Source organism: Scytonema millei VB511283 (assembly GCF_000817735.3).
Lineage (GTDB): Bacteria > Cyanobacteriota > Cyanobacteriia > Cyanobacteriales > Chroococcidiopsidaceae > Chroococcidiopsis > Chroococcidiopsis millei_B.
In genome coordinates, this window is sequence record NZ_JTJC03000001.1 from 1600703 (window position 1) to 1697822 (window position 97120).

Annotated in this window: 100 protein-coding genes and 1 pseudogene (1 of these 101 only partly in view); 58 read left to right on the forward strand and 43 right to left on the reverse strand. The window is 44.9% G+C overall.

Annotated features, from left to right (window positions below; translation table 11 throughout):
- Positions 1–43: the beginning of a hypothetical protein gene (locus QH73_RS07125; RefSeq protein ID WP_039715764.1), read on the reverse strand. Its footprint begins 284 nt before the window's first position; only the first 43 of its 327 coding nucleotides appear in the window; it begins with the start codon at positions 41–43; the stop codon falls past the left edge of the window.
- Between the two features lie 452 nt (positions 44–495).
- Between QH73_RS07125 and QH73_RS07130 the strand changes: the two genes are divergently transcribed.
- Positions 496–873, forward strand: coding sequence for a hypothetical protein (locus tag QH73_RS07130; protein ID WP_052290071.1), 378 nt, complete (start codon positions 496–498; stop codon positions 871–873).
- Here the strand turns inward: QH73_RS07130 and QH73_RS28685 are convergent.
- The 3 genes from QH73_RS28685 to QH73_RS07140 form a co-directional block, all read right to left on the reverse strand.
- The gene (locus tag QH73_RS28685) at positions 865–987 is read right to left on the reverse strand and encodes a hypothetical protein (RefSeq protein ID WP_286194054.1); all 123 of its coding nucleotides are present in this window, start codon (positions 985–987) and stop codon (positions 865–867) included. The genes QH73_RS07130 and QH73_RS28685 overlap by 9 nt on opposite strands.
- A 36-nt stretch (positions 988–1023) precedes the next feature.
- Entirely contained in the window at positions 1024–1374 is a 351-nt protein-coding gene (locus QH73_RS07135) for a phosphate-starvation-inducible PsiE family protein (protein ID WP_201277968.1), read from the reverse strand.
- Between the two features lie 167 nt (positions 1375–1541).
- A complete protein-coding gene (locus QH73_RS07140) occupies positions 1542–2213 on the reverse strand; it encodes a DUF1614 domain-containing protein (protein WP_039715765.1) in 672 nt (223 codons plus the stop codon).
- Positions 2214–2515: 302 nt separating this feature from the next.
- On the opposite strand from QH73_RS07140, the gene QH73_RS07145 reads away from it, so the two are divergent.
- Positions 2516–3922 carry a cytochrome P450 gene (locus QH73_RS07145; RefSeq protein ID WP_039715766.1) on the forward strand — a complete coding sequence of 469 codons (1407 nt, stop codon included), beginning with the start codon at positions 2516–2518 and terminating at the stop codon, positions 3920–3922.
- 16 nt (positions 3923–3938) lie between these two features.
- On the opposite strand, the gene QH73_RS07150 is transcribed toward QH73_RS07145, so the two are convergent.
- A complete protein-coding gene (locus QH73_RS07150) occupies positions 3939–4454 on the reverse strand; it encodes a ComEA family DNA-binding protein (protein ID WP_039715767.1) in 516 nt (171 codons plus the stop codon).
- Positions 4455–4537: 83 nt separating this feature from the next.
- Positions 4538–4981 carry an NINE protein gene (locus QH73_RS07155; RefSeq protein ID WP_201277969.1) on the reverse strand — a complete coding sequence of 148 codons (444 nt, stop codon included), beginning with the start codon at positions 4979–4981 and terminating at the stop codon, positions 4538–4540.
- Positions 4982–5268: 287 nt separating this feature from the next.
- Here QH73_RS07155 and QH73_RS07160 point away from each other — a divergent pair, with 287 nt between their 5' ends.
- From QH73_RS07160 to QH73_RS07170, 3 genes are all read left to right on the forward strand, one after another.
- Positions 5269–5592, forward strand: coding sequence for a DUF1825 family protein (locus tag QH73_RS07160; protein ID WP_039715768.1), 324 nt, complete (start codon positions 5269–5271; stop codon positions 5590–5592).
- A 125-nt stretch (positions 5593–5717) separates the two neighbouring features.
- Positions 5718–6692: an isoaspartyl peptidase/L-asparaginase gene (locus QH73_RS07165; protein WP_039715769.1), complete on the forward strand. Its 975-nt coding sequence runs from the start codon at positions 5718–5720 to the stop codon at positions 6690–6692.
- A complete protein-coding gene (locus QH73_RS07170; protein WP_165587630.1) occupies positions 6689–6832 on the forward strand; it encodes a hypothetical protein in 144 nt (47 codons plus the stop codon). Before QH73_RS07165 ends, QH73_RS07170 begins: the two co-directional genes overlap by 4 nt.
- Before the next feature lie 14 nt (positions 6833–6846).
- On the opposite strand, the gene glmU is transcribed toward QH73_RS07170, so the two are convergent.
- On the reverse strand, positions 6847–8235 hold the full coding sequence (gene glmU, locus QH73_RS07175; protein WP_039715770.1) for a bifunctional UDP-N-acetylglucosamine diphosphorylase/glucosamine-1-phosphate N-acetyltransferase GlmU: 1389 nt from the start codon (positions 8233–8235) through the stop codon (positions 6847–6849).
- Between the two features lie 182 nt (positions 8236–8417).
- Here glmU and QH73_RS07180 point away from each other — a divergent pair, with 182 nt between their 5' ends.
- Positions 8418–10547: a heavy metal translocating P-type ATPase gene (locus tag QH73_RS07180; protein WP_039715771.1), complete on the forward strand. Its 2130-nt coding sequence runs from the start codon at positions 8418–8420 to the stop codon at positions 10545–10547.
- A 463-nt stretch (positions 10548–11010) separates the two neighbouring features.
- Here QH73_RS07180 and QH73_RS07185 read toward each other — a convergent pair whose 3' ends face one another.
- Positions 11011–11298, reverse strand: a complete 288-nt coding sequence (locus tag QH73_RS07185; RefSeq protein WP_132866724.1) for a hypothetical protein — start codon at positions 11296–11298, stop codon at positions 11011–11013.
- Positions 11299–11332: 34 nt separating this feature from the next.
- On the reverse strand, positions 11333–12067 hold the full coding sequence (locus QH73_RS07190; RefSeq protein WP_039715772.1) for a DevA family ABC transporter ATP-binding protein: 735 nt from the start codon (positions 12065–12067) through the stop codon (positions 11333–11335).
- 37 nt (positions 12068–12104) lie between these two features.
- Here QH73_RS07190 and QH73_RS07195 point away from each other — a divergent pair, with 37 nt between their 5' ends.
- Positions 12105–12389, forward strand: coding sequence for a four helix bundle protein (locus tag QH73_RS07195; protein WP_236146895.1), 285 nt, complete (start codon positions 12105–12107; stop codon positions 12387–12389).
- Between the two features lie 126 nt (positions 12390–12515).
- Here QH73_RS07195 and devC read toward each other — a convergent pair whose 3' ends face one another.
- From devC to QH73_RS07220, 5 genes are all read right to left on the reverse strand, one after another.
- Complete coding sequence (devC, locus tag QH73_RS07200) at positions 12516–13712, reverse strand: ABC transporter permease DevC (protein WP_236146896.1); 1197 nt, start codon at positions 13710–13712, stop codon at positions 12516–12518.
- Between the two features lie 106 nt (positions 13713–13818).
- Positions 13819–14139, reverse strand: coding sequence for a DUF2834 domain-containing protein (locus QH73_RS07205; protein ID WP_039715773.1), 321 nt, complete (start codon positions 14137–14139; stop codon positions 13819–13821).
- Between the two features lie 133 nt (positions 14140–14272).
- Entirely contained in the window at positions 14273–15436 is a 1164-nt protein-coding gene (locus QH73_RS07210) for an ABC exporter membrane fusion protein (RefSeq protein ID WP_039715774.1), read from the reverse strand.
- 76 nt (positions 15437–15512) lie between these two features.
- Positions 15513–16073 carry a TetR/AcrR family transcriptional regulator gene (locus QH73_RS07215; protein ID WP_039715775.1) on the reverse strand — a complete coding sequence of 187 codons (561 nt, stop codon included), beginning with the start codon at positions 16071–16073 and terminating at the stop codon, positions 15513–15515.
- Positions 16074–16448: 375 nt separating this feature from the next.
- Positions 16449–17651, reverse strand: a complete 1203-nt coding sequence (locus QH73_RS07220; RefSeq protein ID WP_039715776.1) for a phosphoglycerate kinase — start codon at positions 17649–17651, stop codon at positions 16449–16451.
- Between the two features lie 90 nt (positions 17652–17741).
- Between QH73_RS07220 and QH73_RS07225 the strand changes: the two genes are divergently transcribed.
- Both QH73_RS07225 and ylqF read left to right on the forward strand, forming a co-directional pair.
- Positions 17742–18140: a universal stress protein gene (locus tag QH73_RS07225; protein WP_015153172.1), complete on the forward strand. Its 399-nt coding sequence runs from the start codon at positions 17742–17744 to the stop codon at positions 18138–18140.
- 167 nt (positions 18141–18307) lie between these two features.
- Entirely contained in the window at positions 18308–19165 is an 858-nt protein-coding gene (gene ylqF, locus QH73_RS07230) for a ribosome biogenesis GTPase YlqF (RefSeq protein WP_039715777.1), read from the forward strand.
- A gap of 97 nt (positions 19166–19262) precedes the next feature.
- Here the strand turns inward: ylqF and psb30 are convergent, their stop codons facing one another.
- Positions 19263–19385, reverse strand: a complete 123-nt coding sequence (gene psb30, locus QH73_RS07235) for a photosystem II reaction center protein Ycf12/Psb30 (protein ID WP_039717506.1) — start codon at positions 19383–19385, stop codon at positions 19263–19265.
- A 239-nt stretch (positions 19386–19624) separates the two neighbouring features.
- Between psb30 and QH73_RS07240 the strand changes: the two genes are divergently transcribed.
- Complete coding sequence (locus QH73_RS07240) at positions 19625–19975, forward strand: YkgJ family cysteine cluster protein (RefSeq protein WP_039715778.1); 351 nt, start codon at positions 19625–19627, stop codon at positions 19973–19975.
- Here QH73_RS07240 and QH73_RS07245 read toward each other — a convergent pair.
- Entirely contained in the window at positions 19954–20187 is a 234-nt protein-coding gene (locus QH73_RS07245; protein WP_132866726.1) for a hypothetical protein, read from the reverse strand. The two genes, QH73_RS07240 and QH73_RS07245, sit on opposite strands and share 22 nt — an antisense overlap.
- A gap of 162 nt (positions 20188–20349) precedes the next feature.
- Between QH73_RS07245 and QH73_RS07250 the strand changes: the two genes are divergently transcribed.
- From QH73_RS07250 to QH73_RS07285, 8 genes are all read left to right on the forward strand, one after another.
- A complete protein-coding gene (locus QH73_RS07250; RefSeq protein ID WP_236146897.1) occupies positions 20350–20712 on the forward strand; it encodes a TMEM165/GDT1 family protein in 363 nt (120 codons plus the stop codon).
- Between the two features lie 123 nt (positions 20713–20835).
- Positions 20836–21138, forward strand: a complete 303-nt coding sequence (locus QH73_RS07255; RefSeq protein ID WP_039715780.1) for a TMEM165/GDT1 family protein — start codon at positions 20836–20838, stop codon at positions 21136–21138.
- 155 nt (positions 21139–21293) lie between these two features.
- Positions 21294–22490, forward strand: coding sequence for a Coenzyme F420 hydrogenase/dehydrogenase, beta subunit C-terminal domain (locus QH73_RS07260; RefSeq protein ID WP_039715781.1), 1197 nt, complete (start codon positions 21294–21296; stop codon positions 22488–22490).
- A gap of 198 nt (positions 22491–22688) precedes the next feature.
- Positions 22689–23405, forward strand: a complete 717-nt coding sequence (locus QH73_RS07265; protein WP_039715782.1) for an RNA polymerase sigma factor — start codon at positions 22689–22691, stop codon at positions 23403–23405.
- Positions 23341–24333, forward strand: a complete 993-nt coding sequence (locus QH73_RS07270; protein WP_039715783.1) for a DUF1822 family protein — start codon at positions 23341–23343, stop codon at positions 24331–24333. Before QH73_RS07265 ends, QH73_RS07270 begins: the two co-directional genes overlap by 65 nt.
- A gap of 52 nt (positions 24334–24385) precedes the next feature.
- On the forward strand, positions 24386–26764 hold the full coding sequence (locus tag QH73_RS07275; protein ID WP_039715784.1) for a CHASE2 domain-containing protein: 2379 nt from the start codon (positions 24386–24388) through the stop codon (positions 26762–26764).
- A 9-nt stretch (positions 26765–26773) separates the two neighbouring features.
- Positions 26774–27562, forward strand: a complete 789-nt coding sequence (locus QH73_RS07280; RefSeq protein WP_039715785.1) for a DUF928 domain-containing protein — start codon at positions 26774–26776, stop codon at positions 27560–27562.
- Between the two features lie 8 nt (positions 27563–27570).
- Complete coding sequence (locus QH73_RS07285) at positions 27571–28368, forward strand: PhzF family phenazine biosynthesis protein (protein ID WP_039717507.1); 798 nt, start codon at positions 27571–27573, stop codon at positions 28366–28368.
- Positions 28369–28490: 122 nt separating this feature from the next.
- Here the strand turns inward: QH73_RS07285 and hypA are convergent, their stop codons facing one another.
- The 5 genes from hypA to rpmB all read right to left on the reverse strand — a co-directional run bounded on the left by hypA (position 28491) and on the right by rpmB (position 32031).
- Positions 28491–28832, reverse strand: a complete 342-nt coding sequence (gene hypA, locus QH73_RS07290) for a hydrogenase maturation nickel metallochaperone HypA (RefSeq protein WP_039715786.1) — start codon at positions 28830–28832, stop codon at positions 28491–28493.
- Positions 28814–29290, reverse strand: coding sequence for a hydrogenase maturation protease (locus QH73_RS07295; protein ID WP_039715787.1), 477 nt, complete (start codon positions 29288–29290; stop codon positions 28814–28816). The genes hypA and QH73_RS07295 overlap by 19 nt, the downstream gene beginning before the upstream one ends.
- 84 nt (positions 29291–29374) lie before the next feature.
- Positions 29375–30826: a Ni/Fe hydrogenase subunit alpha gene (locus QH73_RS07300; RefSeq protein WP_039715788.1), complete on the reverse strand. Its 1452-nt coding sequence runs from the start codon at positions 30824–30826 to the stop codon at positions 29375–29377.
- A gap of 116 nt (positions 30827–30942) precedes the next feature.
- Positions 30943–31488 carry an NADH-quinone oxidoreductase subunit B family protein gene (locus QH73_RS07305; RefSeq protein ID WP_039715789.1) on the reverse strand — a complete coding sequence of 182 codons (546 nt, stop codon included), beginning with the start codon at positions 31486–31488 and terminating at the stop codon, positions 30943–30945.
- Positions 31489–31794: 306 nt separating this feature from the next.
- Positions 31795–32031, reverse strand: a complete 237-nt coding sequence (gene rpmB, locus QH73_RS07310; RefSeq protein WP_039715790.1) for a 50S ribosomal protein L28 — start codon at positions 32029–32031, stop codon at positions 31795–31797.
- A gap of 101 nt (positions 32032–32132) precedes the next feature.
- Between rpmB and QH73_RS07315 the strand changes: the two genes are divergently transcribed.
- Positions 32133–33404 (forward strand): inorganic phosphate transporter, encoded by a 1272-nt coding sequence (locus QH73_RS07315; protein WP_039715791.1) that lies wholly within the window; start codon positions 32133–32135, stop codon positions 33402–33404.
- Here the strand turns inward: QH73_RS07315 and QH73_RS07320 are convergent.
- Together QH73_RS07320 and tsaD are read right to left on the reverse strand one after the other, a co-directional pair.
- Entirely contained in the window at positions 33367–34383 is a 1017-nt protein-coding gene (locus QH73_RS07320; protein ID WP_039715792.1) for a hypothetical protein, read from the reverse strand. The two genes, QH73_RS07315 and QH73_RS07320, sit on opposite strands and share 38 nt — an antisense overlap.
- Before the next feature lie 245 nt (positions 34384–34628).
- A complete protein-coding gene (gene tsaD, locus QH73_RS07325; protein WP_039715793.1) occupies positions 34629–35675 on the reverse strand; it encodes a tRNA (adenosine(37)-N6)-threonylcarbamoyltransferase complex transferase subunit TsaD in 1047 nt (348 codons plus the stop codon).
- 461 nt (positions 35676–36136) lie between these two features.
- Between tsaD and QH73_RS07330 the strand changes: the two genes are divergently transcribed.
- The 4 genes from QH73_RS07330 (at position 36137) to QH73_RS07345 (ending at position 38087) form a co-directional block, all read left to right on the forward strand.
- Positions 36137–36640 carry a photosystem I reaction center subunit III gene (locus tag QH73_RS07330; RefSeq protein WP_039715794.1) on the forward strand — a complete coding sequence of 168 codons (504 nt, stop codon included), beginning with the start codon at positions 36137–36139 and terminating at the stop codon, positions 36638–36640.
- 40 nt (positions 36641–36680) lie between these two features.
- Positions 36681–36815, forward strand: coding sequence for a Photosystem I reaction center subunit IX (locus tag QH73_RS07335; RefSeq protein WP_132866728.1), 135 nt, complete (start codon positions 36681–36683; stop codon positions 36813–36815).
- A 221-nt stretch (positions 36816–37036) separates the two neighbouring features.
- Entirely contained in the window at positions 37037–37192 is a 156-nt protein-coding gene (locus QH73_RS07340; protein WP_015153889.1) for a photosystem I reaction centre subunit IX / PsaJ, read from the forward strand.
- 361 nt (positions 37193–37553) lie between these two features.
- A complete protein-coding gene (locus QH73_RS07345; RefSeq protein WP_039715795.1) occupies positions 37554–38087 on the forward strand; it encodes a photosystem I reaction center subunit XI in 534 nt (177 codons plus the stop codon).
- Between the two features lie 94 nt (positions 38088–38181).
- Here the strand turns inward: QH73_RS07345 and gmk are convergent, their stop codons facing one another.
- Together gmk and remA are read right to left on the reverse strand one after the other, a co-directional pair.
- A complete protein-coding gene (gmk, locus tag QH73_RS07350) occupies positions 38182–38784 on the reverse strand; it encodes a guanylate kinase (protein WP_052290073.1) in 603 nt (200 codons plus the stop codon).
- A 66-nt stretch (positions 38785–38850) separates the two neighbouring features.
- Positions 38851–39114 carry an extracellular matrix/biofilm regulator RemA gene (gene remA / locus QH73_RS07355; RefSeq protein ID WP_015153886.1) on the reverse strand — a complete coding sequence of 88 codons (264 nt, stop codon included), beginning with the start codon at positions 39112–39114 and terminating at the stop codon, positions 38851–38853.
- A 371-nt stretch (positions 39115–39485) separates the two neighbouring features.
- On the opposite strand from remA, the gene QH73_RS07360 reads away from it, so the two are divergent.
- From QH73_RS07360 to QH73_RS29130, 3 genes are all read left to right on the forward strand, one after another.
- Complete coding sequence (locus QH73_RS07360) at positions 39486–41228, forward strand: Rqc2 family fibronectin-binding protein (RefSeq protein WP_039715796.1); 1743 nt, start codon at positions 39486–39488, stop codon at positions 41226–41228.
- A 12-nt stretch (positions 41229–41240) separates the two neighbouring features.
- A complete protein-coding gene (locus QH73_RS07365) occupies positions 41241–41510 on the forward strand; it encodes a hypothetical protein (RefSeq protein WP_039715797.1) in 270 nt (89 codons plus the stop codon).
- A 313-nt stretch (positions 41511–41823) separates the two neighbouring features.
- Positions 41824–42357, forward strand: a complete 534-nt coding sequence (locus tag QH73_RS29130; RefSeq protein ID WP_052290074.1) for a DUF5331 domain-containing protein — start codon at positions 41824–41826, stop codon at positions 42355–42357.
- Between the two features lie 2 nt (positions 42358–42359).
- Here the strand turns inward: QH73_RS29130 and QH73_RS07375 are convergent, their stop codons facing one another.
- The 3 genes from QH73_RS07375 to QH73_RS07385 all read right to left on the reverse strand — a co-directional run bounded on the left by QH73_RS07375 (position 42360) and on the right by QH73_RS07385 (position 50043).
- Entirely contained in the window at positions 42360–44021 is a 1662-nt protein-coding gene (locus tag QH73_RS07375; RefSeq protein ID WP_236146898.1) for an iron uptake porin, read from the reverse strand.
- A 631-nt stretch (positions 44022–44652) separates the two neighbouring features.
- Entirely contained in the window at positions 44653–48204 is a 3552-nt protein-coding gene (locus tag QH73_RS07380) for a PAS domain S-box protein (protein ID WP_052290075.1), read from the reverse strand.
- Positions 48205–48546: 342 nt separating this feature from the next.
- Positions 48547–50043: a gluconokinase gene (locus QH73_RS07385; RefSeq protein WP_039715798.1), complete on the reverse strand. Its 1497-nt coding sequence runs from the start codon at positions 50041–50043 to the stop codon at positions 48547–48549.
- A 218-nt stretch (positions 50044–50261) separates the two neighbouring features.
- Between QH73_RS07385 and aac(6') the strand changes: the two genes are divergently transcribed.
- Together aac(6') and QH73_RS07395 are read left to right on the forward strand one after the other, a co-directional pair.
- Positions 50262–50714: an aminoglycoside 6'-N-acetyltransferase gene (gene aac(6') / locus QH73_RS07390; protein WP_039715799.1), complete on the forward strand. Its 453-nt coding sequence runs from the start codon at positions 50262–50264 to the stop codon at positions 50712–50714.
- Between the two features lie 75 nt (positions 50715–50789).
- Positions 50790–51377: a Uma2 family endonuclease gene (locus QH73_RS07395; protein ID WP_039715800.1), complete on the forward strand. Its 588-nt coding sequence runs from the start codon at positions 50790–50792 to the stop codon at positions 51375–51377.
- 36 nt (positions 51378–51413) lie between these two features.
- On the opposite strand, the gene QH73_RS07400 is transcribed toward QH73_RS07395, so the two are convergent.
- Positions 51414–52760, reverse strand: a complete 1347-nt coding sequence (locus tag QH73_RS07400) for a GntP family permease (RefSeq protein ID WP_039715801.1) — start codon at positions 52758–52760, stop codon at positions 51414–51416.
- Between the two features lie 872 nt (positions 52761–53632).
- Here QH73_RS07400 and QH73_RS07405 point away from each other — a divergent pair.
- The 4 genes from QH73_RS07405 to QH73_RS07420 all read left to right on the forward strand — a co-directional run bounded on the left by QH73_RS07405 (position 53633) and on the right by QH73_RS07420 (position 58019).
- Positions 53633–54949 (forward strand): ABC transporter substrate-binding protein, encoded by a 1317-nt coding sequence (locus QH73_RS07405; RefSeq protein ID WP_052290076.1) that lies wholly within the window; start codon positions 53633–53635, stop codon positions 54947–54949.
- A 98-nt stretch (positions 54950–55047) separates the two neighbouring features.
- Complete coding sequence (locus QH73_RS07410) at positions 55048–55974, forward strand: carbohydrate ABC transporter permease (protein ID WP_052290077.1); 927 nt, start codon at positions 55048–55050, stop codon at positions 55972–55974.
- A gap of 2 nt (positions 55975–55976) precedes the next feature.
- Entirely contained in the window at positions 55977–56843 is an 867-nt protein-coding gene (locus QH73_RS07415) for a carbohydrate ABC transporter permease (RefSeq protein ID WP_039715802.1), read from the forward strand.
- 72 nt (positions 56844–56915) lie between these two features.
- Positions 56916–58019, forward strand: a complete 1104-nt coding sequence (locus QH73_RS07420; RefSeq protein ID WP_039715803.1) for an ABC transporter ATP-binding protein — start codon at positions 56916–56918, stop codon at positions 58017–58019.
- Between the two features lie 161 nt (positions 58020–58180).
- On the opposite strand, the gene QH73_RS07425 is transcribed toward QH73_RS07420, so the two are convergent.
- Positions 58181–59083 (reverse strand): S1 RNA-binding domain-containing protein, encoded by a 903-nt coding sequence (locus QH73_RS07425; protein WP_039715804.1) that lies wholly within the window; start codon positions 59081–59083, stop codon positions 58181–58183.
- Positions 59084–59252: 169 nt separating this feature from the next.
- Positions 59253–59993 carry a dienelactone hydrolase family protein gene (locus QH73_RS07430; RefSeq protein WP_039715805.1) on the reverse strand — a complete coding sequence of 247 codons (741 nt, stop codon included), beginning with the start codon at positions 59991–59993 and terminating at the stop codon, positions 59253–59255.
- 171 nt (positions 59994–60164) lie between these two features.
- On the opposite strand from QH73_RS07430, the gene QH73_RS07435 reads away from it, so the two are divergent.
- Both QH73_RS07435 and QH73_RS07440 read left to right on the forward strand, forming a co-directional pair.
- A complete protein-coding gene (locus QH73_RS07435) occupies positions 60165–61148 on the forward strand; it encodes a GntR family transcriptional regulator (RefSeq protein ID WP_039715806.1) in 984 nt (327 codons plus the stop codon).
- A 226-nt stretch (positions 61149–61374) separates the two neighbouring features.
- Positions 61375–62043, forward strand: coding sequence for a nitroreductase family protein (locus tag QH73_RS07440; RefSeq protein ID WP_039715807.1), 669 nt, complete (start codon positions 61375–61377; stop codon positions 62041–62043).
- Positions 62044–62100: 57 nt separating this feature from the next.
- Here the strand turns inward: QH73_RS07440 and QH73_RS07445 are convergent, their stop codons facing one another.
- The 4 genes from QH73_RS07445 to tig form a co-directional block, all read right to left on the reverse strand.
- Positions 62101–63009: an alpha/beta fold hydrolase gene (locus QH73_RS07445; RefSeq protein ID WP_039715808.1), complete on the reverse strand. Its 909-nt coding sequence runs from the start codon at positions 63007–63009 to the stop codon at positions 62101–62103.
- Between the two features lie 63 nt (positions 63010–63072).
- Positions 63073–64413, reverse strand: coding sequence for an ATP-dependent protease ATP-binding subunit ClpX (gene clpX, locus QH73_RS07450; RefSeq protein WP_039715809.1), 1341 nt, complete (start codon positions 64411–64413; stop codon positions 63073–63075).
- A gap of 10 nt (positions 64414–64423) precedes the next feature.
- Entirely contained in the window at positions 64424–65122 is a 699-nt protein-coding gene (clpP, locus tag QH73_RS07455; protein WP_039715810.1) for an ATP-dependent Clp endopeptidase proteolytic subunit ClpP, read from the reverse strand.
- A gap of 255 nt (positions 65123–65377) precedes the next feature.
- Positions 65378–66808 (reverse strand): trigger factor, encoded by a 1431-nt coding sequence (tig, locus tag QH73_RS07460; protein ID WP_039715811.1) that lies wholly within the window; start codon positions 66806–66808, stop codon positions 65378–65380.
- A 645-nt stretch (positions 66809–67453) separates the two neighbouring features.
- Between tig and QH73_RS07465 the strand changes: the two genes are divergently transcribed.
- The 8 genes from QH73_RS07465 to QH73_RS07500 all read left to right on the forward strand — a co-directional run bounded on the left by QH73_RS07465 (position 67454) and on the right by QH73_RS07500 (position 74897).
- Entirely contained in the window at positions 67454–68494 is a 1041-nt protein-coding gene (locus QH73_RS07465; protein WP_039715812.1) for an aspartate-semialdehyde dehydrogenase, read from the forward strand.
- Positions 68495–68581: 87 nt separating this feature from the next.
- Entirely contained in the window at positions 68582–69472 is an 891-nt protein-coding gene (gene dapA, locus QH73_RS07470; RefSeq protein ID WP_039715813.1) for a 4-hydroxy-tetrahydrodipicolinate synthase, read from the forward strand.
- A gap of 181 nt (positions 69473–69653) precedes the next feature.
- Positions 69654–71423 (forward strand): ribonuclease J, encoded by a 1770-nt coding sequence (locus QH73_RS07475; protein ID WP_039715814.1) that lies wholly within the window; start codon positions 69654–69656, stop codon positions 71421–71423.
- Between the two features lie 757 nt (positions 71424–72180).
- Entirely contained in the window at positions 72181–72564 is a 384-nt protein-coding gene (locus QH73_RS07480; RefSeq protein WP_015153862.1) for a Mo-dependent nitrogenase C-terminal domain-containing protein, read from the forward strand.
- A 10-nt stretch (positions 72565–72574) separates the two neighbouring features.
- Positions 72575–72829, forward strand: a complete 255-nt coding sequence (locus QH73_RS07485) for a hypothetical protein (protein ID WP_132866729.1) — start codon at positions 72575–72577, stop codon at positions 72827–72829.
- A gap of 13 nt (positions 72830–72842) precedes the next feature.
- The gene (locus QH73_RS07490; RefSeq protein ID WP_132866731.1) at positions 72843–73811 is read left to right on the forward strand and encodes a hypothetical protein; all 969 of its coding nucleotides are present in this window, start codon (positions 72843–72845) and stop codon (positions 73809–73811) included.
- Positions 73812–73982: 171 nt separating this feature from the next.
- The gene (gene rpmF, locus QH73_RS07495; protein ID WP_132866733.1) at positions 73983–74162 is read left to right on the forward strand and encodes a 50S ribosomal protein L32; all 180 of its coding nucleotides are present in this window, start codon (positions 73983–73985) and stop codon (positions 74160–74162) included.
- Between the two features lie 135 nt (positions 74163–74297).
- The gene (locus QH73_RS07500; RefSeq protein ID WP_039715815.1) at positions 74298–74897 is read left to right on the forward strand and encodes a sulfite oxidase-like oxidoreductase; all 600 of its coding nucleotides are present in this window, start codon (positions 74298–74300) and stop codon (positions 74895–74897) included.
- 86 nt (positions 74898–74983) lie between these two features.
- On the opposite strand, the gene QH73_RS07505 is transcribed toward QH73_RS07500, so the two are convergent.
- Positions 74984–75355: a DUF6335 family protein gene (locus QH73_RS07505; protein ID WP_039715816.1), complete on the reverse strand. Its 372-nt coding sequence runs from the start codon at positions 75353–75355 to the stop codon at positions 74984–74986.
- A 281-nt stretch (positions 75356–75636) separates the two neighbouring features.
- Here QH73_RS07505 and QH73_RS07510 point away from each other — a divergent pair, with 281 nt between their 5' ends.
- The 9 genes from QH73_RS07510 to QH73_RS07550 all read left to right on the forward strand — a co-directional run bounded on the left by QH73_RS07510 (position 75637) and on the right by QH73_RS07550 (position 84462).
- Positions 75637–76044 (forward strand): DUF2267 domain-containing protein, encoded by a 408-nt coding sequence (locus QH73_RS07510; protein WP_039715817.1) that lies wholly within the window; start codon positions 75637–75639, stop codon positions 76042–76044.
- Positions 76045–76092: 48 nt separating this feature from the next.
- Entirely contained in the window at positions 76093–77187 is a 1095-nt protein-coding gene (locus tag QH73_RS07515; protein WP_039715818.1) for a DJ-1/PfpI/YhbO family deglycase/protease, read from the forward strand.
- A gap of 98 nt (positions 77188–77285) precedes the next feature.
- A complete protein-coding gene (locus QH73_RS07520) occupies positions 77286–77969 on the forward strand; it encodes an SRPBCC family protein (protein WP_039715819.1) in 684 nt (227 codons plus the stop codon).
- 65 nt (positions 77970–78034) lie between these two features.
- Complete coding sequence (locus QH73_RS07525; protein WP_052290078.1) at positions 78035–78379, forward strand: hypothetical protein; 345 nt, start codon at positions 78035–78037, stop codon at positions 78377–78379.
- A gap of 56 nt (positions 78380–78435) precedes the next feature.
- Positions 78436–79605: a zinc-dependent alcohol dehydrogenase gene (locus QH73_RS07530; RefSeq protein WP_039715820.1), complete on the forward strand. Its 1170-nt coding sequence runs from the start codon at positions 78436–78438 to the stop codon at positions 79603–79605.
- Between the two features lie 9 nt (positions 79606–79614).
- A complete protein-coding gene (locus QH73_RS07535; protein ID WP_236146899.1) occupies positions 79615–80856 on the forward strand; it encodes an L-dopachrome tautomerase-related protein in 1242 nt (413 codons plus the stop codon).
- Positions 80857–81128: 272 nt separating this feature from the next.
- Positions 81129–81467 carry a cupin domain-containing protein gene (locus QH73_RS07540; RefSeq protein ID WP_039717516.1) on the forward strand — a complete coding sequence of 113 codons (339 nt, stop codon included), beginning with the start codon at positions 81129–81131 and terminating at the stop codon, positions 81465–81467.
- A gap of 449 nt (positions 81468–81916) precedes the next feature.
- A complete protein-coding gene (locus QH73_RS07545; RefSeq protein WP_039715821.1) occupies positions 81917–82888 on the forward strand; it encodes a manganese catalase in 972 nt (323 codons plus the stop codon).
- A 293-nt stretch (positions 82889–83181) separates the two neighbouring features.
- A complete protein-coding gene (locus QH73_RS07550) occupies positions 83182–84462 on the forward strand; it encodes a glycosyltransferase (protein ID WP_039715822.1) in 1281 nt (426 codons plus the stop codon).
- 98 nt (positions 84463–84560) lie between these two features.
- Here QH73_RS07550 and QH73_RS07555 read toward each other — a convergent pair whose 3' ends face one another.
- Together QH73_RS07555 and QH73_RS07560 are read right to left on the reverse strand one after the other, a co-directional pair.
- Positions 84561–85751 carry a calcium-binding protein gene (locus QH73_RS07555; protein ID WP_052290080.1) on the reverse strand — a complete coding sequence of 397 codons (1191 nt, stop codon included), beginning with the start codon at positions 85749–85751 and terminating at the stop codon, positions 84561–84563.
- A gap of 1030 nt (positions 85752–86781) precedes the next feature.
- A complete protein-coding gene (locus QH73_RS07560) occupies positions 86782–87570 on the reverse strand; it encodes a TIGR01548 family HAD-type hydrolase (RefSeq protein ID WP_039717518.1) in 789 nt (262 codons plus the stop codon).
- 282 nt (positions 87571–87852) lie between these two features.
- Between QH73_RS07560 and QH73_RS07565 the strand changes: the two genes are divergently transcribed.
- The 3 genes and pseudogenes from QH73_RS07565 to QH73_RS07575 all read left to right on the forward strand — a co-directional run bounded on the left by QH73_RS07565 (position 87853) and on the right by QH73_RS07575 (position 90437).
- Entirely contained in the window at positions 87853–88152 is a 300-nt protein-coding gene (locus tag QH73_RS07565) for a 30S ribosomal protein PSRP-3 (RefSeq protein ID WP_015153844.1), read from the forward strand.
- A 221-nt stretch (positions 88153–88373) separates the two neighbouring features.
- Positions 88374–88520 (forward strand): annotated as a pseudogene (locus tag QH73_RS29310) (ATP-binding protein); the annotation flags it as partial.
- 189 nt (positions 88521–88709) lie between these two features.
- A complete protein-coding gene (locus QH73_RS07575; RefSeq protein WP_132866786.1) occupies positions 88710–90437 on the forward strand; it encodes an ABC transporter ATP-binding protein/permease in 1728 nt (575 codons plus the stop codon).
- A gap of 104 nt (positions 90438–90541) precedes the next feature.
- Here the strand turns inward: QH73_RS07575 and atpC are convergent, their stop codons facing one another.
- Together atpC and atpD are read right to left on the reverse strand one after the other, a co-directional pair.
- Positions 90542–90961 carry an ATP synthase F1 subunit epsilon gene (gene atpC, locus QH73_RS07580; RefSeq protein WP_039715823.1) on the reverse strand — a complete coding sequence of 140 codons (420 nt, stop codon included), beginning with the start codon at positions 90959–90961 and terminating at the stop codon, positions 90542–90544.
- Positions 90962–91084: 123 nt separating this feature from the next.
- Positions 91085–92533: a F0F1 ATP synthase subunit beta gene (gene atpD, locus QH73_RS07585; RefSeq protein ID WP_015153841.1), complete on the reverse strand. Its 1449-nt coding sequence runs from the start codon at positions 92531–92533 to the stop codon at positions 91085–91087.
- Here atpD and QH73_RS07590 point away from each other — a divergent pair.
- A complete protein-coding gene (locus QH73_RS07590) occupies positions 92526–92729 on the forward strand; it encodes a hypothetical protein (protein ID WP_132866735.1) in 204 nt (67 codons plus the stop codon). The genes atpD and QH73_RS07590 overlap by 8 nt on opposite strands.
- Positions 92730–92773: 44 nt before the next feature.
- Positions 92774–92953, forward strand: coding sequence for a hypothetical protein (locus QH73_RS07595; protein ID WP_132866737.1), 180 nt, complete (start codon positions 92774–92776; stop codon positions 92951–92953).
- Here QH73_RS07595 and minE read toward each other — a convergent pair.
- The 3 genes from minE to minC are packed head-to-tail and all read right to left on the reverse strand — an operon-like array spanning position 92921 to position 94829.
- Positions 92921–93196 carry a cell division topological specificity factor MinE gene (gene minE / locus QH73_RS07600; RefSeq protein WP_039717520.1) on the reverse strand — a complete coding sequence of 92 codons (276 nt, stop codon included), beginning with the start codon at positions 93194–93196 and terminating at the stop codon, positions 92921–92923. The two genes, QH73_RS07595 and minE, sit on opposite strands and share 33 nt — an antisense overlap.
- A 38-nt stretch (positions 93197–93234) precedes the next feature.
- The gene (gene minD, locus QH73_RS07605) at positions 93235–94041 is read right to left on the reverse strand and encodes a septum site-determining protein MinD (RefSeq protein ID WP_039715824.1); all 807 of its coding nucleotides are present in this window, start codon (positions 94039–94041) and stop codon (positions 93235–93237) included.
- Positions 94038–94829: a septum site-determining protein MinC gene (gene minC, locus QH73_RS07610; RefSeq protein WP_039715825.1), complete on the reverse strand. Its 792-nt coding sequence runs from the start codon at positions 94827–94829 to the stop codon at positions 94038–94040. The genes minD and minC overlap by 4 nt, the downstream gene beginning before the upstream one ends.
- A 268-nt stretch (positions 94830–95097) precedes the next feature.
- Here minC and QH73_RS07615 point away from each other — a divergent pair, with 268 nt between their 5' ends.
- Positions 95098–96168 (forward strand): AI-2E family transporter, encoded by a 1071-nt coding sequence (locus tag QH73_RS07615; RefSeq protein WP_039715826.1) that lies wholly within the window; start codon positions 95098–95100, stop codon positions 96166–96168.
- Positions 96165–96956 (forward strand): alpha/beta fold hydrolase, encoded by a 792-nt coding sequence (locus tag QH73_RS07620; RefSeq protein WP_052290081.1) that lies wholly within the window; start codon positions 96165–96167, stop codon positions 96954–96956. The genes QH73_RS07615 and QH73_RS07620 overlap by 4 nt, the downstream gene beginning before the upstream one ends.
- Positions 96957–97120: the final 164 nt, after the last annotated feature.

Sequence of the window (97120 nt, forward strand, 5' to 3'; positions counted from 1 at the left end):
CAATTTGATAGTAGGCAGGATGAATAAGTTTTGTTTTTAACATTTGAGTATAATTGGTGTGTTAGGGAAAGCAGCCCTTAAGTGCTAGTTAAAGGCTGCTAGGAACGGGTTACTGATCTTCGCCCAGATCGTCGATTCCTAATTCGTCTTTGACGGCATCAGAATCAACTATTCTGGTTCGACCTGGCTCCTCCTCATCCTCTTCCAACCAATCATCTGCGTGCAGATGCTCGTAGGTTTTTGAGGGCTGATAGTCACCCTGACCGTTACCGTTTTTGTTTGAGTTGGTTATCTGTACATCACCTCCTTGTTTTCAGGGGAGATATTTTTTATCTTCCCTGAAATAATTATTGTAGATTTTCCTTTAAGTGTCAAGCACTTTTAAAAGGGTTGGTTGTCCTTCATTCAGTCTTCAAGAAAATTCAGCGATCGCACTCATATGTTTAAGGCTAACTGCACGTCAGGCTAGGAGATATTAGTTTTGACGACAAAAATATGGTTAAGCAATTGGTTTGGGGCGTGGCAGCGTTAGCCTTATTTAGCGGTGGTGGAAGCACATCGGCGATCGCACAAATAGAACAGCATTATGTCGAAGTGGGAGAGGGTGCGAGGGGGATGCCCGTATATCTCGATTTAAGGAGTGTCCGAGGAACGAATTTTAGATTAATTCAGCAATTTGGAGATGGGGTAGGTATAACTGACATTGCAGCATACTGTCCCCAGAAAAGACTGTTTGTAGAACGTGTAGGTGTCTATAGTTCCACTGGAGAAGTCGTAGCAGAGCATACAGAGCGTACAGAAGGAGAATTTATTCCAGGTTCACCTGCTGTCAACGCTTTTAATGTCGTCTGCAATGGGGGTGGGTTACGCTAAATTTTCTATATATTCTCGATTTTGGCTCAATACTGAATTGTCGCGGGTTGAGTTAATTAGAGCTAGTTGCGCTCTTAATGGCAATTTACGAAAGGCTGCTAAACGGTTTTCCATATTCATTCCTTAAGCGGTTTTACGATCTGACAATAATTATTTTTCTGGCTTTGCTGATTCTAATGGAGAACTCATAGGGCGATCGTATATGCGTGACATCCAAGCCCGAACTAAGAGTAGTAAACCCAACACGGTTAAGAAACTACAAACTCCTATCATCTGGCTACTATAAATTTCTAGTACGCCCCGTAGAATTATTTCTCGCAATGCAGAAACAATTGATACTTCAACTGCTACACCAATCGAAATTCGCTGCTGCTGCAAATAGATAATTAACAAACGGAATAATTCTACGAGAATTAAAATAAAAAGAATGTCAGAAGTGACGCGCTGAAACTCTAAAGGATGCAGCAGGGAGACAAACATATCTCCTAGCCGAATTATCATGACACAGAATAAACCAAAACATAAAGAGACTACAATAAAATTTTGAATTGCTTCTAATAACGAATAATTTTTTCTATGTGAAACCAGTTACCAAGCTGCATTTTGAATCGATACTCCATCTCTCCTAAGTTTTAGTGGTAAATAGTTGTCATTGCAGAATCTAGAAACTACGATAGCAAAAGAGCGAATAAACCACATAAGGCAATGCCATCAAATACGCCTGCACCGCCAATACTGAGAACTCCTGGTGTCATGCGCTGAATTTCTTTTAGGTGTAGTATATCCGCACCGATTAAGGTTCCCAACACCCCGCCTGCAAAGGCAACGGGTGCGGCGTGGATTCCTCTTGTGATGAAAGCAGATGCGATCGCGGCTGTTAAAGGAGCCAGTAACGGATTCATCTGAATTCCGATTCCTGGTACGACACGAGCAGCGTAGTAACTCACAATTGTGACGATCGCAGTGACTAAAACAATTGCTAGTGGATTAGCATGACGAAATTGATATAAAGCTAAAAGAACAGGAATTAACCCACCACCGACATTTAAGGCGACAATGGTTTTTTGATGGATGCGTGGTAAGGGGATTCCGAAAAATTGTCTTACCCACAGATCGCTGAAACTGTCAATAACTTCAACTTGTGATTCTACCTTGTATAAAGGAATATTGATTGTGCCACCAATAATTATTGCTGCTAATAAAAATAGAGCAGCATTGGCAGAAAACCCTAATTTTTCTACTGCTATTTGGACAACATCGAGCGTCAAGGCAAACCAAACAAAAGGAAAAACTAACAAAAGTAAAATAAACAGCAAAATAGAAACAGGAAGGTAGAACATATCAGTTGTCAGTTATCAGTTATTAGTTATCAGTTGTCAGTGACTAGTGAGTAGAACAAAACTCCGAAGCTAGTCACCAGTCACTAACCATTAACTACTCACTGCTCGTTACTCGCCTCTTCTGCCAGAAGTGTATCGTAGTGAGGGGGATTGTGTGTAAGGTGAGATCGCCTTAGATTAGCAAATCGCCACAGCTACAAGAGTATTAAAATAAAACAGTTATCAGTGAAGAGTAATGCGTGAGAAGAAGCAAGAAGTTGTTTACTTACGACTTACGACTTACGACTTATGACTTACGGCGTATGCGATTACCTGATGGTCCGAGTGGTCCGCCTTGGCTGCGGAGATTGAGATTTATTAATTGGATCTTACGCCCGTTTGAGGTGATGGAAGCACGGGCGAAGAAGTATGGCGATATTTTTGCGATCGCCAAAAATGCCTCGCCGTCGATGGTATATTTAAGCAATCCAGCGGCGATCGAACAAGTTTTAGGTGCAAATCCAGAGTTTTTTGATACTAATAGCGGTAATGATATTTTACTACCGTTATTAGGAGCTAATTCGCTGATTTTACTCGGCGGGATGAAACATCAGCGTCAGCGTAAGTTATTAATGCCACCCTTTCACGGCGATCGCTTGCGGACTTACGGACAAACTATTTGGGATATTACGGCACAAGTTACCAGTCAGTGGCAAGTAGGGCAATCGATAACCGTTCGTGCTGCGACACAAGAAATCTCGATGCGCGTCATCCTCAGCGCTGTTTTTGGTTTGGATGGTGGAGAACGTTACGATCGCCTGCGAAAACTGCTAACCTCCCTGTTAGAAACCGTCAGTTCCCCTGTAAGTTCGATGGTGCTATTCTTTCCATCCCTACAAAAAGATTGGGGTAAGTGGAGTCCTTGGGGACAGTTTTTGCAAAGGAAACAGCAAATCGACGATCTGTTAGTTGCAGAAATTCAACAAAGACGTGTAGAGATGTTACAGGCAACGTCTTTACAGCGCGATGATATTCTTTCCTTACTGCTAGCCGCGCGAGATGAAACGGGTCAACCCATGACCGACGAGGAATTGCGCGACGAACTGCTAACTTTATTATTTGCCGGACACGAAACAACTGCTTCAGCACTTGCCTGGGCATTATATTGGCTCGATCGCCTGCCGGAAGTCAAAGAAAAGTTACAAGCGGAAATAGACTCCTTGGGAACTAATCCCGATCTGAGTGCGATCGCTAAATTACCTTACTTGAATGCTGTTTGTTGCGAAACCCTCCGCATTTACCCAATCGCGATCAGTCCCTTCCCGCGTATTCTGAAAGTTCCAATGGAAATTGGCGGCTATCAGTTGGAGTCAGGTGCGATCGTGGTGATTTCTATTTATCTCACCCACCAGCGCGAGGATCTGTATCCTTATCCCAAACAATTCATTCCAGAACGCTTTTTAGAACGACAATTTTCTCCTTACGAGTATTTACCCTTTGGTGGTAGCAATCGCCGCTGTATCGGTGCAGCTTTTGCCTTATTTGAAATGAAATTAGTATTAGCAAATATCCTGTCGAATTACGATCTCAAATTAGCTAGTAATCGTCCTGTCAAACCAACTCGTCGCGGTTTAACAGTAGCTCCGCCAGCCAATATGAAAATGGTCGTCCAGCAAAAGTCAAACGTGAAAAGTCAAAATTCAAAAGTATTGCTGACGAGCGATCGCTAAGCTACCAAGATGACAGTCAAAAACTTAAATAATGCATTAACTGGGCAATAATTTGACCTGGAAGGGACAATCGTTTTTGAAAATCAACTAAATTTCGATAAGCACCAGCCATCTGACGATTTTCTACAACTGCTTGCGCTAATGCCAGATCCATAGTGGGAATTTGGATTAAATCTTCTACTGTCGCTGTATTAGGATTGAGGCGAAGAAGAGGAGAAGTCTCTGCATCGTAGTAACAGAATTTGAGGATTGGTGTCAAGGGTGCGAGGCGTTGTACGGGAACGCTCAAAGCAGCGGCAATATCTTCAATACAATAAAACTGTACCCCAGCATGGCTGAGTTGAACGAGCGATCGCGCTTGATGTATGGAAAGTCCCGGTAGCCTCAACCAGTCATCTACCGTTGCTTGGTTGACATCAATCTGAATTCCTAAAGACACCGCCACAGCAATTTCTTCTAACGATTGCAAGCGATAGTAAGGATCGTTCAGCAATCGATTGCGGATCGTTTGAATTTGCAGCCAGCTTAACATTGGGGAGTCGGTTATCAGTTATCAGTTGTCAGTTATCAGTTATCAGTTACTTCCGACTTCCGAGGTCCGACTTCCGATTTATTTCAAATACTATCTAACAACTGGCGACGTTTTTGCTCGAATTCGTATTCCGAGATTAACCCCTCTTGGCGGAGATTGTCTAATTCTCTCATGGCATCTGCGATCGCGCTGACTCGGTCTGGTATGACTGTAGTTGAGGGACGCTTCGATAAAATGGAAAAATTGGCAAGATTAGTCACGTTCGTTCCAGACATGCCTAATTCACCGAATTCAGAATTAAAGTTGAGGTCAAACTCCTCACTGTCTTGTACTAAATACCAAAACCCTTCAATGGCACTAGCTACGCGGGGTATAGGTGTCCATGAGAGCAATAGATACAGCAATCCCCACAAAGGCTGTCCTAAATAAAACTTGTGCAATCCAGCAATTGGCATCGGCAACACCGTACAGGCAAAAGCCAGAGTAGCAGCAACTTTACGATTTTTTTGTTGGCTGACGATGCTCATGAGGACAACTCCAGAGGAAAAGAGGGGATTAAAAGTATTTTGTCAAGGCAGCGATCGCTTTTTTAACTACCTTACCTTCTACCTTCTATATTATTCATTCCCTTATCAGTAGAGAGTGACTAGTAACTAGTGGCTGGCGACTAGAAAAGATTCTAGCTACTAGCCACTCACCACCAGCCACTCACAAATGACCAATGACTGCTGTATTAAATTGTCGTCTAAACTAGAATGATATTAGACGTATCTATAAAAACTCTGAGTGCCTCACTCAAATAATTACAAGTGCTATGGGATTTTTTGATTCTGATATAGTTCAACAGGAAGCCAAACAGCTGTTTGAGGATTATCAAGCGCTGATCAAGCTGGGGAACAGCTACGGCAAATTTGACCGCGAAGGAAAAAAGCTATACATCGATCAAATGGAAGCCATGATGGAGCGCTATCGGATTTTTATGAAGCGCTTTGAACTTTCAGAAGATTTCATGGCACAAATGACGGTAGAACAACTTAAGACTCAGCTCAATCAGTTTGGGATCACGCCGCAGCAAATGTTCGAGCAAATGCATAATACTTTGGAGCGGATGAAAGCAGAGCTAGAGAATCAGTCCTAACTAGGGGTAAGTCGTAAGTCAGAAACCTTTTGCCTTTCTCGCTGACAACTGACAACTGATAACTGATAACTGATAACTGGTCGCTGTTCTAGCCCCTTTGTGGTAGTTTTAAGCACGAGGATGAAATGGAGTTAGACGTGCAACCAAAAGTAATTATTCACGGTGGTGCAGGCAGTTCGTTACACGGTAAAGGAGGAGTGGAAGCAGTCAGGCGATCGCTCTACCCGGTTATTGAAGAGGTTTATGCTTTATTGCTAGAAGGAAAGAGTGCTTGCGAGGCAGTGGTACGCGGTTGTCAGATGCTAGAAGACGATCCCTTGTTTAATGCTGGAACAGGATCGGTGTTGCAATCGGACGGACAAATTCGCATGAGTGCGGCGCTGATGGATGGCATTGCTCAAAGATTTAGCGGTACGATCAATGTCTCGCGAGTCCAGCATCCAATCGAACTAGCATTGTATTTACAAAGCTCCCCCGATCGCGTGTTGTCAGACTTTGGGGCAGCAGAACTATTGCGAGAACTGCAACTGCCTAGCTACGATCCGATTACAGAGCGCCGTCTCAATGAATGGCTGCAAGAAAGGCAGGAAAATTTCACAAAGACGATGGCGGCGGTAGTGGCAGAAGTCGGGGTAGGAGATGATGCAGATACCACAGTTGTCGATACGAGTGCTAGACGGGGGACAATCGGCGTAGTGGTGCTAGATAGCCAAGGAAAGCTAGCATCTGGTACGTCTACAGGTGGTAAGGGGTTTGAACGCATCGGACGTGTCAGCGATTCTGCCATGCCTGCGGGAAATTATGCTACAGCACACGCCGCCGTAAGCTGTACGGGAATTGGCGAAGACATTATCGATGAGTGTTTGGCAGCGCGGATCGTCGTCCGCGTCACGGATGGTATGTCTTTGATAGATGCGATGCAACGCACGTTTACTGAAGCCAGCGATCGCCAGCGAGATTTAGGGGCGATCGCCCTTGATGCTTCTGGTGCGATCGCTTGGGGAAAAACCAGCGATGTGATTTTAGCTGCTTTCCACGATGGCAACAAGATTGCTGACACTTTAGAGTTGCCCGTGGGGACGCAGGTTGGTTGTATTTGAGGGAGCAGGGAGCAGGGAGCAGGGAGCGCAAGGTTGCTGAGGAAGCTGAGGGAGCAAGACAATTCACGCATTCACGCATTAATTCCGAATTCCGAATTCCGAATTCTCTCCACTACACCCCACACCCTATTTACTACTAGTCACCAGCCACTAGTCACCGATCGCTCCCTCGATTCAGCCTCCAGCCAGGTTTGACGACCTGACGCGATCTGGCAATAACCAAACAATCGTCGGGTACGTCTTCGGTAATAGTCGAGCCTGCGGCAATGTTGACATCCTGTCCGATCTCGATTGGAGCGACGAGGACGCTATCAGCACCTGTTTTGCTGCGATCGCCAATTTTAGTCGGATGCTTTTTTACGCCATCGTAGTTAGCTGTAATTGTACCGCAACCGATATTAACTTTTTCTCCAATGGTGGCATCACCTAGATATGATAAATGGGCGGCTTTGGTTTCTGCCCCTAATTTCGTATTTTTCAATTCCACAAAATTACCAATCCGACAACCCGCACCAACTTCAACCTGACCTCGTAGGTGAGCGTAGGGACCGATTTGAGTTTCAGCACCGACGATACTGTTGCTGACGACAGAATACATCGCCGTGACGTTTTCGCCAATTTGACTATTTTCTATGAGACTACCTGGTCCAATCCGACAGCCAGAGGCGATCGCGGTTTGACCCCGGAGGTGGGTTTGTGGCTCAATGACAACATCTGGTTGAATCTTTACCGTGTCGTCAATTGTGACACTAGCTGGATCGATTAGAGTGACTCCTGCTGACATCCAATAGGACTTGATGCGTCTTTGTAAAATCTCGTAGGCAGTTGCTAATTGTTCGCGATCGTTGACTCCCAAAATTTCTTGTTCGTCTTCGATATCAACTGCCATCGCGGGTTGGAGTAAATTTACAGCGTCTGTCAAATAGTATTCTTTTTGGTCGTTGTTTGCTTGTAGTTGCGGTAATACCTTCGCTAAATCTTGCCAGCGAAAACAGTATACCCCAGCGTTAACGCGACGATTTTGCTTTTGAGCTGCGCTACAATCGCGATCTTCAATAATTTGTTGGACGATGTTTTGACCGTTACAAAATACCCGTCCGTAACCTTGAGGATCGGAGAGTTGAGCTGTGAGAATGGTAGCAGCATGTTGGTGCTGTTTGTGGGTCTGAATCAACCGCTCTAGAGTTTGGGGTCGTAACAGGGGAACGTCGCCATTCAACACCAATAAATCCCCTTCAAAGCCTTCTAAATGTGGCAGGACTTGCTGAATTGCGTGACCCGTACCTAACTGCTCGGTTTGTTCGACAAACTCCAACTTTGGCAAGGAATCAGAGACTAGCGAGCGGTTGGGATCTAAAAGAGCTGTCTTCACTTGCTCGGCTTGATATCCCACAATTACCAAAACTCGCTTGGGAGAGATTTCTAGACTACCCTGGATCGCTCGTTCGATCAGCGATCGCCCTCCGATTTGATGTAAAACTTTGGGCAACGTCGATTTCATTCGCGTACCGCGCCCAGCTGCCAAAATTGCTACCGCTACCATATGTTTAGACTTGGCTATCTGCTATTCGCCTATTCAAGGATAAAGGAATCAGTGACTTGTGACTAGTTGTCAGTTATCAGTTATCAGTTAACCGTCTACCAACTACCAATTACCAACTACCAATGACTTGACATTGACATTGATGTCAAGGTTTAGGGTGAGAGGGTGTATGTGCAGTTGCTATGACTTACTTCGCGATTACCCGTCTCCAAACCTTATCGAAAACTTTATTTCGAGTTTTCAGTCGAGAACATCTAGATGCGATCGCCGCTTTTGTTTGTGCTGTATTGGTACTTTTGGGGTGGATAGCGCTCCAAATAGGTTGGCTTGGGCTGGGATTATTGTTACTACCAGCAGCATACGTTATCGGCGGGTATGAGAGCGCGAAGGAAGGGCTGACAACTCTGTGGCAAGAAAAAGAGTTGGATGTGGACTTGTTGATGATTGTCGCTGCTTTGGGGGCGGCGGGATTAGGTGTGTGGCGGCGGGAATATTACTTAATTGTCGATGGGGCAGTTCTAATTTTAATTTTTGCTATCAGTGGGGCGCTGGAAGGCTATGCAATGCAGCGCACGGAACGAGATATTCGCAGTTTGATGAGTCTAAGTAGCGATACAGCTAGGGTACTCGATCGCGGACAGGAAAAGTTGGTTGATGTCGATCGGTTACAAGTTGGCGATCGCATTTTAGTTAAACCTGGAGAACTCATTCCCACCGATGGCATCATTCAAGAAGGTTACAGCACCCTCAACGAAGCAGCAATTACGGGGGAGTCTTTACCAGTAGAAAAGACTGTAGGGCATGAAGTTTTTGCGGGGACTTTAAATGGTAACGGCGCTTTAATTCTGCAAGTGCATCAGCCGCCGGAAAGCAGCCTAATTCAGCGCATCATTCAATTAGTCAAGCAAGCCCAAACAGAAGCACCTCCTTCACAAATGTTTATCGAACGCTTTGAGCGCGGCTATGCCAAAGTTATCGTTCTTGCTGGGATTTTATTGGCAATTTTACCCCCCTTTATTTGGGGTTGGAATTGGGAAACAACAATTTATCGCGCCTTAATTTTTCTCGTTGTTGCCTCTCCTTGCGCTTTAATGGCAGCAATTATGCCGACATTGCTATCGGGAATTGCCAACGGTGCCAGACAGGGAATTTTATTTAAAAGTGGGGCGCAGTTAGAAATGATGGGAAAAGTGCGGGCGATCGGATTTGATAAAACTGGAACTCTCACCACAGGTAAATTAGCAGTTACGGAAGTTATCCCTACCACCGGGCATTCAGTGGATGAAGTTTTACAAATTGCTGCTGCTCTAGAAGCCTATTCCGAACATCCTATCGGACAAGCGATCGTCACCGCTGCCCAACAAAAACAAATCGAGATCGTCCCTGCTGTTGGCGTATATTCTCACCCAGGACAAGGAATTATTGGAGAAGTTTATCAACAGCAAGTCCTAGTAGGGAAATTTGATTTTTTAATTCAAAATTCAAAATTCAAAATTCAAAATTTGGAGTTAACGAATAACTCCCCTGTACGGGCGAGTTTAGCAAATAGCTTGACAATTCAAGCCTACGATTTTTGGTCAAAACCCGCCCCTACAACTCCCGACTCCCGACTCCCGACTCCCAACTCCTTAGTACGGGCGCACAGCAGTGCGCCCCTACCGACTCCCGAACTATCCCAACACCTCGAAACCGAAGGTAAAACCGTCATCTGGGTAGCACGAGAAAGTGAAATCATCGGAATTGTGGCTGTAGCCGACACCCTACGTCCCAAAGCTGCTGAAGTCATCAAGCACCTGAAGCAATTAGGAATTGAAGAAACAATCGTCCTCACGGGAGATAATCAGCGTACAGCCGATCGCATTGCTCGAGCTGTTGGGATCGATCGCGTTTATGCTGAATTATTACCCGAAGATAAAGTTAAAGTCATTCGTCAGCTTCAGGGTCAATATCAAACTGTAGCTATGGTAGGAGATGGCATCAACGACGCACCAGCCTTAGCTCAAGCATCGGTAGGTATTGCTATGGGTGTGACTGGTAGCGATGTTGCTTTAGAAACCGCCGATCTCGTTTTGATGGCAGATCGTTTAGAAAAATTAGTAGTAGCAATTCATTTAGGTCGTCGATCGCAAAGAATCATCAAACAAAATATTACCTTTGCTCTCAGCTTTATCGTGTTACTACTCATTGCTAATTTTACTGGCAACATGAATATGCCAATTGGCGTAATTGGTCATGAAGGATCGACTGTCATTGTGACTTTGAGTGGTTTAAGATTGTTAAGAAATTGGTGGTTTGTAATGAGTAATTGGTAGTTATTGGTTGACAGTAGACGCTGCACTACACTGCGTGAAGACAGTTTTTGCTCCCCCAGCTTCCCCAGTTCCCCCAGCTCTCTTTTCCCCCCCTGCTCCCTGCTCCCTCCTCCCTGCTCCCTAATAAAGATTTCTAAATTAACGATATAACTAAAATCCAAATAGAAAAGATTAAACATGCAATAATTAATCTGGGCTCAGAGAACATGATTAACCCGATTAAACCCAGACATCCTAAAATAGCTCCGTAGACAAGACCCATTTCAAACAGATGTTTATCTTCATCTTCGCTGTTTCTGGTCATGGCTAAGCTATTAGTAGAAATATTGAGTTGTAGAGATATCGAGTTGTAGACGCGATCGCGCCTGACTTTTATAAATTAATTAATTCAAATACTTTATTTATACTACGTATTTGCTACTGAGTCTAGTTAGTTTGTCAAGCTCATCACATATATTATTGACTACTTAACCTTAATAGATAACATCCGCTCTAACATTACAACTTTTTGCAAACGGGCAAATGCTTTATTTCTCTGCTGCTGACGACGATAGTGTAGGCGTAACTTTTTAGTAACGAGTATTGAAACGAGCATCAATATTGGTAATACTACGATTGCCGATGGAATCAGCAAATCGTTGTGGCTGGTTTGCGTGTCTGCGTTAGATTTGCTACAAGTCTCCTGCCAAGTTTTAGTATTTGCCCAAGCTTTAGGCGTTTGGCAGATATTAGCGGCGTATAAATTATCCACTTTTTATTCTCCTGGGTAGTAACTCCATATATATCTACTCACCCAAGACAGCTGAATTCGGATTATTGGCTAAACAACCATCTTCCATGTAAACAATGCGATCGGCGATATCGAGAATGCGGTTATCGTGGGTGACAAGCAGGATGGTACAACCCTGTTCCTTTGCCAAACGCTGCATAATCTCTACCACGTCGCGTCCAGATTTCTTGTCAAGTGCGGCTGTCGGTTCGTCTGCTAGGACAATTTTAGGATGACTCACTAACGCACGGGCGATCGCCACTCGTTGTTTTTGCCCTCCTGAGAGGTTTTCTGGATAATAATCGACTCGATGTCCCAAGCCAACGCTTTCTAGCATGGCTGTGGCTTTAGCGTTTAAATCTTCAGCAAGATAGCGATCGTGTAATTCTAAAGACATTCTTACGTTTTGTTTTGCAGTCAGAAATGACATCAGATTGTGTGCTTGAAAGATATATCCAATTTGGCAGCGTAACCGAGTTAATAGTTGTTTGTTTGCCCCGCGAATTTCCTGTCCGAGGATTTTTAAACTACCTTCTTGAGCCGATCGCAACCCTCCCATCAGGCTTAATAAAGTTGTCTTACCAGAGCCAGAAGGTCCAGTCATAATAATAATTTCCCCAGACACAATTTCTAAGTTGATATTAAATAAAACTTGTTTTTTTAGTTCGCCTTGTCCGAAGTAGTGGTTGAGATTTTGGATGGAGATGACTGGTAGTTGGTAGTTGGTAGTTGGTAGTTGGTAGTTGTTCATGGGAAGAATAGGAGATAGGAAGTACAAGGAATTTTTAATGGCTAGACCGGAGTTTGAAAGTTTGGATGTGTATAAGTTAGCGGAGCGATTAGCAAATCAAGTTTGGCAGATTGTTAAGCAATGGGATAGTTTTACTAAAGACACAATGGGAAAACAGATTGTTCGAGCCGCAGATAGTATCTGTGTCAACATTGCAGAGGGACGCGGTCGCCATAACTTCAAAGACAATCAGCGATTCATAAAAATAGCCAGAGGATCTTTATATGAACCTATTAGTTGGTTGCGCTTAGCTTATACTCGAAAACTAATTACTTACTGCTGAGCAATCAGCTACAATTAAACCAATAATTGATGAATTATCGCCCAGATTAACAGCTTATTTAAACTCATTAGACAACAGGTAATAGAATCAGCTACCAACTACCAACTACCAACTACCAACTACTAATTAAAACACATCAGCAGGATCGGCAGAACGTAATTTTTGCATTGCGATCGCTCCAGATAAACTACACATAATAAACGTAATTGCTAACACAAAGATTGCTCGTTCCACTTTCATTCCAATTGGCATTAAAATAGCTGCTGCTGCAATTTGATATAGTCCTAAAGAAATTAGAAAGCCTGGAATATATCCCAAAATTGCTAATATCAGTGATTCCTGAATCAAAACGCCTAATAAATAGCGATCGCTATATCCCATTGCCTTAAGCGTGGCGTATTCGGGTAAGTGATTGGCAACATCGGTGTAAAGAATTTGGTACACAATGACAATGCCTACAATAATTCCTACAACCACACCAAGCCCAAAAATAAATCCAATTGCACCCTGGCTTTCCCAGTAATATTTTTCTACTTCAGCAAACTCTTTTGGTGTCATGACTCTAACATCATTCGGTAGATTTGCTGTTAATTGTGCTTTGACGCTTTCTGAATTTGTCCCTGGCTTGAGTTGAATTAATCCAATTTCAATTTGATTGGATTTGCGTTCGGGTAGTAGTTTGAGAAAAGTTGAATCACTAACGATCGCATTACCATCAGCCGCAAAAGATGCACCAATTCTAAATAAGCCAATCGTGCGAATATTTTGTCGATTTAACTGGACTTCTACACTACCTTGCTTTTCTACTGTCTCTGCGATCGCACCATATTCGGGACGAGAAGCGCGATCGAATAAAGCAGTATTTAAAAGTTGTAATCGTTTTGCATTTTGTTGAATTTCTGGTACGGCAAAGCTAGGTGCATTTGGCTCGATTCCCCAAATTAAAATTGTTCTGTCAATTCGCGTTGCAGGATTTTTCCATTCACCTCTGCCAATATAAATCGAACTAACAGAAGACACGCCATTGTATGCTAATGTTTGATATAATCTTTCTCTTGAAAAGCTTTGTAGCGTAGACAGCGATTCAAATTGCCGATTAATCATTACTAAATCTGCTTGTAGCAAACTTTGTGTCTGTGTTGCACTGTCGTAAAGAGAGTCATTGAATCCCAGTTGGATAAAAATCAGCATATCAGCAAAACCAATTCCCGCGATCGCCACTAGCAACCGCGTCTTTTCTTTCATTAATTGATGCCATGCGAGGGGAATTTTTTTCAGCCATTTCATAATGGTAATGGGTAATGGGTAATTGATGGCGTACATCCATTACTTGTAGGGGCGGGTTTATCGATATACTTAGTTCAAAACAGATTCTTTTGGTAAACCCGCCCTTACCTTCGGCGTAGTCAATTAAATTCGTTTCGATAATTTATTGTGGATTCTGAATGAGATATCTTTGTCGCATGAGAAGAAATAAGGGTAAACCTGTAGAAACACCAATTAAACTACTAGCAAAATAAACCCATAAATATTTCATTCTCAATCGCGAACCTTCCCATAAAATAAATGCCCATAAAACTAATTCCGCCACAATGACATCCCAACCAAATAAAGCTGAAATCTTATTAGTAAATAACTGCTCTACAAAGATTTGAAGGTTGAATCCTTGCTCGAATAGAAAAGGTAAAATCTCAGAGAAGGCTAAAGCAGTGCCTAATATAAAAAGTGTTAAATACAAAACTTGCACCATCTCAATTTCTCCTTTTCAGTTGTCAGTCGTCAGTCATCAGGCGAGAGGCGAGAGATAGATTTTGACTTTTAACTTTTGACTTTTCCTCAGCTTTTTATACCGAACATCCGTTATGCTGTGAAACAAACAAAAACTACAGTTGAATTGCCGTTTCTACCTGTAAATTCGTCAACCCAGCTACCTGTTGACTAGCTTCTGGACTCAGGCGAATCTTGACTTCTACTATGCGCCGATCTAGATTTTCTCCAGGCTGGTTACTAAACACATTTTGCCGATCTACCTGCAAACCGATTTGGGAAACCTTACCGCGCAGCTGTCCTGAAATTGCTTGACTAGTAATAATAGCTGGCTGTCCCAACTTAACTTTACCAATATCAGTTTGATAAACTTCGGCGACAGCAACCATTTGAGCCGTTTGTCCCATTTCTACAATGCCTGAATCACTAATTTTTTCTCCTTCTCGCGTGCGAATCTTGAGAATTTGCCCAGATATAGGAGCGCGAATATAAGCTTCTTGTAGCTGCGTTTCGGCTATTTTCGCAGCAGCGATCGCAGTATCCACTTCTGTTTGGGCTGCATTCACGTCTACCGGACGCACCTCGGCAATCTGATTCAAGGTAGCTTTGGCTTCTTGTAGTTGAGCCTGTAAAGTTTCCACCGTCCGGTTTTTCCCCGAAAGTGCTTCCTTTAATTGTGCTTGAGCGGTTTCTAGGGTTAATCGCCTGCTATCTATGTTCGATGCAGAGATCGCACCTTGACGATATAATTGTAAAAAACGATTATACTCTGCTAGGGCGTTGCTGACTTCTGCTTGATAGCGAGTAATAGTGGCATTTTGAGTTGACGTTTCTCCAGCAATTTCTGCTTGTATCCGGGCAATAGTTGCTTCTTGAGCCTTAATTTCTCCTGTTTTTGCCCCTGCTCTCACCTGTGCTAACTTAGCTTGGGCAACTCTGACTTGTTCGCGTGCTTGTGCCAAAGCATTTTGCAAGCGATCGCGAGAATCTAAAATCGCAATCGTTTGTCCTGCTTTGACGCGATCGCCTTCTTTAACTAATAATTGGTCTACGCGATCGCCATCCAATGCAGATGGAGCAAATAAGCGAATTGCTTCTGTTTCTGGTTCCAGTCGTCCCAAAGCTGTAACTTGCGTCACTGGAGGAGTTGTCGCCACAGGAGGAGAAGGCTGAGAAGATTGAGAAACGACATAAAAGCCAGTTGCACCTGTAATAGCAGTTGCCGTAAGAATTAAACCAGTCAACCAGCGGTTTGAAGGTTTTAAAATGTCATTAGTCATTGGTAGTTGGTAGTTGGTAGTTGGTGGTGTTTGATGCGTGGTGCGTGATAACTGATAACTGATAACTGATAACTGATTATTTCAGGTATGCTACGAGAATTTTGCTGAGTAAGGTTGCTTGTTCTGGATAGGAAATTGTTTCAGTTTCAAATATTCCTCGCATTAATAAACCGTAAAGATAGTTCAGGACAAAATCCGCGATCGCTTTATCTGGTACTTGCAAATAGTCGGCGATCGCCTGCGTAGTCTTGTCCCAAGAGCTGTGAAAAGCTTTATTTCTGCTCAATTCAGCTTTTTCCTGCTGGTAGAATTCCACCCAAAGTAAAACTTGCTTGCAAAAATTATCTTCATTTTTAGCTACAAAATTGAACATAGTTTCAATTCGCTCTGTTAAGGTGGGTGGATTTCCCGCCTCCGCCAAGAAGTTGAGCAAGTCTTGTCTGTCTAGTTCTTCTACCAACTGAAGAAATAAGGCTTGTTTGCTGGGAAAGTAATGATAAAGCGTCCCTGTAGACACGCCCAACCCTTGAGCTAACTGTCGCATGGTGATCGAGCCGTAGCCTCTTTCGGCAAATAGATCGAAACTCTTGAGCAACAGTTCTTTACGATATTGGTCGTGGTCTACAATCTTGGGCATCGGGACAATTAATTTGACTCCATATTAGATCGAACGTTTGATATAAATAAATATAAAACAAACGTCCAATATAAATCAAGTAGGAGCGGTTTTTTTCCCAACAGATATGTCAAGTAACACATACATTTGCTGGCAAACCCGCCCGTCCCAGAATTGTAGGGGCGGGTTTTTTGCGGAGATCTGTCAAAAACAAACAGCTCTGTTGACAAACCCGCCCGTACCGAGAATAAGGAGGAATTTATAGTTGCAGAAGTTACGCAGTTGAGATCCCCCAACCCCCTTAAAAAGGGGGCTTTAGATTCCCCCCTTTTTAAGGGGGGTTAGGGGGGATCGAGATCTCTAGCTTCAACTGCGGATCTCCTCTCAGTCCCTGAATCAGGCATCATCCAAAGCAGCAATACCGGGCAATTCCTTACCTTCAAGTAATTCCAAGCTAGCGCCGCCGCCAGTTGAAATGTGGCTCATTTGCTCGGCTACACCGACTTTTTCCACCGCTGCTACAGAGTCACCACCACCAATGATAGAAGTTACGCCTTGCTTGGTAAGATCGGCAAGAGTACGAGCGATCGCTTCAGTGCCTACAGCAAACTTGTCAAACTCAAATACACCCATCGGACCATTCCAAATCACCGACTTACACTCAGCCAGTGCTGCTTGGAAAGTCTTGACCGAATCTGGACCAATATCCAAACCCATGCCATCGCCTGGAATATTATCCACGCTAACGGTCTGAGCGTTGGCATCAGCAGCAAATTTATCTGCTACCACCACATCTGTAGGTAACAGCAAATCGACACCACGTTCTTTTGCCTTAACTTCCAAAGATTTAGCCAGTTCTAGCTTGTCTTCTTCCACCAGCGACTTACCAACATTCAAACCCCGTGCCTTGTAGAAGGTGAAAATCATCCCACCACCCAACAGCAGCTTATCGCACTTATCCAACAGCGTTTCGATTACGCCAATCTTACTGGAGACTTTCGAGCCACCAATAATTGCCGCTAGGGGACGCTGAGGATTTTCGATCGCGCTTTGGAGATACTGAAGTTCTTTTTCAATCAAATAACCTGCTACCGAAGGGCTGAGGTAGTGAGTTACGCCCTCAGTTGAAGCATGGGCGCGGTGAGCCGTACCAAAAGCATCATTTACGTACAAGTCCGCATTTGCTGCTAACTTTTGAGCAAATTCTGGATTGTTCTTTTCTTCCTCGGGATAGAAGCGGACGTTTTCTAGTAGCAACACCTGACCGTTTTGCATTCCTGCGACTTTGCCAGCAACTTCATCGCCGATACAGTCGTCGCACTTAATTACCTCTTGACCGAGTAACTCGGAAAGGCGCTTAGCAACGGGAGTCAGACGCAATTTATCATCTACACCTTTGGGACGACCGAAGTGGCTTGCCAAAATGACTTTAGCACCCTTTTTAATTAAGTCTTGAATTGTCGGCAGTGCAGCCCGAATGCGGGTATCATCGGTGATATTGCCTTGGTCGTCTAGCGGTACGTTAAAATCTACCCGTACTAACGCCCGCTTCCCAGATAAATCTGACGAGGATAAATTTGCTAGAGTTTTTTTGGACACAGCGTCAACCTCCTAATTGCCTTTTTGGTCTAGTCCATCATTTAGCGCCGTCCACATTTTACCGAAGCATGGGTATCGGAGTTACCACAAATGTTTAAGACTGTTCTGTTTCCGATCGATCGCAGCCGCGAAACACAAGAAGCCGTGGGAGTCGTGGTTGAAATCGTGCAAAAGTATGGTAGTCGTCTAATACTGCTATCGGTAGTAGAAGGATCGGAGGAGGCTGACGAGGGCATGGAATCGCCTGATGTCGTAGCCCGACTTCTCGAAGATGCCCAGTCCGTCTTCAAGCAGCAAGGCATTCAAACAGAGGCATTCGAGCGGCAGGGCAAGCCTGCATTTGTTATCTGTGATGTAGCCGACGAGGTGAGTGCTAACTTAATTGTCATGGGATGCCGAGGACTCGGGTTGACAGAAGAAGGAGTCACCGAAAGCGTCACCAACCGTGTAATTAATCTATCTCCCTGTCCGGTTTTAGTTGTACCTTAATGAGGGGCGAGGAGTGAGTAGTGAGGGGACAAGGAGGACAAGGGAGAATTCGGAATTCGGAATTCGGAATTAAAACACGCACTACTCACCACTCTCTTACCGTCAACCGTCTTCACGCAGTGTAGCGGAGCGTTTACTGTCAACCGTTAACCGTCAACCAATGATCGATGACAAACGAAATCCAATGGTATCCAGGTCACATTGCCAAGGCTGAAAAGGCGCTTGCCGAACAGCTGAAGTTGGTAGATGTGGTATTGGAAGTAAGGGATGCACGGATTCCGCTAGCAACCCATCATCCTCGCGTACCAGAGTGGGTAGGCAGTAAAACACGGGTATTGATTCTCAACCGCGTCGATGCGATTCCTCCTGCGGTGCGTCAGTTGTGGCAGCAGTGGTTTAAGTCACGGGGAGAAACAGTTTACTTTACCAATGCTAAAGATGGTAACGGTGTAGGACAAGTATTGCAGGTAGCGCAAAGAGCAGGTGATGAGATTAATCAACGCCGCAAAAATCGCGGCTTGTTAGCCCGTCCCGTGCGGGCGGCGGCGATTGGATTTCCCAACGTGGGTAAGTCAGCGCTAATCAATCGGCTGTTGAAGCGGCGGATTGTCGTCAGCGAGGCTCGTCCTGGGGTAACGCGCCAGTTGCGCTGGGTCAGAATTTCCGATCGCGTTGAATTATTAGATGCACCTGGAGTAATTCCAACTAAGCTAGAAGACCAAGCAGCAGCAATTAAGTTAGCTATCTGCGATGATATCGGCGATGCTGCCTACGATTCTTACCAAGTGGCTGTTATCTTTATCGATTTGCTACAAGAATTAATGGCAACTGCTCCCGAACTCATGCCAGAAAATCCCCTATCTCGCTACAAAATCGATTCGTTAGGCATGACGGGGGAAGAATTTGTCTATGAGTTATCGGCAAAACGCGATCGCGGTGACTTGGAACGCACGGCAAGACAGATACTGATCGATTTTCGCAAAGGAATTTTGGGGACAGTTCCCTTAGAGTTACCACCGAATTAATTTTTGTAACTTTACTTTTCATCCAAATAAACCAAAAGAGGGAAAATAGCTCAAAGCTACTCCCTCCCTTATCCATTGATGGTATATCGTATGAGTTTTAGAGATCGCCGTTGCGAAAGGCAAGGACAAAAATAACTGCTGGACCAGCTAGCATGATCAGGGCAACGCTTACTAGTTGAAACAGAGTTTCCCACTGAAAACTACCGATCGCATCAAAAATTCCAGACATAAGATTTATCTCTCCTCCCAGCTTGTCTATTTAACGTCGATTTCTTACATAAAAATCCGCACCTTATTTTACCTAGAGGAGAATTACCGGATTTAATTAACTTAACAAATCTATAACAAACCACAAATAAACCCTTGCTGCTCTCATTTTAGTGATGGGGGAACCAAAATCGCTAAGCTTGAGTAGCGGGACTCGATCGTCACCCAATCTGAATATTATGGCGACTTGAAATGGCAACTTGGAAATGTGTAAAACAGTGTGGCGCTTGCTGTCATCTCGACCCAGAAGAACGCCCAGACATAGCAGAGTATTTGACACCAGAAGAGTTAGCACTCTATCTCAGCATGGTAGGTGAAGGTGGTTGGTGTATCAATTACGACCATTTAAGGCGAGAATGCAAAATCTACCCCAACCGTCCTCGCTTTTGCCGAGTCGAGCCAGAAATATTCCTAGATATGTACGGCATCGAGCCGGAAGAAGTCAACGATTTTGCGATCGAGTGCTGCGAGCAACAGATTTCCGGCGTTTATGGCGATCGCAGCTTGGAAATGGTGCGGTTTCATCGGGAAGTTGAGTCGTGAGTGACTAGTGGCTGGTGACTAGTGGCTAGTAAATAGGGTGTGGGGTGTGGGGTGTAGGGTGTGAAAAATGGGGTGTAGGGTGTAGGGTGTAGGGTGTAGGGTGTGGGGATTTTGGATATTGAATTGATTTTCCCCTCTGCTCCTAGTCTCCTCTGCCCCTCTGCACCTGAAGCCCCTCTGCTCCCTGATAACTGATAACTGATAACTGACAACTGACAACTGATAACGGGGTTGCCTTTTATAACAATTTGGCAGAAAATGAAAGGAATATGAAAAGTATCGCGTATTGAACTGAGTTGCCTGTGAAACTGGAATCTGTACCCCCTCAGCGATCTAGCTTATCTGACCAAATAACAGCACTGGAGAAACAGGTCTTGGAAACACACAGCCAACCTGTTGTCAGCGTTAGCGATCGCCCTCTACAACAGCAAAAACAACAGCAAAAGCAAACACAGCAGTCTTGGTGGGCAATATACGCCTCGACATTTTTCACCATATTTTTGGCAGAATGCGGCGATAAGACCCAACTTTCCACGCTCTTGATGAGTGCAGAGTCTCAATCACCCTGGATTGTCTTCGTAGGTGCAGCCGCAGCGTTAATTACAACCAGTTTACTAGGCGTACTCTTGGGACAGTGGTTAGCAAAACACCTATCCCCCAGAAAGTTAGAAATTGCCGCAGGTACGAGTTTACTACTGATCGCGATCGCTTTAGTAGGAGATATTTTACTCTCGTAGAAGATCCCCCTAGCCCCCCTTAACAGGGGGGAACAAGAGAGAAATTCCCTTTTAAGGGCAATCTAGAGAGACTGATTAAAGATGCCCTCACCCCTCACTCCTCACTCCTCATCCCTCAACTTCATGGACTGGAAACTGCTAGGAATCACTTTTGTAACTGTATTTCTCTCAGAATTGGGAGACAAAAGCCAACTAGCGGCGATCGCCCTCAGTGGCGGTTGTAAATCTCCTCGCGCTGTCTTTTTTGGCACGGCTAGCGCTTTGGTATTGACAAGTTTGCTGGGAGTTTTAGCAGGTGCGGGTGCTGCTCAGTTGTTACCTGTAAAATTCGTCAAGGCGATCGCGGCTGTGGGTTTCGCCGTGCTTGCAATTCGGTTATTATGCTTTGGAGACAATTCCCAGGAAACTGAGGAAACTACGATCTAAAAGGTGCAAATTCTACCTTTTGTCAAAGCAAGGATTAAATGCACTCTCTTGGTTTCCAGGTAGTGCGTTAATTAACGCACCTACTCGCAATTGTGAAATTCACGGCTGAAAGCGGTATTGTGTGAAAAGGTATAAAAAACCAAGTTTTATAACTTATGACCGCCGTTCATCCCAATCATAAGAAAGCCAAAGCCCTCAAATCAGGAAGCCGCCGCCCAGCCAAAGAACTTTGTAGCGAGTGCGGATTGTGCGACACATATTACATCCACTATGTCAAGGAAGCCTGTGCCTTTTTAAACCAGCAATTTGACCAACTAGAAACTCAAACACACGATCGCAGCCGTAATTTAGACAATCCAGACGAACTTTATTTCGGCGTGCATCAGTCAATGACAGCGGCACGAAAAAAAGAACCGATTCCAGGGGCGCAATGGACGGGTATTGTTAGTACCATTGCGATCGAAATGCTAAATCGCGGCATTGTAGAAGGCGTAGTCTGCGTCCAGAATACCAAAGAAGACCGCTTTCAACCAATGCCAGTTATCGCCCGTACCCCAGAGGAAATTTTAGCCGCACGGGTGAACAAGCCTACATTATCGCCAAACTTATCGGTGCTAGAACAAATAGAACAGTCGGGTATGAAACGGCTGTTAGTTATTGGAGTCGGTTGCCAAATTCAAGCATTGCGGGCAGTAGAAAAACAACTCGGCTTAGAAAAGCTGTATGTTTTGGGAACCCCTTGCGTAGATAATGTCACCCGTGCAGGATTGCAAAAATTCTTAGAAACGACCAGCAAATCGCCCGATACAGTAGTACATTACGAATTCATGCAAGATTTCCGCGTTCACTTCAAACACGAAGATGGTTCGGTGGAAACAGTACCTTTCTTTGGTTTAAAGACAAACCAGTTGAAGGATGTCTTTGCACCTTCTTGCATGAGTTGCTTTGATTATGTCAATTCCCTTGCCGATTTGGTTGTCGGTTACATGGGTGCTACCTTCGGTTGGCAGTGGATTGTCGTGCGTAACGATCGCGGTCGCGAAATGCTGGATTTGGTGCAAGATAAATTAGAGCTACAACCAGTTATATCGCAGGGCGATCGCCATCAAGCGGTACAACAGAGTATACCTGCTTACGATAAAGCGGTGACTTTGCCCATGTGGGCGGCGAAGCTAATGGGTGTGGTGATTGAAAGAATTGGTCCAAAAGGGTTGGAATACGCACGATTTTCGATTGACTCTCACTTTACACGGAATTATCTGTACGTGAAGCGGAATTATTTAGAGAAGTTGGAAGCGCATGTACCGGAGTTTGCTAAGCGAATTGTAGGGCAGTATAAGTTGCCGGATTAATGGCTCGTCTTTGCGTGACATTCTTCTTAAATCTTCACAAAACTCACCTGCATAATTTTCTTCCATACCGCTGATAAGTAGATAGCGGAGGAAACACGCTATGTCTAGGAGGTGAGACAACAAGCAGCGCGGTAGTGATTTCAGAGGATTTTTCCTTGAAAATAAACATACCCCTGCTGGAAATCATACAAAACTGTTATGGAAGAATTTGAGGTGAGTCTGCGTCAATTGGTCGTAGAAACTTGTCAGCAGAAGATCGGTAGTCTCGATCGCCAGCGAGGTTTAACTAGAATTGTCCGCTCGATTGCCAAGTCTGGCAAGCTGTGGAAAGAAAATACTCCCGATTACGAGGATGCCTTACAACAAACCTGGTTGTATTTCTGCCGTAACCTGTGTGAAGCTACGACAGGCGATCGCTACGATCCCAGTCGTAGTAGTGTCACGACTTGGTTAAATGCATATCTGCGGCGACGGTTGCAAGACCTATACCTGCAAAGAAAGACTACCAATAACTCGACAACTAGACAAGTCTATTCTGTTGACGAGCTGGGGAAAGATGCGATTGAAGCCTTGGAAGCTGCGCCCGATGTCCCACCAATTTTGGAAACGACACGAAAGTGGATTCAAACCGATCCTGATGGCGACCTCCGCCGTACTTATATTCAAGGTTATCCAAAAGTGAATTGCCAAGTTTTATTGTTGCAAAGGCTGCCACCAGAGACAAGCTGGGAAGATTTGGCAGCGCAATACAAGCTGTCTGTTTCAACACTGAGTAGTTTCTATCGGCGACAATGCCTACCACGATTGCGTAAATTCGGCGAATCGCAAGGGTATTTAGAGGATACCTATCATGAATTATCAAGCACGAGAAAACGATCGCTCCCTTCCGTTACCAATTACTCAAGCCGCGAATAGCATTGCTTGGCAGTTCAGCCAGCAGCAGCCAACATCACAAAAAGCAGAGCAAGTGCGACTGAATACTTTGGCTGTGTGTGCCGTCCGCGATTATTTGGAAATGATGGGCGTTCCGGTGAGTTGGAGTGGGTGCGATAGTTGGAATCCTTTCATGCGTGCGTGTGTGGATGCAGCAGACTTGGAGGTATTGGGTTTGGGTCGCTTGGAATGTCGGGCGATCGCCACTGATGCTTCTACCTGTTACGTGCCACCGGAGGTTTGGGAAGATCGGATCGGTTATGTTGTCGTGCGTTTGCATGAAGTAGAAAAACAGGTCGATATTTTGGGTTTTGTCCAGCAAGTTACCCAAGAACAGTTGACCGTTAATCAGTTGCGATCGCCGGAAGATCTATTGTCTCATTTGCAAGACTTAAGCGCGATCACTTCGTTAAGCTTCGCTAACGCGAATCCTCTCGCGAGTACGGTTAACTTGAGACAGTGGTTCCAAAATACGTTTGAACCAGGTTGGCAAACTGTCGTCTCGCTATTAAATCCAACCGAACAAAATTTAGCCTTTAGCTTTCGTAAAACAGAAGAACTGAGTACAAATGAAGTGAATCGCCCTGAAAATTTTGTCAGACGGGCAAAGTTAATCGACTTGGGAATGCAGCTAGCAGGTCATGCAGTCGCTTTGGTCATGGAACTGCGTCCTGCATCAGAGCAGAAAACCGATCTGATCGTACAAGTGCATCCGACGGGGAGAGAGACCTTTTTACCACCGTCATTACAGCTAATCGTTTTGGATGAATCTGGTTCAGTTTTCTTAGAAGCTAAAGCCAGACGCGCCGATAATTACATTCAGTTGCAATTTAGCGGTACTACCGGAGAAAGATTTAGCGTTAAAGTAGCTCTGGGGGATGTTGGCATCACCGAACACTTTATTATTTGAGTTACGACTTACGACTTACAACTGAAAATGACGTGCCTACAGGTGATATATCGTGGGTAAGTTAGTTGTCCTGAAGTTTGGCGAAGGTAGCTTTGAGCAGGGATTTCCTGTGACGCTACAAATTGGCGAGGATGGCGATCGCCCCGCTGTAGAACTTGCTGGCAGATTACCACCCCAGCCGGAAATTTCACAACTCTATAGAAAATGGCAATCGGCTTACTACAGCTTGGGTTTGCGATCGCGTCTGGAAGCCGCTGCCGTCCAAATCACGAATGTTTGTGTCTTAGAAGACTGTTACAATGCCGCAGAATCCCTCAGTCGCAGTTTAAACAATTGGCTTTCTTCCCCATCATTTCTCCCTTTGAGAGATAAGTTTTTAGAAAAATTAATGCCTGCGGATGCAATTCGCGTCATTTTGCAAACTGAAGATTTACTACTACAGCGGCTACCCTGGCATCGCTGCGATCTATTCGCTCGCTATCCTCAAGCAGAAATTGCCCTGAGTACCCCCGCTTACGAAGAAATTGCGCTGAAAACGACATCCTCTCGCACTCAAATCAGAATTTTAGCGATTTTAGGTAGTAGTGCCGGAATTGACATTCAAGCAGACCGTAATCTGCTCGAAAGCTTGCCAGGAGCAGATGTCAAGTTTTTGGTCGAGCCGTCACGTCAAGAGTTAGACCGTCAGTTATGGTCTACCCAAGGATGGGATATTTTATTTTTTGCCGGACATAGTGCCAGTCAAACAACTGCCTCTCAGAATGAAGTGACAGGCAGAATTTATTTAAATCAAACCGAAAGTTTAACTATTGCCGATCTCAAACACGCTTTACAAACTGCGGTAGAAAATGGTTTGAGCGTAGCCATTTTTAACTCTTGCGATGGCTTGGGATTGGCGCGGGACTTGGCAAGTCTGCACATTCCCCAAGTAGTATTCATGCGCGAACCCGTACCGGATCGCGTGGCGCAAGAATTTTTGAAGAGTTTTCTCCAGGCTTTTGCTGGGGGAAAGTCTCTCTATTTGTCGGTACGAGAGGCAAGGGAAAGACTCCAGGGATGGGAAAGCGAATATCCTGCTGCTAGCTGGCTACCAGTCATTTATCAAAATCTTGCCGAAATTCCTCCGACTTGGCAACAGTGGATGCAACGTCTACGTCCACCACGACAACGGCTTTCTCTGCGGCGCGTCTTCTTCACCAGCACCATTGTCACGGCGGCGGTGGTAGGAATGCGGTTATTGGGTTTATTCCAACCTATAGAATTGCAAGCTTTCGACCAATTGATGCGGCTGCGTCCTATAGAAAAAGCCGATCCGCGTCTGTTAATTGTGACGGTGACTGAGGAAGATTTGCAGCTGCCAGAACAGAAACACAGAAAAGGATCTCTATCAGATTTGGCACTGGAAAAACTGTTGCAAAAACTAGAACAATTACACCCGCAAGTGATCGGTTTGGATATCTATCGCGATTTTCCAGTCGAGAAATTACCGAGTCTGAAGTCAAGGCTGCAAAATAGCGATCGCCTTTTTGCTATCTGTAAAGTCAGCGATCCAGAATTCGATCCGCGTGGCGTTCAACCCCCGCCAGAAGTCGCGCCAGAACGGATAGGTTTTAGCGATGTCATTGCCGATCCAGATGACAATATCGTGCGCCGCCATTTGCTCAATTTCGAGCCGCCACTGACATCCCGTTGTAGTGCTAATACCGCGCTCAGTTTTCAACTCGCCCATCAATATTTGGCAGCGAAAGGGATGGAAACTCGATTCACGCCTAGTGGTAACTTACAACTCGGTAACGTGGTTTTTCCGCGCTTGCAACCTTTCCACACGGGCGGCTATCAACGAATCGACACCAAAGGCTATCAACTGTTGCTCAATTACCGTCCCTTCGACTCTGTAGATGATATTGCCGTAGCAGTGACGCTAGGAGATCTACTGAGCGATCGCATTCCGCCCAATCTTGCCCGTACCCTCAACAACCGGATTGTACTGATCGGTCTAGCGGCTCCTAGTACTGGTGATGCGTGGTCTACTCCCTACAGCATCGGTAGACAGGGGCTACAAAAACAAATTCCGGGTATTTATTTACAAGCTCAGATGGTGAGTCAACTCCTCAGTGCTGTTTTGGACGGACGAACACCACTGTGGGTTTTGCCTCTCTGGGGCGAAATTACCTGGATTTGGGCTTGGTCGTTGGTGGGAGGAGTTGTTGTTTGGTGCTGGCGTTCTCCCGTGCGATTGGGACTGAGTGTTTGCTTGACAATTGCAGCTCTTTATGGATCGAGTTGGATATTACTACTTCAAGGTGGCTGGCTGCCTTTAGTCCCTGCGGCTTTGGCTTTAGTCGTGACGGGAGGCAGAATTGCGGTCGTTAAGCGTTCTTTGCCCGATAGCAGCAATCTACCGCTGAAACCTACACTAAAGATAGATTGAGGTGAGATAATGCACAAGCTTGCAGCCACAGCAGCGATCGCCTTCACACTGCTCGTACCCACAGCAGCGATCGCTACCCACAATAACAGTCAAAATAACACTCACCAGCAAGTCAGCGCTCAACCCCGTTACACGCCGCCGCCCTTTCCCGCCTCCGGTACTCCCACCGGACGAACTAGAGGCGCAGCCGGACGAGGAAGAGACTGCGGCTTCAAGTTGCCGCTAACGGCGCTAGCACCTGCCGTAGAAAGGACTGTAGGCACGGGTAAAGCAACCTATGTTTGGGGACAGACGATCGCCGAATATCCCACTTTCTGGTTTTACATTCCCGCTGCCAGCCCTTCACTCCGTTCTGTAGAATTTGTCCTGCAAGACGATCTCGATAACGATGTCTATCGTTCTGCTGTCGAACTGCCAGCCAAACCAGGAATCATCGGCGTGCGTTTACCATCTACCCAACCACCACTCACACTGGATCGGAACTATCACTGGTTTTTGAAAACAGAAATAGCAGCCAGTTGCGATCGCCAAGATTCCACTATTGCGATTAAAGATTCGGTTGAAGGATGGGTACAGCGCGTATCGCCAACTGCCACGATGCGATCGCAACTCAAAACAGCCACACCCGAACAAAAACTCGATCTCTACGCTCAACAAGGTTTATGGTACGACGCGATCGCCACCATAGCCGAACAGCGATTACAACAGCCGGACAATGCCTCTCTCAAAGCAAATTGGAACAGGCTTTTACAATCTGCCAATTTGAGCGATGTGTCATCTCAGCCACTTTTGCCATGACAACTGAAATGGGACAAGAAATTTTTCAGGTCGATGCTTTTACAAATAAACCTTTTGCAGGTAATCCTGCTGGTGTTTGCGTTCTGCCGCAACCGAGAGATGACGGTTGGATGCAAAATGTCGCTCAGGAGATGAATTTATCGGAGACGGCTTTTTTACTCCGGCAAGACGATGGTAGCTACAATTTGCGGTGGTTTACCCCTGCTACAGAAGTTCCTCTCTGCGGTCATGCTACCCTAGCTAGCGCTCATGTACTGTGGAAACAGGGTTATTTACAACCAGAGGAAACAGCTCGGTTTCACACTCTCAGTGGCTTGCTGACGGCAAAACAGGCAGGAGAATGGATCGAATTAGACTTCCCCATGCAAGTTCCTGCTGAATCGGAAATACCTACCAAGCTGATTCAAGCTTTGGGAACCAAACCAAAATATGTAGGCGAGACGCATAGAAATTATTTGGTAGAGTTAGATTCAGAGGAGATTGTCAGCAATCTTCAGCCAGATTTTAGTTTACTGAAAACCTTACCCGTGCAAGGTGTAATCGTCACCAGCAAAGGGACAAACTCAGAGTATGATTTTGTCTCTCGCTACTTTGCCCCTAATGTCGGCATTGATGAAGATCCGGTGACGGGTTCGGCGCACTGCTGTCTTGCACCCTACTGGCGCGATCGCTTGGGGAAAGATAATTTTCTCGCCTATCAAGCTTCTGCTAGGGGTGGAGTTATTAAAGTTAGTTGTCAAGGCGATCGCGTTTTATTAGAAGGACAAGCTGTTCTCGTTTTACGCGGTGAATTGCTTGATGGCTGATGGGTAATTTGCGATCTCGATTCTCGATTGCGTGCGTGACATTTGCAAGGGCGCACAGAGAAAGCGCCCCTACAGATTGTCTGTTTTACCCAATTGAAAATCGCTATGAAGCCGGCGATCGACTAGGAAACTTCTAAAAATGCCAGTTCAAACTCTTTACCCTGTCGTACCTCACAATACGGTTGATGGCATTCGGGACATTCGTAGAGTAAATCGGTGGGATGAAATTCAGTAGTGCAATTGGTGCAGTAACAAACGACTGGTACGGACTCCACCTGAAGTCTGGCATCTTCAGCTATTGTCTCCTTTTTCACTACATCAAACGCCAGTCGTAAAGACTCTGGTACTACCCCAGATGCCTCACCGACTCGCATTTGTAACAGGCGAATATGGCTCGCGCCTTCATGTTTTGCACGTTCTACAGCAGTTGCGAGAACGTTTTGCATCATTCCAACTTCATGCATAGTTCTACCTTGCCTAATTTCATCAAATGGTAAATTTGTTCCAGCGCTACCTGCATACCTCGTTCAGCAATGGGTGAAAGGCGATCGCCTAATTCAAAATTCGTTCCTGGTATCGTTACCCACCAAGCATTCGGAACTCGATTGTAAAGCGCTTGCGTCAGGGCTAGTAGCGATCGCGGATCGCCTGTATGTCCGCCGATCGCAGTAGAATTGGTAGGTGCGAGCGGTTGTACTCGCACGTCGCAGACACTTGCAAAACAGGCATCGATAAAAATTGCTAGCTCGGCTGTTGCTAGAAATGATGCTAGTTCGGGTGTGAGTTGATGGACGCAGAGCGATGTGACATGCGGTAATTTCTCAGATGCGATCGCATGAGCTACTTTTTGCCCCACAGCATCATCGCTACGTAAGTCATTACCGTAGCCAATGACCAAGACAGTTTTTGAGTTCTCGCTCATGTTATTCTCTTAGCTGACTCTATCTTGAAGCTATGAGGAAACATTGAGGAATTTGTGAGGTATGGCAGATTCACCGAAAAACTTCTAATTTCGCCAAACTTCGTTAACAATATTTCCATCTGTTCCGACTAATTGAACGTGCAATGGCATTTGTCCGGCTGCATGAGTCGAGCAACTCAAGCAAGGATCGAAAGCCCGAATTCCAGCTTCCACTCGATTCAACATTCCTTCAGGAATTTCCGTACCATGAATAAAATGTCGGGCAATTTGAGCCACAGTGCGATTCATTGCGAGATTATTTTGACCAGTAGCAATAATTAAATTTACTTGCTGCATTAAGCCGTTTTCATCAACTTTGTAGTGATGAAATAAAGTTCCGCGTGGTGCTTCACTACAGCCAACTCCTTCTAATTGGTTAATTCCAGCTTCGGCACGGATTTTAGTAGATAACACCTGTGGATCGTCTAGTAATAATTCAATCTGCTCGATTGATGCCAAAATTTCAATCAGTCGGGCATAGTGGTAAAAGAAGGATGAGAGTACAGTACCACCACCGCGATCGCGAAATTCGCTTAATTCTCGATCGGCGATCGCCGTGCCAATGCGAGTACAAATATTTAACCTTGCTAAAGGTCCAACTCGATAAATGCCACTATCTAAACGACAGCGATCTTTTCGATCGGGATATCCTAAAGGACGATAGTAGGGGAACTTAAGATAAGTATAAGATTCAACTGCTTCACCAATAAATTCTTGATAGCGAGTTGGATCGAGTTTGTCTGCAATAATGTTGCCAGCGCTATCGACAAACCGAATACATCCATCGTAGTTTTCCCACAAACCATCAGATGTGACCAAACCCATAAATAAACTGGGAAAATTACCAAAAGTTTGAGCTTCCCGTTCGTAGTCCTGAAGCAAACGCTTAAATCTACCAAGCGCATCTAAAATTGTGGTTTTAGCTTCGGGAATGCGACTTTGAATCTGCGTGCGTCCTGCTTGGGATAATGGTTCTCGCACGCCACCTGGAACTGCCCACGATGGATGAATTTTACGTCCGCCTAGTATTTCTATAATTTCTTGTCCGAATTGCCGCAATCGAATTCCACCTCTGGCTAATTCTGGTTGAGCGGCAATTAACCCAAAAACGTTGCGCTGTTGGGGATCGCTATCCATGCCTAATAGTAAATCTGGGGCGCTGAGATGGAAAAAACTCAGGGCATGGGATTGGATGATTTGCCCTAAATTCATCAACCGACGCAATTTAGTCGCGGCGGCGGGAATAGTGACAGAAAGGATGCGATCGCCTGCTTTAGCAGAAGCTAGCAAGTGACTCACTGGGCAAATTCCACAAATTCGCGCCGTAATTCCTGGCATTTCCCACAAAGGACGACCTTCACAGAATTTCTCAAACCCCCGAAATTCTGTGACGTGGAACCGAGCATCGGTCACTTCTCCGGCATCATCTAAGTAGATGGTAATTTTAGCGTGACCTTCAAGCCGCGTGACTGGATCGATGACAATTCGCTGGGACATAGAACACTGCTCTTTTCGCGATGATTTTGTGGAGGCGATCCCCCAACCCCCTTGAAAAGGAGGCTATTCGTTCTCCCCTTTTTAAGGGGGGCTAGGGGGGATCGAGATCTCAGCTACTAACCAAATTTGATAAACTCGCGCCCTTCTAACTGCAGTTTTTCTCCACGCAACAGCGATTCCAGTACGGCTCGAATCCGCGCTGCTGGAGGCGGACAACCTGGCAAGTAAATGTCAACGGGTACGACTGTATGTACTGGCGTGACTCGATCTAACAAAGGCGGAACAATACCCGGTTCATGGGGAATCTGTCCGCGCACGTCTGCGGTTTCAATGTAACAGCGTTGCAAAACTGGTTCGGCACTCCCTAATGGATTGCGTAAAGCTGTCACGTTACCAGTTACAGCACAATCACCAAAAGAGATCAGGAGTTGCGATCGCTCTCTTACTGTTTTAATCGTTTGCAAGTGATCTTCATTGGCGATCGCTCCTTCTACCAATACCACATCCACGCCTTCTGGATATTCTTTGGTATCCATAAAGGGACTGTAGACTAAATCCGTCCCAGCTGCTAGGTCGATCAGCCATTCGTCTAAGTCAAGAAATGACATGTGACAGCCCGAACAGCCACCTAACCAAACTGTTGCTAGTTTCAAACGAGTCATTGTTTATTTACTCCCTTGCTCGTAAAGAACTTCGGGGGATGTTGCCATACAGCTATGGTTATAAACAAATAACTTGAGGAAATTATGAGGAAAGAGCTGAGAATTCCCTGGAGACAATATAGAATTACTGGCTAAAGCAGTTATTGGCTGCGAACAAACTACCGCTTGGCTGAGATAAATTCAGCCTATGAAGAGAAGGGCGAAAAGAAATTGCAAATAATTCTACTTTGTAGAGCCGCAAAATTTCACGGCTCCAGAAAATTAACCATTAAAACTAGTATGGTCAATAGAAAATACCATCAAATCTTAATAATGGTTGAGGTTGATTCCGGCTTCTTTAGCCATTGCTGATAAGCTTTTGAAGTTGAGAGTTTTGATTGCTTTAGTTGAAAGCTTCAGTCTCACCCAGCGATTACCTTCTTCCCACCAAACCCGTTTCCACTGCAAGTTGGCTTCTTGCACTTTTTTAGTCCGGCGGTGAGAGTGGGAAATGGCATAACCATTGTTTGCCTTTCTGCCTGTGAGCATACATTTACGGGACATAAGGATCTCCAGATCTTCGCGTTTGGGTATCTTGCACAATCTATCATTGTACCCGTAATTTTCCTGGGAGGCTATGATGGCTGTGTTGAGAGCGAATAAGCATGATTCTTTTTTTAGTTGCGCTCCTATCCTTCTACCTTGCTTGGAACTTAGGCGCAAATGATGTTGCTAATGCGATGGGAACCTCTGTCGGCTCTAAAGCTGTGACGTTGCGTCAAGCCTTAGTCATTGCAGGGACTCTAGAATTTACAGGTGCGGTGCTGTTTGGACATGAAGTTTCAGAAACTCTAGCAACCAAAATTTTCAATCCTGCCCTATTCATCTCTCAGCCAGAAGTCTTGTTAGTAGGCATGATATCAGTTCTACTAGCTGGGGGAGCGTGGTTGCAAATCGCGACATCACAGGGCTTACCCGTGTCATCATCCCATGCAATTGTAGGAGCGATCGCGGGTTTTAGTGCTTGCGCGATCGGATGGGAAGCAATAGACTGGGCATCAATCGGGAAAATCACTTTTGCTTGGGTTATTACGCCTATAGTCAGTGGTGCGATCGCCTCTACATTTTACAGTCAGATAAGACACTGGATTTTGACTCAACCCGATCCTCTCAAACAGCTAGATGAGTGGATTCCTTGGTTAAGTGTGGCGCTGATCGGGATTTTTGGTGTCATCGTTCTACCTACTGTCAGTCATCCGATATATACTCTGCTAACTCAATATTGGGGTTTACAACTTCCCGCCCGCGATTTACCTTTAGGGCTAGGGGCGATCGCGTCTGTATGTCTGAGCGTCTATGGTTGGAGACAGCTAGCAAAGTCAAAAGTTCAAAGTCAAAAGTCAAAAGTAGTTCCGACTCCCGATTCCCTTGTAGAAAAACAACTGGCACGCTTCCAACTCTTGAGTGCTTGCTTTGTCGCTTTCGCACATGGTTCTAACGATGTCGGGAATGCGATCGCACCCTTGGCAGCAATCTCTTATATTATTCGTACTGGCAGTGTTCCTGTAGATGGCATCGCAATTCCGTTATGGATTCTCGTACTTGGCGGTGCTGGTATTGTTGCAGGTTTAGCTGTTTGGGGTAAAAAAGTCATCGCCACCATCGGCGAGGGAATTATTCCCTTACAACCCAGTGGGGGCTTCTGTGCTGAATTAGCCACGGCAACAACAATTTTACTGGCTTCGCGCCTGGGTTTACCCGTTTCTACATCCCATGCTCTAGTTGGTGGTGTTGTGGGAGTTGGTTTAGTCAGAAATTGGAAAACAATTCAGTTCCAAACTGTGCGAGGAATTGCCGCAGCTTGGATAATTACAGTACCGATAAGTGCCGTTTTGGGTGCTAGCATCTTTGCGATTGCACGTCGAATCTTCCTCTAGTTGAAAGCTTGTCAGCAACTTTGTGCGCGACACAGTGCTTGTGAGCGTAAACCGTGCGATCGCCAATTTGACACTGTTGAATCCAATCCCAACCTAGTCTTACCATCGGACGATGACAAATACCGCAGACGTATTTATCAATCGTATCTAGTTCTGCACCAATTAAATATTGTTGTGCTTCAGGAAAAATTCCTGACTCTTTTAAAAATTCACAAATAACCCGATACGGATCTACCCGACACCACCAACTGGCGACATGATACATCTCAAAACCTAGTTTTTCTAAATACTTTTCATTGCCTAAAGTTTTGCTGTGTCCTCCATTCAGAAAATGTTGTTCGCCAGCAACTTCTAAGCCTAATAATCTAACTTGGTTGCTGTTATGACTCGCCACCCACAGTTGGTCTAAAATATATGGGATAGAAGATTGATAACTAGAACTCGGTACGATAAATTGAGGGGCAATTAGTTTAATTGCTTTATAAAACTTGGCATAGTTATACATAAAATTAGAGAAATTAGCTTTGTTAGACCAAATTCCTAATGCCTTACCATGCATAATTTCATGCATAGCAGAATAAGCTTCATACTGCCCGTAGCAAAACTGTTTGGTAGTTAAAAATTTCTCAGGGATTTCATAACCTCTTTGTTTGGCAACGTGAAATGCTTGAGAGGAGTTTAATTGCTGAAAATACTTTTCTTTCGATACTGGAATTGTTGTACCGTTAGAACTGATATAATGCCAGCCCGTTCTTAGAGCTTGCATCAGCAAATCGCGATCGCCAATTTCTTGATACAGTTGCTCGACATACTCGTAGCAAGGTTTATTATGAGTCGGTAAGTCAACAACAAGTTTCGTTTTCGGCGCACCCAGCATAATATCTGAGTTTTTCAGAGTTAATTTTGTGAGTTTTTCTAATTGTGAAATATAGTCGTGAATTCTAATTGCACTCTTAATTTCTTGTACATCTAGAGACATATAAATATTACTAATAAATTTCCCATGTATAAAACCATACTGGAATTTACTGATGATGTCTAACCTTCTCCAGGTATATTTATGAAAACTTTATTCAAATTGTAAAAACAGTAAAGACTTAACGTAGAAATACGGAGGATTTAAAATTTGGGTAAGAGGTGAGAGGTGAGAGGTGAGAGGTAAAAAAAGCTAATAACCAACAGCTAATAGCTCCCTAATAACTGATAACTGTCAACTGTTAACTGTCAACTGTTAACTGAATAAAGCTGCATTACATCCCTAAGAGATAAACGCGACTGCACGCCCAAAGTTAAGGATGAGGTATGCCCTCGGTTAAGACGATCGGCAGCAGCACAACCAATCATGGCAGCGTTATCAGTACAAAGCTTTAAAGGCGGAAATAACACGCGCAGATTATGACTGGCTGCTGCTACTTGCAGGTGTTTTCTGAGGCTGCTGTTGGCTGCAACTCCACCACCTACGGCGATCGTTTCTAAGCCATAGTCCCGAGCGCAAGCGATCGCCCGTTTAGTTAGAGATCGTGCTACTGTTTCCTGAAAACTTGCCGCTACATCTGCCACTGGTACAGCACCATTTTGCTCTAACTGTCTTACCAATCGCAGTACTGCTGTTTTCAAGCCGCTAAAACTCGAATCATAGGGATGATAACCACCCTGCGATCGAGATATATTTCCCTCTGGCAAGGAAAAAGCTTGAGCATTACCTGTCTGTGCCAATTTGTCAATGATGGGACCGCCAGGATATCCCAATTGCAACAGCCGTGCAACTTTATCAAAAGCTTCTCCAGCCGCATCATCGCGGGTTTCACCTAATGTCTCGTACACGCCGCAATCTTTAACGTAGATCGAGCTAGTGTGTCCGCCAGAAACTAGCAGGCACAAAAATGGCGGTTGCAAACTCGGTTCGCTCAAGTAGTTGGCGTAAATATGCCCTTCTAAGTGATGTACGCCCAAAAAGGGCTTTTGATGGATTAATGCTAAAGTTTTTGCTGCCGTGATGCCCACCAACAAAGCACCAACCAAGCCAGGCGCGCAAGTCGCCGCAATCCCATCCAGATCTTGCCAGTTCATTTCAGCTTGCTCTAAAGCTAGGGCGATCGCCTGATTGATAATTTCTAAATGCTGGCGCGAAGCAACCTCTGGTACAACTCCCCCATACTGACTGTGTACTAGGATCTGGGAGTTAACAACACTGCTGCAAACTTGACGATTCTTAACAATCGCCACCGCAGTTTCATCACAACTTGTTTCTATCGCTAATACAGTAGCCATGTGAGGAAGGGAGTCGGGAATCGGGAGTCGGTAGGGGCAGGTTTATTCAGCATACCTACACTAGGGTGAAAAATTCAGTGGTTAAACCTGCCCGTACGGGAGTCAGTAGGGGCAAGTTTATATCAGCATAGCTGTACTAGGCTGAAGAACTCAGTGCTTCAACCTGCCCGTACGGGAGTGGGAGGGGGAATAGTTACAGGGGAACGAGAAAGATGAAGAATTTTTGCGGATACGCCCTTTGTTCTTCATAATTTCACGCTCAATTTTTAGTCTTTCTTCCCCTACTCCCTACTCCCTACTCCCTACTCCCTATATTAAGTAGCTTAAACTTTGATTTGCTCTAACTTTACTAGGATCGCGCGCGAGAGTATGATTGCTTCCAAGTGCGTGCAAACATACTGTACAAACTGATTCATTTTGTAAAATAAACTTTTTGTTTTGTAACAAAAGGAAACAATTCCATGCGTCGATTGTTTGCGCTGATTTTAGTTATTGGTGGACTGTGGTTTACATTTGCTCCACCAGCTCAAGCACAGCAAGCTAGTTTAGTACGTTGCAGCGACTCTCCTGCATTTGTTCAACGGGCAAAAGCTGCCCGCGATACGACTGCCGATCCGCAATCCGGCGAAAAGCGGTTTGAGCGCTACGCTCAAGCAATGTGCGGTCCTGAGGGCTTACCTCACTTGATTGTTGATGGTAATCTCAGTCGTGCTGGCGATTTTTTAATTCCTAGCATTATGTTTCTCTACATTGCTGGTCAGATCGGCTGGGCGGGGCGTGCCTATCTGCAAGCCACCAAGAAAAAGTATGCTAGTGAAACCGAAATCAAAGAAGTCATCATTGATGTTCCCTTAGCATTTCAGAGCATGGTGTCAGCGTTTGCTTGGCCCCTAGCCGCAGTGAAAGAGTTGCTCTCAGGAGAACTCACTGCTAAAGACGAAGAAATCCCCATTTCTCCGCGCTAATTGAACATTAATTTGTTTGAAATACTTGGGAGAGCTACAAATGCAACAAAAATATTTTCTGCAATATCTTTCTCTAGCACCAGTTTTGCTATTTGCATGGCTGGCTGAAACAGCTGTGTGGTTAATTGTGTTTAACTACTTCTTCCCCGATCTTCTCTTCCACCCTATGCCATAAGTAAGGGTGTTTGAGCTGGAGGTGAGGGGATAGATCGGAGAGAATAGCGATCGTTGCTACTCTTTTTTCGTTCTGTTCTCTACCCTCTGGTTCTTAGATAGCCTGGTGGTCGATCGACCAAGCGGATGATGGCGGTTTGAAACTAGCAAATTACTATCAATTTAGTGCATAGCGCGTTTCATGCTTGAAAAAATCATTGACTGGTCGGGAGACCAAAATTCATGCAAAAACAGAACGAGAACGAACAAAAACACTATCTTCAGAGGTATCTTTCCTTAGCTCCGGTGCTAGCTGTGGTTGCTGTCTCGGTGGCTTTCACGACTTGGGCAATTTTTAACTACTTTTTTCCTGACTTACTCTTTCACCCAATGCCGTAGGCTAAAACTAATTAGTTACTCACATCTAGCTAGAGCCTAAAATTAAGAATGTAGCGCTACAAATAGTCAGCTCTAGAGATAGTCCAATATTAGAGACTTTAATATTGAGTATTAAAATTACAATTACAGCCTAAGCGATCGCGCGATTGGTAGATTTTACCTAGAAAAAATAGTTTTGCACAACGCAAAAAAAAGATAGTTTCGCGCCACGCGAACAGAGTGAAAACTCGCGTGTTTGATGCTTGCGACATGACGGCGATCGCTTAATTAATTTTTTTTAACTTCTCTGTCTAAATTGATATTTGGCTACAATTATTCACCTAAAATGATGCCACGACCTTATTGATATCATACGGAGAATATGGCGCAAGCAATAGATGCATCTAAAGATAGACCCGGCGATCCTAGAAATCAAGAAGTTGTCTTTCCTGCTGGGCGCGATCCTCAGAATAGTAACTTAGAAACACCAGTAAATTCTTCCGGCTTGGTGAAGTGGTTTATTAATAACTTACCCGCCTATCGCCCAGGTATTACCGACATGCGGCGGGGTTTGGAAGTTGGTATGGCACATGGCTATTGGGTACTCGGACCTTTTACTAAACTAGGTCCATTACGCGATACAGATGTTGCCAACATTGCTGGATTGATCAGTACTTTAGGTATGGTGGCAATCATGACTGCTACTATGGCTTTGTATTCTGCTAGCAATCCACCTCAACCTGTTGCTACTACTACCACTGGTGGTCAAGTTCCTTCTACTTTCAAATCACCAGAAAGCTGGAACAACTATATTAGTGGTTTCTTGATTGGAGGCGTTGGTGGCGCGGTGTTTGCCTACTTCGTGCTGACAAATATAGCTATCATCAAGAACGTTTTTGGTGGGCTGTTTGCATAACTGATTAGTTGGCAGTTGACAGTCAACTGTTAACTGTCAACTGTTAACTGTCAACTGTTAACTTTCAAGCTAACAAATTATTTCACCTAGATTATCAGGATGAAAATAAAATAGCTTCTATTTCTTGTAGTGCCGCTTCTCGATTATCGTTGATGACTTTGTAATCGAATTCACCAGCAGCATTAATCTCTGCTTGAGCGCGGCGCAGACGACGAGCGATCGCCTCTTCTGAATCTTGACCGCGACTGCGCAAGCGTTGCTCTAGTTCTTCCATTGAAGGTGGTAAGATAAAAATGCGTAGCACTTCAGGAAAAGAAGCGCGGATTTGTCTTGCTCCTTCTAATTCAATTTCTAAGATGGCAGTTTTGCCCTCGCCGATCTTTTCTGCCACTGGTTGACGAGGAGTCCCGTAGCAATTACCGGCAAATTCAGCCCATTCTAGTAATTCGCCGCGATCGACCATTTGGCGAAATTCTTCACGACTCACAAAGTAATAGTGTTTGCCGTGAATTTCTCCAGGGCGAGGGCTGCGCGTCGTGACTGAAATTGACAGGTAAAGCTGAGGGTGACGCTGCAACAGCAATTGCATGAGCGTACCTTTGCCTACGCCACTAGGACCTGTGAGTACAATCAACCGACCAGCCTTCGAGCCTGGAATTACGGTAGGAGAAATTTGAGTAGGCAAACCTGTCGTCATCCGCGTTCCCAATTTTGTAGTGAAAAAAACGAAATGGTTTATTTCACATACTACTGCTTCTCCAGCTCAATTGTCTCCATGATGGTCGCGACCGATCACAAATCGATTTGCCACTGTTTCCGGTTGGATTGCTGAAAGAATTACATGGCTGGAATCAGTCACGATCACAGCCCGCGTCCGCCGACCGTAGGTCGCATCGATTAGCTGTCCTCGATCCCGCGCGTCAGTAATGATACGCTTGATAGGTGCGGATTCTGGACTGACAATGGCAACGACTCGGTTAGCAGATACAATGTTGCCAAAACCGATGTTGATTAACTGAATGTCCATGATAAATTAACGCAAAAAATGCGGCGTGAGAGGCAAATAAATATCTACTTTTCATGGTATCTATAAAAATTTGGAGTTACAAGGCTAAAATCACCCAAAAACCAGGCTTTTTATTTACTTCGAGTGCATTTTTATCCAATATCTATCTTTAGATATCCTTCAAAAGATAGAGAAAAGAAAAATCAGTTATCAGTTATCAGTTGTCAGCTATCAGTAACTAGTCAATTGCAACTTACGACTTATGACTTATGACTTATGACACCTGTACGGGCAGGTTTATCAATGGTCTTTGACTCTGACCTGTATTTCTGGTGAACCCGCCCCTACAATTTCTGACTTCTGAGTTCATCCCTTACCCCTAGATCCCTCAATTGCAACCAGTTGACTTCACTACACTTACTGCTACTTGTAGCGAGTTGAGTAAAGATTGGATTCCGGCTCGTTTGGAGCAGGTTTATCAACGCGATCGCTACACGATTTTGCTAGCGCTACGGACGCTCGATCGGCGTGGATGGCTGGAAATATCGTGGCATCCCCAAGCAGCCCACCTTTGCATCGGCACTCCACCACCGCGACAGCCGGATACTTTTACTTTTAGCCAACAATTACTGCACCAACTTAATGGTTTAGCTCTCATTTCTTGTCGTCCCGTCGTCCCTTGGGAACGAGTTGTCGATTTACAGTTTGCCCGTCGTCCAGGGGAACCCGTACTTTGGCACGTATACGTGGAAATTATGGGCAAATATAGTAATGTCGTCCTGACAAACGCTGCAAACGAGATTACTACGGCTGCACATCAAGTCAGCCCCCAACAATCGAGCGTGCGCCCGATTCAGACTGGGCAAAGTTACGAACTACCACCCGCACTAACGGGGACAGCCCCATCTTTAGATGAGCCGTTCTCGCGCTGGCAAGAACGGGTAAGCCTCGTACCGTCAGCTTTAAAACGCTGTTTGCTCAAAAGCTATCGCGGGATCAGTCCTGCTTTAGTCGAGGCGATCGCGCAAGCAGCCGATCTAGATCCAGAGCAATCTACAGATAATTTGACAACGGAAGATTGGCAGCAGCTATTTCATTACTGGCAAGCGTGGCTGCAAACCTTAGCAAAATCTGAATTTTTTCCTGGTTGGACGGCAACAGGATACACGGTTTTAAAATGGAATGCCATTCAGCCTGTAGCAAGCGTTCAAGAGTTACTGAACCAATACTATACAAATCAACTCAATAGACAGGAATTTAGCCAACTCCAATATCAGTTAAGTCAAAAAATTCAAAGCCTATTGGCAAAATTACAGCAAAAGATCGATACCTTTAAAGCACGTTTGCAGCAATCCGATCGCGCCGACAGCTATCGCCAACAGGCAGACTTATTGATGGCTCACCTCCAAGAATGGCAGCCAGGGATGAAGTCAATTACGCTAGCAGACTTTGAAACGGGAGAACCAGTAGCGATCGCCCTCAATCCCGAAAAAAATGCGATTCAGAATGCCCAAGGTTTATACAAGCAAGCGGGTAAACTCAAACGAGCAAGAGGTGCAGTAGAACCACTACTAGCCGAGGTAGAACAGGAACGCGATTATCTAGAGCAAGTCGAAGCCGCAGTTGCTCAAGTCGATAAGTATCGATCTACAGAAGACTTGGAAGCCCTGAAAGAAATTCGCGAGGAGTTGATCCAACAGAAATATCTCAAAGCACCAGATTACGGACGGCGCAATGCAAATGAAGATTCCAGCGTCAATTTTCATCGCTACTCTACCCCCAGTGGCTTTGAACTGCTCGTCGGACGCAACAACCGCCAAAACGACCAATTGACTTTTCGCGTTGCCGGAGATTACGATCTGTGGTTTCACGCTCAAGAAATTCCTGGCAGTCACGTTTTGATCCGGGTTACACCTGGGGCTGCACCAGAGGAAGCAGATTTACAGTTTGCAGCGGATTTTGCCGCTTACTACAGTCGCGCCCGTCAAAGCGATCGCGTACCAGTTATCTATACAGAGCCGAAGTATGTTTACAAGCCAAAAGGAGCAAAGCCTGGAATTGCCATTTACAAACAAGAACAGGTGATTTGGGGGCAACCCTTGCAAGCAGAGCAACATCTGCAACAATCGAACTAGTTACACGCACGGATGTTGAAGTCTAATGCCGCTCGCAGAAGTAAAAATTTACTCCTCTCTACTCAAGGCATTGCGATCGAACTTAATAACTACTTCAAATTATTGCCTTGCAACATCTACCTTCTGGCTCAGTTAAGTCAAGAATTTGTGAATTTTGTTAAAAAAGTCTGTGTTTCTCGTTACAATATCAGTTGGGAGGAAAAGCTTTTGCCCGCTGTAGCGATGGGAACGCACAGTTTTGGTATTCCTCAATATCGTAGCCGACAACGTAATATAAATTGATTGGACTAGCTATGGGAAGCTGGTCTTTTTTTTTGAAGTCAAAAGTCAAAAGTCAAAAGTCAAAAGTCAAAAGTCAAAACTGAGGAGTCAGGAGACAATTCAAGTTGCAACTCGCAAGTTGCAATTAACTTGCCACACCCTACACCCTACATCCTACATCCTGCTTGCTAATGACAAATGACCACCAAAGGCAGAAGAGGGAATAAGGGTGAGATAATTAACTGAAACAATTAGAAAAGTGCGATCGCATCTTGACTTAGGTGCAAGACTTAGCCATGCTGTTTTGTTGTTTGAACTGCGATTGAGGTAGGTCGTGAACATTCAGCAACTACGCCACGCTCTTAAGGTCAAATGGCTGATTTACTATCAGCAGAATCGACCTTGGTTGACGAAAATTCGGATTTGGGGAACGTTTGATGGCAAGCGTCGCCCTTGTTCTAGTTTCATTTTGGCAGTCGTAACCAACTTAGAGCCAAAACTAATTGAGGTGCTGCCTTTTGTCGCCCAGTTAAATAGCGACCCCGACCAAATTGTAGCGGCTTTGGGGCTAAACTTCAATCCAGACGAGGAGTTGAAAGCTTCAAAGACACCGACAAAGGTACAGATAAGCCCAGCTAGTAACGGTGTGGTTTCGCCCATGCAGGCAGCACCATATCAAAATGGTAACGGCAATGGAAACGGGCATGTCAATGGCGGAGGGCAACCGACTCAAGTGCCAGTACAATCACCTGTACGCTCAAGTTACAAGCCAGACGATCGCGTTCCGCCACGACTGCCTGTCACAAATTTGCCGAATTGGGTAGATGAGTCATGTAAGGGGGTAGGACGCAATCCTACCCAGATGTAGTCCTAGAACCGAAATACAGTTCTAATTGCACCGATGATGATGTCGTCATTATCGGCATTGTGGTCTGGTGCAGTTAACCAGATAATTGCCGGAGTCACTTGAATGTTATCTGTGAGTGCATACTTATAAAAAGCCTCCAGATGCAGAGATGTATCGCGATCGGGGCTACCGAGATTGCTGTCAAGTTCTGTTAGTCTCGGTTCCATGCCGACTATAATACCGCCTACGCTACCTTCTTTGCCTAAGTCAGGAAAGTTCAAGCTAGCTGCCCAAGTCCACATACTCCCATCTCCCCTACCGATATAACGATGGTTAGCATGTCCCACCCAACCGCTAATGGCTAGACCGGGGCTAAGCCTAAACGTACCCGAAAAACCGTAGGCATTGACGCTGACGGGTCTACCAAAGCTGCTATTCGATAGGTTGCTACCAGTACTCGTACCAAAAGGCGTTAATTCCGTATTTGGCTCTACATCAGGATCGTCGCCTCCAGTGGGGGAGTAGGAGTTGATATAAGATAGACCGAACCTAGAGTTGTCGCTGAGATTGAAGATGATCTGAGCTAATCCAGCATACGTACCGTCGAACAGACCGTTCTGTGGGAAGGGGTTACTAGCGTTATTGGTAGGAACCAAATAACCTAAATTGAGTTCAATTTGGTCGTTGAAAAAGTGTCTGATACCTATACCAGTACCAGCACTGTAGTTATAGATTGGGTTGCGTAAACCGAACAATGAAACGGCGTTGCCATCTAGGAAGGGAGTCAACTGGTAGGAAGCATCGAGATCGACAAAACCATTACCCGCCGCCGCTAAGTAAATGTTGGTGCGATCGCCCACCGGAAAGCGATAGCGCAGTAACCCCAGTTGGGCATCTCCGCCTGTATCGCCGTCAAATTCGATCCGACCTTCGTTTGTGAGTGTTTCACCGCTATTTGTCCCGCCTAGAGGGACGACGTTACCCATTTGCAAACGTGTTGTGAGTTGATCTTCGCCCGTAAAACTAGTTTGTAAATTGAGGCGCACCCTGTAACTCGCGGTTGGGTTAGTGTCTACTGGTTCGCCAGCAGCATTATCACCTTCTATAAGACTGATGAGGGCAAAGATAACTTCTCCCTCTAACTTAGTTGTCGTCGAAAACTGGTTAGCTTCTAGTTCTGCCGTCGTTGCTTCTAACGTGTCAACCCGACCGCGAAGAGTTGCAAGTTCGGGAGCAAATTCTTGCTGTAATCTTTGTATTGTTGCTAAATCGTCTTTATTAACAGTGTCGGCGCTACCCGTGGCAATTAGTTCGTTAATTCTGTCTAAAGCTGCATTTAATCCAGCTGCAAATTCATAACGAGTCATTGCCCGATTACCGCGAAAAGTGCCGTCGGGATAACCTGCAATAACTCCATATCTTTCTACTAAAGATTGCAATGCCTGAAATGCCCAATCAGTAGGTTGCACGTCTGATAATTGTGAGACAGATGTAACTTGGGCTAGCGAGTTTTCTGCTAGACTTTGTACTTTAGTTTCTTCAGTCGAATTAAGCTCGGAGGCGATCGCCCGATCTGACGTTGATATATTTGTTTGCGCTGCTAATAAATTGATACCTGCAAACGGAGCTATTAAGATGCTAAGTGTCAATAAGAGGATATGTTTTGTAAAATTTCGCATTTGCATTTTTCACCACACTCAAAAATTTTTTATTTATCATTTGGAATTCATGCATAGCAATGGAACGAGCAAGCATTTCAAAAACTGCTCGGGACTGTTATAGGCAGCTAAAACAGCTAGAACTTGAGAAGAATTGATTTTATTTCTAGGTTGATACTGCTTCTTCCATAGGAAATTTAACCGCAAACATCTACGGTTGAATTTATCCAAACATGAACGTTTGCAGCTATTGTTCTGACTAGCAGATAAAACTCTGATGTTTCTGCCGGGTTTCTGCCGTTAGATTTTCTCCCGCTCAAAATAAAATATTGATTATCTTCAAAAGACCTACCATTTCCTCAATTTAACTATTAGAAAAAAGGCGAACATCCATCTACAGAAATAGTTAAAAATGCTACTTTTTTCTAGAGTAAAATAATTTTCACTTTGAGCAAATTATTAAAAATTGTTGCAAAAGCATCTCTGATTGTCAGTTTATAGCAATTCTCGATTGCGTGCGCGAGACTTGTAGGGGCGCACGGCTGTGCGCCCCTACAGATTGTGTATTTTATCCAATTGACAACCGCTATATGTATGTGGCGATCGCCGAAACAAAAGGCGTTTGTGGGTAAATAAATTTAGCCTATTTCGGCTGAATTTAAACAATGAGATCGGCGATCGCAGCGATTAACTCTGCTACGACCACAGGTTTGGCGAGATGACGCTGAAAACCAGCCGCAATCGCGCTTTGACGGTCTGACTCTCTAGCAAAAGCAGTCAGAGCGATCGCGGGAATTGGTTCGCCTCCTCTGGCTGCTGTTTGCGATCGCACCTGACGTAGCAGAGAGTAGCCATCCTCTTCTGGCATTCCAATATCGCTGACAATTACATTTGGTTGAAATTGGTTCAAGATTTCTAGTGCTTCTTTAGCCGATTTCGCTACCTTGACTTCCGCCTCCTCTAGGGTCAAAGCAAAATGCAAAAATTCCCGCGCATCTGCATCATCATCAACCACAAGTATTCGGACTCCTTTGAGGGGTAAATCTCCCTTGTCCTCCTCATCCTCCTTGTTTTCCCCATCCCCTTGTCTAGTGTCAAGTAAAGGTATCGCCACAGTAAAAGTCGCCCCCCGCCCTTCTCCTAAACTTGCAGCCGCGATCGTTCCCCCGTGCAATTCAACTAAATGACGGGCGATCGCTAACCCTAATCCCAAGCCATCTTTCGAGCGCGTTGTCACATCATCCGCTTGCCGAAAGCGCTCGAAAATATAAGGTAGAAATTCAGGACTGATACCTTGACCTGTATCGGTGACTTGGATTTGGGCATATTGTGGGGAGTCGGGAGAGTGGCTAGTGGCTAGTGGCTGGTGGCTGGTGGCGCGTGGTTTTTCTCTCTCAGCTCCCTCAGCTCTCTTCATCCCGACTCCCGACTCCCGAACGCCAGTTTGCTCAACGGGGGACACCCCCGCACGCAACTGGCTCCTCCCGACTCCCGCTTCGATTCGTTTGAGCAAAATCTCAACTCGTCCGCCGTTGGGAGTGAATTTAATTGCATTCGTCAGCAGGTTGGTGATAATTTGCTGGAGACGATGGAGATCGCCAGAAACCATGAAGGGAGAAGTCGGAATTCGGAATTCGGAATTCGGAATTCGGAATTGTAAATCGATGTTTTTGGCTTGAGCTGCTAATTTTAAGCTCGTTACGGTTGATTCGACTACATTCAAAAGATTAACAGGGGCAAGGGTGAGGCGGAGGGTTCCCCGAATCATGCGCGAAACATCTAGCAAGTCTTCGAGCAGTTGGGATTGTGCTTGGGCGTTACGTTCGATCGTTTCTAAAGCACGGGCAGCTACTTGAGGATCGTATTTGCGGGTACGCAACAGTTTCGCCCAGCCGAGAATGGAATTGAGGGGCGATCGCAATTCATGGGAAACCATCGCCAAAAATTCATCTTTACTGCGATCGGCTCGTTCTGCTTCCTGGCGGGCTAGCTGTTCTTTGGCTAAAAGTGCTTCCCGTTCTCGTTCCCAGCGCTTTTTCTCGCTGATGTCTAATACAAAGGCAACACCGCGATCGCTATACCCTGGAAGAAAAGCGCAACCGAGTAAAATTGGAATGCGGCTACCATCTTTGCAAATGTATTCTTTCTCAAATGGGGCGAATTGACCCGCAGTTTGTAAACTCTTTAACTTTTGAGCGTCAGATACGTGATACTCAGATGGTGTAATGTTTTGATAATGAACTTGTCCGGCTTGCATTTCTTGTCGCGAATAGCCAGTCATGCGACAAAAGGTCTCGTTGGCATCGATAATCTGTCCTTCTGTGTTCCAAAAGAGAATTCCGATCAGATCCGATTCAAATACGCCTCGGAAGAGAGCTTCGCTTTGACGCAAAGCTGCTTCGGCTTGTTTGCGTTGTGTAATATCTCGAATTAACCAGCGCCAACCAACTAAATCTTCTTGACCATTGCCGATCGCCGCTAGCGAAACTTCAGCAGGAAAAGGCTTACCTCGGAAGGGTTTTAAGTTCAATTCCCAAGTTTGAATTAGCTGCGCGGATGCAGAATGATTCGCCTTTGCGGCAAATTGATTTAACTGTCTCCAAAAAATCTGCATTTCTTGCGGATTGACAAAGACATTCAAAGGTTTGCCAATTAACTGTTGTCGATCGATCGCTAGCAAGCTCGTTATAGCTCTGTTTGCTTCTTGAATTATGCCTTGGCAATTAGTGACCAAATATCCATCTGGGGCAAAATTGAATAAATCTTGATACCGTTGGGTTTGTAGTTCGCTTAAATTACGAGCTTGGATCAGTTCTTCGTTTTGTTGGTTGAGTTCCTCTTGAGAAATTTGGAGTTCCTGTAACGCCACCTGCAAATTCTGATTGCTTTGTGTTAATGCAGCTGCGCGTTGCTCTAGTTGAGCGTAAACATCTCGTAGGGTTGCTTCAGCTTGTTTCTTATCGCTAATATCTCGCCCTTCAGGAATTAGCAACACGACTTGTCCGGTTTCATCAAACACTGGTTTGAGAGAAAAATCAATCGTTGCTACCCTGTCACCTGCACTCAATACATCCACTTCATATCGAACAAATTCCCCCGCCGCCGCTTGCTCGATCGCCTCCCGTAACCGTGCTTGAATTTCGGGTAAAATCGTCCACCATTTGGTTTCCCAAAACGGGCGATCGATAACTTCTTCTTTTGCCACTCCCGCAAAATCTAGGGCAGTTTGATTCACTTCGAGTAAAATTCCTTCAGGGGAGAGCGAGCCAATCATTTGAAATGTGGAATTAAAAATTGCTCGAAAACGGCGATCGCTCTCTCGCAGTTTTGCTGCTAACAAACGGTATTGCTGTTTATTTCTTTCCGCCGCCTCCCGCACTTGTTTTTCTTGAGCTAGTATTTTTTCTCGCTCGATTTCTGCCTGTTTGCGTGCCGTGACATCTCGCCAAGCTGCAACAAACCCATCATTTAATTTACTAATCCGAATATCGTAAGCTCTAGTTAAGTAGCGATCGCCATAAATATCTGTATGATCCAGAGATTCTTTAATTAGTGGTTTGCCTGTTTCTACGACTTGGCAATATTCCTCAAATAGACCGCTTTCTTTATGAGCGGGAAGTAACTCGCACAGTCTTCTCCCGATTTGCTGTTCCTGCGTCATGCAATTCTGTTCGCAAGCCGCTGCATTGACGTATTCAACTTGAAAATCTACGATCCGTCCAGATTCATCGCGAATACTTGAATAAATGCCAAAACAGTCGAGTAAATTTTCTACAGATGTTTGGAACCGTTGTTCGCTAGCTGGTAATTTATGCTGTCTTTGGGCATTTGCGATCCCACTACCTACCGCTTGACGCAATTCATCAGCTGTAGTTTGCCCTTTCACGAGATAATCTACTGCGCCATTCTTCAATGCTTTGACTGCGATCGCCTCACTTCCATGACCCGTCACCATGACTACGGGAGGGCAATCTTCACCTGCTTGCTGTCTCAGCCTAGTTAGAAATGCCAAACCATCTAAATCTGGTAGTTGATATTCTAATAAAATTCCATCAACCGCTCGCGATTGGCACAGCGACAAACCGCTTTGTCCCGATTCCGCCTCTAAAATTTGATACTCAACCTCTTGCTCTGCTAAAAGATACTCTCGATAAATTTCTCGATCTGGCGCACAACAATTAACAATTAGAACTGTGCGGTGCTGTGTCATATATCTTATTTATAGATGCAGTACTTCTCGGGCGATCGAGAAAGGCAGAGAGCAGAGGGCAAAAGGTAGAAAGAAATTTAACTACCAGTAATATAATATACTCAACAACTGAGCATTTTACGGATAGATTTTCACATCCTATCTTTCGCTACTTTGAAGCAATTCTCCTCCTTAAGACATCTATCTAAAAGTAGATTGCTTTTCGATTGGTAATGGGTAACAGGTAATGGGTAGTTGGTGGTTGACGGTAAACGCGCTCGCTACACGGACGGTTGACGGTTGACGGTTGACAGTTGACAGTTGACAGTTGTTGGTTAACTGATAACTGATAACTGATAACTGTTAAAACTCTGCTTCTAGCTGCCGATATAAACGTTGATAGCGAGAGAATAACTGATGATAGATAAGTATCAAGTCAGGGTTAGGCGAAATGCGATCGCGAATCTTAATTGTCGGTTGCATGTCAGATAAATCGGCGATCGCACCTACAGCGTACATAGCTAGCACTGCCGCACCATAACCGCTAGCTTCGTAAACTTCCGGCATCGCTACCACCATACCAAATGCATCTGCCATCATTTGCAACCATGCTTGAGAACGGGCAAAACCGCCAGAAGCGCGAATTTCTCCTGTAGTTCCAGTAATTTCTTGAATTGCCACGTTGATGCTGTAGACGGCGAAGATAATTCCTTCCATCGCTGCCCTAATTGTATGCGATCGCGTGTGGTTGAAATTCAATCCGAAGAAGACACCCCGCGCTTTGGGGTTCCAGTAAGGGGCGCGTTCTCCCGATAAATAGGGTAAACAGATCAATCCTTCTGCGCCTGCGGGTATTTGCATCGCCGCTTGAATCATTACATCGTACGAATCGATACCTAATCGTTTTGCCTCTTCTACTTCTGGGTGACAAAAGCGATCGCGCAACCATCGTAAAACAATTCCACCGTTATTTGTCGGTCCGCCGATAACCCAGTGTTTCTCGGTAAGGGCATAACAAAAAGTTCGCATCTGCGGATCGGTAATCGGTGCGGGGGCTACAGTCCGTACTGCACCACTTGTACCGATGGTAATGGCAAATTCACCCGGGGCGATCGCGCCTACGCCTAAATTCGCCAGTACGCCGTCGTTTGCACCAATGACGACAGGAGTGTGTGGATCGAGTCCCATTGCTTCTGCATACTCAGTTTGCATCCCGCGTAAAATGTGGGTGGTAGGGACTAATTCGCTTAATTGTTCCGCTTGAATTCCTGCTATTGTTAAAGCTTCTGCATCCCAATCTAGGTGTTGTAAGTTAAATAACCCTGTAGCGGAAGCAATAGAATAATCTACTACATAACGTTGAAAAAGTCTGAAGAAAATATACTCTTTAATTGAAATAAATTTTGCTGCTTTATGGAAAATTTCTGGTTCTTTTTCCCGCAGCCACATGAGTTTAGTTACAACAGAAACGGGATGAATCGGACTTCCCGTTCGCAGATATAAGTTATGAGTAATCTTATCTTGGTTCAATCTTTCTGTTTGAGCGATACTGCGATTATCTGCCCAAATAATGATATTTGATAAGGGTTTATTATTAGCATCTACTGGTAATAAACTGTGAGTTGCCGTAGAAAAACCAACGGCGGCGATTTCCTGTTGAGATATATCAGTATCCATTGCCTGACGCACGGATGTAATAACCGCATTAAACAGCGCTTCTGGGTCTTGTTCCGCCCAGGTTGGATGCGGAACGATAATTTCATATCCTTGACTGCCCTTACCTTTAATAGCACCATCATGAGAAAATGCGATCGCTTTGGTGCTGGTTGTGCCGATGTCTACGCCGAGGAAGTAAGCCATGATGGGAAGGGAGCAGGGGGAATAAGAGAGCTGAGGGAGCTGAGGGAGAAAAATTATTTATAAAATCAATTCTAGGTTTTTATTGAAGAGAAAACGCGATCGCTTTAACTTAAATAACAGTTGCTTCTGAGTCGCGATCGTTGTCTAAATTGCATCTGATAGCTGTGAGACAATTACAATAGCAGGAACAGAAAAATTCAAGAGGTAAAACGCAAAGTGTGAAAATTGTCAAAGTTACTCAGGATGATTTTAATGAGTGGCTGGATTTAGCGTTAAAACTTTGGTCAGATGAATCAATTGAAGAAATGCAAAGAAGTCTGACAATTATTCTCCACTCTCCTCACGAAGCAGGATTTTTAGTCAAAGATGATAATGACAAAGCAATTGGATTTATGAATCTTTCGCTGCGCTACGACTATGTTCCAGGTGCGACTCAGAGTCCTGTTGCTTATGTAGAAGGGATTTATGTAGAAGATGAATATCGAAAACAAGGTGTGGGTACAAAACTAATTCAATATGCTCAACAATGGGCAATTGAATGCGGATGTGTGGAGCTTGCTTCAGATGCTTTATTAGAAAATACGGCAAGTTATGATTTTCATATAAAAGTAGGGTTTCAAGAAGTAGAAAGAGTTGTCACTTTTATCAAACAAGTAACATCTTCTGACTGATAGTACTATTGTAAGTGCGCGATCGCTATTCTTTTACTGCTATTTTGTTTATCTCAAGGATGGTGAAATTACGTCATGACACAAGCACTCAAACAAAGAACCTACACGCCTGAAGAGTATCTCGAACTAGAAGTTGCATCCGAAACCCGCAACGAATACCGTAATGGAGCAATCTTTCCTATGACTGGAGGTACACCTGACCACAATGACATTGCTAGCAACCTTGTAGTTGCTCTCAAACTAGCTCTCAGAAGCAAGCCTTATCGTGTCTTTATTACCGACCAACGGCTTTGGATTGGCGATCGCAACTTATATACATACCCTGATGTCATGGTAGTCGAAAAGCCTCTCCAATTTAAAGAGGGGCGCACAGATACATTAGTTAATCCATGTTTTATTGCCGAAGTCTTATCTAAATCGACGCGAGACTACGACCGTGGTGAAAAATTTGTTGCTTACCGTACTATTAATAATTTTCAAGAATATTTACTCATAGACCAGTACAGCATTCATGTAGAACATTACGTTAAAACTGCTGCTAATCAATGGCTACTCTCAGAATACAACGATCCTAATGTGACGCTATCTTTTAAAGTTTTAGATTTTCAAATTCAAATTTCAGATCTTTACGAGAATATTGAGTTTATAGCTTCTAATTCATAAAATTCTAGCAAATAATATACAATTTTCTAAGTTTTTCTACACAAAAAAACTGATAATAAACACAACTAAAAATCCCACGCAACCAACGATTGTTTCCATTACCGTCCACGCCCGCAAAGTTTCTTTTTCTGATAATCCTAAATAGCGACTAACCAACCAAAAACCGGAATCATTGACGTGGGAAAGTACGGTTGCACCAGAGGCGATCGCAATTGTTATCAATCCTACCATAGGCGGCGAATATTTTCCTGCTTCAATTGCTGGAGCCATGATTCCTGCTGCTGTCACCATCGATACTGTAGCTGAACCTTGGGAGACTCGCACGGCGGTTGCAATCAGAAAAGCTAGCAGAATTATTGGTAAATTTGAGGCTGCCATTGCCCTAGCTAAAACATCCCCAACACCACTAGCAACTAAAACTCTACCAAATACACCTCCAGCACCCGTGACTAAAATAATTAATCCTACTGGTTCTAACGATTTGGTGGCAATTTGTTGCACTTCATCAAGAGAATATCCGCGTTTAATTCCTAAAATATAAAAGGAAAGTAGGGCAGCAATCATCAAAGCTGTAAATGGATGTCCTAAAAAGGTAAGGAAGTTACGCAAAAAGTTTCCTTCTGGCAAAATGACTGTAGAAACAGTATTGAGCAGAATTAAGACTAAGGGAATGGCAATGATAGAAACTACCGTACTAAAGCGGGGTGGTTCTTTACCGAGTTCGTGCTTTGGTGCTTCAATTTCCATGTATTCTGGAACTGTAGCGTGAATTTTCCCTGCTATATACTTACCGAAAAATACACCACCGAAAATCGTAGCAGGAATCCCCGCGATCGCACCAAATAAAATTACCCAACCTAAGTCTGCATTAATTAACGAGGCGACTGCAACTGGACCAGGAGTCGGGGGAATGTAACTATGACCGATCGCCAATCCAGCCGTCAGGGGAATGGCGTAATATAACAATGACTTCCCCGTGCGTTTTGCTAAACCGTACACTAAGGGGATGAGAATAATTAGCCCAACATCAAAAAAAACAGGAATCGCTACGATTAAACCTGTTAAACTCAAAGCCCATTGAGCTTTATCTTGACCGAATTTTTTTACTAACGTAGCTGCTAGCACTTCCGCGCCGCCAGATACCCGCAGCATTTCACCAAACATCGTCCCTAAGCCTACCACGATCGCGATAAAGCCGAGGGTACTGCCCATTCCCTGCTGGATCGTTTCGGCTATTTTATCTAACGGTATACCCGCTGCTATGGCAACAAACAGGCTCGTCAATAACAGGGCAACAAATGCCTGCAAGCGCACGCCAATGACGAGAAATAAGAGGAGGGCGACACCTAGCATCGCCACAAAAATTAATCCACCAGGAGACATAATTCAGTGACCAGTGACCAGTTAATTTTGACTTTTGACTTGTAACTTTTGACTAGCTATCAGTTGACCAATTACCAATTAGAAAATCTAATGCCGTCTATTTTCTGAGGTTAAAAGTTGTTTTACTTCTATCTTGAGATTTATTCTTGGCTTAGCAATTTTAGCTACATTGCAGCATACTAATAAGTGTTTTTAGTCAAACAAAATTAATACTTTTTAATTTATTTAATAAAATTAATATATAAATCAACATGAACGATACGTTTGTCAAATTATTAGTAATATTCCTTAAAATATTTTTAAGGTATAAATATACATAAAAATTAATATTTAATCCAAGCAATTTTACGAGAAGCGCTCGTCTAACGAGTGTTTATCAGCTAAATTTATATGTACTTTACAGAATTTAACTCTAAATGGGGTTGAAGTGAAAAATAAATTTAAATTAGCGGTATCGTAGCACTCTAGCTAAGCAAAAAATATATTCCCTGAGATAGTTTGTCGCGATCGCCTCCCTATATCTTAAGAGAGTTGTAGTCTTAATTACAATTAGATTAATTTATAAATTGTGGCATCATTACCGCTAATACCATAAGTAATTTTAACTAAACACTTGCAAGTTAGATTGAGATTAAACTCTAAATCAATCTAAGCAAGAATAAACTGGTAGAATCATTTCATATTGGGTTAGTACAACAACATCGTTGTTGAGCTACTTATATACCAATAGCAAAATTTCTACTGGATTGAGTGCTTGAATATACTCGATCTAAAATGGGGCGCGATCGGCGATCGCGATTTTAGTTAACCAACCGATCGATTTTCAATTTAATAAAATTTCAATTCACCTCAATCGTATTCTTAACATCACAATGGATCGTCAGTCAAAAAATAAACTGCACACTCTCCATCAAAAACTGAAAAAGTGGTATCGATGGGTGCTGCTATTCGTGCTGTCCCTAAGTATTATCCTGACAGCATGGATAGTGATGGCACAGCAACCAGTTGTCTTGAATACCTTAATTCTTGCACCCGATGTCAAAGATTTGCGGGCAGGAATGTTCCAAGACTTTGAGAAAGAAAATCCAGGGATTCGCATCAACGTCATTGAAGGACCGAACGCGGCTAATTTAATTGAAGACCTTTACTCTTCAGCTTTTCTATTAGGAGAATCTCCTTACGATTTAGTCCTCTTAGATATTGTTTGGACACCAAAATTTGCTGCGGCTGGATGGTTGTTAGACTTACAAAATCGGGTAAATCCAGAGGAATTAAAAGCATTTACCGTTCAAGATATAGAAGCAGGAAGATACAGGGAGGGATTATATCGCATCCCAATCCGTGCAGATGTTGGCATACTCTACTATCGTGAAGATTTACTCAAAGCAGCAGGATTAAAACCACCAGAAACCTTCCAAGATTTAATTCAAGCATCCCAAACTTTACAAAAACAAGATAAGGTCGATTGGGGTTATGTCTGGCAAGGACGACAATATGAAGGACTGTCAGCAATGTTCGTTGAAGTTCTTGAAGGTTATGGCGGATTTTGGGTAAATTCAGATACACAGGAAGTTGGGCTAGACAAACCAGAGGCAATTCAAGCAGTCCAGTTTCTCCGCAGTACGATTGAAAAAGGTATTTCTCCACCAGGGGTCACAACATACATTGAAGAGGACACTCGCCGCCTATTTCAAAGCGGTCAAGTTGCCTTTTTAAGAAACTGGCCCTATGTCTTACCTTTAGCAAATGAAGAAGGTTCTCAACTCAGAAATCGAGTAGCTATTAAACCAATGGTTCACGCCCCTGGAGAAACAAGCGGTGCTTGTTTAGGAGGCTGGGGTTTTGGTATTTCGAGTAACTCAACCCATAAAGAAGAAGCTTGGAAAGCCCTGCAATACTTTATGAGTCGGGAAGCGCAAAAGCGATTTATCTTAGGGGCGGGATACGTACCCAGCCGGAAGGAGTTATTTACCGACCCAGATGTTGTGGCAAAATATCCCTACTTTCCAGAGTTGCTGCAAATTGCTCAAAAAGCAGTTCTGCGTCCGGCAATTCCCCAATACGCGCAAGCATCCGATATTTTGCAACGTTACCTGAGTGCTGCCCTTTCCAACCGTATGAGTCCCGAACAAGCAATGGAAGCGGCTGCTAAAGAAACCCGCACTTTATTAGGTCGAAATCAAGCCTAGAAAAAGTCAAAAGTTAAAAGTCAAAAGTCAAAAATAATAAGTACTAATGACAAATGACGTAGGGCGAAGCCCTTCCCGAAGAGTATGACAAATGACCAATGACCAATGACAAAACTATGAAACTCGATGTCGTACAAAAAAGAGAACAGAAAACTGGATGGATCTTACTCTTACCAGCATTAATTGTCATGTTGGTAGTGTATGCTTATCCCATTTTACGAGCGTTTTGGCTGAGCGTCTTTACTCAAAACCTGGGAACTGAATTAGAACTGGTGTTTTCCGGCTTGAGTAATTACGGGCGGATGTTTAACGACGGGCGATTCTGGCAAAGTTTGTGGAACACCACCGTGTTTACAACTGCTTCCGTGTTGTCAGAATTAATTTTAGGTATTGGTGTCGCTTTGGTACTCAACCAAGCCTTTAAAGGACGGGGAATTGTGCGGACAATTACCTTAATTCCTTGGGCTTTGCCAACAGCAGTCATGGGGGTTGCGTGGGCGTGGATTTTTAACGACCAGTATGGTGTAGTTAACGATATATTACGCCGCTTGGGATTCATTGAAACGGGGATTAGTTGGCTGGGAAATCCGACACTGGCAATGATTGCGGTGATTTTAGCCGACGTGTGGAAGACAACACCATTTATTGCATTGCTGTTGCTGGCGGGGTTGCAGTCAATTCCTGGCGACTTGTACGAAGCGCATTCTTTAGATGGTGCAACTCCGTGGCAGAGTTTTTGGAAGATTACCGTCCCTTTGTTAATGCCGCAAATAATTGTTTCTTTGTTGTTCCGTTTTGCTCAAGCTTTCGCTATCTTCGACTTAATTCAAGTTATGACTGGCGGTGGTCCTGGGGGGGCAACGGAAACGGTTTCGATTTATATCTACAGTACGGTGATGCGTTATTTAGATTTCGGCTACGGTTCGGCGTTGATTGTCGTGACATTTTTGATTTTAGTCATTGCTGTAGCGATCGCATCCTTCCTCTTAACTAGAGCGCGGGCTAATGCCGCAGGAGTACGTTAATTATGGCAATTGCACAATCGCGATCGCAAGTCAAAGCAGGGATAAATTGGCGAGCCATTTGGCTACCAATTGCCGTAGCTTTAGTTGTTATATTCTTCCTCGCCCCCGTGCTGTGGCAGGTATTAACTTCCGTAAAGGTCAACGAAGACATCTCAGCCGTTCCTACAGTTTACTTTCCCACTCGCTTCACCTTGGAGCATTACGCATCCCTATTTACCCGTCGTCCATTTGGACTTTACATTTTAAATAGTGCCTTTGTTTCTATTACATCTACCCTACTGTGTCTAGCTTTTGGCGCACCAGCAGCTTATGTTTTGGCACGGTTGCGATTAGTGGGTAAGGAAGTTATTCTCGCGATCGTCCTAATCGTTACCTTATTTCCCACGGTATTACTATTTCTAGGACTGTTGGAAATCGTTCAAGTCACTAATTTAGCTAACAACTTTTTAGCGCTCATAATTCCATACACGGCGATTAATTTACCTCTAACAATTTTGGTAATGCGCAGTTTTTTCCAACAACTACCTAAAGATTTGGAAGATTCAGCGCGAGTTGATGGATACAACACATTTCAATTATTGTGGAAGATTCTATTACCCATGACTCTTCCGGCTTTAGTGACGACAGGAATTCTGACTTTTATTGCTGCTTGGAATGAGTTCATCTTTGCCCTAACATTTATTTCGCGAGAATCAATGAAAACCATACCCGTAGCAACCGCTCAATTGAGTGGGGCTTCGGTATTTGAAATTCCTTACGGACCCATCGCCGCTGCAACCATTTTAGGTACTCTACCTTTAATTCTCCTCGTCCTCTTCTTCCAGCGCAAGATCGTTCAAGGTCTGACTGCTGGTGCTGTTAAGGGGTGATTCAAAAGTCAAAAGTCAAAAGTCAAAAGTCAAAATTAAACACTCGCCACTACTCATTACTTACTTTTAAAAATGGCTAAACTCGAACTCAGAAATTTAAATAAAACTTATGCTCCTAAAGTTGTCCCAGTTAAAGATGTGAGTTTGACTGTGGATGATGGAGAATTTTTGACGTTACTCGGTCCTAGTGGCTGTGGTAAGTCTACAGTATTGCGGATGATTGCGGGGTTAGATGCACCAACTCGCGGACGCATCTATTTGGGTGGGGAAGATATCACCTCCAAACGACCAGGCGATCGCAATATGGCGATGGTGTTTCAAAGCTATGCTCTCTACCCGCACATGACGGTAAGCGAAAACCTCGCTTCTGGACTGAAGCTGAAAAAAGTTTCTCGCGCCGACATCGAACAACGGGTAGCGGAAGTTAGCAGACTATTGGGGCTGGATGAGTTAATGAACCGCAAACCAGGACAGCTATCTGGCGGACAAAGACAACGGGTAGCTGTCGGTCGGGCGCTGGTACGTCAAGCTCAGGTATTCTTGTTAGACGAACCCCTAAGTAACCTTGATGCTTTATTGCGGGAACGAGTCCGCGCCGATCTCAAGCGCATATTTGCAGCCCAAAAAGCCCCTGTAGTCTACGTCACCCACGACCAAACTGAAGCAATGACGCTTTCTACTAAGGTTGCTTTGCTCAATGACGGCTACTTACAACAACTCGACTCGCCCGATCGCATTTACAATCATCCGGCAAATCGATTTGTCGCAGGATTTGTTGGCAGTCCGCAGATGAATTTGCTTACCCTACCCTGTAAAGGTAGATCGGCAATGTTGGGCGAGTTCCAAATTCCCCTACCTGATTTACCCACCGTACCACCAGAAATCATTTTGGGTATTCGTCCTGAAAACGTTGGCATTGCCCAACCAGGCGACACTAGTTTTGTCCGAGGGCGAGTCAATGTTGTAGAAAACTTGGGAATGAACTATTTGGTCAATACGCGGGTCGAAAGTCACAGCGCCCCAACGCAGATCGTGCGGGCGTTGCTACCCACAGACCGTCGTTGGAACGAAGAGGAAGAAATTGCCCTTACCCTACCACCCCAACACCTACACTGGTTCGACGTTCAATCTGGAGATGCTTTAATTGGGCGACAGATGGCTGGGGTCAGGAGTTAGAGTATCGGGCGAATAGAATTCGCGACTATACAAACGAAGTCCGCCTACCCTTCGGGAACGCTTCGCGAACGCGGACTAACTACAAGTTATGTCTTTCAAACCCGCGCAGGCGGGTTTTGCCTGTGTAGCTGCGAATTCTATTCGCCCAAAATGGAATATGACTACTCCTCGCTGACTAACTTTCTCGCCTTATTTGCCCGCGCTTCAGCGTTTGTCATCACTTCGTCCATTTTCTCTTGGATTTCCCCTGGATAGTTTTCTAAAACTTTTGTGGAAAGAGAAATTCTGCCTCTACCCTCATCCAAATCGATAATTACTGCTTTGATTTCCTGCCCAATTTTAAACAGGGCGGGTAGAGAAGCAGTGTAATTTTGGCTGACTTGCTTGATGTGGAGTAGACCGCTGACTCCATTGAGATCGACAAATACGCCAAAAGCCTGAATGCTGGAAATTTTACCTGTAGCGAGTTGACCGATTTCCAATTGGCTGAAGCTGCTAGCGCGAGTCGCTAAGCGATTGGAAAGGACGAGTTTTTTATTGTCGTAATCGACTTCCAGAAAACTAGCTGTCAGGGTTTGACCCTTGAGCGATTCCATGTTTTCTTTTTCAACTAAATGCGATCGCGGAATAAAACCCCTCAAACCCAGCACGTCTACTGTCACGCCGCCCTTATTTGCTCCTGTCACTCGTACCTGCACTGTCTGGCGATTCTCTTGCATCTGCTCGATGCGCTCCCAAATGTGCTGAATTTCTAACTGACGGCGCGATAAAGTGACCTGTCCATCTGCATCTTGGTCGCGGATAATTAGAAACTCTAGTTCCTCTTGTAAAGGCAGTACGGTAGACAAATCCGTAACTTGTTGCAGGGAAGCTTGATCTGCTGGGAGAAAAGCAGCGGACTTACCACCAATATCGACATAAGCGCCGTTGCTGTCGTATTGAAAAACTTTACCACGTACTGTTTGCCCTTTCTGGAACTGATAGTCATGTTGTTCCAGTGCTTTAGCAAAATCCTCCATCGAGAACGATGAGCTAGATACAGATGGGGTCGAATCAGATTTCATAGGAATACAAAAAGGGAGTCGAGAGTCGTAGGGGCGGGTTTTGACAGGATATCCGTGAAATAACCCAGAATTGGGCGAATAAACCTGCCCGTACAGAAATAGGGAGCGGGAGTGGGGGGACAAGCGAGACAAAGGAAGAATCAAAATTTAACTTCTGCCTCCTGCTTCCTCACAAAGTTTCAAACAGGTGTTTCACTTGCTCCCAGGCATCAGCTGTAGCTTCTGGATTATAGCTTGCGCGGCGATCGCAGAAGAAGCCGTGACCTGCTCCATGATAGCGAAAGATCTTATAAGAGATGCGATGTTTAGTGAGTTCGGCTTCAATTTGGTTTATATGGTCGGTAGGAATACTCCCGTCCTCCAAGCCAAAAAAAGCATAAATTGTGCCGGAAATCTCGGCTGTACGAGTTAGGGTAGGAGAACCACCACCAGGAGTACGGGTAGGAATGCCAGCCCCATAAAAAGCCGCAGTCGCTTTAATATCTGGTAAAGTTGCAGCTAGATAAGCGACGTGACCGCCAAAACAAAAGCCAATGCAACCGATCGCCTCTGCTTTGACTTGGGGTAAAGCTTTCAAGTAATCGATCGCGGCTTGAATATCGCTTAACAGTTCTGACGCTTTGGTTTGCTCCCAAGCATATTTTCTCCCCACTTCTAATTCTTCTGGAGAATAGCCAGTCTCAAAACCTGGTGCGAGGCGTTGAAATAACGCAGGAGCGATCGCCACATATCCTAGCTTGGCAATTCTTTCTGTCACATCTCGTATGTGTGAATTAACTCCAAATACTTCTTGTAACACCACAATTCCAGGATACGTCCCATCTACTGTTGGTGCTGCTAGGTATGCATCAATATCCAAACCGTCAGCCGAAATTTTGACATGATTTGTCTGAATTTCTTTATCTGTCATGATGGTATAGATTCAGTTATCAGTAGAAAGTGAGTAGTGAGTGGTCATTTGTCATTTGTCATTGGTTGTTAGTTGACGGTAAACGCGCTCGCTACACTCCGTGAAGACCGTTGACGGTTGAAAACTGCTCCCTCAGCTTTCTTCTTACCCTACTCCCTACTCCCTAAAAAAATGGTTCAATTTCACATCCAGCCCGATAGCGATATTCCTGCTTCAACTCAACTTTACAATCAAATTCTTTACGCGATCGCCTCTAGACAGTTTCCACCTGGACAGCGTTTACCCAGTACGAGAGCTTTAGCAATCCAGACTGGTTTGCATCGCAACACTATTAGTAAAGTTTATCGTCAGCTGGAGGAAGATGGTTTAGTCGAAAGTTTGGCAGGTTCGGGTATCTACGTCCGCGCTCAAGCTCATGATAGCAGCCCCCGCTCGTCTTCCCCCGTGATAGAAAAATATCCCGCAGCAGAAAAGATTGTCCGACGCAGTTTAGAGGAATTACTCAAGTTAGGCTGTTCGCTCAACGAAGCACGGGAAGTATTTATCGCTGAAATTGATTGGCGATTGCGTAGTAGCGCTCAAGTCTTGGTGACGGTTCCATCTGACGACATCGGTGCGGGTAAGCTGATGATGGATGAATTGCAAAGAGCATTGGGTGTAACCGTTCAGTTGGTTCCGATTGAGGAATTAGCAGCAATTCTAGAACAAACACCTTCCGGTACGGTAGTGACGAGTCGCTATTTTATTGGTGTTGCAGAAGCGATCGCCTCACCGAAAGGAGTGCGCGTCATTCCTATAGATGTCTACGATTACAGTCAAGAAATTCAAACTTTGAAAAAATTACCAAAGGGTAACTGTGTAGGAATCGTCAGCCTCAGCTCTGGTTTGTTAAGAGGTGCGGAAGTGATTATTTACAGCCTGCGGGGAAGCGAATTACTAGTACGAACAGCCCAAACAGGAGACAGTTATAAGCTTAATGGCATTGTCAAAAGCGCCCACTTAATTATTAGCGATCGCGCCAGTTATGCTGCTGTTAGAGCCGCCGTTCAAGCTGCGAGAGAAAATATTATTCGTCCGCCCCAACTCGTTTGTTGCGAAAATTATATTGCCACTGACTCAATTGATTCTCTCAAGCGAGAACTGGGAATTGATTAGGAAGAAGAGTAAATGGTTGACGGTAAAAGCGCTCGCTACACTACCCCTTCGGGGAAGCAAGCTACGTGAAGACGGTTGACGGTTAATGGTCATTGTTCCCCGTTCCTCGTTCCCTGATAGCTGATAACTGATAACTGATAACTGATAACTGATAACTGATAACTGTTTAAACTTAAATCATTTACACTTAAAATATTAGATTAATACTCAACATTTAGCAAAGAAAATGACTGTAGACATTCATCCTTCTACTGGTTTGAAAGAAGCGATCGAGCAGCGCCGTGCGGCTAGAGCGTTTCGTTCCAATCCAATTCCCGAAGCAATATTAGAAGCAATTTTTCAGATAGGATTACGCGCTCCTTCCGGCTTTAATCTCCAGCCTTGGCGGTTCATTATCGTGCGAGAACAACACAATCGCGACAAACTCAAAGCCTGTGCCTCTAACCAGCGCCAAGTAGGAGAAGCCCCAGTTGTATTAATTTGCTGTGGCGATCGCACCAGTGCTGAAATGGAAAATATTGAAGCTGTCATCGCATTGGGTGCTGAAGTGGGGGCGATGAACGATGACTTTGCTAACTATATGCGATCGCAAATTCCGTCTTTCTTTGAAAATCGCCCCAGTTTCGAGTCGATGGAAGCTTGGACAAACCGCCACACCATGCTAGCTGTCGCCCATCTGATGTTAGTTGCTAAAAGCTTTGGTGTTGATAGTTGCCCGATGGAAGGTTTTTCTACAGCACGAGTCAAGGAAGCCTTCAATATTCCACCCCATGTCGATGTTTGCTGTTTAGTCGCCCTCGGCTACGCTGCCGAACCTTTCAAACAATACGGCGGACGCTTCAAAACCGATCGCGTTTGCTTCAGCGAAACCTACGGGGATCCTTTTTTAGGATAGACGTAGGGGCGCACAGCTGTGCGCCCCTACCCTCGGTAATTTTGCCTCCTACCTGCTTCATACAGACACCGGAAGCGCCAAAAACTCCCGTACTCGCTGAAGATAACTCTGAGGATCTTCCAGCATGGGAAAGTGAGCCGTATTGGGGATCGTCACAAACTCCACGCGATCGCTCAATGCGGCTGCCTGCTTGCCCATCGCCGCCGGAATAATCTTGTCATACTCCCCAGAAATTAATAACGTCGGCACTTTCAGACGAGTAAACTCCTGCGGCATCACTTCGGCTGCTGTCTTGCTGACAGAAGTAAAAATCGTTCCCAAAGCCGCTGCGTAATCTGCTATTAAAAAATCTTCCAGAAAAGCCAGACGTTCGGCAGCAGGAATAGAACGACGGAGAAACCGCGCCATAAACATGCGATCGGCAAATGGTATTTTCTTCAACCACTGGGGGCGAAACTTGACAACGTAACCGCCAAATTTATGAAAGGCAGCAAAAGCCTTCTCGTCATACTCAAAGATGCCGCTACAGGTAAGAATCGCTTTTTCTACCCGTGCTGGATAGCGATTGAGAAAAAATGTTGCTACCGACGCTCCCATCGAATGAGCGTTAAGGTATACCCGGTGTAATTCCAACCGATCCAGCAATCCTGCAAGATCTTCAGCGTACTCTTCTAGCTCGTAGCTTAACTCAGCGATCGCCTCGGCTTGTGCTTGCGGTGACTCTGCCTCAGCGAGATCGACGTTAGCAGCAGATAGGGCAGGTTTCCCGCGCGATCGCCCAAATCCCCGCATGTCATATAACAAGCAATCGAACTGTTCCGACAGCGCTTGTGCCGTACTGCGCCAATAACGAGCTGAACCCGCCCAGCCATGCACGAACACCATTACAGGCTTATTTTGTCCCGCCTCCGGTGTCCGAATCCACTCGTAATAATGCTCAACGCCACGGACTGAAATATAAGGCATTTTCAAACTGAAGCGTGAAAACCATAGTGTTGACAGTTAACCGTCAACTGTCAACTGTCAACCTCAAGCCGATTCCGGCTTAGGCATAGAAGACGGATGCAGTAACAGTTCGGCAGTAGAGCGTTTCTCTACCATTTCCCGCGTCACCGCACAACGAGTTAAATCTTTCCGCGATGGCAACTCGTACATCAACTCCAACATGAGTTCTTCGACGATTCCTCGCAGCGCCCGCGCCCCAGTCTTGCGACGATAGGCTTCTTGGGCGATCGCCCGCAGAGCTTCGGGTTTGAACTCTAGTTGAACGTTATCCATCTTCAGCAGTTTTTGATACTGCTTGACTAACGCGCTCTTAGGCTGAGTCAGAATTGCCACTAACGCTTCTTCATCCAATGGTTCAACCACAGCTACCATTGGCACGCGCCCGATAAATTCGGGAATCATGCCAAATTTCACCAAATCGTCTGGCTCTAAGTGGACGAGAATATCTGCCGTCCGCTTTTCTCGCGATAGCCCTTCTCCTGGCTGAATGAAACCTATTGACTTTTTGCCAATTCTCTGCTCTACGACTTTTTCTAACCCGACAAAAGCCCCACCGCAAATAAATAGGATGTTGCTAGTATCGATTTGGATGCAGTCTTGATATGGGTGTTTTCGTCCCCCTTGGGGTGGAACGTTCGCCACCGTGCCTTCCAGCATTTTTAGCAGCGCTTGTTGTACGCCCTCTCCCGAAACGTCCCTGGTAATTGAGGGGTTTTCACTCTTGCGGGCAATTTTATCAATCTCATCAATGTAGATAATGCCTCTTTGAGCTTCTTCTACATCTAAATCGGCAACTTGCAATAATCTGAGCAAGATGTTTTCTACATCCTCGCCAACGTAACCCGCCTCTGTCAGCGTCGTGGCATCGGCAACCGCAAACGGTACGTCAAGAATTTGCGCTAAAGTTTGCGCCAGTAGAGTTTTGCCGCAACCGGTCGGACCTATTAACAAAATATTAGATTTTTGTAACTCTACGATATCTTCTGCACCAGCTTTGCCACTATTATTTTTCGATTGCACTAAGCTCAGGCGTTTGTAGTGGTTGTAAACTGCTACCGATAAAACTTTTTTCGCCTCATCTTGACCGATAACGTGTTCGTCGAGATGTGCTTTAATCTCGCGGGGTTTGGGAATTTGGTTGAGCGAGATCCCCCCAGTTCGACTGCGCCGTTTTGGTGGTGGTTCTGGACGAGGCTGTTGAGGTGCAGCAGTAGTTGATTCTAATAACTCCTCATCCAGAATTTCATTGCACAAATCTACACATTCATCGCAGATGTAGACTCCCGGTCCGGCAATCAATTTCCGTACCTGCTCTTGCGATTTGCCGCAAAATGAACACTTTAAATGGGAGTCGTACTTAGACATAAGAAGCCTCTTACTTCACTGATGTGACTGCTTCGCCCGCTTTGGGGAGATTTTGCTTAGAGATCGTTTGGTCGATCAACCCGTAATCTTTTGCCTCTGCTGCCGACATGAAAAAGTCGCGTTCCGTATCGGCTTCGATTCTCTCCAAGGGTTTACCCGTGTGGTAAGCGAGGATTTCATTTAATCGCCGCTTGTGGTAGAGAATCTCTTTGGCTTGGATCTCAATGTCAACTGCTTGTCCTTGAGCGCCACCGAGGGGTTGATGGATCATGATTCGCGCGCTGGGTAGAGACATCCGTTTTCCGGCTGCTCCGGCTGCGAGCAAAAACGCTCCCATACTAGCTGCTAATCCAAAACAAATAGTAGCAACATCAGAGCGAATCTGCTGCATTGTGTCATAAATCGCCATACCAGCCGTGACCGAGCCGCCTGGAGAATTAATGTAAAGATGGATATCTTTTTCTGGGTCTTCAGCTTCTAAGAATAACAACTGAGCCACGATCGAATCAGCAACAGCATCATCGACTGGAGTGCCCAAAAAAACAATCCGCTCTCTGAGCAATCTAGAGTAAATATCAAAGGCACGTTCTCCCATGCCTGATTGCTCCACCACCATTGGCACGATATTGCTAGGACCCATCATAGAGTTTAGCTCTAGATGTTTGTGGCTGCTAATGAGTGGATAGTATGAGGACTGAGATACAAGCATAGATAATTGTTCCAGAAGTAGAGCCAGATGCAGTGCATTTAACTGGCGCTGAAGGCGATCGCACTTTTCACCAGTGGCTTTGCTATCTGTTGACTATTATGCCTCATGAACTAGGGGTTAGGAGTAAGGGGTAAGGGGTAAGGGAAAAGTTAAAAATCAAAAGTCAAAAGTCAAAATTTTCTTACATCCCACTCTCGACTACGCGGCTCCGATGCGGAGGATACCTCCGCCTCCACCCGCTTCCCGACTCGCCAATCACTCAGCTTCAGTTGCTTCTACTGTTATAGTTGCTTCTGATGCTTCTGGCTGGGTCGATTCTTCTATAATTTCCGCATCATCAATTTCATCTTCTTCATCGTCCTGTAAAGAGCCTTCTGGTACGAGTTCGATCGCAGAATGTTCTTCTAACCAAGCAAAAATCTTATCCGTTAGCAGTTCTTCTTGGACGACTTCTTTGAGTCTGTCTCGATCGATATCTTGACCGGAGTATTCAGCCATTAGCTCTTTGACCCGTGCTTCCACGGCAGCTGGCTCGACTTCAATCGATTCTTTTTTCGCGACTTCCTGTAGAGCTAGCGATCGCTTCAATCGATCGATCGCTTCTGGACGCGATCTCTGTCTTAGCTGCGGCACTGTATCTTTAGTAAACAGTTTCTTGACATCAATTCCTTGTCTTTGGAGCTGCATCGCCGTTTGCGTCAATAACGAATCGACTTCTTGCTCGATCATCGTCTCCGGTAAATCGGCTTCTAGATGCTCGATCAGATCGTCCAACAATGCCTGTTGCTTATTTGTCTTAGTTTTCTTTTCTGCTTCTTCGCGAAAACGAGTTTCTAGCGTCGAGCGCAATTCTGCTAAAGTCTCAAATTCACTAATTTCTTGAGCAAAATCGTCATTCAGCTCTGGCAACTCTTTCTCTTTTAACTCCTTCACCGTTACCGTAAACTTTGCTGGCTTGCCTGCTATTTCTTGCTGAGGATATCCTTCGGGAAACTGCGCCGATATTTCCTTTGTTTCCCCTGGACTCATACCAACAATGCCATCTACAAAGCCTTCAATAAATCTTCCTGGTGATAGCTCTGTTTCAAAATCCGTGGCTGAGGCTCCTTCGATCTCCTGTGGTTCTTCGCCTTCTGCTTCCGGTACGAGATAGCCCTTGAAGTCTATAATGACCACATCTCCCATTTGCGCCGCCCGTCCTTCTACAGGAATTAAGGTAGCTCGTTCCTGGCGATTTTCTTCTAAAACTTTTTCTACCCTTTCTGGGTCATATTTAACTTCCTCTGCCTTAACTTGTAAGCCGCTGTACTGCTTCAACTCAATTTCCGGCAGTACGTCCACCGCCGCAGAGAAAGTCAGGGGTTTTCCTGGCTCGAACGCACCAATCAAATCCTCAAAAGAGGAACGCAACTGAGGTTGACCGATCGCTTCTATTTCTGCTTGCTTAATGGCTTCCGTAATGCCACTTTGAATTAACTCTTCTAATGCTGCTGCCTTGATCCGCGTTGTCCCTAGCCGTTGCAACAAGATTTGGCGCGGCACTTTACCTTTACGGAACCCAGGAATATTGGCGGCGCGGGTGAAGTTTTGAATTACCTGCTCGTAACTCTGTTGAGACTTGTCGGCGGGAATTTCTATTTCCAGACCAATTTGACTGGCGGGAAGCTTTTCCTGGGTGACTTTCATTTTGATAGAGGATATGTAACTGATTGTTTTTTACCTGCTGAAGTACCACACTAGCACTAGTTCTACTCCGATCGCCTAATGCCATAAATTAGCGGCTGTGACCGACATTGCTTGCCTTGAGTGAGGACGATTTAAAGCGTTTTAGCTTTTCTGTTTGCTTGGCTCTCGACTTGCTCGGACAAATAACTGCTTTGAGGTCTAGTTGCTAGACGTAACTAGTCATCTATAGACTATACTGCTGGAACACCTGTTATGAACTGAATGCATTCTCCTCAATTTTCTGATAAGATGCCAGCTTATATGTGATGATAATTGTTAAAATCATTGGAACTTTTTGCGACCATCCACTCCAAGCCGCCAGCGATCGGCGAAAGCCGAAGGTTAACTGAATTGTTAAAATTACTTAAGTAGGGAGATAGAAAACGGCAGACAAGAGGCACAATAGTGAATCCTTAAATCTATAGATAGACTTTTTATCTTTTTCGTTCTAACAACACAATTATTTAAGTTCATCGTCATTGAATCCCGAACGTTAATGGGTTGCGATCGCCAAGGCTAATTTGAATTTTTTAAAACTTTAAAGTATAACCTCAAACTTTTAAGAAAACTCGTTTCAGTTTATTGCAATATTAGGAGGCAGAAATTTTGAGCAAATCCTATTCAGTTGCCATCTTGGGGGCAACGGGAGCTGTTGGAACAGAATTAATAAGTTTACTAGAAGAACGCCACTTTCCTGTCGCCCAATTGCGGCTACTCGCATCGCCTCGTAGCGCTGGTACAACCATGACATTTGCGGGAGAAAATATTCCGGTAGAGCCAGCGAGCGAGCGCTCCTTCGACAACATAGATATTGTCCTAGCTTCGGCTGGTGGTTCTACTTCTAAGGCATATGCTACCAAAGCCGTAGCAGCAGGAGCTGTTTTTATCGACAATTCCAGCGCCTTTCGGATGCACCCAGACGTTCCCCTCGTCATCCCAGAAGTAAATCCCCAAGCAGCAGCTACCCACAAAGGGATTATTGCCAATCCCAACTGCACCACTATTTTGATGAACGTTGCTGTTTATCCCCTCCATCAAGTCAGTCCGGTCAAACGGATCGTTGCCGCGACCTATCAATCAGCGAGCGGTGCTGGTGCTAGGGCAATGGAAGAAGTCAAAGCTCAAGCTCAAGCGATTTTAGCAGGCAATACCCCCACAACTGAGATCTTCCCCTACCCGCTGGCGTTTAATCTCTTCCCTCACAACACCCCGTTAAACGATCGAGGGTACTGTGAGGAAGAAATGAAAATGGTGAACGAAACCCGCAAGATTTTTGCCGAACCGCAGTTGCAAATTACGGCAACCTGCGTGCGGGTTCCCGTACTCAGAGCGCATTCGGAAGCGATTAATCTAGAATTCGAGCAGTCTTTAAGCGTTGCCGAAGCAAGGGAAATTTTGTCTCAAGCTCCCGGCGTGCGTGTAGTCGAAGACTTCGCTGCTAACTATTTTCCCATGCCCATCGATGCCTCCGGTCGCGATGAGGTACTCGTAGGTCGCATTCGTCAGGATATTTCCCATCCCCGTGGCTTAGAACTATGGCTGTGTGGCGACCAAATCCGTAAAGGTGCGGCTTTGAATGCCGTGCAAATTGCCGAATTATTGGTAGCCAAAGACCTACTTCAGCCCTCCGAAGTAGCAGTAGTGTAGGCAGATTGAGTGCAAGCAGATTTTTACAGTTCTTACAGCTGAGCGCTTTGGCAAAGAATGCCAACAGCTAAAAATTAGGAGTCAAGCGTGGTAGATTTTGGCAGAGTCGTGACCGCAATGGTCACGCCATTTCAAGCAGACGGGAGCGTAAATTATGCAGTTGCAGAGCAACTAGCGGCGCATCTAGTGGCACAAGGAAGCGATGCCCTAGTTGTCTGTGGTACGACGGGAGAGTCTCCCACTTTGAGTTGGGACGAGGAATACCAACTATTTCAAGTCGTCATTAAAGCTGTTGCAGGTAAGGCGCTAGTCATTGCGGGAACGGGTTCTAATTCTACTCAAGAAGCGATCGCAGCTACCCAAAAAGCGGCTAAAATAGGAGTACATGGTTCTTTACAAGTAGTCCCCTACTACAATAAACCCCCGCAAGCAGGGTTGTTTAAGCATTTCCAGGCGATCGCGCAAGCATGTCCCGATCTGCCAATGGTGTTGTATAATATTCCCGGTCGCACGGGTCAGAATCTCTTGCCGCAAACAGTGGCTCGGTTGTCAGCAATAGATAACATTGTCGGAATTAAAGAAGCGACAGGTAGCCTCGACCAAGCTAGTGAAATTAGTCGCATGACACCGCCAGAATTTAAAATCTACTCTGGTGATGATTCCCTCACATTACCTTTACTGGCGATCGGTGGTTATGGTGTTATTAGCGTGGCAAGTCATTTAGTTGGTAAGCAGCTACAACAAATGATTCAAGTCTTTGCCGCAGGACAAGTTCAAACGGCAACTCAAATTCACCTTCAACTACTCCCTCTATTCAAAAGTCTGTTCCTGTCAACAAATCCCATTCCCGTAAAAGCAGCCCTCAGACTTCAAGGCTGGGATGTAGGTTCAACTCGTCTACCGTTAGAAGACGACCAAAATGGATTAGCACAGAAACTCAAGCCAGTACTAGCAGAGTTAAACCTGATACAGGTATAGAGCTTTCAGACAACTGAATAATTCGTGCAAGATACTTCCAAGTCGTTATCGCGATCGCCCGGATTGAAAATAATTGCCCTTAATGACAACTTTTATCTATCGCAAAACCACCTGACTTTGTTTTATCTAACTCAAACAACAAACGTGAATCTAAAAAAACAACTGTAAATTAAGGATACAAATGAGTAACAACGGAACGACAGCCGCCGTCAAAATTATTCCCCTTGGCGGTTTACACGAAATTGGCAAAAACACTTGCGTTTTTGAATACAACGATGAAATTTTTCTCCTCGATGCAGGGTTGGCATTTCCTACCGACGAAATGCACGGGGTAAACATCGTTCTGCCAGATGTCACGTACTTACGTGAAAATCGGCATAAGATTAAGGGCATGATCGTCACCCACGGTCATGAAGATCATATTGGTGGCATTGCCTTTCATTTAAAGCAATTTGATATTCCGGTAATTTACGGTCCCCGCTTGGCAATGGCAATGCTAGAGGGGAAACTAGAAGAAGCAGGAGTCCGCGATCGCACGGAGTTAAGATCGGTACGTCCCCGCGAACTCGTCCGTATTGGTTCCTCTTTTATTGTTGAATTTATCCGCAACACCCACTCAATCGCTGATAGCTTCACCGTCGCCATTCACACCCCCCTTGGCTTAATTATCCACACGGGGGATTTTAAATTCGACCATACTCCAGTTGATGGCGAACATTACGACATTCAACGGTTGGCAGAACATGGAGAAAAAGGCGTATTGTGCCTAGTCAGTGATTCTACTAATTCCGAAGTTCCAGGGCATACACCTTCAGAACGATCGGTCTATCCCAACTTAGACCGTATTTTTATGCAAGCTAAGGGCAGAGTCCTCGTCACCACCTTTGCTTCCTCCGTACACCGGATCAACATGATTCTAGAATTGGCGCAAAAACACAATCGCGTCGTTTCAGTTGTCGGGCGATCGATGTTAAACGTCATTGCTCACGCTCGAAATCTAGGCTACATCAAATGTCCAGATAACCTGTTGCAGCCGCTACACGCCATTCGCCAACTTCCTGAAGAAAATGTTTTGATTCTCACCACTGGTTCTCAAGGCGAACCGATGTCAGCGATGACGAGAATTTCTCGCGGCGCACATCCCCATCTCAAAATCCGCGAGGGAGATACAGTTGTATTTTCAGCGAACCCGATCCCAGGTAATACGATCGCTGTAGTCAACACGATCGATCGCTTGATGATGCAGGGTGCTAAAGTTATCTACGGTCGAGAACAGGGCATTCACGTTTCTGGACATGGTTGCCAAGAAGACCAAAAATTAATGATTGCCTTAACTCGTCCCAAGTTTTTCTTACCCGTGCATGGCGAACATCGGATGCTAGTGAAGCACTCTCAAACAGCCCAAAGCATGGGAATTCCGGCTGAGAATATGGTCATCATCCAAAATGGTGACGTAGTAGGACTATCAACAGAGGAAATTAAGGTAGTTGGGAAAGTGCCGGCGGGGATCGAACTAGTCGATACCTCTGGTTCTGGTATTGTCAGCGGTAAAGTCTTGCAAGAACGCCAGCAAATGGCAGCAGATGGCATCGTTACCATCGCTGCTGCGATCGATTGGAATGGGAAGTTAATGACTAAGCCGGACATTCACCTACGGGGCGTAGTCACCACGATTAACCGCGATTTGCTGCAAAAGTGGGTACAAGAACAGATCGAGCAAATATTAAGCGATCGCTGGACGGATTTTGCTCGATCTTTTGACGGACAAGAAGTTGATATTGATTGGGCGGGATTGCAGGTACAGCTAGAAAAAGACTTACAACGGGCAATTCGACGCGAGTTACAATGTCAACCCACTGTCACCCTACTCATGCCTATCCCTGAAGAACCTGTCAAGGCAGCTGACGGTAGAAGACGGCGACGCACTACTGCGGCACCAGTCGCGTCATGAACAGTGACCAGTTAACAGTTAACAGTTATCAGTGACAGATAGGGTTCCTATCTAGATAGAAATAGATAGCTCATCACACAAAATTCCCCCAATTCTCCTTTAAAAGGCAGTTTTGGGGGATTTTATGTTGCCAGCGATCGGTGTAGAGATCTGACATGTCACATCGCTCTGGAGTGACTTAGCAACCAACAACCGTCAACTATCAACCCTCAACCCTCAACTCTCCATCAACTATAAAGAAAATCTAACGAAATTAGCTTGACAAATCGTCAAACATCGGTAAATATACGGAAGCTGCTTTTAATTATTTCTTTATTATTTTAAAAATTTCCGTATTGTTGCTCATACATCGCGCAGGAATTTTAGGCAGAATCAAAGCGATTCCTATTAGAGAGGTGGAACAAAAATTGTGTTTGAAACTACAAATAATAAATTTGTACTTTTGAATACAAAATCGAGATAGATGTGGTTCGTGCATCGCTTGAATGTTTGTTCTACATGCACTTCCAGTCAAATTCGCTAAACTTCACTAAAGTTTTATATAGGTCAAATTTCAAAAAAATCTCTCTATTCACCTACCAATTCTGCCAAATCGTTAGTTAACGTGGGGTAGTGATAAAGAGGTTCCTGAATTGAGAGAAAATCCACCAAAAATTTTTAATTGATTTAGGAAACATTATTCCGGTAAAGATCGTTGAGACATTGTATGTGTTCTATAGCAAGCTCAAGTTGCTTCATACAGTAAGAGGAGTGAATCATGAACGCTTCCCCATATACACCCCAAGACATTGCCCTAGCCAGTTGGATCTGGATCGACCAAACTCAACAGTCTCTAGAAATACCCATTGCAGCTAGTCCGTTACAGCAACCCAAACAGCGCAAATTAGACTTGTTGTTACCTCTACGTCGCTGGCTGGATAGCGTCAAAGTCCGCAATCCTCAGTTAGCACATCGCTTATGTCAACTTATTCCTTCCCAGTGTCCGTTTGAGCGAGATGTCGTTCTATTCGGTCGCAAGCTGTTCCATATTCCACCAATGTGCAAGCTCAACCCGCTTTACGAAGAAGTTGTAGGCTTGCGTTTCCGCGCCTTATGCTACCTAGCCGACGAATGTGGTGAAGACGTAACCCCTTACTGTTAACAGTTAACAGTTGACAGTTATCAGTGAAGAAAGGGATCGCACTAGCAGAGGGAAGAGAGCTGAGGAAGCAACTCAAAATTCACGCATTCACGCATTAATTCCGAATTCCGAATTCTCCCTACACCCCACACCCTATTCATCACGCACCACGCACCACTATCGATGTGACGATCGCTTGACATGGAGTTATACTGAGGCTGAGCTGCAACAACCTACAAGAAGGAGATCGCGGCTATCGGCGCTCAATATAATTACCAAATTATAAGTGTTAAGCGACTATGGGGAGATACTTCTTTCGCCAATGGTTAAACCTAGCAGCCAAAGCGACTAAAACTGCTGTTGTTTCATTTGGTTCCTTAGGGCTAGCAAGCAGTTTCTGGCTGGTAGTAGAGCATCACTCATCACAAATTGCCCGCACCCAAACAGTCAATGCTGACGTGACACTCGACCGTCGCCCCGACGAAACCTACGAAGCATTACGCAGTCGGGCTATAACAGCGGCTAGAACAGCAGCAACACAGAATTTAGCAACGAATAGACAAGCTACAGATGTCACCGTTACGGTAGTTATCCGCAATCGCGGGCAAATTGCACCCATACTCTCGCTGACGGCAAATCGCAACGAAGGAATTAACCCCGATCCCCGACAAGGAATTAAATATTTCGACCAAGCGCGATCGCTACTTCGATTTGACGAGCGTGACGTAGCAACAAACGATGCCAAGAGCGTGCCTCGAAGATCGTTTCCGAATCCGACTCCCTCCTCATCGAGAATGCCAGCCAACTCGAATTCTGGTAACACAAGAGGTAGTGGACAAGGAACGTTTTCCCAGCCAGGGCGCTTGATTCCATCTACCTCGGAACAGCCTACGAACACCACTCCCTTTAGTCAACTAGGTACGACAAACTCAACCAATACACCTAGCAATCAGACACAACCAGGTACGGGTTTAGTTCCTCAATCGTTGCCAGCCACAACCCCTGACTCCACAACCCCCAATTCATCGTCAGATACGCCGACAAACCAACCGACCACATTTCCTGGATCGTCGCCAAATACATCAACCAGTCCGTCTACAACAACTCCCGCTTCTTCTGACACGGGTTTAACTCCAGCAACACCTGCTATTCCTTCGGGACTCACACCCAGTCAACCCCTGACTCCATCAACCTCACCCCTACCAGGAACGAGTTCTACTCCCACAACTTCACCTTTTGGAAGCACTACGCCGACAACACAGCCTTGAGGTCAGGTATCAGTTATCAGTTATCAGTTATCAGTTATCAGTGAGGAGTGACTGGTGACTAGATCAAAACTAAGTATCTAGTTCCACCAGCCACCAGCCACTAACCACTCACTACTCGCTAAATATTTGGCTTACAATGGAAAGGTTGTGAAAAATTAAGTCTGTGTCGTCATGGCTGTTCCAAAGAAGAAAACATCTAAGTCTAAAAGAGATAAGCGCCGAGCCACTTGGAGAGGAAAAGCTGCGCTAGAAGCACAAAAAGCCCTGTCTTTAGGTAAGTCTATTCTCAGCGGACGTTCTAAGTTTGTCTATCCTAGTCCTGAAGAAGAGGAAGAAGATACTGAATCCTAAGTTGTGGTGTGCTTAGGAATCTAGCGATTGTGGATCTACCTAGAAATGTTGTTAGAGATCGGTGAGTTGCGCTAAAGATCTAAGTAAAGGTTTTTTAACCTTTCAATGCAACAGTAACCTATACGTCTACACCGCATGGTAGGAAAATTTTTTCAGAAACCAGGAGCAGAACAAAGCGATCGCGTCCCTCCTGGTCAATACTTAACCAAGGGGTTTCCCGTACTAACCTATGGTGATACTCCTCGGGTTAATCGAGAACAATGGCAATTTAAGGTTTGGGGTCTGGCACAACCGAAGACTCTGACTTGGGAAGATTTTATGGCGCTACCGCAGCATGATTTTACTGCAGATTTTCATTGCGTCACTCGCTGGTCTAAATTGGATGTCAAATGGACTGGCGTGAAAGTTACAGACTTTATGCAGCTGATTGAAATCGATCCTAAAGCCGCTTATGTCATGGAACATTGCTATGGCGGCTACACGACAAATATTCCTTTAGAAGACTTTCTGCGGGAAGAAAACTTTTTTGCCCATACTGTTTTTGACGAACCTCTTCCTGCCGAACACGGTGGACCAATGCGGTTAGTCGTACCTCACCTTTATGCTTGGAAAAGCGCTAAGTGGATCAATGGTCTAGAGTTTTTAGAACGGGAAGAATTAGGATTCTGGGAACGGAATGGCTATCATCGTCGAGGTGAACCTTGGGCAGAGGAACGCTACGGCGAAGGATTTTAAGGTCGCACCCCTCAACCCCCCTGGACAAGGGGGGTCATTTAAAATCAGTTTTTTCGGTCAATTGTAGAGTATAATAGATGGCTACTTCAATCGCGCCGTTCTTGGTAGTCGTCGGAAGATTTTGGATCGAGTTCCCATCGGCGATCGTCGCGGTCTTCTAAAATGTCTTGCGTGCGTAAAAAACTGCGATCGTCCATTTCCAGACCGACGGCTGCTTCTATCTCTTCAGTTATATCTTGGTCAGGAGTAGCGACAGTCCCGCCTACAGCCTCATCTCCTTCGTCTGCTGCTGTTTCCCAAGCCGCATCTATATCTCCACCCGTGAGTTCTGGGCTAGCACTTGTGTATTCTCCTGCTTCTCTACCAGCGTTCGTCCTTGGGTCATCGTGAACGCCAGTACCAAAAGATTCGGTAATTTCTTCTGGTAGTTCTTGTTCTCTATTTTTGCGATCGCTCATAACTTAGTGAGTAGTGAGTCGTGAGTGGTTAGTGGCTGGTGGCTAGATTCTTTGTTTCGATCTAGTCAATAGTCACTCCTCACTGATAACTGTTAACTGACAACTGATAACTGACAACTGACCCTAAGATATCGCTTCACAGCAGTTTGCACCTATTCCTAGAGTTATATCCCTGTGGATAAATGTAATCCATACCCTTTGGAGGAAGAGGATTTGGGGTGTGGCTGCATAGGCTTGGTACTGGAGCAAAGAAGTATTACTGAGTTTGAGGACATTACAGAGTGAAGTACGACGAGTTCATCAAACACGTTCAGACAGTAGCACAGATGGAGGCTCGTGAAGATGCAAAACGGGCGACACAAGCAACTCTGGAAACTATCAGAGAAAGAATTGTCGGTAATGAAGCCAAGGATTTAGCTGCGCAATTACCGCAGCAGTTGGCTGAATATTTGCGTGGAAGAGAGGGTGAAGACGGTCAGCCTTTCTCAATGGAAGAATTCTTACAGCGCGTCAGTGCAAAAGAGCAAGTAGAGCCAACAGTCGCAGCTAACCACGTCCGTGCTGTATTTGCAGTATTGCAGAATGCAGTGACACCTGGAGAATTTACCGATTTCAAAGCAAATTTTTCTGAGGATTATATCGACTTATTCGCCACCGGATCGAATCTAGGAGCATCTGCTGCTTCGTAGCGATCGCTATTTTCGATTTTCAATAAAACCTACGAATAGGAGGGCTATATGACACAAACTAACGGTAATTTTGGTAAAAAAAGAGTTGCCATTCTGATTGAGAATGGTGTGGAAGATGCGGAATTCAAAATTCCTTATGAAGCCTTGAAAATGGCGGGAATTGAAACCGTAGTTCTCGGTTCTCGCACGAACGAGACATACAAAGGTAAGCAAGGTAAAGTCTCGCAATCGGCTGATGGCACGACAACTGAAGCAGTGGCATCAGAATTCGATGCCGTGATTATTCCTGGTGGCATGGCTCCCGACAAAATGCGTGTCAATCCTAACACTGTGCGCTTCGTTCAAGAGGCGATGCAACAAGGCAAATTAGTTGCTGCTGTCTGTCATGGACCCCAAGTGTTAATTGAAGGCGATCTGCTGCGAGGCAAGCAAGCCACAGGATTTATTGCCGTGCGTAAGGACATGATCAATGCAGGGGCAAACTATGTCGATGAGCCACTGGTCATTGATGGTAATTTAATCACTTCCCGTCAGCCCGGAGACTTGGCAATCTTCACCACAGCTATCCTCAGCCGTCTGGGTTACGGTGGCAAAGAAGCTGCTTTACCAGATGTACGAGATGTTAACGCCGAATGGTGGAAACTAGCTGATGCTTGGGGTGGTTCTACCAAAGGAGAAATTGTCAAAGGGCTAAATACTGCTTTAGCTGGTGAGAAGTACGCTCAAGAGGCGTTTGGGCAGTATATAGAGAAAGCATCTGACCCTCAATTTAAGGCATTGTTGCTAGAGATTGTTGCTAATAAGCAGCAACACATTGAGCAACTCGAAGCAAGGCTAGCAGCGTTAGGTGAAAAACCATCACTTACGGCAAATGTGGCTGATAAGTATGCCAAGGTGAAGACTGCTTTACAAGGTAGCGACGATCGCGATTTAATGCGGCGGGCTTTGGGAGATATTCAGACAGGTGTGGTAGATGCGCACAATTTGTTTGTTCAATTTACAGATCCGGTGTCTACGGCTTTGTTTAAGCAGATCGAGCAAGATGGAGCGTTGTACGAACGCCATATGGCAGAACTCTATCGCTCGCGGGTAGGAACTACGCAGCCTGGGAAGCCGACAACTGGCGCTGCGGTAACTATGTAGGAGATCCCCCCAACCCCCCTTTTTAAGGGGGGCTAAAAGACCCCCCAACCCCCCTTTTTAAGGGGGGCAACATATTTCGGAGAAGGAAGACAAAGACAGTGGCTTCAGTTTCAGAAAATCAACAAGGACAGGGAGATAGTAACGAAATCGGGCGCTGGGCATCGCTGATTGGTGGCGGTGCGATGGTACTGATGGGGTTACAACAGCGATCGCTACGAGGTGCTTTGTTGGCGATCGCAGGTGGTGGATTGGCATATAAAGCAGCAACGGAAAAGGGCGATATGCAACAAGCATTGGGTTTAAACCAAGCAATTAAGGTAGAAAAAACAGTAACGATTAATAAGCCTGCTGATGAGCTATATCGTTACTGGCACGATTTCAAATATCTGCCAACGTTTATGAAACATCTCAAATCAGTAGAGGTGTACGACAACAAGCGATCGCATTGGGTAGCAAATGCACCTTTAGGTGCAAGTGTTGAATGGGATGCAGAGATTATTGAAGACCGCGAAAACGAATTTATTTCCTGGACTTCAGTAGAAGGAGCAGACGTAGACAATTCTGGTTTTGTTAGATTTAAGCCAGCGCCAGGAAATCGCGGTACGGAAGTAAAAGTCGTCATTGAATATGCGCCCCCAGGAGGAGCTTTAGCAGCAGCAGTTGCCAAACTCTTTGGTGAGGAACCAGAACAACAAATCGGTGACGATCTGCGCCGTTTCAAAATGCTGATGGAAGCAGGTGAAATTGCTACTAATGAAGGACAACCGAGGGGTAAGTCGTAAGTTGTAAGTCGTAAGTTGTAAGTGACAAGACAAATATCAGTTGGTAAGAAGGAAAGAGGAAGTTTATGAATCGTTTAATAGTTTGGTTTCGACGGTTAACCGTTGCTTTTCTAGTTGGTATAACTTTGATTGGATTGCAATTTGGCTCTGTAGTATATCCAGCTCAAGCTGAAACCGTGACACCTGAAGCTAATTCATATCAGTCTCAGCAGCCTAAAAAAACTGAAGAATTGGGGAAGAAGACAAAAAATAGTCTCAAAGAAGCTGCCGAAAACGTCAAAGAAAAACTCAATTTAGATGAACCGCTCGACCCAGGCACAAAACAAGTATTAAATTCCACTCAGAAAAGAGTAGAAAAGGCAGTCAAACCTATAACTGGGAAAGAGCAAGGCACGTATCAACAGAACTAAAGGTAATAGGTGTTGACCAATTACCAATTACCAATTACCAACTACCAATTACAATCATGAAAGCAGTTTGTTGGAATGGGGCAAAAGACGTACGGGTAGAAACCGTACCCGACCCTAAAATTATTAATCCTCGCGATGCAATTGTCAAAATTACTTCAACAGCAATTTGCGGTTCTGACCTACATCTTTATGACGGCTTTATCCCCACAATGCAAAAAGGGGACATTCTGGGTCATGAATTTATGGGGGAAGTCGTTGAAGTTGGCAGTGCTGTAAAAAATGTGAATAAAGGCGATCGCGTTGTCGTTCCTTTTACAATTTCTTGCGGTAACTGTTTCTTCTGTAACCGAGATTTGTGGTCGTTGTGCGATAACTCTAATCCTAACGCCTGGATTGCTGAAAAATTAATGGGACATTCGCCATCCGGTTTATTTGGCTATTCTCACATGATGGGCGGTTATGCAGGCGGTCAAGCAGAGTATGCCAGAGTCCCGTTTGCCGATGTGGGTTTATTTAAAATTCCTGATGGACTGACAGACGAACAAGTACTGTTTCTCACGGATATTTTCCCTACTGGCTACATGGCGGCGGAGAACTGCAACATTGAACCTGGCGATACGGTTGCTGTGTGGGGTTGCGGACCTGTAGGACAATTCGCGATTAAGAGTGCTTATTTACTCGGTGCAGATAGGGTAATTGCGATCGATCGCGTCCCCGAACGCTTGCAAATGGCGAAAGAGTATGGTGGAGCAGAAATCCTCAACTTTGAAGATGTTAATGTTGGGGAAGCCTTAAAAGAAATGACTGGCGGTCGCGGTCCCGATGCTGTAATTGATGCTGTAGGCATGGAAGCACACGGCACGGATCTCTTAGGTTTAGTTGATAAAGCCAAGCAAGCAGTAAGATTGGAAACCGACCGACCGACTGTATTACGACAAGCGATCGTTGCCTGTCGTAAAGGCGGACACGTCTCAATCCCTGGCGTATATGGCGGTTTTATTGATAACGTACCAATGGGCGCGGCGATGAATAAGAGTTTAACCTTTAAAACGGGACAAACTCACGTTCACAGATATTTAAAACCGTTACTAGAACACATTCAGAACGGCAAAATCGATCCGTCATTCATCATTACTCATCGTCTGCCCATAGACCAAGCACCTGAAGCATACGAAATTTTCAAGCACAAAAAAGATAACTGTATCAAAGTTGTGTTGAAGCCATGAACGTGGTAATTGGTAATTGGTAATTGGTGGTTGCAACTCACCAATTATCAACCAATAAATACCCAAGAAAAAACTATGTTTTGGTACAGAGCGCAACAAAAATTCTTCTGCCTAATTTTTTCGTGCTTGCTGTTCGTTGCCGTTGCTTTTGTTCCTCCAGCTTATGCCTTACCGCAGGAAAAGACTGTCGGCAAGATTGAATCGGTAGCATCGTTTAACGGTGCTATGCCGACCGGAGTAACAGTGTCTCAAAGGGGGAGAATTTTTGTTAACTTTCCTCGTTGGGGAGACAAAGTAGATTACACGGTAGCGGAGATAGTTAGGGGTAAAGCCGTAGCTTATCCTAATGCCAAATTCAATCGCCCTCAAAAAGACCAATCGAAGTCACTCGTTTCTGTCCAAAGTGTAGTTGTCGATCCTTTAGACCGTTTGTGGATTTTGGACACTGGTAGTATTCAATTTGCACCTACTACTTATGGTGGACCGAAATTAATCGGGATAAATCTAAAACAAAATCGAATTTTTAAGACTATCTTGTTTCCCCAAGATGTAGCGCTACCGACTACCTATTTGAACGACATCCGCTTCGATTTACGGCGTGGTAAGGCAGGGATGGCTTTTATTACCGATTCTTCCGGTAATGGTGCTAATGCAATTATTGTTGTCGATTTAGATTCCGGTAGAAGCTGGCGGCGGCTAAATGACCATCCTTCCACAAAAGCAGAACCGAATTTTCTCCCCGTGGTGGAGGGACAGCCATTGATGAACCGTCCACCAGACAAACCACCTAGCCCACTTACAATTGGTGCCGATGGAATCGCAATTAGTGCTGATGGGAAACAGTTGTTTTACTGCACTTTAGCTGGCAGAAGATTATTTAGTGTCAGCGTCGATGCTTTAGTTGATGAGAAATTAAGCGACAAAGAAGTAGCAGCGACTGTCAAAGATTTGGGCGATAAAGGCGGTGCATCTGATGGTTTAGACTCAGATGCCCAAAATCGAGTTTATCTGACCAACTACGAGCATAATGCAATTTTGCGGCGATCGCCTGATGGGATGTATGAAACTGTAGTTCACGATCCTCGCATTTTATGGGCTGATACGCTGTCTGTTGCTAATGACGGCTATCTCTATTTCATTGCCAATCAACTTCACCGTCAGCCCCAGTTCCATCAGAAGCAAGATTTGCGCGAAAAACCCTACAGTCTGTTTCGTACCCGCATTAATGCGAAACCAGTGCTGTTGCGATAACAAATCTGTAGAGGCGCACAGCTAGCTGTGCGCCTCTACTAACAATTACAAGACGAAAATATATGTTGAATAAAGTCAAAAATCTTTTATGAAGCAGCACGGACAGGTCGCACGATATCAGTTGACAGTTAACAGTTAACAGTTATCAGTTGTCAGTTACCAGTGACGAATGACGACCAATTACCAATTAAGGATGATGCGCTAAAGCAGAAATCGAGGTGGGATGGAAAAGAGCAGGCAGTGCAATCGCAAATTCTATGGGAGATGAAAATATGAGCGATACCAGTGTTAAAAAGGTAGATTCTAGTAGTTCCCCTCATGGTAAGCAGGGACAGAAGTATTTAGCTTCCGGTAAATCTCTTTCTATGCGTTTGTGGGAAAACGAACAACCAGCAGAAGCTAAATCTCCCACGACGAGAGACTATGAAACCGTTGGCTATGTAATTGACGGTAAGGCAGAGTTACATCTTGAAGGTCAAATGGTATTACTAGAACCAGGAGATTCTTGGGTTGTCCCTAAAGGCGCATCACATTCTTACAAAATTTTAGAACCTTTTACTGCTGTTGAAGCTACAAGCCCTCCGTCACAGGTTCACGGAAGAGATGAATAAGATTTGTGAGTGAGAAATAAAGCTTTCAGCCGCTATCAAATAGTAGCGGCTGCATTATTTATTAGAGCGTATCTTACAGTAGTTTTAGTTTATTTTCTTGAATTCGCCGCCGTATATTCTATTCGATCGCAAGATTGCTGTATAGCAGTCTTACTTAATAGGTGAAATTTAAATGTAGGGTGGGTGCTACCCACCCTGCAAGGAAACTTTGTTCGATTAAAAATTTCTAATTTTCAGAAAAGAATATAGCAACTAAACCTAAATAATAATACCTATCTCTTTCAGTCGAATTTTGCCAGTCTGTCTGTAGGCTGAGGAAAAAATAGTCAGTTAGTAGTTACCTAGATAGGGTAATGCAACAAAATTCTAGCAACAAAATTTCGCCAGTCAAAATATAGATCGCACTACAACCGATCGCGTCGATCGGTAAAATTTTTCAGGAGATTTTCATGTTTTATCACAAGAAGCAGCTACAGTACTTCACTCCACCAGCAAAACCCGATGCTGTCTATGCGAAGAAGCTTCAAGAACTAATTGGCGGTTCTTTTGGCGAAATGACCGTGATGATGCAGTACCTATTCCAAGGCTGGAACTGCCGAGGACCCGCTAAGTACCGCGATATGCTGTTGGACATTGGAACTGAGGAAATCGGTCACGTTGAAATGCTAGCAACGATGGTTGCTCATTTATTGGATCGAGCACCAGTCAATATGCAAGAAGATGGGGCAAAAGATCCAGTCGTTGGTGCGGTCATGGGTGGCGTTCGTCCGCGAGATGTGATTATGGCAGCAGCAATGAATCCTCAACACGCCACTGTTTCGGGTGGGGGGGCAATGCCAGCGGATAGTGTAGGTTTTCCTTGGAACGGTCGCTTCATTGTTGCTAGCGGAAACTTATTGGCAGACTTCCGGTCTAACCTCCACGCTGAATCGCAGGGACTCTTACAAGCTGTACGGTTGTACGAAATGACAGACGACCCAGGTGTAAGAGACATGCTCAGTTTCAATATTGCCCGCGACACCATGCATCAAAATCAGTGGTTAGCGGCGATTGAAGATCTGAAAAGCGAAGGATTTGAGGAAACAGTTGTTCCCAAGATCGCATACGAATATGGAAAGAAAGAGAATGCTTATCAGTTCTGGAATCACTCTGAGGGAGAAGAAAGCGCCCAAGGTCGTTGGGCGAAAGGTGCTTCAATCGACGGTAAAGGTCAGTTTGAGTATGTAGCAAATCCGCAGCCAATAGGACCAGAACCAAATCTGCCTCAACCCGATCCAAAACTTCACGGTACGATGAAATCACCTCAAGCTCAACAAATGCAGGAGGGTAGTGTTGTATCTAAGGCAGTCCAGGGTGTAGCTGATGCAGTTGAAGGTACGGCTAATACCATTAATAAAATGACTGGTGGAGACGGACAGTAAGCTAGTGCGAGATCGCAGAGGGGAACAATGCTGGTGGCATTAGCTTGGGGCATTTTCTCGACTGTATAGCTAGCAATCAAAACAAATTAACATTACAGAGACGCGAAATTTCGCGTCTCTTGCTATTTGAGGCATAAATTAGCCTCAGTGAATCGGCTGCTGTTAAAAAATCGTCACAAGTGAAGGAATAAGACTGTTGCCGATTGAAGTTAAATACAAAGGGAGTTGTTGGTGATGCGATCGCCTGACTCTTAACTCAGCTAAAGCTATTTAACTTATCTACGCAGTAGCTTATGACTCATTTTGGTATCATTTGTCCTGGCTCGACTGGACCCCTCAACACTATGCTTCCGCTGGGGCAAGAACTTCAACGGCGGGGTCATCGCGTCACTGTCATCGGGATACTGGACGTTCGACCTAAAGTATTAGTAGCAGGATTAGAATTTCAGGTGGTGGGCGAGGACAAGTTTCCTGAAGGTGCAACGGCAGAATCTTTTGCCCAATTGGGAAAACTGAGTGGATTAGCAGCGTTGAACCATACCATTAATCTACTCAAGGATTTAGCAATTGTTACCCTGCGGGATGCACCAGCATTACTCAAAGCATCCAATGTAGAAGCCTTGCTAGTTAACCAAGGTGCTAGAGAAGGAGGTACTGTTGCAGATTTTCTCGGTATTCCTTACGTTACCGTGTGCAGTGCAGTAGTGCTAAATCGAGAACCTAGCGTTCCTCCTTTTAATACTCTTTGGCAGTATAGCCCTGCTTGGTGGGCGCGTTTACGCAACCGAGCAGGTTATGCGTTATTAAATCGCGTTGCTCGTCCTACTCAAACCGTGATTCAGGAATATCGCCGCGAGTGGAAATTGCCCTTATACGCTCACCCCAACGATGCGTATTCTCGAATAGCCCAAATCAGTCATGCTCCGGCTGAATTTGAGTATCCTAGAGAGAAATTACCTCCTTGGTTCCATTTCACTGGCTCGTATCATTCTTCTGCTAGTCGAGAGCCTGTGCCTTTCCCCTACGAAAATTTGACTGAAAAGCTTTTGATTTATGCTTCGATGGGAACGTTACAAAATCGTTTGATTGGAATTTTTCAGCAAATTGCATCAGCTTGTGAAGGATTGGATGCTCAATTAGTAATTTCATTGGGTGGTTCTGCTCGTCCAGAATCATTACCAAAATTACCTGGAAATCCCGTAGTCGTCGAGTATGCACCCCAACTAGAAATACTCAAAAAAGCAACTTTGATGATTACTCACGCAGGCATGAATACAACGATGGAATGCTTGAAATATGGAGTACCGATGGTGGCAATTCCAGTGACAAACGACCAACCAGGTGTAGCAGCGCGTATAGCTTGGACTGGGGTAGGAGAATTTGTACCATTGTCTCGCTTAAGCGTGCCTAAATTAAGAGCAGCAGTCCAAAAAGTCTTGACAGACAGTTCTTACAAACAAAATGCAATAAAACTGCAACAGGCAATTCAAAGATCTGGTGGCGTGACTCGTGCTGCCGATATTGTCGAACAAGCTATATCTACAGGGAAACCCGTTCTTGCTCATGTTAGTTGAGGGTTAACCTGTAGCAATTTTAGAACATTTGCCGACGACAAACGCTTCGATCGCAGGTGGGCATTGCCCACCCTACTTTGACTTTTACTGTTGTAGTTTTAACCAAGCACGATGTTGCTATTGGTAATTGCAGGCGCGCCCGTGAGTGTTGCTAGTAGCACTGCGGCGGTGCTACCAGTACCATCAATATCGAAGAACAATGCACCGTTAGTGTTGTTGTAGATGAAGCGATCGCTAGCATCAGTTGCCCCCGTGCCAATTGTAAACTGCTCTGCTGCAAGGATAGATATCGATCCACCAGGTGTCGCCTCAGTGACAGCAGTTAACCCACCACCAAAACCACTAGCAGAGATAACAATTAAATCGCGAGAATCGCCGTCTCCACTGGCAACAAAGTTTCTAATGGTATCGCCGCCTTCAGCAAGATTATTAAACACAAAGTAATCTTGTCCTCTACTATCACTATCACTATTACCAATCAGAGTATCGCGACCGTTACCACCTTCCATCGTGGCACTAAAAACGGTACGCAGGATATCATCACCTTCACCGCCATATAGATAGCTGAAATCACCGCTGAGCGAGTCATTACCTGAACCGCCATATAGATCGCTTTCATTTCCATCTAGCCTATCGTTACCATTCTCACCATAAATGACAGAGGAAGTGCCACCATCTATGGTGTCATCACCATTACCGCCGTGCATTATGGCGAAATCGCCGTCTAGAACATCATTACCGTCGCCGCCATCCATGTACGTACGCCGATTCGGTTCAAAGTTTGCACTATTAGTCAGAGTATCATTACCAGCTTCACCAAAAAGGCGATCGCCATCACTGCCGCTGATGGTGTCATTGCCAGCCCCACCCTTAAGGATGTTATCGGCATCATTTCCTTTAATAATATTGTTGAGGCTGTTGCCCGTACCATTAATCGCTTGACTTCCCGTGAGGGTCAAGTTGTTCAACCAGTCTCCTAGCGTATAACTAACAAAAGATTGAACGGTATCTTCACCACCACCCTCATACTCTCTAATGATATCGGTGGTGCTATCTACAATATAGGTGTCATCTCCTTTACCACCAACTAAAGTATCAATCCCTGCACCGCCATCTAAGGTGTCTCTGCCAGTACCGCCATATAGTTCGTCGTTACCACCTTTACCAAATAACGTGTCATTACCAGATGGGCTATTTTCATTACCATCTTTTGCCCAGCCAAAAATTTTGTCGCTACTATCAGTACCATTAATTGTTTCAGATTTTATCGTACCGTAGATAGTTGCCATTTCAGTTACTCCTAACTTTTCACTTATATTTACAAGCCAATATCTCTACTTTTACTGTTACGTTAAAAGCAGCTATTCGTATTACCTTCCAATGCTCAACATCGGAATTCTATAAAGGTGATAAAACTCTAGGCTTATACTACTTGACTGAATTCTATGAAGCTATACATCTAGAAAGTCATACTTGTTCCGTCATTTTGTTGAGTTTCTGCCGATTTAGAACCAGGCAAAAGATTGTAAGTATGTCTACTTACATCAGCTCTTACTTTTAGTATCTGTATTTGGGGTTTCTAGTGGTAGATTTCAGCAGATTTTCTCAATATTAAGACGAATATTAGGTAAATCCTTCAATAATTGCCATATGCAAACTCCTTGCACCAGGTTTGTTAAATTCTTGCTAGCTTTACTACTTCAAATCTGCTTGCCACCTTTATCCACAAGCAACAGACAAATTTGCTGTATTTCATCTCAGCTACCCTGATTAATCTAAACTACCCTAAAATTTTTCTCTCGTCTTGAGAAATTTTACGACAGAATTGGTAAAAATAATTACCAGAAACTTGTCTAGCTTCTCCTTGCTCAACTCTCTCTATCGGCATCGTTCCTTGAGATAATCGCACTCTTCTAAAATAAGAGTCTACGCAGGCGCAAGTAGCAAGAGAGTTTTGGCTTTGAAGTTTGCTTATATTTATCTTTAATATTTTTTTAATAGCATACTTGTATTTGAGCTATCTCGCATTGTGTATTATCATTTTATCTGATTTTTTTAAGAATGTGAATTAGAATGAGTTGCAAAACTTAGAGATTACTAAATCTAATTATGCAGCATTTGTGCAGACTTTGTGCAGAATTAATTTGCAATATTAACTATAAGAATTCGGTTTGATTATTGCCAAAATCTCAGTGTGTTACGCGCTGGCGTAACACACCAAAAACTGAGAGTGATGCGTTAGCACGATCGCGTAACGCATCCTACGTAGACTTCAAAAATGAAATCTGAGTCCTATAGCAAATAAAAATATGCAAGTTGCTATATTAGTCCCTGAATTTGTGCGGGTGTGAGTTCTTCAACATTGCCAAAAACGATCGCCGCACCCGCAGATTTGAGAGTTTCCGTATAATTGTGACAGCGATCGCTTGTAGTTTGGACGTGAGGAGGTAAAATTCCCACTCCAATCCATTGACGTTGAGGTTGCAGTGCTGCGGCTTTGATGACGGTATACATGTCCGCTACCGTGTCCCCTGCATATAAAACTGGGGTTGTTGCTGGTAGCTGATGCTGGACTTCTAACTGATGCACGACGGCTAGTAATCCTGTCGGATCGGGTTTACCTGGTGCATCTTCCATTGCAATTAAGGCTGGAGATACTACACCAAGACGTTCTAAGACGTATTTTGCCTCGTCACGAGTCGCACCACTGAAAAAACCCCAAGGAATACCATCTGTACTCAATTGTTCGAGATACATAGGTTGCACTAGCAGCGTTTCATCGCAGATATAACCCGTCCAGTTTTGCGGATCTGTACCTTGATAAAGAGATTGAAAATAGGCAACTAAAGTAGGATAGTCTAGATCCAGCTGCGATCGCTCCTGTCCCCGTGTCTCAAAGTGACGATAAACTAACTCCTGGGATGCTTCCCAATCGTTGTTCCAAATTCCTTCCGACTTCAAGCGGTCAATATCAGCCTGGGTAGGACGATAGGCACCTGCCGTAAAATACTCTACAGTATCCGCGATCGCCCGTCGATAGGAAGCACTGACATCGCGCACGACACCATCAATATCAAAAACTGCGATCGCCCTAGTTTGCTGAGTCAAGTTATTGTCTCCCAAGTAGAAAAAGTCAAAAGTTAAAAGTTAAAAGTCAAAATGTTGAATTTAGCTCTTTGATTGTCTATGCCGCGTTAGTTTAATGTAATAGCCTTTTTCAATTGGGTGAGATACAAGATCTGTAGGGGCGCACAGCTGTGCGCCCCTACGAATGTATTCCATCATAATGAGAATCGCTATAAAAATAGTTTCTTTTTTCTAAATATTGAGGTATATTAGTAGATTGCACATATTTGTAGTTTTGCTAAATTGGCACGGGCGGAGGTTGGATTGACAAAGTTTATCTTAAAAGTTTTGTGGTTAGAAGAAAACGTTGCTTTAGCAGTCGATCAGGTCGTGGGCAAAGGCACAAGCCCCTTAACTAAATACTTTTTCTGGCCTCGCAATGATGCTTGGGAGGAATTGAAAAAGGAATTAGAATCAAAAAGCTGGATCACCGAGCAAGAGCGCGTGGAGTTACTCAATAAATCCACGGAAGTAATCAACTACTGGCAAGAGGAAGGCAGGCGGCGACCGCTAGGCGAAGCTCAGTCAAAATTTCCTGAAGTTACTTTTACAGGTAGCGCTTGATCGTAGATATAACCTAATAGCAGTTTTCAATTGGGTAAAATATACATCTGTAGGGGCGCACAGCTGTGCGCCCCTACCTGTATCACGCAGGCAATCGAGAATTGCGATGAAATTTTATAAATATGACTTTTTTGGTTTTGAGCCGGATCGCAACAATCGATCGCGGAAAAGCGTATCAGAAGTAAATCCAAAATCGTAAGTAAATCCAAAGAAGTAAGAATGGAGCTGGGTTAGGATTAGCGATCGCTTCTGAAATCGCCCGTTTACATGGTGGTGCAATCTCAGTTGAAAGTATCCCTGGACAAGAAACGACTTTCAGGGTAAATTTGCCTGTAATGGAATCCTTGACAGTTGACAGTGATCGCTAATACAGCATTCTCATACAGGTGCAATACATTCGTAGTAGGGGCGCACAGCCGTGCGCCCCTACAGATCTTGTGTATCTCATTCCACCGAAAATAGCTATAACTACTAAATGAAAATGTATTTCTCATCATTTTCTTAATTTGTATCTATAATTTGAGGTTATGTAATTCGATTTATTTAATCTCTAGATGATGAGAGTGACAACAAATAGACAGAACCGATTAAACCGTCAATTGTGGGAAAAATTTTGGGCGATCGCCAAGCCCTACTGGTTTTCCGAACAGAAGTGGAAAGCGAGGGGATTACTGATTTTATTACTCGTATTATCATTTGGTGTGAATGTAATTAATGTTAGCATCAGTTTTATTTTTAGGAATATCAATACAGCTTTAGCGAATTTCCCTCAAACTAGAGATACATCAACTTTTTGGCGATTTATTTTTATTTATGCTGGTCTGTTGGCAATTGGCACGCCAATTGTCGTCATATTTGCTTATCTTCGAGATAAGTTAGGGCTTTATTGGCGCGAGTGGTTGACCAATCGCTTTCTTAATAAGTATCTGCAAAACCGTGCTTATTATCTGCTCAATTTCAACGAAGAAATTGATAACCCAGACCAGCGAATTTCTGATGATATTAGATCGTTCACTCGCACTAGCTTGACTTTCTTGCTGTTAATACTGACATCAGTTGTTACCTTAATCTCTTTTACTGGTGTCTTGTTATCTATTTCTGTTTCTTTGTCATTAACACTTTTAGCTTATGCAATCATCGGCACGATTATTACTGCCTGGATCGGACGCAGATTAATTAAGATTAACTTCGATCAACTGAAAAAAGAAGCTGATTTTCGTTATGGCTTAATTCACGTTCGCGATAATGCAGAATCGATTGCATTTTATCAAGGTGAAGCTGAAGAATCGATCGGACTGCGACAGCGTTTTCTGGCAGCAGTTCGTAACTTTGACTTACTCATTAATTGGCAGCGAAATCTCAGTTTTTTCACCACCAGCTACAACTATTTTGTTAGCGCACTACCTTATATAGTAGTTGCACCGATTTACTTTGCCGGAAACACGGAATTTGGTACGTTTACCCAAGCAGCGATCGCCTTTCGACAAATTTTCGATGCCTTATCTATTGTCGTGGATCAGTTTGAGAACTTAACAGCTTTCGCCGCAGGAGTCGATCGCCTTAGCAGCCTGACTGATGCGCTGGAAACTCCATCTCAACCGCAACCTGGAGCCACGACGATTGATGTGACAGAAGCCGCTAAGCTAGCCATGCAGCGCGTCACCCTACTGACTCCTAACTATCAAAGGACTTTAGTTGAAGATTTGTCACTTAACTTGGAGCCAGGAGAAGGGATAGTTTTAATCGGGCATAGCGGTAGCGGCAAAAGTTCAATTTTACGGGCGATCGCGGGCTTATGGAATGCGGGTACAGGTCATCTCACCCGTCCGCAGCTCAAAGAAATGCTGTTTTTACCCCAACGTCCCTACATGGTGCTGGGTTCTCTACGCAGCCAATTGCTCTATCCTCATACCGATCGCCAGATCGACGAGCGGCAGTTGCGTCAAGTATTAGAGCAAGTTAACCTGACGGATTTACCTGAGCGGTTGGGAGGATTTGATGCTCAACTAGATTGGGCGAATGTACTTTCTTTAGGAGAGCAACAGCGACTTGCTTTTGCGCGGCTTTTGCTGGCTCAACCTGCCTACGCGATTTTAGATGAAGCGACAAGTGCGTTGGATCTGGGGAACGAAAAACGCCTTTACCAACAACTTAAAGCAACGAAAACTACAACAGTTAGCGTCGGACACCGTGCCAGTTTGTTGCAATACCACAAGTATGTCTTGAAATTGGAAGAAGATTCTCGCTGGCAGTTGATGCTAGCCGAGGAATACCAGCAGACCTAGCAAATTTGATTTTACGTTCTGAGGGGTGCAATTTGTAGGGTTCAAAATTCGTAGAGGCGCACAGCTGCTGTGCGCCTCTACATAGAAATATCGGCAAGAAACAACTAAACTGTAACCATGCCACCTGCGGCTTGAAACCTAGCCCGAGCGCGTTTAAACGCTTGAGTAGCTTGGATCTGTTCTTGACGAGAAGCGCCTTGAACTTGGTTGAGCTTAGTTTGGGCTTCGTTGTATGCAGCGCGGGCGGCATCCATATCGATTTTGTCGCCACGTTCTGCACCGTTGACGAGAATTGTCACCTCATCGCTCTCGACTTCGGCAAATCCACCCATAAGGGCGATCGCCACCCAACTTTGCCCTTTGTCAGGACGGACGCGCATCACGGCAGTATCGAGGGCAGTTAATAAGGGAGCATGTCCGCTGAGAATACCCAACTGTCCGGTGGTACTGGGTAAAATCACTTCTTCAGCTGGAGCATCCCAAACAGTCTTGTCTGGGGAAATTACACGAACTGTCAATGTCATAGAAAAGTGAGTAGTGAGTAGTGAGTAGTGAGTAGGGGCGCACAGCTGTGCGCCCGTACAGGAGTAGCGAGCAGTGATTAGTGGTTAGTCTTTTTCTAGCCACCAGCCACTAGCCACTAACCACTAACCTTTCATTTTTTCCGCTTTGGCAACTGCTTCTTCAATGCTGCCCACCATGTAGAAAGCCTGTTCTGGAAGGCTGTCTAATTCTCCAGACAAAATTGACTTGAAGCCTTTAATTGTTTCTTCTAGCTTCACGTACTTACCAGGAGAACCAGTGAAGACTTCAGCTACGAAGAACGGCTGAGACAAGAAGCGCTCGATCTTCCGCGCCCGTGCGACTGTCAGTCTGTCTTCTTCCGACAATTCATCCAAACCGAGAATAGCAATAATATCTTGCAGTTCTTTGTAGCGCTGGAGGGTGGCTTGAACGGCGCGAGCTGTACCGTAGTGATCGTCACCGACGATGTTGGGCTGCAACATGGTAGAAGTAGAACCCAGTGGATCTACCGCCGGATAAATCCCCTTAGCTGCCAAACCACGAGACAATACAGTCGTACCGTCTAGGTGAGCGAAGGTCGTTGCTGGTGCGGGGTCAGTCAAGTCATCCGCTGGAACGTAAACGGCTTGAATGGAGGTAATAGAGCCTTCTGTAGTCGAAGTGATTCGCTCTTGTAATTCACCTACGTCCGTACCCAGAGTGGGTTGGTATCCTACCGCTGAAGGCATCCGTCCTAGTAATGCTGATACTTCCGAACCTGCTTGGACGAAACGGAAGATGTTGTCGATAAACAGCAATACGTCTTGCTTGTTGACATCGCGGAAATACTCAGCCATTGTCAACGCTGATAGTCCCACCCGCATTCTGGCTCCAGGTGGTTCGTTCATCTGACCGTAGACCAGCGCGATTTTCGACTCGTTGAGGTCATCTTTATTGATTACCCCAGATTCGATCATTTCGTTGTAAAGGTCGTTTCCTTCACGGGTACGTTCGCCCACGCCACCGAATACAGACACACCACCGTGTTGAGTTGCAATGTTATTGATCAACTCCATCATGATTACGGTTTTGCCGACACCAGCACCACCGAATAGACCGATCTTGCCACCACGTCGATAGGGTGTGAGTAGGTCAACCACTTTGATCCCCGTTTCAAACACGGAAGGTTTGGTTTCCAAATCTACGAGTTTGGGCGCTTCGCGGTGGATGGGGAATTTTTCTTCTGTATTAACAGGTCCTCTGTTATCTACGGGTTCGCCCAAGACGTTGAAAATTCGACCCAAGGTAGCCTTACCTACTGGTACGGAAATGGGAGCGCCTGTATCAACCGCTTCCATGCCGCGAACCAGACCATCGGTGGAACTCATGGAAACTGTACGCACCTGTTGATCGCCCATAAGTTGCTGCACTTCACAGGTGACAGAAACTTCTTGTCCAGCTTCATTGGTGCTTTTGATAGTCAGAGCGTTGTAGATCGCTGGCAGTTTGCCTTCTGGGAATTTTACGTCTACAACAGGACCAATGATTTGTGTAATGTATCCAATACCTGTTTTTTCTGCGGTGGTGACCATTCTCTCGCCTAAGTTCGATTTCAGCTATGTTTTAGATCCGGTCGGACAGTTTATCTACAAACTTGCCATCATTCAGACGGATGCGAGTTTGCCATCTTTACAGACAGACATAAACTTGCCATCTTCCAGAGTACCACCGATCAGTTATCAGTTATCAGTTATCAGTTATCAAGGAGTCGGGAGTCGGGAGTCGTAGGGGCGAGCCTTAGCAAGCAGATTCACGGCTTCCGTCAATAAATTGTGACTCAAAACCTTCCCGTACAGGGGAGTCGGGGGAAGAGAGCTTCAGGTGCAGAGGGGCAGAGGGGCAAGAACTATCAACCGTCAACTGTCAACTATCAACCGTCAACTGTCAACTATCAACCGTCAACTACCAATTACCACTTTTCATTCGTCTGTTTTGACTCGCCGAATTGGTAAATTAGCAATCAGAGCTGTGGCTCGCTGGTTGTTTTCTAAAGAAAACTCCATCCCTTCTACATCCAGTTCGACGTACCGACCAACCACCTCTAATATTTCCCGCCGCATTTTTTCGATTGTTTGCGGACTCAAATCACTGCGATCGTGGGAAATGACTAATTGCAGCCGTTGCTTAACTTGAGAACGACTGTTGTTGTCGTTCGGATTACTAGAAAAAATTTTATCGAAAAGATCGCTAAACATGGCATCTGGATGCAGGTTGCAGGTTGTTAAATCGGGGCTTAAATTAGTTTCGTCCACAACAATTTGCGCAGACGAGAAAGAAAACCCTCATGCACGGGATGGAGATCGAGAAATTCGATTTTTTCGCCTTCTAATCGGCGGGCAATATTATCAAATGCCTTACCAGCTAGGGTAGGGTCTTCAGCTAAAACCAGGGGTTCGCCTCTATTAGTTGAAACGATCACGCGCTCGTCTTCTGGGACTACGCCTAATAGGGGAATGCCCAAAAGTTCCTGCACGTCCTGCACTGACATCATATCATTCATTTGCACCATCGCGGGGCGCAGGCGGTTGACAATTAATTGAATCTGCTTGACTCCGTTAGCCTCCAATAGACCGACTACGCGATCAGCATCGCGGACTGCGGCAATTTCTGGTGTAGTGACAACGATCGCTTCTTGCGCTGCCACGATCGCATTTTTGAAGCCCGTTTCAATTCCGGCTGGGCTGTCTATAACAATATATTCGTAGTTTTTAGTTAAAGTCCCCACCAGTTGTTTCATCTGTTCTGGGGTAACTGCCTCTTTAGTGCGATTTTGGGCGGCTGGTAGCAGGACTAGTTTTGGTTCGCGTTTATCTTTAACCAGGGCTTGTTCTAGACGACATTCTCCAGTGACAACTTCAACGGCAGTGTAGACTATCCTGTTTTCTAGACCTAGTAGTAGATCTAAATTACGCAGCCCGAAATCCGCATCGACTAGGACAACCGTGCGCCCCATGCGGGCTAGTGCCATGCCAATGTTGGCTGTGAAGGTAGTCTTACCCACCCCTCCTTTTCCAGATGTTGTGACGATGATGCGAGTCATGGCTTAGATATAAACTGGGACTTAGAAAAATCAGCGGCTTTTGTGATGCGAATGCCTTCGGGTGTAACGTAGGCAACTTCAGGATAAAATCGATCTGGGATAGTTGTTGGCGCTCTAGCTACAGAATCGGCAATTCGTAACTGCGTGGGTTCCATTTGCAAGGCAACAATTAGGCATTTTGAATTACCGCTTGCTCCTGCGTGGGCAACTCCCCGCAATCGCCCCCAAACTAAAATGTCTCCATCGGCAATGACGTTTCCACCTGGGTTAAGATCGCCCAAGATCACGACCGTACCAGGGTGACGAATTTCTGTCCCCGATCGCACGGTCATTTGTAAATACAACGGTTCTGCTAAAGGCGCGGGCGATGCTGCGGGGAGTTGATTGATTGCCGATACTGGCGGGGCTTGTTGTTCGACGCAATAACCTGCGGTGGCGGCGGCTACAGCAGTTTGACGGCGCGTCGTACAGACTCGTCGCAGTTGCAATTGGACTTCCCACAAGGCATCAGCGATCGCCTTCAGTTGTCTGCCATCCAGCAACCGATCCGCTGCCATGAGATCGACAGTCGTATTTGGTTGCCAGAAGCGATCGCCTCCCTGCAACCGTTGTTTTAACTGTATCCAAAGATCCGACCAGTTGAGCGCCGAGGATTCTCCTTCTGCTGGTAGCGTTAACACCAGCCGTCCTTCCTCACTTTTGAGGCGAACTTGTAAACTAGCGATCGCCTCTGGGGAAGGCGGAGTAATAGTTGGAACTAGTTCTGGTTGGGCAGAATCAGATGTCATGTATTATCAGGTCAGCAGAGGCACGCGAACCGACTCACTAAATATCCATAACATATTAAATGAATTGAGGCAGAAAACTTTCTGAGGAAGTTAATAATTGTCATTTGTCATTCGTCATTTGTTGTTACTCCCTCTTGTCCCTCGCTGGTCACTGGTCACTGGTCACTGATAACTGCTCCCTTCCCCCTAAGGAGGAAGACACCGATCGCGGCAAGGGCATACAGTAACAGCAAAATTGCTGGTAATAGCCAGAAAATGGAGGCGTGCTGTGCGGATCGGGCAATGGATTGGTTTTCTCGCCCTGATTATCTCTCTCTACGTTCTGTGGCAACTGCGACAAGTTGTTTTACTCATATTCGCTGCTGTTGTCTTAGCAACGGTTCTCAACCGAGTTGTGCGGTTGCTTCAGCGCTATCGCATCCAGCGCGGGATTGCCATAGCAATTACGGTTATTGCCTTACTCGCGATCGTGGCTGGTATTTTTGCGATCGTCGTGCCGCGTATCGTAGAGCAATTGCAACAGTTGGTAAAGCTCCTGCCAGAAATATCGGAGCGGGTGCTTGGCTGGTACAACTGGGTACGCAGCTTAATTCCCGGACGAGTTTTAGAAGCCACCCCACCCTTGAGTAATCTGACTCAACAACTCCAGTCTTTTGTAGGGGGAATATTAGGTAACTTTGTCACCGTGTTGAATAACTCTTTGGCGGCGGTGGTGAATTTCCTCCTATTTTTTGTCCTCACGATTATGCTGCTACTCAATCCCGTACCCTATCGCCGCACGTTTATCCTTGCTTTCCCTGCTTTCTATCGCCGTCGAGTGGACGAAATTCTTTCAGAATGCGAAGACTCTTTAGTTGGTTGGATTAAAGGCACTCTCTTTGCAATGGTAGGGATTGGAGTCGTCTCTTTTATTGGATTATCTCTTTTGGGAGTTCCATTACCTTTAGTTAATGCTTTAATAGCAGGCTTATTAGAATTCATTCCTAACGTGGGACCGACTTTAAGCGTCATTCCTCCAGTTTTGCTAGCGCTTTTAGACGCTCCTTGGAAAGCTGGAGCGGTTATTGTTTTGTATCTAGCAATTCAGCAGTTTGAAAGTTTGGTACTCGTACCAATAATTATGCAGCGCGAAGTATCTTTATTGCCCGTATTTACTATTCTTGCCGTAGTTGTGTTTGCAAGTTTATTCGGTTTTTTAGGTTTATTTCTTGCCATTCCATTACTGATCGTGACTCAAATTTGGTTAAAAGAAGTTCTAGTTAAAGATATTCTGAATAAATGGCAAGGAGAGAAGAAAGATAAGGAAGATAAAGAAACAAGGGGACAAGTTGAAGTATGAATGCTAAAACTTTCAATCAGTTGGTTAACTGTCGCATCCAATTGAAAGATTGCAACATTTTTTATCAGCAAAGCGAGCGGCATTCTTCAACTCCCATCCTGTTTTTACATGGTTGGGGAATCTCATCTGAGCCTTACCAAGAAGTTTTAGAACTCATAGCAGAACAACACGCTGTCATCGCGCCCGATTTACCAAGTTTTGCTCGTTCCTCCTACCATAAGCTAATTTCAGATTACAACAGCTATGCACAATTCATAGTTTCATTCTTGGAAGCTCTAAATCTTCCACAAGTGCATCTAGTGGGACACTCGTTAGGTGGAGGAATCGCTATTACTTTAGCTACTCTCATTCCAGATCGGGTAAAAAGTCTAGTTTTGTTAGATAGTACGGGAATTCCATCTGTAGCTATACCAGAAATTGTACCGCGTAGAGCAATTGAGATGACCGCTCAAATTTCTATTCACAAGCTAAAGTTACAGTTTTTTGATATTCCTAAAGTCTTTTCCTGCAATTTATTATTTAATAGTGGAAATATTATTTATGCATTACTCATTTCATTGTATCAAGATATAACGCCTTTATTGCCTAACATTAAAGCCCCTTGCTTGATACTATGGTCGGAGAAAGATCTAACTACACCATTATCTGTAGCACGAGAAATGGCTAATCTTATCCCAAATTCTAAACTAATTACTGTCAAAGAAGGTTATCACGAATGGATGCTTTGGTATCCCGAGAAACTAGCATCGATCGCACTTGATTTTATCAAACAAGTTGAGTTAGATTGAGGCGATCGACTGTTAGTTTAATGACAAATGACAAACGACAAATGACAAATGACAAACGGCAGCCATAAGAGGATGTTTGAAAAGTTTTGAAGGGTGAGATTTTATGCCAGCCGCCTAACCATGATACGGATCATGGCAAGGTAGATAAAAGTCTCGGAGGTTTG

Excerpts from the sequence above, each read along its gene's own strand:
- QH73_RS07160 (WP_039715768.1), top strand. The coding sequence starts at position 5,269 with ATGGGATTTTTTGATTCTGATATAGTTCAACAGGAAGCCAAACAGCTG.
- QH73_RS07285 (WP_039717507.1), top strand. The coding sequence starts at position 27,571 with ATGGGACAAGAAATTTTTCAGGTCGATGCTTTTACAAATAAACCTTTT.
- atpC (WP_039715823.1), bottom strand. The coding sequence starts at position 90,961 with ATGACATTGACAGTTCGTGTAATTTCCCCAGACAAGACTGTTTGGGAT.
- QH73_RS07335 (WP_132866728.1), top strand. The coding sequence starts at position 36,681 with ATGCAACAAAAATATTTTCTGCAATATCTTTCTCTAGCACCAGTTTTG.
- QH73_RS07515 (WP_039715818.1), top strand. The coding sequence starts at position 76,093 with ATGACACAAACTAACGGTAATTTTGGTAAAAAAAGAGTTGCCATTCTG.
- QH73_RS07445 (WP_039715808.1), bottom strand. The coding sequence starts at position 63,009 with ATGCCTTATATTTCAGTCCGTGGCGTTGAGCATTATTACGAGTGGATT.
- QH73_RS07190 (WP_039715772.1), bottom strand. The coding sequence starts at position 12,067 with ATGAACAACTACCAACTACCAACTACCAACTACCAACTACCAGTCATC.
- QH73_RS07270 (WP_039715783.1), top strand. The coding sequence starts at position 23,341 with ATGAATTATCAAGCACGAGAAAACGATCGCTCCCTTCCGTTACCAATT.
- QH73_RS07410 (WP_052290077.1), top strand. The coding sequence starts at position 55,048 with ATGACCAATGACAAAACTATGAAACTCGATGTCGTACAAAAAAGAGAA.
- hypA (WP_039715786.1), bottom strand. The coding sequence starts at position 28,832 with ATGCATGAAGTTGGAATGATGCAAAACGTTCTCGCAACTGCTGTAGAA.
- QH73_RS07385 (WP_039715798.1), bottom strand. The coding sequence starts at position 50,043 with ATGGCTTACTTCCTCGGCGTAGACATCGGCACAACCAGCACCAAAGCG.
- QH73_RS07295 (WP_039715787.1), bottom strand. The coding sequence starts at position 29,290 with ATGAGCGAGAACTCAAAAACTGTCTTGGTCATTGGCTACGGTAATGAC.
- gmk (WP_052290073.1), bottom strand. The coding sequence starts at position 38,784 with ATGACGACAGGTTTGCCTACTCAAATTTCTCCTACCGTAATTCCAGGC.
- QH73_RS07195 (WP_236146895.1), top strand. The coding sequence starts at position 12,105 with ATGGCTAGACCGGAGTTTGAAAGTTTGGATGTGTATAAGTTAGCGGAG.
- QH73_RS07225 (WP_015153172.1), top strand. The coding sequence starts at position 17,742 with ATGTTTAAGACTGTTCTGTTTCCGATCGATCGCAGCCGCGAAACACAA.
- QH73_RS07345 (WP_039715795.1), top strand. The coding sequence starts at position 37,554 with ATGGCGCAAGCAATAGATGCATCTAAAGATAGACCCGGCGATCCTAGA.
- QH73_RS07435 (WP_039715806.1), top strand. The coding sequence starts at position 60,165 with ATGGTTCAATTTCACATCCAGCCCGATAGCGATATTCCTGCTTCAACT.
- tsaD (WP_039715793.1), bottom strand. The coding sequence starts at position 35,675 with ATGGCTACTGTATTAGCGATAGAAACAAGTTGTGATGAAACTGCGGTG.
- minC (WP_039715825.1), bottom strand. The coding sequence starts at position 94,829 with ATGACATCTGATTCTGCCCAACCAGAACTAGTTCCAACTATTACTCCG.
- QH73_RS07400 (WP_039715801.1), bottom strand. The coding sequence starts at position 52,760 with ATGTCTCCTGGTGGATTAATTTTTGTGGCGATGCTAGGTGTCGCCCTC.
- QH73_RS07215 (WP_039715775.1), bottom strand. The coding sequence starts at position 16,073 with ATGCCCAAGATTGTAGACCACGACCAATATCGTAAAGAACTGTTGCTC.
- QH73_RS07420 (WP_039715803.1), top strand. The coding sequence starts at position 56,916 with ATGGCTAAACTCGAACTCAGAAATTTAAATAAAACTTATGCTCCTAAA.
- minD (WP_039715824.1), bottom strand. The coding sequence starts at position 94,041 with ATGACTCGCATCATCGTCACAACATCTGGAAAAGGAGGGGTGGGTAAG.
- QH73_RS07340 (WP_015153889.1), top strand. The coding sequence starts at position 37,037 with ATGCAAAAACAGAACGAGAACGAACAAAAACACTATCTTCAGAGGTAT.
- remA (WP_015153886.1), bottom strand. The coding sequence starts at position 39,114 with ATGGACATTCAGTTAATCAACATCGGTTTTGGCAACATTGTATCTGCT.
- QH73_RS07545 (WP_039715821.1), top strand. The coding sequence starts at position 81,917 with ATGTTTTATCACAAGAAGCAGCTACAGTACTTCACTCCACCAGCAAAA.
- QH73_RS07260 (WP_039715781.1), top strand. The coding sequence starts at position 21,294 with ATGACCGCCGTTCATCCCAATCATAAGAAAGCCAAAGCCCTCAAATCA.
- QH73_RS28685 (WP_286194054.1), bottom strand. The coding sequence starts at position 987 with ATGGAAAACCGTTTAGCAGCCTTTCGTAAATTGCCATTAAGAGCGCAA.
- QH73_RS07480 (WP_015153862.1), top strand. The coding sequence starts at position 72,181 with ATGAACGCTTCCCCATATACACCCCAAGACATTGCCCTAGCCAGTTGG.
- QH73_RS07210 (WP_039715774.1), bottom strand. The coding sequence starts at position 15,436 with ATGACTAATGACATTTTAAAACCTTCAAACCGCTGGTTGACTGGTTTA.
- QH73_RS07265 (WP_039715782.1), top strand. The coding sequence starts at position 22,689 with ATGGAAGAATTTGAGGTGAGTCTGCGTCAATTGGTCGTAGAAACTTGT.
- QH73_RS07135 (WP_201277968.1), bottom strand. The coding sequence starts at position 1,374 with ATGATAATTCGGCTAGGAGATATGTTTGTCTCCCTGCTGCATCCTTTA.
- atpD (WP_015153841.1), bottom strand. The coding sequence starts at position 92,533 with ATGGTCACCACCGCAGAAAAAACAGGTATTGGATACATTACACAAATC.
- QH73_RS07500 (WP_039715815.1), top strand. The coding sequence starts at position 74,298 with ATGGTAGGAAAATTTTTTCAGAAACCAGGAGCAGAACAAAGCGATCGC.
- QH73_RS07490 (WP_132866731.1), top strand. The coding sequence starts at position 72,843 with ATGGGGAGATACTTCTTTCGCCAATGGTTAAACCTAGCAGCCAAAGCG.
- QH73_RS07255 (WP_039715780.1), top strand. The coding sequence starts at position 20,836 with ATGGACTGGAAACTGCTAGGAATCACTTTTGTAACTGTATTTCTCTCA.
- QH73_RS07130 (WP_052290071.1), top strand. The coding sequence starts at position 496 with ATGGTTAAGCAATTGGTTTGGGGCGTGGCAGCGTTAGCCTTATTTAGC.
- QH73_RS07530 (WP_039715820.1), top strand. The coding sequence starts at position 78,436 with ATGAAAGCAGTTTGTTGGAATGGGGCAAAAGACGTACGGGTAGAAACC.
- QH73_RS07575 (WP_132866786.1), top strand. The coding sequence starts at position 88,710 with ATGAGAGTGACAACAAATAGACAGAACCGATTAAACCGTCAATTGTGG.
- QH73_RS07620 (WP_052290081.1), top strand. The coding sequence starts at position 96,165 with ATGAATGCTAAAACTTTCAATCAGTTGGTTAACTGTCGCATCCAATTG.
- QH73_RS07540 (WP_039717516.1), top strand. The coding sequence starts at position 81,129 with ATGAGCGATACCAGTGTTAAAAAGGTAGATTCTAGTAGTTCCCCTCAT.
- QH73_RS07240 (WP_039715778.1), top strand. The coding sequence starts at position 19,625 with ATGGCAACTTGGAAATGTGTAAAACAGTGTGGCGCTTGCTGTCATCTC.
- QH73_RS07150 (WP_039715767.1), bottom strand. The coding sequence starts at position 4,454 with ATGTTAAGCTGGCTGCAAATTCAAACGATCCGCAATCGATTGCTGAAC.
- glmU (WP_039715770.1), bottom strand. The coding sequence starts at position 8,235 with ATGGTAGCGGTAGCAATTTTGGCAGCTGGGCGCGGTACGCGAATGAAA.
- QH73_RS07305 (WP_039715789.1), bottom strand. The coding sequence starts at position 31,488 with ATGACTCGTTTGAAACTAGCAACAGTTTGGTTAGGTGGCTGTTCGGGC.
- QH73_RS07550 (WP_039715822.1), top strand. The coding sequence starts at position 83,182 with ATGACTCATTTTGGTATCATTTGTCCTGGCTCGACTGGACCCCTCAAC.
- rpmF (WP_132866733.1), top strand. The coding sequence starts at position 73,983 with ATGGCTGTTCCAAAGAAGAAAACATCTAAGTCTAAAAGAGATAAGCGC.
- QH73_RS07440 (WP_039715807.1), top strand. The coding sequence starts at position 61,375 with ATGACTGTAGACATTCATCCTTCTACTGGTTTGAAAGAAGCGATCGAG.
- QH73_RS07395 (WP_039715800.1), top strand. The coding sequence starts at position 50,790 with ATGACACAAGCACTCAAACAAAGAACCTACACGCCTGAAGAGTATCTC.
- QH73_RS07375 (WP_236146898.1), bottom strand. The coding sequence starts at position 44,021 with ATGCAAATGCGAAATTTTACAAAACATATCCTCTTATTGACACTTAGC.
- QH73_RS07280 (WP_039715785.1), top strand. The coding sequence starts at position 26,774 with ATGCACAAGCTTGCAGCCACAGCAGCGATCGCCTTCACACTGCTCGTA.
- QH73_RS07430 (WP_039715805.1), bottom strand. The coding sequence starts at position 59,993 with ATGACAGATAAAGAAATTCAGACAAATCATGTCAAAATTTCGGCTGAC.
- minE (WP_039717520.1), bottom strand. The coding sequence starts at position 93,196 with ATGTTTAGCGATCTTTTCGATAAAATTTTTTCTAGTAATCCGAACGAC.
- QH73_RS07365 (WP_039715797.1), top strand. The coding sequence starts at position 41,241 with ATGTTGAAGTCTAATGCCGCTCGCAGAAGTAAAAATTTACTCCTCTCT.
- QH73_RS07205 (WP_039715773.1), bottom strand. The coding sequence starts at position 14,139 with ATGGTGCAAGTTTTGTATTTAACACTTTTTATATTAGGCACTGCTTTA.
- QH73_RS07320 (WP_039715792.1), bottom strand. The coding sequence starts at position 34,383 with ATGTCTCTAGATGTACAAGAAATTAAGAGTGCAATTAGAATTCACGAC.
- QH73_RS07315 (WP_039715791.1), top strand. The coding sequence starts at position 32,133 with ATGATTCTTTTTTTAGTTGCGCTCCTATCCTTCTACCTTGCTTGGAAC.
- tig (WP_039715811.1), bottom strand. The coding sequence starts at position 66,808 with ATGAAAGTCACCCAGGAAAAGCTTCCCGCCAGTCAAATTGGTCTGGAA.
- ylqF (WP_039715777.1), top strand. The coding sequence starts at position 18,308 with ATGACAAACGAAATCCAATGGTATCCAGGTCACATTGCCAAGGCTGAA.
- QH73_RS07405 (WP_052290076.1), top strand. The coding sequence starts at position 53,633 with ATGGATCGTCAGTCAAAAAATAAACTGCACACTCTCCATCAAAAACTG.
- QH73_RS07165 (WP_039715769.1), top strand. The coding sequence starts at position 5,718 with ATGGAGTTAGACGTGCAACCAAAAGTAATTATTCACGGTGGTGCAGGC.
- QH73_RS07180 (WP_039715771.1), top strand. The coding sequence starts at position 8,418 with ATGACTTACTTCGCGATTACCCGTCTCCAAACCTTATCGAAAACTTTA.
- QH73_RS07380 (WP_052290075.1), bottom strand. The coding sequence starts at position 48,204 with ATGACACAGCACCGCACAGTTCTAATTGTTAATTGTTGTGCGCCAGAT.
- QH73_RS07140 (WP_039715765.1), bottom strand. The coding sequence starts at position 2,213 with ATGTTCTACCTTCCTGTTTCTATTTTGCTGTTTATTTTACTTTTGTTA.
- QH73_RS07330 (WP_039715794.1), top strand. The coding sequence starts at position 36,137 with ATGCGTCGATTGTTTGCGCTGATTTTAGTTATTGGTGGACTGTGGTTT.
- rpmB (WP_039715790.1), bottom strand. The coding sequence starts at position 32,031 with ATGTCCCGTAAATGTATGCTCACAGGCAGAAAGGCAAACAATGGTTAT.
- QH73_RS07300 (WP_039715788.1), bottom strand. The coding sequence starts at position 30,826 with ATGTCCCAGCGAATTGTCATCGATCCAGTCACGCGGCTTGAAGGTCAC.
- QH73_RS07415 (WP_039715802.1), top strand. The coding sequence starts at position 55,977 with ATGGCAATTGCACAATCGCGATCGCAAGTCAAAGCAGGGATAAATTGG.
- QH73_RS07155 (WP_201277969.1), bottom strand. The coding sequence starts at position 4,981 with ATGAGCATCGTCAGCCAACAAAAAAATCGTAAAGTTGCTGCTACTCTG.
- clpX (WP_039715809.1), bottom strand. The coding sequence starts at position 64,413 with ATGTCTAAGTACGACTCCCATTTAAAGTGTTCATTTTGCGGCAAATCG.
- QH73_RS07425 (WP_039715804.1), bottom strand. The coding sequence starts at position 59,083 with ATGAAATCTGATTCGACCCCATCTGTATCTAGCTCATCGTTCTCGATG.
- QH73_RS07475 (WP_039715814.1), top strand. The coding sequence starts at position 69,654 with ATGAGTAACAACGGAACGACAGCCGCCGTCAAAATTATTCCCCTTGGC.
- devC (WP_236146896.1), bottom strand. The coding sequence starts at position 13,712 with ATGTACGCCATCAATTACCCATTACCCATTACCATTATGAAATGGCTG.
- QH73_RS07505 (WP_039715816.1), bottom strand. The coding sequence starts at position 75,355 with ATGAGCGATCGCAAAAATAGAGAACAAGAACTACCAGAAGAAATTACC.
- QH73_RS07145 (WP_039715766.1), top strand. The coding sequence starts at position 2,516 with ATGCGATTACCTGATGGTCCGAGTGGTCCGCCTTGGCTGCGGAGATTG.
- QH73_RS07555 (WP_052290080.1), bottom strand. The coding sequence starts at position 85,751 with ATGGCAACTATCTACGGTACGATAAAATCTGAAACAATTAATGGTACT.
- QH73_RS07525 (WP_052290078.1), top strand. The coding sequence starts at position 78,035 with ATGAATCGTTTAATAGTTTGGTTTCGACGGTTAACCGTTGCTTTTCTA.
- clpP (WP_039715810.1), bottom strand. The coding sequence starts at position 65,122 with ATGCTTGTATCTCAGTCCTCATACTATCCACTCATTAGCAGCCACAAA.